Raw genomic sequence first — 113,102 nt, forward strand, 5'->3', positions numbered from 1 at the left:
GATGCAGAGGAGTAACCATCAACCGCGCTCGGCGGGCGCCGAGGACAATTCGAAAGGGCTGCTGCTGCGCCGCTGATTGCGATCTTCTCGAGGCGTGGCGCCAAAGAAGTTGCGGTAAGCGCTGGAGAAATGCGGCCCTGACGAAAAACCGCAGGAAAGGCCGATCTGAATGATCGACTTGCTGGTTTGCATCAGCATTTGCCGGGCCTTGTTCAGACGCAGTTCCAGATAATACTGACTCGGCACACGATTGAGGTACTGCTTGAAAATACGCTCCAACTGCCGGCGAGATACGCACACATGCTGGGCGATTTCATCGGTAGTCAGCGGTTCTTCGATGTTGGCTTCCATCAGCAATACCGCTTGGGTCAGCTTGGGGTGGCTGGAGCCCAGACGATTTTGCAGCGGAATACGCTGACGCTCACCGCCTTCGCGAATTCGCTCCACCACCAGCTCTTCGGACACGGCACCGGCAAGCTCTGCACCGTGGTCACGGGCTAAAACAGCCAGTAGCAGATCCAGCACCGACAACCCACCGCATGCGCTCAAGCGGTCGCGATCCCAGTCAAATAAATGGCTGGTGGCGATCACCTTGGGAAAGCGCTCGGCGAAGTCATCCTGCCAACGCCAATGCACTGCCGCACGATAACCATCGAGCAACCCCAATTGCGCAAGTGGGTAAACCCCGGCAGACAGCCCACCGATCACACACCCGGCACGTACCAATTGCTTGAGTGCGCTGCTAAGCGCCGGAGCGATGGCGATTGGCGGCTCATCCGCCAGCAAAAACAGCTTTTGGTAACCTTCAAGCTTGCCAGCCCAAGGCTCGCCGGGCAGTTGCCAGGCGCCCTCGGCGGGAGCCTCAGCCTGCAAAAACGACAATTCATAAACGACTTCGGGATGCACGCGCTGAGCAACACGCAAGGCTTCCTCAGCCAGCGCCAGAGTCAAGGCTTTGGTGCTGGGCCAAATGAGAAAACCAATTCGATGGGCGGTCATAGCGTGCTATCCGGAACGAAAACAGGATTAAAAACAAAGGCGCCAGGCATGTTTCGCGCGAAACGAAGCATGCCCTATATGAGTGCATAGCGGCAGTCTTAAAATTAACTACTTCAAGCTGCCCGACAGAAACTGCTGCAAACGCTCGCATTGCGGATTAACCAGCACTTCGCGCGGGTTGCCGCTTTCTTCAACGATACCTTTGTGCAGGAACACCAGTTGGTTAGACACTTCACGGGCAAAGCCCATTTCGTGGGTAACCACCACCATGGTGCGCCCCTCCAGCGCCAGATCCTGCATGACCTTCAGTACATCACCTACCAACTCAGGGTCGAGCGCTGATGTCGGCTCGTCAAACAGCATGACTTCAGGCTCCATTGCCAAGGCCCGGGCGATGGCCACACGCTGCTGCTCACCCCCAGACATATGGCCGGGGTAAGCGTCCTTGCGATGAGACACACCGACCTTGTTCAGGTAATGCTCGGCTTTTTCCCGCGCATCGGCTTTAGACATCCCCAACACATGCACGGGCGCTTCCATGATGTTTTCCAGCGCGGTCATGTGCGACCACAGGTTGAAATGCTGGAACACCATCGACAGGCGCGAACGCATGCGTTGCAGTTGCTTGGGATCAGCGGCCTTGAGCCCGCCGTCCTTGTTGGCGACCAGTTTGAGTTCTTCGCCATTGAGCAAGATCTTGCCAGCATGCGGCTGTTCAAGCAGGTTGATGCAGCGCAAAAAGGTACTTTTACCAGAACCGCTGGAACCAATAATGCTGATCACGTCGCCAGCTTTGGCAGCCAGTGAAACGCCTTTGAGCACTTCGTGAGCGCCATAGCGTTTATGCAGGTCTTGGACTTCAAGTTTGTACATGCTGTCGGTTCTCACAAAAACAGTCAGTCGTTGAGCAAGCGCCCGTGACGCAAAGGCTCGCGCCCCGCCACTTTGGCCAGCCAGAAACCGGGTTGGGCATAACGCAGTCGCTCAACGGCGAATAATACGCCGGCCGTACCTGCGCATACCGTACTGACCCGGTCGGATAAGGGATCAATCACTTCAAACACCGGCTCGCCGGCTTCTACCCAGGCGCCCGCCGGACGTAAAAAGCTCACCACACCGGGGTGCGGCGCAAACAGTAATTCAGTGCCCTCAAAGGGCATGCCTTCGCACGGTTCATGCTGCGCGCTCGGCCACTCGCCCGTGATCAGGCCTTGCTCAGCGAGAAACGCCAGAATGCCTTCGGCATACGCTTGTGCTTCCGCACGCCCGGTGTCGGACTGCCCGCCCAGCTCCAGGGTGGTCGCCATACACGCCAAAGGTATCTGTGCATCGCCAAACTGGCGCTGCAATCTGAGCCATGGCAAAGAACACGCCTCATCAAAAGAACTGCCACCCGAATCTTCGGCCAGCAACCCGACACGCATATTTAAATGCCCAGCCAGCGAGCGCCATTTGGGCCAATGCTGGGGCAATGCATACATGTGCAGCGCAGCCTCGGCATCGCAATGCAGGTCCAGCACAATATCGGCATTGCAGGCATGACTCAGCAGCACTCGTTGCATCCCTTGCAATTGAGTGGTGGCCGCCGGCAACCCCGTCAGCACTTCAAGCATCGCCTGACGAATCATACGAATATTGGCATGCGGGTCATCACCCAAGCGCCCTGCCAGCTTCGCGGCCACAGGCTCACTCAGCTCAACGAAGTCGCGGTTGAAGTTCTTGCCGCTGCCGCACTCGAAGCGCCCCTGATGATTCCCTTGCAACAGTTGTCCAAGGCCCAGAGGATTGGCCACTGGCACCAACTCGATCACACCGTTCAGGAAGCCTTGAGCCTCCAGTTCAGTGAGGCGTTTTTTCAGCTCCCAAGCGCAACGCATGCCCGGCAGCTCGTCGGCATGCAAACTGGCCTGAATATAAGCCTTGCGTTCGCCAGCACCGAAACGAAACACCGTGATCTGGCGCTCACTGCCCAAGCTGCTCCACGGCAATACATGATCGATACGTTCCATGGGTCAAGCCTTGCGCGGGGCCATGTAGCCCAGCCAGCGGCGCTCGGCCAGTTTGAACAGGCGCACCAGAATAAAGGTCAGGCACAGGTAGAAAATACCCGCCGTGATGTAGGCCTCAAATGGCAAGTAGTACTGCGCATTGACGGTACGTGCCGCACCCGTGATGTCGATCAGGGTGACGATAGACGCCAGACTGGTGGTTTGCAGCATCATGATCACTTCGTTGCTGTACTGCGGCAGCGCACGGCGCATGGCCGACGGCAGCAAAATACGGCGGTACATTTTGGAACGCGACATGCCCATCGCCTTGGCGGCTTCAATCTCGCCATGCGGCGTGGCCTTAAGGCTGCCGGCAATGATCTCGGCTGTGTAGGCGCTGGTATTGATGGCAAACGCCAGGCACGCGCAAAAGGTCGCACTCGACAGCAAGGGCCACATAAAGCTCTCGCGCACTGCTTCGAACTGAGCCAGGCCGTAATAAACCAAAAACAGCTGCACCAGCATGGGGGTGCCACGTATCACATAGGTGTAAAGCCAAGCCGGAAAATTGACACAAGGCTGTTTGGAGACACGCATCAGCCCCAGCGGAACCGCCACCAATAGACCGAAGAACAGGGAAATCCCCAACAGCTTGAGGGTTTCCAGCAAACCACTCAGATACAGCGGCATGCTGTCCCAAATGACGGTGTAGTCGAAGATCATAGATCAGCCGCCTTTACGCCTACCGAGTAGCGCTTCTCAAGTTGTCGCAACGCCAGCAGCGAAACACTGGTCAACACCAAGTACATCGCGGCGACGGCCAGAAAGAATGTGAACGGCTCACGCGTGGCATCGGCTGCCTGCTTGGCCTTGAACATCATGTCTTGCAGACCCACCACTGAAATCAGCGCTGTGGCCTTGGTCAATACCAGCCAGTTGTTGGTGAAACCCGGGATCGCCAAGCGAATCATCTGCGGGACCAACACCCGGAAAAACACTTGAAAGCTGCTCATGCCGTAAGCCATGCCGGCTTCGGCCTGACCCTTGGGGATGGCCATGAAGGCGCCGCGAAAAGTCTCGGAGAGGTACGCACCAAAAATAAAACCCAGTGTGGCGATACCAGCTGCCAACGGATTGAGATCAATGTAATCGTCGTGGCCCAGCATGGGCGCCACGTTGTTAAGCAAGTTTTGACCACCGTAAAAAATCAACAGGATCAGTACCAGATCGGGAATCCCGCGGATGACCGTTGAATACAGATCACCCAACCAGGCCAGCCAGCGCACCGGAGACAGGCGCAACGAAACACCGATCAGACCTAGAACAATGGCCAGAGCCATGGACGACAAGGCGAGTTGAAGCGTCAGCCAAGCACCATCGAGGATGACAGGCCCGTAGCCTTTCAACATGATTCCGGCCCTCGAAAAATTAGCTCGAAAATTAAGATGAAAAAATGGCGCAAACTTCAGAAATTCTGTTGCTTGCGCCATTTCAGACAAATTGCAGCGATGAATTACTTCGCGTCAGCGCCGTAAATATCGAAGTCGAAATACTTGTCTTGAATTTGCTTGTATTTGCCGTTTGCACGTATGGCAGTGATCGCTTCGTCGATCTTGCCTTTAAGTGCATCGCCTTTACGAACGGCGATACCTACGCCATCGCCGAAGTATTTAACGTCGGTGAACTGTGGGCCCACAAACGCATAGCCTTTGCCTGCGTCGGTTTTCAAGAAACCGTCTTGCAACAACGTGGCGTCGGCCACTGTGCCGTCAAGGCGACCCGCCTGTACGTCCAGGTAAACTTCGTTCTGCGAGCTGTAAGGAACAACCGTGGCGCCTTTAGGAGCCAGAACTTCCTTGGCGAAACGGTCATGGATCGAACCGCGCTGCACGCCGATTTTCTTGCCTTTGAGTTCGTCAAGGCTGTCGCTGACGACCGTGCCTTCTTTCATCACCAGACGCGCTGGGGTCAAGTAGTAACGAGTGGTGAAGTCGACCGATTTCTTGCGGTCTTCGGTGATGGACATCGAAGACAGAATTGCGTCGATCTTGCGCACTTTGAGCGCTGGAATCAGGCCGTCGAACTCTTGCTCAACCCACACACACTTGACTTGCATCTGCTCACACAGAGCGTTGCCGATGTCGTAGTCGAAGCCAACGATGCTGCCATCCGGCGCCTTGGAGGCAAACGGAGGGTACGCTGCTTCGATACCAATTTTCAGTGGTTTTTCATCTGCGAAAGCCTGTAGGGACAGCACGGACAGTGCCAAGGCGCCAAGAAGCACGAGTTTCTTCATCTTAGGACTCCATCGGTAAAGGGCAATAAAGGCAGAGTGAGCGCGAGCCCAATATGCAGAGGTTGAACCGGGAATGCGGCGCCACGTCCTACTGGCGTTCTGCTGAGGTCAGCACAACAACGACGAGCGAGTGAGGGGCATTCTAACGACAGGCTTCAAGCCGTTATTTCTTCAATGCGACAACAAATTACAGATGCACCGAGAAAGGCGACTCTAGCAATTGACAGCTCTTCAAATTCATGCAAGAGCAAAAAACATACAACCTAGGTAAGCTGCAAATAGCGGGCCTATTATTCGCAAAGCCTTCTATTCCGGCAAGTGTAGCGTTTCATCTAATCCCTTATCGCCCCTGAAACCGCTCTAAAACAGGGCTTTTGGTGTCTAAAGGCCACACATTGGGGCAGTCGGTTACACCTTCGGGTAACAGCCCAGGCGCTCAAAACGGTTAAAAACCCCAATAAAAAGCCCCACCAGGCTGCGCCGGGAGGGGCTTGATCAGATTAAAACGCGTTATGCGACCTTCATGCCTTTGTGGGTATCAATCAAGTGCTGCACCACACCCGGATCAGCCAAGGTGGAAATATCACCCAAACCGTCGTACTCACCGGTGGCAATCTTGCGCAGGATTCGGCGCATGATTTTACCCGAGCGGGTTTTTGGCAAGCCCGGCGCCCATTGAATGACATCAGGCGAGGCAATCGGGCCGATTTCCTTGCGCACCCAGTTTTTCAACTCAAGACGCAAGGCTTCGGTGGGCTCTTCGCCGCCGTTAAGGGTGACGTAGACATAGATGCCCTGCCCTTTAATGTCGTGAGGCACACCGACAACCGCGGCCTCGGCAACTTTAGGGTGAGCCACCATAGCGCTTTCGATTTCCGCCGTGCCCATACGGTGGCCGGATACGTTCAGCACGTCATCCACACGACCGGTAATCCAGTAGTAGCCATCTTCGTCACGGCGTGCGCCATCACCGGTGAAATACATGCCGCGGAAAGTCTTGAAGTAGGTGTCGACAAAGCGGTCGTGATCGCCATACAAGGTACGCGCCTGACCCGGCCATGAATCCAGAATGACCAGATTACCCTCAGCTGCGCCTTCAATCAGATTGCCCAGATTATCGACAAGCCCCGGCACTACACCGAAGAAGGGACGTGCCGCTGAACCCGGTTTTAGTGCGTGAGCGCCAGGCAGCGGGCTCATCATGCAAGCGCCCGTTTCGGTCTGCCACCAGGTGTCGACGATCGGGCAGCGCTCTTTACCCACGGTGGTGTAGTACCAGTTCCAGGCCTCAGGGTTGATCGGTTCGCCCACTGAACCCAGCAAGCGCAAGCTGGAACCGTCAGCGTCTTTAACGGCAGCCTGACCTTCGGCCATCATCGCGCGAATGGCCGTTGGAGCGGTATAGAGGATATTGACCTTGTGTTTGTCGACGATTTTCGACACCCGGGTGATGTCCGGATAGTTCGGCACGCCTTCAAACAGCAGCGTGGTGGCACCGTTGGCCAACGGCCCATAAACAATATAGGTGTGACCGGTCACCCAGCCCACGTCAGCCGTGCACCAAAACACCTCGCCCGGACGGTAATCGAAAACCCGCTCGTGGGTCAGCGCCGCATAAAGCAGGTAGCCGCCAGTGGTGTGCTGTACGCCTTTGGGCTTGCCCGTGGAGCCGGACGTATAAAGGATAAACAGGGCTTCTTCAGCGCCCATTTCTTTAGGGGCGCAATGCGTCGAGGCCACGGCCATCAAATCGTGGTACCAGATGTCGCGGTGCTTGTACCAGGCAATGTCACCACCGGTACGTTTGAACACGATGATTTTCTGCACACTGGAGGTATCAGGGTTGGTCAACGCCACATCGACGTTGGCTTTGAGCGCTGTGCGCTTGCCGCCCCGCACACCTTCGTCGGCGGTGATCACCACTTTGGATTTGCAGTCAATGATCCGGCCAGCCAATGCTTCCGGCGAGAAGCCGCCAAAGACTACCGAATGAATGGCACCGATGCGGGTACAGGCCAACATGGCCACCACGGCTTCGGGCACCATCGGCATATAGATCGTCACCACGTCGCCGCGGTGCACATCCTGCCCGCGCAAGGCGTTGGCCAGCTTGCACACTTCTTCGTGCAGTTCACGGTAAGTGACATTGCGCTGCTCGGAAGGGTCGTCGCCCTCCCAGATGATTGCGATTTGATCACCACGTTCGGCGAGGTGGCGATCCAGGCAGTTGTAGGAGACGTTGAGAGTACCGTCCGCAAACCATTTGATATCGACATGATGGTCGTCAAAGGAGGTTTGCTTGACGGTCGTGAACGGCTTGATCCAGTCGAGACGCTTGGCTTGCTCGCGCCAGAACCCGTCGGGGTTAACGACAGATTGCTGATACATCGCCTTGTAAGTCGCCTCGTCGGTCAGCGTATTGGCGGCAACATCCGGGCGTACGGGGTACAGGGAAGCGGCACTCATGTCTCATACCTCAATGTTTGTAGTTGTTGTTTTCCCTTGTTGTAGCCGGGCCTAGGCGCGACTTCCATTCGACGTTGGTAGTAAGAAACAGCTAGAAAACCCATAGCTTTTGTAGCGACGGCTCAAGGACGGGACTTACAGCTGCCTGCCCTTCTGTGCCCGCCCTTAAAAACACACGCGACAAACGGTCGCCTGCCCTGATTGTTGCAAAAACCGTCAACAGTCTTTATCAAAAGACCCTCTATATACCCGTACGGCACAGGCATAAAATTCATTTCGCCAACCAAGGCACTGCGATTAACACAAGTTACTGCCCCCACGAAGGTAAGTTTAGTCGCTCTTCCTAACTTAGTTTTACACGCAGCCTCACAAGGGTTGCGTGACCTTACTCGACCAAAATACAGGTATTGATCAAATGAAAGCGTTGTTAGTTCTGGCCCTCAGCAGTGTGTGCTTTACCGCCATGGCCGATGAAGTTAGCACTCAAGCTTCCAGCCAGCCACCTGCTGTAGAGCATTACTCTTACTCTTCGGAGCTGGACATTGCAAAAGTGATTTCCATGAGTGAAATCCCCAATGTCTGTGAAGTGGTACCGGCGCAAATGGTTTATGAAGACTCCCAAGGCATGAAACACACCCTTGAATACCGCGTAATGGGTAATGGTTGCTCCAACGGCTAACGCCACTCTTACACACCGGTATTAATAGTTTTTATATAACTAACTCGGGCGAACTCTTTATTAAACGCCCCTTCTCAGGACATCGACAAATGGATCGCTCACTGGTATTGGCCATTGGCATATCGGTATTGGCAAGTGTCGCTTTCGCGGCTCAGGGTTACGAGAGTTTACAACGCGTGACAGTTTCACAAGACGGTGCCGAATACTCCCGCACTGCCCATTATGTTGAAGACGGTTACGACAGCACCCGCTCTGCCACGTTTGCAGAGGACGGTTATGACAGCACCCGCTCTGCCAAGTTTGCAGAGGATGGCTACGACAGCACCCGCTCTGCCAAGTTTGCAGAGGATGGTTACGACAGCACCCGCTCTGCCAAGTTTGCAGAGGATGGTTACGACAGCACTCGCTCTGCCAAGTTTGCAGAGGATGGTTATGACCGCACGAACGGTCATCGTTTAAGCTGAGACCGCATCGACTGATCGCCCGGTTCAGGCCGGGCTTAGTCTGTCTTGGTGTAAAACCCGCTCCATCCCTCTCCTGCTTCCTGCCCTCCCCCCTGCGACGCCTTCCCCACGCCCTGAAACTTTGCCGACCAAACCTTGCCAAGCCCCAGCCTTGCCGCAGGCCTGTTTGAAATTAGGGCATTTCGTCGCATCGCCTCTAAAAAAACTGGCTGAAATACCCCGTACAAAAGCCGTATACTGGCGCCTTCCGAAGGGGCAGCAATATCCCTTGAGCGGGCTGTAGGCCACGCGCGTCCGGCCTTGTGGGCCGAGGTGAGATGCAACACACACAGCATCCCCTTAGCGACAGCGGGACAGCCCCCGAATAAATTCATGTTTTTGCGTGCGTACATCGCTACTGCAGCAACATTTCTTAGATCCAAGTGGCCTATGGCCGTGTGACAACCAAACATTCAGTGTTACCACACGGGCGCAGGCCCTCACGCAGGAGACGACACGTCATGCTGAGCTGGGACGAATTCGACAAAGAAGACGGCGAAGTGGCCGTTAAAGGCGCCAACGCTGGCCACGCCACTGAAGCCAACATGGACCGTCTGGACACTGCTGGCGGTGTTGCGGCTCAGGAAGCTCGTGCAGTCACTGCCAACGACTCTGAAGCGATCAAGCGCGCCAAGGCAGCCCTGGACAACCTCGACGTCGCCGAAGGTCTGGCTGAACTCGAAGGCGCCAGCGCCCGTGTAGCTGTTGACGAAAAAATGATGATCAACTGCCGCGCCGACCTTAACCAGTTGGTCCCGTTCAAGTACGACTGGGCCTGGCAGAAGTATCTCGACGGTTGCGCAAACCACTGGATGCCGCAAGAAGTCAACATGACTGCCGATATCGCCCTCTGGAAAAACCCGGAAGGCCTGACGGACGACGAGCGTCGCATCGTCATGCGCAACCTGGGCTTCTTCTCAACAGCCGACTCCCTGGTTGCCAACAACCTGGTACTGGCCGTGTACCGCCTGATTACCAACCCGGAATGCCGCCAGTACATCCTGCGCCAGGCGTTCGAAGAGGCGATTCACACCCACGCTTACCAGTACTGCATCGAATCGCTGGCCATGGATGAAGGCGAGATCTTCAACATGTACCACGAGATTCCATCGGTTGCTAAAAAAGCCACCTGGGGCCTGAAGTACACCCGTTCAATCTCCGATCCAAAATTCGAAACCGGCACCGTCGAAACCGACAAAGAGTTGCTGCGCAACCTGATTGCCTACTACTGCGTGCTGGAAGGCATCTTCTTCTACTGCGGGTTTACCCAGATCCTTTCAATGGGTCGTCGCAACAAGATGACCGGCGTTGCAGAACAGTTCCAGTACATCCTGCGCGACGAATCCATGCACCTGAACTTCGGCATCGACGTGATCAACCAGATCAAAATCGAAAACCCGCACCTGTGGGACGCCGAAATGAAGGAAGAAGCTTCGCAGATGATCCTGCAAGGCACCCAGCTGGAAATCGAATACGCGCGTGACACCATGCCACGCGGTGTATTGGGCATGAACGCTGCGATGATGGAGGACTACCTCAAGTTCATCGCTAACCGCCGCCTGTCGCAAATCGGCCTGAAAGAAGAATATCCAGGTACCACTAACCCATTCCCATGGATGAGCGAAATCATGGACTTGAAGAAAGAGAAAAACTTCTTCGAGACACGGGTTATCGAATACCAGACTGGCGGCGCACTGAGCTGGGATTGATCCCTGACTCACCTGTTCGCCGACGTTAAAAAAGGGTTGCCTACGGGCAGCCCTTTTTTATTGGACGCGTTTTATCGAAAACATGAATCGAAAATTTAGACCCTGACTCCAACGGCACCCCGCTTGAACCGGGGCCACGGGCAATGACTCTCCCTCAGCACTGATCAGAAAAATGAGTTTGATGAGCGCAGAAAACAACTGTATAAAAACACAGTGTATTTTCAAGCATCGACTCAGCCCGGAGAATCCCCATGCCCAACTCAGCCATGCGCAGCACATTCGAGCGCATCATCATCAATCAATTTACTGCTCTGCACTGCGCACAAGCCCGTGAAATGCTCGGTTGGACCCTCGAACAACTGAGTCAGCAATCAAAAGTTTCAGTGGCTGCCATCCAGCGCTTTGAGGCCGGAGAAGCCATACGCGATGTCACGCGCCTGGCTTTGGCATATAGCCTGGAAGCGCAAGGCCTGGTCTTCTTTCCTGGGTTCGCACCTGGCCGTGGCGGTAATATTCGAGGGACGACCCCAGACCCGATTGGCCGCGAAGACTTCGCCCTGATCGAGTAACACCCACTACTAAACAGTGCGCCTACTTGACCGAGGGGCCTGTCCGGGTTTGCGCATCAAACCACCAGGCACGCCCCTTGTGCGGCTGTAGCAAGTTGAAGGCCTCGCCCATCGGTGGCGTTGTAATGAGCACATTACGTTGCTCTGCCAACGCCACAATTCGATCAAATGGCTCATGCCAGGCATGAAAAGCCAAATCAAAGGTGCCGTTGTGAATCGGCAGCAACCAGCGGCCTTTGAGGTCAATGTGGGCCTGCAAACTCTGCTCAGGCTGCATATGTACGTCTGGCCAATCGAGGTTGTAGGCACCCGTTTCGATCAAGGTCAGATCAAAGGGTCCAAAACGCTCGCCAATTTGTTTGAAACCGTCGAAATAACCTGAATCACCACTGAAAAAGATCCGCACATCATTGATGACTATCACCCAAGACACCCACAGGGTCTGGTTATGGTCAAACAGACCTCGCCCCGAAAAGTGTTGGCTCGGCGTCGCGATAAAGCGAATACCGTCTAACTGCGTCTCCTGCCACCAGTTTAATTGCTGAATTTTTTCACTCGCCACCCCCCACTTCTCGAGCAGGTCACCCACCCCCAGCGGCGCCAGAAAATGCCGGGTTTTGCCCGCTAACTGCAAAACTGTTTTTTGATCGAGATGGTCATAATGGTTGTGCGAAAGAATCACGGCATGCAAAGGGGGCAGCTCATCCAGACTAATGGGTGGAGCATGGAATCGCTTGGGCCCCGCCCACTGAAAAGGTGAGGCACGTTCGGCATATACCGGGTCGGTCAGCCAGAACTTGCCATTGAGTTTCAGCAATATTGCTGAATGGCCAAGACGATAAACGCTGTAATCCGCAGCCGCTTCAAGCTCTAGACGGGTTAACGGCCGCACAGGAATGGGCTCGGCTGGCCGGGTATTGGCGGGCTTATGAAATAACAACTTCCAAAAGATAGCCAAGGTCTTGAAAAGACTGGACGCGGGCATGACTCGCTCATTTTGAAAGCGCCCTTGATGCTCCTTTGCAGGCTTAAAGCCATCATTGCCTGACGTGCTAAATGGCATATGGCTACTACCCCTCGACGGAAATAATATAATTGCGCTTGCTTTTAACACCCGGGAGCGTCAATGGTGATTTCACTCCACCGGGCTAGTGCAGTAGTCGTCATAGCCAGGCTTTGAGCCTAAACATATTGCGCAGATAACTATGGATAATCAAAGAGGCAAAGGCTTGTCGTTCGCACGGCGGATCTATACTCCTCGGGCCATTGGCTCAGGGTTTGGCGGACTCGCGTTAATCCCTTTTCTCTACCCGCTCGACATCCCGATATGGACGTGGGCGCTTCTGCTGGTCAATGCTTTTGTATGGCCGCACCTGGCCTATCAATTGTCGACCCGTTCGGCTTATCCCTACAAAGCTGAGCGCCGTAATATTTTGGTCGACTCGCTGGGTGGGGGCTTTTGGGCAGCAAGTATTCAATTTAATCCTCTTCTCACCGTCATCATCATATCGATGATGATGATGCATAACGTCGCCGCAGGAGGCCCGAAGCTACTGCTGCGCGGTGCATTGGCACAAGTCATCGGCGCTCTTGTTTCCTGCCTGCTTTTTGGTGCCTCATTCAACGCCCACACCTCTAACCTTCAAGTCTATGCCTGCCTGCCTGTGCTGATCCTTTATCCCTTTTCAGTCGGCATGGTCAGTTACGGGCTGGCAATCAAACTGGCAGAGCACAAAAGCACCCTCAGAGCCTTGAGCCGTACCGACAGCCTGACAGGCCTGTTGAACCATGGTTCATGGAAAGACTTGTTGCAGCTGAAATTCCAAAAGTGCCAGCAAAACCAATCCTCCGCCACACTTGCACTGATAGATATCGACCATTTCAAACACATCAATGACACGTTTGGGCATCTTGTCGGTGACAGCGTACTGCGCCAGTTGAGCACAGAACTCCAGCAAAACCTGCGCGCTGAAGACCTGGCTGGACGCTACGGCGGGGATGAATTTTGCGTCATTCTGCCCAATCGCTCACTGTCCCAGGCCAAGGAAATAATGGAGCGAGTGAGCCAGGTATTTTGTGACTTCAGGCACGCCGCAGAACCCGAATTGCGAGTGAGTCTGAGCGTTGGCCTGGCGTCCTACCGACTTGAATATGAAGACGCGTCTGCGTGGCTCAATGAAGCAGACAAAGCGTTATACATCGCGAAGAAGACAGGTCGTAACAAGATCTGCACCGGAGCCGCTGACCTGCTTTTTGATTCAGCACCGATAGATCCTTTAAGCACATAAAGCGAGAATCAAAGCGTATGAGCACTTCCAGCGCTGACACAACAGCTACAGCCCAAGCAGGGAAAAAGGTTGATCATTTGCGCTTTCATCGCGCCCACGCGCATCTGGCCCCCACATTTGGCAATGACACCTTTGCATTGAAAGCGGAGGCCTTTGCCCGTTTTTTTGGCACGCCCACCTTCCTCGGGGCGCAAACCCTGATCGTGGTGATCTGGGTATGTTTGAACCTGTTTGGCGTGACGCACTTTGATATCTACCCCTTCATCCTGCTGAACCTGGCCTTCAGCCTGCAATCGGCTTATGCCGCCCCCCTGATACTGCTTGCTCAAACCCGCCAGGCGGCAAGGGACAAAGCGCAGGCGGATGCTGACGCCCAGCACCGCGAAGCACTGGCCGTGGCCAATACAGAGCGACAAGCGGCCGCTGCACAAACCACGGAAAAAATAATTGAATTGCTGGAGCAAAACACTCGATTAACCGAAATGACCAAACAGCTCACCGAGCGGATCGAGAGCCTGACCTCAGAAATGCATCAGCACTTCGTGCGCAAAGCCCCCTGACACGCTAAACCCCACCGGCCGCTCAACTCACACAGCGGCGTACCGCAGTGATTTCAGGCACATCCTGACGCTGCATATACACGCGCAGGGGTTCAGTAATGTTCAGGCGGTCATCGACATGTTGATCCAGTAATAACTGAATCAACTCGCGCTTGAGGGTCATGGTATCTGCTTCGCCGGACTGCCAGACAAACTCGTGGGCGGGCGTAATGCTGTCATCTGCTACGTCCATTCCGAAAGAATCTTCGCTAAAACGAACAATATGCCGCGCTGTCTTACGATTGAAACCAACAAAGCCGTTAAGTAGATCTGCGGCCTGGCAGATTAATTGCGAAGTGATGCGCATGGTAAACCTCAATGACAAGCCCGGAAGGCAATAGGGTCGATGGTTTACACGCAAGACTTGGCTCGCCTCCCTCTGCCGGGGACGCTGAAGGGTTCAAGACTACTGCACAACTTTTCTAATGCCAAGGATCTCGCCAATGCCGGTCACCGTTGCCAAACGCGCCCTGCTGCCCTGCCTGTTACTCGCGGTGGTCGGCGCACACGCCACCACTGAAACCATCACGCCGCCAGCACTGATCGCAAGCAGGCAGGGTATTGCGCACCCTGCCGTTATCGCCCATCGCGGTGCATCGTTCGATGCACCGGAATCAACAGCAGCGGCTTACACACTCGCCCGAGATCTGGGCGCTGACTATCTGGAAATGGACCTGCAACGCACCCAGGACGGTGAGCTTATTGCCCTCCACGACAACAGCCTGTTGCGTACCACTGATGTGGCAAATAAATTTCCGGCACGCAAAAACCAACCCGCCAGTGCATTTACCCTGGCTGAACTTAAAACGCTGGATGCGGGCAGTTGGTTCAACAAGGCCTACCCGGATCGCGCACGCCCCTCTTACGTTGGGCTGCCCATACTGACTCTGGACGAAATAATCGATATCGCTCAAAGCAATCCTGGCCACACGCCCGGTTTGTACATTGAAACCAAAGAGCCGCAGCTGTTCCCGGGGATAGAACACGACCTCAAGCGCAAACTGACACAGCGAGGGTTGTTGCCTCCTCAACCTGATCGCCCCGGACAGGTAATTCTGCAAACGTTCGACAAAAGCAGTCTTCAGTTACTCCAAAAAGAAATGCCTGACACACCCAAAGTGCTGCTTCTTTGGGTGGGCGCCGGCGGGATGACACCTGACAAGAGCGTCAGCTTTGCGGACTCCGGCGAAAAAACCAAAGCAGCGTATTACGCCTCACTGCACCCCAAGGATAAAACCGAGTTCACACAATGGCTTGATTTCGCCAAGGCCAACGGTGCAATCGGCACAGGCCCCTCCGCTGCTCTGACCCACGGAGGCGATCAGAGTTACTCCGACCTGATTCAACCCTGGATGAACACCACTGCCCATGCAAGAGGCTTGCTGGTGCACGCTTACACCCTTGATGAGCCCGTAGATTTCAAAAAGGCGATGACCGCTGGCGTAGATGGCATTTTCACCAACCGCCCCCGCGAATTACTTAACTACTATCAGCGCGTGACCGCGCAGACCGTCAAACAGGTTCTGGAGCAAAACGGCTATTGATCAGGCAGCGAGGCGCCGCCAAACCGTTACGGCGCACCGCCCCAACCTGCACACCTTCTTGAAAATTAAATGCGAAGGCCACAAATTAAGGATGAATTAAGTTGCGAGGGTTAACCTGAACCCACTTAAACAACTTACCCAAGAGGGTCAAACATGAAAGCACTTAACGTACTGTTCGCCGCAATGACATTGACACTGGCTGCCGGCGTTGCTCAAGCCGATGTGCGCCCTGACCATATTCCGGACTTGCTCAAATCGGGCCAAATCAAACCCTTTGAACAACTCAATCAAATTGCTATTCAGCAACACCCCGGCGCAACCATTACCGACACTGAACTGGACAAAAAGCTGGGTAAACTTGTCTATGAAGTTGAACTGCGCGACAGCAAAAATATCGAGTGGGATGTAAAGATCGACGCAGCGACAGGTGAAGTTCTAGAGAACAAACAAGACACTTGAGATCCCTCGATAACCGCCGCCTTGTTCTTGATGAACAAGGCGGCTTTTTGTGGTCTGCGTTCAGCCGATGGGGAATATCTGTATTTAAACCCCATATGAGTAGACACTAGCGGTTCTTTCAAACGTCACTGTCCTTTGCCTCTGACTTCCCATTGCACCTCAACAGAACCTGCGCATGAACACCCGCCTCTGTGCCTACGATCTCCTGACACCCGAGCAACGCGTGCAATTGCATGAGGTCAGGGTTCATGCCGAACAAATTGCATTCTGCGGTACGGTCGAATCCGCGCTGCACGCTCTTCCAAGGCAAGGTCATCCCGCAATTACAGCTTTTGTTTTGCTGGCCGATGATCGGCCCGTCGCCTTTTTGCTGCTCAAGCGTCAACCACTGCTGGCTCATTGGGCTGATGCTGACAGCGCCACGTTGCATGCACTCCAGGTCGACGAACGATTTCAGGGGCGAGGGTTGGGTAAAATCTGCCTGCACGCACTCCCCGAGGCGGTTCGCCAAATCTGGCCCGAGATACGCCAACTGATGCTTTCAGTTAGCCCCTTCAACGCCTGCGCGCTGGCCTTTTACCTGAGCCAGGGCTGGGTTGAGTGCGGCGAAGCGTACCGCGGCGAAAGACGCCTGGTTTTCAGACTGCCCCCCGCACAGGGCGGGCATCAACACGCAAGTTAAAGTGTTCTTGACCCACTGGTTCGCAGGGACTCATTCGCGACTAGACAAAACGCCATCAGTGCCCTTATTGTTTTCCGAGACCACCGCAGTGGTCGCGTCGCTCGGACGGTTCCGGGCGCTTACGTATCAGAGGCACTTATGGCAGACCAAGGTTCGCCGCGACGCTTTGCGCGCATCGATCGACTTCCCCCTTATGTCTTCAATATTACGGCCGAGCTGAAAATGGCCGCACGCCGCCGTGGTGAGGACATTATCGACTTCAGCATGGGCAACCCAGACGGCCCGACACCGCCGCATATTGTCGAAAAACTCTGCACCGTTGCACAACGTGAGGACACTCACGGCTACTCCACTTCACGAGGCATACCGCGCCTGCGTCGAGCAATTTCTCGTTGGTACGCCGACCGGTACAACGTCGACATTGATCCGGAACAGGAAGCCATCGTCACCATTGGCTCCAAGGAAGGTTTGGCGCATTTGATGCTGGCCACTCTGGACCAGGGTGACACCGTTCTGGTGCCAAACCCCAGCTACCCCATTCATATCTACGGTGCCGTGATTGCCGGCGCCCAAGTACGCTCAGTGCCACTGATCCCGGGCGTCGACTTCTTTGCCGAACTGGAAAAAGCCATTCGCGGCTCGATCCCCAAGCCAAAAATGATGATTCTGGGGTTCCCGTCCAACCCGACAGCACAGTGCGTCGAACTGGATTTCTTCGAGCGCGTGGTGGCGCTGGCCAAACAGTACGACGTACTGGTGGTGCACGACCTTGCCTACGCGGACATCGTGTATGACGGCTGGAAAGCCCCTTCGATCATGCAAGTACCGGGCGCCAAAGACATTGCGGTGGAGTTTTTCACACTGTCGAAAAGCTACAACATGGCGGGCTGGCGTATTGGCTTCATGGTAGGTAACGCCGAGCTGGTCAACGCATTGGCACGAATCAAGAGTTACCACGACTACGGCACTTTCACCCCGCTGCAAGTGGCGGCGATTGCGGCACTGGAAGGCGACCAGCAGTGCGTCAAGGATATTGCTGAACAATACCGTCAGCGCCGTAACGTGTTGGTCAAAGGACTGCATGAACTGGGCTGGATGGTCGAGAACCCTAAGGCGTCCATGTATGTATGGGCCAAAATTCCAGAGGCCTATGCACACATGGGGTCACTGGAGTTTGCCAAAAAACTGCTCGCCGAGGCCAAGGTCTGTGTCTCACCCGGCGTAGGATTTGGCGAATATGGTGATGATCACATGCGCTTTGCCCTGATTGAAAACCAGGATCGCATTCGTCAGGCCGTGAGAGGGATTCGCGCCATGTTTCGCGCCGATGGCGTGAGCGCCGGTTAAACAGACTGCAGGAGCGGCTTGCTGGCCAAGCGCGCTCCTGCAGGTCTACGGTCGTTAGACCACCAAAGACAGCAGCAAGATAAAGATCAAACCCACCACCGACAGGATGGTTTCCATCGCTGTCCAGGTTTTGAAGGTTTCAGCCACGGTCATGTTGAAGTACTGCTTGACCAGCCAGAATCCCGCATCGTTGACGTGAGACAAAATCAGCGACCCTGCCCCAGTTGCCAACACCAGCAGCTCGCGGTTCACACCCGGAATCATATCCACCACCGGCAACACGATACCGGCGCCGGTAATGGTCGCGACCGTTGCAGAACCGGTCGCAATCCTGATCACCGCCGCCACCAGCCATGCCAGCAGGATCGGTGAAATTTGCGCGTTTACCGCCATGTGGCCGATCACATCACCCACACCACTGGCCACCAGCATCTGCTTGAAACCGCCGCCCGCACCAATGATCAAAATGATCGCGGCAGTTGGGGCCAAACTGGCGTCAAGCAGCTTGAGAATGCGCTTGGAGTCGATCCCTTGACGCGCACCAAAGGTGTAGAGCGCCAACAGCAACGCCAGCAACAGAGCACTGATCGGGTGACCGATCATGTCCATCCAGACCCGGAAGAAGTTGCCATCCGGCAAAGCAACGTCCGCGAACGTCTTGAGCAACATCAGGAACACCGGCAGCAGCACGGTGATCAAGGTGATGGAAAAGCTCGGCAGAGTGCTGGATTCTGGCTCGCTGGCCAGTTGGTCCATCAGTTCCTGAGACGCATGCCCCGGAATGTATTTGGCGATGAACGTACCGTAGATCGGGCCGGCAATGATCGCCGTTGGCAACGCCACGATCAGACCATAAAGGATGGTTTTGCCAATATCAGCACCGAACACGCCAATGGCCAGCAACGGGCCCGGATGCGGCGGCACCAGGCCATGCACCGCCGACAGGCCGGCGAGCAACGGGATACCAATTTTGATGATCGACACACCGGTACGGCGCGCAACAATAAAGACCAGCGGAATCAGCAGCACAAAGCCAATTTCGAAAAACAACGGTATACCGACCAGGAAGGCGGCAAACATCATCGCCCATTGCACCCTCTCTTTACCGAAGGCGCGGATCAGGGTTCGTGCAATTTGATCAGCACCCCCTGAGTCGGCCATCATTTTGCCCAGCATGGTGCCCAGCGCCAGGATGATACCGACAAAACCCAGTACGCCACCGAAGCCGTCCTGAAACGATTTGATAATCAGGTTGGCCGGCATGCCCGCTGTCAGCCCCAGAAACGCGGAGGCTATGATCAAGGCAATAAACGGGTGCAACTTGAATCGGGTGATCAAAACGATCAGGCCGATGATGGTGACCACTGCATCTAACAGCAGAAAGGTATTGTGAGACATGCCTAGCATGGGGCTTCTCCTGACTTGTTCTTGTTATTTAGGGCGAATGTACAGCCGTAGCTGAGTCGGATAGCGCTATCTATTTGAAACAACATCATGAGGTTGCCGGTACTCTGTGTTTATCCCACCAGACAACGGCGGCGTTCGCCAACTCGTCGATATCCATTTTCGTCGCGTCCAGTGTCAACACCAGAGGCTCGCCAGTAGGCGATTCCAGGGTAGCGAACTGACTGTCGATCAGCGTTGATGGCATGAAGTGCCCAGGGCGATGAGTGACGCGCTCTGCGGCCACCTCTGGGGTCAACTCCAGAAACACGAAACCCAAACCATCGACAGCGCCACGCAGGCGCTCGCGATATTGCAATTTAAGTGCCGAGCAGGTCAGAACCGGGCGCTCACCGCTAGCAACGGCACGACGAAGTTCTTCACACAGGCTGTCAAGCCAGCCGGCGCGATCGTCGTCGGTAAGGGGAATGCCGGCACTCATTTTTTCAATGTTGGCCGTTGGGTGAAATGAATCACCTTCAATCTGGATGGCGCCATTGCGGGTACATAACGCCTCGCTCACGCTGGATTTGCCGCAGCCGGCAACTCCCATGATGACCAGGGCAGTGATTGGTTGACTCATGAAACACCTCAGTCCGTAGACAGCGCTGTCTTTATTCATGCGTTCAATACTTGAAAGCAAAGCACAAAGCACAGGCTACCGACGTCTAATTCTCATTTTTATGGGGAGACGCGGTAACGCTCTCGACATACAAAGCTGGGGTAGAAAGCCTGCACACAATCAGGCAATTGCGGGCACGCGCGGACAGCGCTACCTTAGTGACTTGTTTTTTGTTTGGCAAGCCACCCCGATGACGTCCTCTAAAAACGATAAAAACTCCCGAACCACGGGACGCCCCACTCTCAATGAAGTTGCCAGGCTTGCAGGCGTTAGCCCGATCACGGCATCGCGGGCCCTGCGCGGAATCAGCAGCGTGGCCACTGAACTGGCCGAGAAAGTACGCAAAGCGGCGGGTGAACTCAATTATGTGGTCAATCCCGCAGCCCGAGCGCTCGCTTCGGCGCAAAGTCATTCCGTAGTGGTGCTGGTACCTTCTTTGTCCAACCTGCTGTTTATCGACACCCTCGAAGCCATTCATGACGTATTGCGACCTAAAGGCTTTGAAGTCCTGATCGGTAACTTTCACTACTCGCGCGACGAAGAAGAAAACCTGCTACGCAACTATATGGCCTACCAGCCTCGCGGCTTATTGCTGACCGGCTTCGATCGCTCTGAAAGCTCACGCCGCATGATTGAAAGCAGTAATGTGCCTTGCGTGTACATGATGGAACTGGACGCCGGTGCAGGGCTTAATTGCGTGGGGTTTTCCCAGCTCAAGGCGGGGGAAACTGCGGCACGGCATTTGATTTCACGTGGCCGCCGACGCCTTGCGTACATTGGCGCACAACTTGATCAGCGCACCCTGCTGCGTGGCGAAGGCTACCGTCGTGCGCTACAGGAGGCCGGTTTGTATAACCCTGACCTCGAAATCCTGACTCCACGCCCCTCCTCTGTCGGCTTGGGCGGCGAATTGTTTTTGCATTTGCTGGCCAGCCAGCCGCAGGTCGATGCGATCTTTTTCGGCAATGACGACCTTGCCCAAGGGGCCTTGCTGGAAGCGGCCCGGATCGGCCTTAAAATTCCGGAGCAAATCGCCATTTTAGGCTTCAACGACTTGCCCTCATCGGAATTCATGGTGCCGCGACTCAGCAGCATTCGTACGCCGCGCGAAGTCATAGGTCGCCGGGCAGCGGAGCAGATGCTGATTCTGATGGCCGGCAATAAAGTGCCTGCCCCCGTGCAGGACATGGGCTTTGAGTTGATGGTGCGCGAAAGCAGCTGAGTGCTGCTGGTGAGCCCGGCAACTATTGCAACTGCAAGGTTGAATTGAACTGGCTGATGGCATCGACCACATGCCTGCTGCCTTGCTGGATTTCCAGGATCGCCTCACCCGCCTCGTTCGCCAGTGAAACCCCCAACCCAGTTCGGCTCAAGCTGGACTGCATGCTGGTAACGGCGCTCAGCGACAAATCATGGTTTTTGCGAACCACCTCGACAATCTCCACGGTTGCCGCGCTGGTTCGCGCCGCCAGGCTTCTGACCTCGTCCGCCACTACCGCGAAGCCACGCCCATGTTCACCCGCCCTCGCCGCTTCAATGGCCGCATTGAGCGCCAACAGGTTGGTCTGGTCAGCAATGCCACGAATGGTCTGCACTATTTTGCCGATGATGTCCGATTGCTTGCTGACCGCATCAATGCTTTGCGCGGCCTCATTCAGGTCTTTGGAGATAGCCTCAATCACCTGAACGGTTTGCTGAACCACTTGTGAGCCTTTTTGCGCACAGGCGTCGTTTTGCACCGACGTGCTATGGGCTGATTCTGCCGCTGCTTGCAGATTGGTGACCTGAGCGGTTATGTCGCTGGCAAATTTGACGACTTTATATAAACGGCCCTTGGCATCGAAAATCGGGTTGTAAGATGCTTCCAGAAACACCGTATGGCCGTATTTATCGACACGCTCAAAGCGTCTGGAGTGATATTCCCCACGATTGAGCGAAGCCCAGAACGCCTTGTATTCAGCGGACTCAGCTTCTGCCTGTCGACAGAACATGCTGTGATGGTGACCGACAATTTCAGCCAACGAGTAATGGACGGTGTCGAGAAAGTTTTGATTGGCATGAATGACCCGACCATCGGGTGAGAATTCGATCATAGCCATAGAGCGACTCAGCGCATTCACAATGCTCTGGTTTTCGTGTTCTTTGTTCACCCGCTGAGTGATATCCGAGGCGACCTTGATCACTGAAACGACCTGACCAGTGGCGTCCAGTATCGGCATGTAACTGGCTTCCAACCAGACTTCGCGGCGGGATTTATCGAGACGCAAGTAGGTGCCACTCATGGGCTGTCCGCCCGCCAGATCACGCCAGAAGGCTGCGTATTCGGTGGTTCGTGTGTAGGGTTCTTCACAGAAAATACGGTGATGCTTGCCGCGAATCTCGTCGAGGGCGTAGCCCGTGACCCGGCAAAAGTTCTCGTTGGCAGCCAGAATGGTGCCGTCCGGAGCAAATTCGATAATGGCCATTGAGCGACTGATCGCCAGAACCTTTGCCTGCATTTCTTCCAGCGAACAGCTAAGACGTCTATTTTCGATGAGGTCGGCTTTGCGATGAAAATCAAACATGGCTCAATCCCTAGGGGTGCTGTCTATTGATAATTCACATAATTCAAAACACAACAAACCGCCTGCGCACTCTGCCCTCATAGGCAGAGATCACGCATCTCGGGGATTTAAGCACGCTTGATCCAGCCCCCGCAGACGTTGAGCATAGCCAGACTGAGCAGGGCCGCAAGCAAAATGCCATCAGCCTGTGATGCAGCCCTCAACCCCTGAAAACTCCGTTGGTGACGCTCAACGAATCAAGCTTTCCCTTTGTATATACTGCCCACGCCTTTGAACCATGATTCCGGACTTATGACCGCTATTGCTTACGCCCAACTGGAAGCGCCTTTATGGCCTTTGATGAACAAGTTTTACCGCGCCCATCAATCCTCGATGAAAGCGAGTAAGGACGCGCAACTGTGGGTAGCCCGAGAGCAGGAAGTCGTCGCAGCCTTGTGTTTGCGGTCGGCAGCCAATGGCTACTGGTTGACGGGTTTGTTTGTCGCACCGGATGTGCGAGGACGCGGTATCGCCCGCTCGTTGGTCGATGCAGCAGTGTCATCGACCGAAGGGGCACCGGTATGGTTGTTTTGCGACCCTGAACTGCAAGGCTTCTACGAAGGGATTGGATTCGGTATGGCCGATGACTTGCCGCAGGTGTTGTTCGAGCGCCTGATTCGCTATCAACGCAATAAAGCGATGATAGCGATGGGTATTACTCGTTAGTGCCTGATGCCAACTCCGGGAACAGCACCTCAATAAATCCGAACTTATTGAAGTCCTTGATGCGCGACGGATACAGGCGACCGATCAGATGATCGCATTCATGCTGGACCACCCGTGCATGAAACCCGTCGGCAATGCGTACGATGGGCTCGCCTTTTGGATCGAAGCCCTCGTAACGGATGTGCTGATAACGTTCTACTGTCCCGCGCAGACCCGGCACTGACAAACACCCTTCCCAGTCTTCTTCGACGGCCGGGGTGAGGGGCGTGATCAGGGGATTAAGCAAGATGGTTTGCGGCACAGGCTCAGCATCGGGGTAGCGCTCGCTGTGCTCAAATCCGAATATAACCATTTGCAGATCAACGCCAATTTGCGGCGCGGCCAGGCCGACACCGCCGGCATGCTCCATCGTCTGCAGCATGTCGTCGATCAACTGCCAGAGCTCAGGTGTGTCGAACATTTGCGCAGGCACTGGCCTGGCCACACGCATCAGGCGTTCGTCGCCCATTTTCAAGATTTCACGAATCATAGTCAGGCTTCATCTGAAGTGGAGGGAAGGGAGTGGTCACGGCCCAGTCCTGAGACATGCTGTTTGGGATCAGAATCATCGGACTCATCGAAGGTTTTCTCTCCGGGGTCCTTGCCTTCAGCAGACATGTGTTCGATAACAGCGTTCATCTCAGCCCCTAACAACAGGACCGCAGCAGAGATATAGAAGTACAAAAGCAATACGATGATTGCACCGATACTGCCATACATGGCGTTGTAATCAGCGAAGGTTTTGACATAAAACGCAAAGCCCAGCGAAGCCACAATCCACACCACCACGGCCAGCACAGAACCCGGCGTAATGAAGCGGAATTTCTGTTCGACGTCCGGCATCACGTAGTACATCACCGCGACGGCCACCATCAGCAGCAAAATGATCACCGGCCAACGCAGAATGGTCCACAGCGTGACCACAAACTCCTCCAGCCCCACCTGCCCTGCCAGCCAGCTCATGAATTGAGGCCCGAGCACCATCAGTGCCGCTGCAGCCAACAGCATGCCGGCAATCCCGATGGTGTAAAAAATCGACAGCGGCAGACGCTTCCAGAGGGGGCGCCCTTCGACCACGTCATAAGCTGCATTCATCGCGCTCATCATCAAACGCACGCCTGCAGAAGCGGTCCAGAGCGCAATCACGATACCAATCGAAACCAATCCACCTTTGGATTGCTGCAACTGGTCGATCACTGGATTGACCGACTCCAGGGCTTGGGGGGGTAATACCAGCTCAGACTGCAAGCGCAACCAACTGAAGAAGTCGGGCAAATGCAGAAAACCGATCAGCGCGATCAAAAACAGAATGAAAGGGAACAGCGAAAAAAGCGTCTGATAGGCCAGCGCCGACGCATAGGTCGACATCTCGTCGTCAATAAACTCTTTGACCGTACGGACCAGAACTTTACCCAAAGGCAGGCCTTTCAAGACCGGAAATAACATAGCGTCTCCTTTCGCCGCTGAAATAATTAATGTGTAAGTCAGACAATTATTGAAGGTAAGGGTTTTACCTCAAAAGTAGCTGAATTGGCGACATTGGAAACACTTGTGCAAAAACGGCCATCGCAAGGATGGCCGTTCAGGTGTGCAACAGATGCCCGACGCACCGGCTGCAACGGTATTATCAGGCCTTATCGACGGTTTTCTTGACCGCGTCCTTGGCTTTACCGACCGCTTGCTGGCCTTCACCTTTGAGTTCCTGCGCTTTGCCTTCGGCACGCAGCTTGTCGTTGTCTGTCGCTTTACCGACGGCTTGTTTGACATTGCCTACAGCTTCGTTCGCTTTGCCTTTGATCTTATCGCCAGTGCTGCTCATGGGATTTCTCCTGCTGAAATTTCGGATGTCATTACCTCGACACAAGAGTTGACCCACCGGGTTCGCATAGAGTTTCATTTATTTATGTCGAACATTTCGTCGCTCCACGCAGGTTGGGCTTTATGTTTGCCCGCGTACCCCCGAGAATGCGCGACGTATTCAGGCTACGGCGCTGAAGAACCAAAATTGTAGGAAGGTTATGAAACTCGATAAAAAGCAGGCCATTGCCCGCAGAAATCAGGAACTGGGTGGCGCGGTATTGGGCGTTAACAACTGCCATTTCGCCACGCTCAACACCAACAAAAACATCTGGTGGTTCGATATTCCACTGGCTCGTCTGGCCGTCGGTCAGTACGAATGGGTGCACCTGTTGCTGCATAACCCAAGCACCGACGAGTTGCTTCACTTGAAAGTGACTACCGCATTCTTGCGCGAAAAACGCGAAGGCATGGTGGTACGCGCGACGCACAAACGGACGCCGACCATGAGCCTGGAGTTGAGCGCGGACAAAGACTCCTTCCTGCAGGATGTGCGCCCTACTGGCACCGGCGTGAACTTCGCCCAGTTCTTGCAAAAATAAGATGTGCTCAGGGCCTGCGCGCCCAACGCCTGCTAAACAGCAGTTGCCTATACGAAAAAGCCCCGCATTGCGTCAATGCGGGGCTTTTTCATTTCCAGGCAGCTTACTTTTTCAGGCCCAGCTTTTTCAGTTCTTCGTCACGCAGCTCTCGGCGCAAGATTTTACCGACGTTGGTCGTTGGCAAACTGTCGCGGAATTCGACAATCTTGGGTGACTTGTAGGCGGTCAGGTTGGCGCGCATGTGAACCATGACCTGCTCTTTGGTCAGGGTCATACCGGGTTTGACCACGATAAAGACTTTGATCAGCTCGCCGGTTTTCTCATCCGGAATACCGATGGCCGCGGATTGCAGCACGCCCGACAACGACGCCATGACGTCTTCCAGCTCATTCGGGTAAACATTGAAGCCCGACACCAGAATCATGTCTTTCTTGCGATCAACAATACGCATATAGCCGTCAGGCTGAATGATCGCGATGTCCCCGGACTTCAACCAGCCATCGCTGTCCATGATCTCAGCGGTTGCGTCGGGACGCTCCCAATACCCTTTCATCACTTGCGGGCCCTTGATGCACAGCTCGCCAACTTCACCCAGTGGCAGCTCTTCACCGGCGTCGTTAATCACTTTGCACAACGTCGATGGCATCGGGATGCCGATCGTACCGATCTGGATATTTTGTATAGGGTTGACCGAGACGACCGGGCTGGTTTCGGTCATGCCGTAACCTTCGCAGATCTCGCAACCTGTGACTGTCTTCCAGCGCTCCGCCACAGACAACTGCAAGGCCATCCCGCCCGACAAGGTGACCTTGAGCGACGAGAAGTCCAGCTTGCGGAACGCTTCGCTATTGCACAGCGCCACAAACAACGTATTGAGCCCAACAAACCCGGTGAACTTCCACTTGGACAGTTCTTTAACCATCGCCGGCAAATCACGCGGGTTGCTGATCAAAATGTTGTGGTTGCCCAGCAGCATCATTGCCATGCAATGAAAAGTGAACGCGTAGATGTGATAAAGCGGCAAGGGTGTAATCAGAATTTCGCAACCTTCATTCAGGTTGGACCCCATCAACGCCTTGCACTGCAACATGTTGGCGATCAAGTTGCGATGGGTCAGCATCGCGCCTTTGGCCACACCTGTAGTGCCGCCGGTGTATTGCAGTACGGCAACGTCACTGCTGAGAGGGTTGGCTTCATTGACTTGTTGGCCCTGCCCCTTGCTCAGCACATCATTGAACTTGATGGCATTGGGCAGGTGATACGCCGGGACCATCTTCTTCACGTATTTGATGACGCTGTTGATCAATACGCGCTTGAAGGGCGACAGCATGTCGGCCACTTCCGTGACGATCACATACTTGATCGAGGTTTGCGGCACGACTTTCTCGGCCAGATGCGCCATGTTCGCCAGGCACACCAACGCTTTGGCGCCGGAGTCATTGAATTGGTGTTCCATTTCCCGCGCGGTGTACAGCGGGTTGGTGTTCACCACGATCAAGCCGGCGCGGAGGGCTCCGAACACAGCGACCGGGTATTGCAGCACATTGGGCAACTGCACAGCGATACGGTCGCCGGGTTGCAGGTCGGTGTGCTGTTGCAGGTAGGCAGCAAAGGCGCCGGACTGTTCGTAAAGCTCGCCGTAGGTGAGCGTTTTACCCAGATTGCTGAACGCAGGCTTATCAGCGAAGCGCTGGCAAGATTGGCGCAACACCGATTGAACGTTCGGGTATTGGTCCGGGTCGATTTCGGCAGCAATCCCGGCTGGGTACTTATCCTTCCAAAAGCTTTCAATCATGGAAGCCCACTCCTCAGCGTTGCGAATTCTTCACCGCATTTTTTGCGGTTATTATTTGTTTGATTTTTGTAGTTGAAAACCGTGGCTTTTACTTACCGAGAAGTCACAAAGCGCGCCGAGAGTAGCAGCTTTGCCAGGAGTCGACTAGAGCCAAAAAGGCCCTTCAGCGTCACCAACCTGACTGTAGGACAATCCTAAGTCATCATTAGTGCAACTACTCTATAAATGCTTTCACCTCTCTCCAAGCCGTGTATTTACGCCTTCAGAGTGAAGATTTCCCGCTATTTGAAAGCCAAAAAAAATCGCCCACTTACGTCAAGCAGGCGAGTGATGGCTGAAATCAAAGAGGCATCAGGCGATATCGCGCAGCTCTCGACGCAGGATTTTGCCCACCGGCGTCATGGGCAAGCTGTCGCGCAGCACAATGATTTTCGGGACTTTGTAGCCAGTGAAGTTGTCTTTGCAGTAGGCCTTGAGCTCTTCAACACTGACCCCTCCAGCACGCGCGACAACAAACAACTTCACCGCCTCACCCGTGCGATCATCCGGCACGCCAATGACTGCGCAACTTGCCACCTTGGGATGGGCCATGACGATGTCTTCAATTTCGTTAGGGTAGACATTGAAGCCTGAAACAATGATCAGGTCTTTTTTACGGTCAACAATGCGCACAAAACCATCAGGGTCAATGACTGCGATGTCACCCGTTTTAAACCAGCCCTCACTGTCCAGAACTTCAGCGGTCGCCTCGGGGTTTTGCCAATAACCTTTCATGACTTGCGGGCCTTTGATGCATAGCTCGCCGCGCTCGCCAAGGCCCAGATCAGTGCCAAGGTCGTCGATGACTTTCATAGCCGTGCCCGGCACCGGGGTACCCACCGCCCCGCTTCTGGCCAGAGCCCCGCACGGGTTGCAACTGGCAGCTGGCGAGGTTTCAGTCAAGCCGTAGGCTTCAACGATGCGGCATCCGGTGAGCTGTTCCCAGCGATCTGCTGTCGCCTTGACCAGAGCCGTGCCACCCGAGTTGGTAATTTTGAGCCCGGAGAAATCCAGTGTTTTGAAATCTGGATGATCCATCAGCGCCACAAACAACGTGTTCAGCCCCAGAAACGCGGTAAACCGCCAGTTCTTCAGCTCCTTGATAAACCCTTTGATGTCTCGCGGGTTGGTGATCAATAGGTTGTGGTTGCCCGTGACCATCATGCCCATGCAGTTGGCCGTGAATGCGTAGATATGGTAAAGCGGCAGCGGCGCCACCATGATCTCGCAGCCTTCCTGGAGAATCGGCTGACCCTGCGCGTCATGCTGGGACAGACAGGCCCGTATCTGCTGCATGTTGGCGACCAGGTTGCCATGGGTCAGCATTGCACCTTTGGGTAACCCGGTGGTTCCCCCCGTGTATTGCAATACGGCGGTGTCCTCCAGTGTGACCGGTACGGGACGAAGAGCCTGCCCTCCCCCCTTATGCAAAACGCTTTTGAAGCCAATGGCCTGGGGCAGTTGGTAGGCCGGCACCAGCTTTTTGACCTTATTGACCACAAGGTTTGTAATCCAGCCTTTGGCCGCCGGCATCATGTCGCCCATTTTGGCTTCAATGAGGTAGTCGATCGGGGTACTTTCCAACACGTCCTGAACACGTTTACCGAACATGTTCAAATACACCAACGCACGCACACCGGCACTTTTAAACTGATGCTGCATTTCGCGCGAGGTGTACAGCGGATTGGTGTTGACCACGATCAGACCCGCGCGCAGAGCGCCAAATACTGCAATCGGGTATTGCAATACGTTGGGCATTTGTACGGCGATACGGTCGCCAGGCTTCAGGTCTGTGTGGTTTTGCAGGTAGCCGGCAAAAGCAGCGCTGTGACGCTCCAGCTCGCCGTAGGTAAGTGTCACGCCCAAGTTGCTGAACGCGGGACGATCGGCGAACTTTATACAGGAGCGCTCAAACACATCAACGACCGATGCAAAGTCGGTCATATCAATGTCTTGGGGTACACCGGCAGGACGTTTGTCATTCCAGAAATCAGGTTCCATTATTTTTATCCTCTTACCTGAGCGTGTCTGGCCATATAGCACATGCACTAGAAAGCGAAGCTAATGGACGGTATCAGTAATCCCGGAGCTGGCAAATACAGCGAACTTCGCCATTTACATCTTGAATCGTATTACTGTGCCAGCCACTGCTCAGTGGCTTGAGCGATACACTGCGTTAGACCCGTGCAAAGGAAGCACCATGAACCATAAAAAGTTCTGGCTGGATGCAAGTGACCAAACCACTCTCTTCGTCAATCAGTGGCTGCCAGCGAGCGCGCCCAAAGGCATTGTGCTGCTGGCCCACGGCATGGCTGAGCACAGCGGACGCTATGGCCGACTGGGCAATGCATTGTGCGAGGCCGGGTGGGGTCTATACGCGCATGACCAACGAGGTCATGGCAAAACGGCGGAAAACCACACACAGGGGCATTTCGCAGATGACGAAGGTTGGCTTGCCGTGGTCGGTGATGTGGCGACCCTCCATCAGCACATCGACCAGAACCACCCGGGCATGCCGGTCTTTTTATTGGGCCACAGCATGGGCAGTTACATTGCCCAGGCCTATTTAATGACTCACGGCGCCCGTTTACAGGGTGCCATTCTCAGCGGCTCCAACTTCCAGCCAGTAGCGCTGTACCGCGCCGCCAGCCTGATCGCACGGTTTGAACGCAAGCGACAAGGCCCTAAAGGCCGCAGCGCGCTCATCGAGTGGTTGTCTTTTGGCTCCTTTAATAAAGCCTTCAAACCCAATCGCACCCCTTTTGATTGGCTCAGCCGCGATCCGGACGAGGTCGATGCCTATGCGCGCGACCCGCTTTGCGGGTTTCGGTGCACCAACCAACTGTGGGTAGATCTGCTCAACGGCTTGCAGCAAATCAGTAAAGCGTCCAATCTCAATCGAATCGATTCCGGCTTGCCCTTGCTGTTGATCGGAGGTGTTTGTGACCCGGTCAGTCAAGGCAAGCGTCTTGAAGATCTGGCCAACGCTTTACGCAGTGCGGGCAGCCAACACCTGCAACTCAATCTCTACCCTCAGGCACGGCACGAATTGTTTAATGAAATCAACCGCGATGAAGTCACCGCAGATGTTATTCATTGGCTCGATCAAGCCTTGGGCCACTCACGCACGCCCCCGTGAATAGCCACCTCAGGTTTTAAATTATCAACATTTTGAAATTAAACACTCGTCACAGGACATGCGCTAGATGACTCAGGTTACCAATACACCGTACGAAGCCCTCGAAGTCGGCCAGACTGCCAGCTACAGCAAAACCGTCGAAGAGCGCGATATTCAGCTGTTTGCTGCCATGTCCGGCGATCACAACCCAGTGCACCTGGACCCTGAATTTGCAGCGGCCACCATGTTCAAAGAGCGCATCGCTCATGGCATGTTCAGTGGCGCCCTGATCAGCGCTGCAGTGGCTTGCGAGCTTCCAGGCCCCGGCACGATCTATGTCGGCCAGCAAATGACCTTCCAGAAGCCGGTGAAAATCGGTGACACCTTGACCGTGCGTCTTGAAATTCTGGAGAAGCTGCCGAAATTCCGCGTGCGCATTGCGACCCGAGTCTTCAATCAGCGCGATGAACTCGTGGTGGATGGTGAAGCCGAGATCATCGCCCCTCGCAAACAACAGACGGTGAACTTGCCCGTCTTGCCAGCGATCAGCATTGGCTGATCAGCAGGTACAAAAAACGCCGGCTAGCCGGCGTTTTTTTTTAATTACGTGTGCTTCAAGACTTAGCGCGAGCATCATTGCGATACGCTTTCACCTGATCGTGATTGCGTTGCACACCATGGAGTTGACGCTCTACAAGGTCACGAATACCAACCAAATTGTGTTCGTTTATTTTTTTAATGGCATCGTTATAAGCTTTCAGCGCATGGTCTTCACCGCGCTCGGCTTCATTAAGAATGGCCTCGTCATCTTTACCTGTGAACATCGACTTCACATCGACCCAACGACGGTGCAGATCGGCAGCAACGCTGGTGGATGTTTCAGGCTCGCCGCCCAGTGCCCGTACTTGCGCCTGAAGCTCGGCAGCCGCTTTAGCACAGTCAGCAGAACGCTGAACGAAAAAGTTTTTTAGCAGGGCGTCTTTAACGTCTTCAGCGCAGGATTTAAAGCCTTCCTGACCGTCTTTACTGGTTTCGATCAAATCGTTCAGGATGCTAATGGCTTCTTTATTGAGGTCAGTCATTGTTCAATTCCTTACACAGTTGAGGATCGTGCAATAGAGATTGCATGGGCTGTGCCAAGTTTTATAAAAAATAAAAGCCCTATAAAACAACAAGTTATATTTATACAAAAATCTGTATCCGGTTTATTTGCATGAACTGTCATTTGGCCTTCATGCAGATTGCCTGTATTTTCATCTGAACGTTTCACGTACCCGAAGGCTGCTGAATGAACCCCGAAAAACTCGAGTTACTGGTCACCCGCCAAATGCCCTTCGGTAAATATCAAGGCCGGATCATTGCCGATCTGCCCGGCCAGTACTTGAACTGGTTTGCTCGCGAAGGGTTCCCCCACGGCGAACTGGGCGGCCTGCTCGCCCTGATGCAAGAGATTGACCACAACGGATTGTCGGATCTGCTCGACCCGTTACGCGCCAAACACGGAAAACCCAAACCTCGCCACTGATAGAGCTGCCCCATGCCAAGGATTGAAGAGAACGCCCGCGACGAGAACTTCTGGCACGCCATTGCCGAGCGCTACGATCTGGCCCCAGGCCCGATCAATCTGGAAAACGGCTACTTCGGGCGCATGACCCGTGGGGTGGCTCAGGACTATCAGCGCAATATCGACTTTATTAACCGCAGTAACTCGGTGCATGTCCGTCAGCAGTTCGATAACACCCAGAGCCTTGAGATTCGTAATCAACTGGCCGACCTGCTGAGCGTAGAACACACCAGCATTGCTCTGACCAATTGCGCATCTGACGCACTGCAGTCCTTGATCCGTAACTACAACGTTTTGCAACCGGGCGACCAACTGCTGATCAGTGATCTGGAGTACCACAGCGTTGAATACGCCATGCGCTGGGTCGCACAGCAACGCGGACTCGAAGTCATCGAAATAGTCCATGCGCATCCAGCCACCTATGAAAGCCTGGTGGCCAGCTATCGCGATGCCTTTGAGCGTTACCCCCGCATAAAACTGATGGCCCTGACTCACGTTACCCATCGCACGGGGCTGGTCATGCCCGTTGAGGCGATTGTGCAGTCTGCCAAAGAGCACAGGGTTGAGGTGATTCTCGACGGGGCCCATGCCTTGGGCCAGATCGACTTTGACCTCAAGGCACTGGGTGTCGCGTTTGCGGGTTACAACCTGCACAAATGGATTGGATCGCCGCTGACATTAGGCTTTATGTACATCGACCCCCTGCGCCTTGCTGATATTGATCCGGATATGGGCAGTGAGCGTTACCCCGAGCCCGATGTGCGCACACGTGCGCCGTATGGCACGGGCAATATTCCGGCATGGCTGACCCTGCCCAAGGTGCTGCAAGAACACAAGGATCTGGGCGGCTCGACAGCCAAAGGCGCCCGCCTGAACTATCTGCGTGACCTGTGGGTGAATGAGGCTCGAAAGTTGCCCGGCATAGAGGTGCTGGTGCCGGATGATCCACGTTTGCAATGCGCAATTACGTCGTTGCAGTTCACCGGCCTACAGGATCAACAGCCGATGGCTGATCGCCTGCTCAAGGAGTACAACCTGTTTACCGTGGCCCGAGACGGCTCAGCCTGTGGCAGCTGTATTCGGATCACGGTGGGCTTTGCCACGTCGGTGGATGACATAAACCAGTTGATCAAGGCGCTACGGGAATTGGCGCAAGGGTAAAGCCCCTCACCCTAACCCTCTCCCTTAGGGAGAGGGGACTAGAAGCAAAAGCAGAGCGGCTTTATAAACGGGCAAAAAAAAAGGTGCGCCGACCGAGCGCACCTAAAAACCGTAGAACATACAACACATCAGTTACAAAATTATTGGTCCAGCAACGCCAGTGCCTCAGCCGTGCATTCTTGAATGCGCGCCCAGTCACCGTTTTTGATCCACTCGCTGTCCAGCATCCAGCTGCCACCCACACACATCACGTTTTTCAACGCCATGTAGCTGCGGATATTGGCCGGGCTCACTCCGCCCGTTGGGCAGAATTTAACTTCACCAAACGGCCCGCCCAGCGCCTTGATGGCGGCCACACCGCCACTGACTTCAGCCGGGAACAATTTGAAACGGCGATAACCCAAACCGTAGCCTTCCATAATTCCGGAGGCGTTGCTGATACCTGGCAGCAGCGGAATATCGCTGGCGACACTGGCTTCGAGCAGGTCTCGGGTAATGCCAGGCGTAACGATAAACTGCGAGCCGGCTTCTTCGGCAGCCGCCAGCATGTGGCGATCCAGCACAGTACCCGCCCCGGTCACCAATTCTGGCCGCTGCTCACGCAACACACGAATTGCCTCCAGGCCAAACTGGGAACGCAAGGTGACCTCAAGCGCGGTCAGACCACCGGCCGCCAGCGCATCGGCCAAAGGCAAGATGTCCTGCTTACGGGCGATGGTGATTACCGGAAGTATGCGTGCCTGAGCACACAGTTGGTCGATCAGGGCGACTTTATCCGCCATCGAAACGTTCGCAGTTTTTATTGTCATGGCAGCTGATCCTTGGCTCATGGGCACCAGTAAATCTCTAACGTAGGTTGCAGAAAGGCACGAATTGGCAAGGCTGCTTCATCATTCCCGGCCAGCGCGTCATTAAGAGTGTTCAATTTGGACTGTCCCTGAATCGACAGCACCGTGTACCTGGCACTCGCCAACAGTTTGCGGCTCATGCTCAAACGTTGATGCGGCACAGTCGGTGCCAGCATCGGCCAACAACGACGAGGGCTCTGAACGCTCAGGGCGTCGTTCAGATTCGGGCTTTTTGGGAATAAGGATGCGGTGTGGCCGTCATCACCCATGCCCAAAATCAACACATCAATAGGCGGCAATTCTGCCAAGGCTTGATTCGCCTGATCGGCAGCGTCCTGGAGGGTGTTGGCCGCGTTGTACAGACCCACAAACCGCGCTTTGGCCGCTGGGCCTTGAAGCAAATGTTTTTTAAGCAAGCCGGCGTTACTGTCGCCATGCTCCACCGGCACCCAACGCTCATCCGCCAGACTGACGACGACTTTGGACCAATCAACAGGCTGCTTGATCAGGCTCTGGAAAAACGCTACCGGACTGCGTCCTCCAGACACCACCAATGTCGCCACTCCTTGACGGGCAATGGCCTCATTCAATTGAGCAGCAACCGCTTTTGCCAGTTCTTCCGCCAGTTGGGCCGGTGTTTTGAACGTATGCGCGTGCACACCTTCTGGCAGTTTCAAATCAGATATCGCCATACCAAGACCTCCCGTCACGTGTAATCAGTGCAATGGAGCTCATAGGCCCCCAAGAGCCGGCCGCATAGGGCTTGGGCGCGTCGCCCGACTTCTTCCAGCCAGCAATCAACTGATCGCACCACTTCCATGCCGCTTCAATTTCATCTTTGCGTACAAACAGGTTCTGATTGCCGCGCATCACTTCGAGCAAGAGACGCTCATAGGCGTCCGGAACCCGCTCACTGCGATAGGTGTCGGAAAAATTCAATTGCAGCGGACCACTGCGCAATTGCATGCCTTTATCCAGGCCTTGATCTTTGGTCATCACACGCAGGGAAATGCCTTCGTCCGGCTGCAGACGAATAATCAGTTTGTTACCGATTTGCAGGCGCTGTTCCGGTGCGAAGATGTAGTGCGACGGTTCTTTGAAGTGGATAACAATCTGCGACAGCTTTTGCGGCATACGCTTGCCGGTGCGCAAGTAGAACGGCACACCCGCCCAACGCCAGTTACGAATATCGGCACGCAGGGCAACAAACGTTTCGGTGTCGCTTTGGGTATTGGAATTTTCTTCTTCCAGATAACCCGGCACCGACTGGCCTTCGCTGTAACCGGCAATGTACTGACCGCGCACGACTTGCGTCGTCAGCCCTTCCGGCGTGATTGGCGCCAGTGCCTTGAGTACTTTTACTTTCTCATCACGAATGCTGTCCGCCGACAGGTCCGCGGGCGGATCCATGGCGATCAGACAGAGCAACTGCAACAAGTGGTTTTGAATCATGTCCCGCAGTTGGCCAGCCTTGTCGAAATACCCCCAGCGCCCTTCAATACCGACCTTCTCGGCCACGGTGATTTCAACATGGGAGATGTAGCGTTGGTTCCACTGGGTTTCGAACAAACTGTTGGCAAACCGCAAAGCAATCAGATTTTGAACCGTATCTTTGCCCAGATAATGGTCAATGCGATAAGTACGGTTTTCCGGAAAGTACTGCGCGACAGCGTCGTTGACCTTGCGCGAAGACTCAAGGTCCGAGCCGATAGGCTTCTCCAGTACAACGCGAGTGTTTTCAGCTAGGCCGACCTTTGCCAGGTTTTCGCAAATCGCCCCATACACAGCAGCAGGCGTAGCGAAGTAGGCAATCAGACGTTGAGCCGTGCCGGCCTGTTCAGCCAGCGACACATAGTCATGCGCGTTAAGAAAGTCCACATGCAGGTAGTTCAGACGCGCCAGAAAGCGGGTCAGTACGTCCTCTTCGATCTCCTTGCTGCCTACATACTGACGCAGTTGGCTGTCGATGCGCGCCAAGTGCGTCAACGCGTCCCCGGGCTCACGAGCCAATGCAAGGATTCGCGTGTCGTCATGTAAAAGGCCGGCACGATCCAGCTGATACAAAGCAGGAAACAGCTTGCGCAAGGCCAGATCGCCCAAGGCGCCGAACAAGGCAAAGGTGCACGGTTCAACCGTTATCGAAGGCATGATGTTGGTTCTTTTATCAAGTTAAGCTACAAATACCTTTTTTCAAGGCATCACTCAAGGAAAAATGTAGTAATAAACACAACATTTTCTCAAAATACAGAATCTTACTAGTGGTCATTACACACCATCAGTAGGATAGGCCACCTTACAGGCTCGCTTTAGAGCGGCGCTCTTTGCATCGCTGAACCTAGGATCATAAATGGACCGCGTGCGAAATTTACTCGAACAAATCAAAGGCCGCCTCGAAGAGCTGAATAAAGCTGAGCGTAAAGTGGCTGAAATCATCTTGCAGAACCCACAGCAAGCGACCCGATTCAGCATCGCGGCGCTCGCTCAGGCGGCGTCTGTCAGTGAACCTACCGTTAATCGCTTTTGCCGCTCCTTCGGCGTCAGCGGCTATCCGGAGCTCAAGCTGCAACTGGCACAAAGTCTGGCCAGTGGAGCAGCTTATGTCAGCCGCGCCGTTGAAGCAGACGACGATCCAGAAGCCTATACCCGCAAGATTTTCGGCAGCGCCATTGCGTCCCTCGACAGCGCATGCCAAGCCCTGGACCCGAACCTTATCAGTCGCGCTGTTGATTTGCTGATTCAAGCGCGTCAGATCCACTTTTTTGGTCTGGGCGCCTCGGCTCCGGTGGCGCTGGATGCCCAGCACAAGTTCTTCCGCTTTAACCTCGCCGTCACAGCCCATGCTGACGTGTTGATGCAGCGCATGATTGCCTCCGTGGCGCACACTGGCGAGCTATTCGTGATTATTTCCTACACGGGACGTACGCGGGAACTGGTGGAAGTGGCACGCATTGCACGGGCCAATGGCGCTTCAGTACTGGGCCTGACCGCCGAAAACTCGCCGCTGGCCAAAGCCAGTACCTTGAGCCTGAATATTCCGCTGCCGGAAGACACTGACATTTATATGCCGATGACCTCGCGCATCATCCAGTTGACTGTGCTGGATGTATTGGCGACGGGTATGACACTGCGCCGTGGCGTGGACTTTCAACCCCACCTGCGCAAAATCAAAGAGAGCCTCAATGCCAGCCGGTATCCGGTCGGTGATGAATTCAACTGATAAATGTCAGGCGCTGCACAACCCTGCCCGCGCCTGCAGACTCAAATGCGCTTGCTCACCAGGGGCAAGCGCCTGGCTATGGGTGCCACCACTGGTCGATTCAACACAGACAAAGCCCATGACTTCATTCCAGCTCACGCCCAACAAGGGGCGCTTACCGGGATGCCACACCACAGTATTGGCTGTGTCACCGGTGTCGATGCTCAATGCCCGTTGCCAGGCGTAGTCATTGAGCTGCATTTCACCTTCTTGCTGGAACACGCGCTGGCAACCGCCTTCGACGCGTAACTCACCTTGTTGCTGGCAGACTTGTCGATTCAGCTGATCATAACCATGAGCACCTTCGAGCCCAGACAGCGCTACCTCAGCGACGTCGCCAATACGCCAGTATGCGCGCAACGCCTGACTCACTTGGCAAGGTTCATCGTCCTGATGCTCAGTGCTCAGGCGCAGTTCCATCTCTTCACCCAGACGCGCATGCAAATCAACCTGCCAGTCACACAACTGCAAGCGCCAGTGCAAGGAAACCCCGTCTTCATCTGAACTGCTGCTCAACAGTTTCCAGTCAATCAAACGCGCCCAACCGTGGGATGGCCACGCATTTTCGCTGGGATGGCGGCCATACCAGGGCCAAAAAATGGGAACCCCTCCACGAATTGCCCCCACCTGAGGCCACTTGGCAGCGCACCACAGCCAGGGCTTTTGCCCGGTCGGCTGAAAGTGCAGCAACTGAGCCCCCTGACGACTGAACACCGCCTGGCAATGCGGGTGATCAATGACCAATACGTCGCGCTGCTGAAAGCGCTCCCACTGGAAGATCGGTTGCTCGCGCTTGGATTTATAAAAGCGGTGAAGCGGGTTTTCATGCATGTGCCGCAGTCCTGAAATCGTGCGGGCCTGCCCGCTGAAAGGTGACGTACTGAAACAAAAACGGACAGCCTAGGCTGTCCGTTTCGGGCAATTTCCAAGCGCTTGAAAGTGCGACTTAGAATGCAGCTTGAATCTTCAGGCCGCCAACCAGAGCATTTTCTACTTGAGTCACACCACCTGGGTGCTTGATGTACTGCAAGTTAGGACGCAAGGTCAACCAGTTGGTCACATGGAAACCGTAATTGACTTCAATGTCGTACTCAGTGTGCTGCACTGGCTGATACAACGGGTTGTCGTAGTTGGACACATCGTTGTAAGCATTCAGCAGACGCTCACCTTTGGTCACGTCGTCGTTGACGTGAATACGGGCGACACCGATGCCGATATCATCTTTAGGACGCGAATCGAACGGGCCTTTGTAAACCAGCATCAACGACTGATAGTTGTCGATCATGTTGGTGTCTTTGTCATGGAACGTGGCGTTGGCCGAGAAGTGCAGACCACGAGAAGCATCACCGTTATGAGTGGTGAGCTGCTGCTGCACAACCAACCAGTAACCGTACTTGCTGTCGTGGCTGCGGAAGGCATTGCCGGTAATGACCGCGTCCTGACCGTTTACATCTTTACGGACGTCGTCAGCATCTGCAGTGCTTTTGTAGTAACCCACACGGTATTCACCCGGCAGGCCATTGACCTTGGGCGACCATACCAACTCAACGGGAAGCACAGTACCTTTGGTACCGCTGCCGCTCAGCTTGAAGGCGTTACCGGACTCCAGCTGCGAAGGGTTCATGTTGTACGCACCGATCTGCGCGTAGAACTCTGGCGTGATGTTGTACTTCACGCGAAGAGCCGCAACACTGACGGGCCAGTTGTACCAAACACCGCCGTCATAGTCGCCCACTTGGGAGCCACACAATGAAAGGCTCTGGAAATCACAAGGGAATGAGTTGAAGTCTTCACCTTCACCGAAATAACCGGCTTTAACATCCAGCTTGCCGTCAAAGTACTTTTGTTTGATCCACAATTGGGTCAAACGTACTGTTTGGCCACGACCCCACACTTCTTGAGAAGAACTCAGTGTGCCAACGCGCGGATCGCCAATACGGTCATTGGAAATATTATTGCCTTGACGGGCAGTAATCATTGCCTTGAATTCGGTATCTTTCCAGCCCAGGATCTTTTCAAGATCCATTTTGACGCCAAGGCCATACTGGTCGCTGTATCGTGCCGTGGTGTTCTTGTTGTAGCCGCCCTGAAGGTTGCTACCCATTTCGCCCACGTAATCGAGGGTAAAGTCGTAGCCTTTTTCCAGCAGTTCAGTCCGTGTACCACCCCAGTCACCGAACATCCACTTGGAGTCAGCGCTGAAGGCTTCTTCCGCGGCAAAACTGTTGCTGGCACAAAGCCCTAGCGATGCTACAGCTAAAAGCTGGCACGCCAGTCGAGGGCGAGTGATTCTGTTGTCCATCCCATATTCCTCAAATTTCTTTATTCGACTGTGTACGTGGTATAGCTCAAACAGAGCAGGCAGCAAATTATTTGCCTAAACTCAACACGCCTGAACTACGCCACGCATTCTTGAGGCACACACAAGGCCCTGAGACGTTCACCAGTATTAGCATCAAATAGTAACACTTTACTGGAATCGAACTGTAGAGTTAGATTTTGGCCGGAGTCAGGAGCAGAATCCGGTGTCAAACGACAGCAGACCTTAGTGTTATTGATGTTTACAAAAACCAAAGTATCAGGCCCAGTTGGCTCTACAACTTGCACTTCTGCACGCAGAATGGGCAAATTACTGAGTTCACTTGACGCCAATACTATTTGCTCGGGGCGAATGCCCAAGATCAACTCTCGGTCCTCCAGCCCCGCATCGCTTAAGGCCAACGGCAACTCGCACCGTGACTGTCCGCTTTCCAGTACAGCCAGCAAACAGTCATTGCGGCGCTGCAAGCGCACCGGAATAAAGTTCATCGGCGGTGAACCAATAAAACTGGCGACAAACAGATTGGCCGGATCGTTATAAATCTGCTTCGGCGTACCAAACTGTTGAATGATCCCATCTTTCATAACCGCCACTTTATCGCCCAGTGTCATGGCTTCAATCTGGTCATGGGTGACGTAGACAGTGGTGGTTTTAAGTCGCTGGTGCATCAGCTTCATTTCGGTGCGCATCTCAACCCGCAACTTTGCGTCGAGGTTAGACAGCGGTTCGTCAAACAGGTAAATCTTGGGTCGCCGCGCCAGCGCCCGCCCCATTGCGACGCGCTGCTGTTGGCCGCCCGATAACTGACCGGGCTTGCGCTTGAGCAGGTGTTCGATTTGCAGCAACTTGGCCACACGAGCGACTTCTTCATCGATCGCTGCCTCACTCATTTTTCGAATCTTCAGACCGAATGCGATGTTGTCGCGCACGCTCATGGTCGGGTACAGCGCATAAGACTGAAACACCATGGCGATGTCGCGGTCTTTGGGGCTCATGCCGCTGATGTCGGCTTCATCCACCAGAATCGAGCCGCCGCTAATGCTTTCAAGCCCGGCGATGCAGTTCATCAAGGTTGACTTGCCGCAGCCCGAAGGCCCCACCAGGATCAAAAATTCGCCGTCATCGATTTTCAGTTCAATGTTTTTAAGCGTATCGGGCAAACCCTTGCCATAGCTTTTGTTGACGTTACGTAATTCGAGCGTTGCCATGCCTTACCCCTTGACTGCGCCGGCCGTAAGCCCGCGCACGAAATACTTGCCTGCGACCACATAGACCAGCAGAGTCGGCAGCCCGGCGATCATCGCCGCCGCCATGTCCACGTTGTATTCCTTGGCACCTGTGCTGGTGTTGACCAGATTATTCAGGGCCACGGTGATGGGCTGCGATTCGCCGCTGGAGAACACCACCCCAAACAGGAAGTCATTCCAGATCTGCGTGAATTGCCAGATCAGGCAGACCATGATGATCGGCGTCGACATGGGCAAAATGATCAACCGGAAAATGGTGAAGAAACCTGCACCGTCCATGCGGGCAGCCTTGACCAGAGCATCGGGAATGCTGACGTAGTAGTTACGAAAGAACAGCGTGGTAAACGCCAACCCGTAAACCACGTGGACGAATACCAGCCCCGTCGTGGTGCTGGCCAGCCCCATCTTGCCCAAGGTGAATGACGCCGGCAGCAGCACGGTCTGAAACGGCAGAAAGCAGCCAAACAGCAACAGGCCAAAGAACAACTGCGAACCGCGAAAGCGCCACATCGACAGCACATAGCCATTCAACGCACCGATGGCCGTCGAAATCAGCACCGCCGGGACGGTGATTTTGATGGAGTTCCAGAAGTAGCTGTCTACGGTGGCCCAGGCCTTGACCCAGCCTATGCCGGTGACGACGGTCGGCCAACTGAGCAAGTTACCGGTGCTAATGTCTTCGGGGGTCTTGAAGCTGGTCAACAGCATGACCACCAAAGGCACCAGATACAGCAACACGGCGAGAATAAGCACGGCGTAAATCGCGAGGCGACTCAAGCTCAAGGATGATTTACCCACGAAACTAGTCATGACGCTTGGCCCTTAACTCGGAGTACAGGTAAGGCACAATGATCGCCAGAATCGCACCGAGCATCAAAATGGCGCTGGCCGACCCCACGCCCATCTGGCCACGACTGAAGGTGAAGGAATACATGAACATGGCGGGCAGATCAGATGAGTAGCCCGGACCACCGGCCGTCATCGCTGCCACCAGGTCAAAACTCTTGATCGCGATATGCGCCAGAATCATGACTGCACTGAAGAACACCGGCCGCAGGCTGGGCAACACCACGGTCCAGTAGATTCGCGGCAAGCTCGCGCCATCGATCTGGGCCGCACGAATGATCGATTGATCCACACCGCGCAGGCCGGCCAGGAACATGGCCATGATAAAGCCCGAGGCTTGCCATACGGCAGCGATCACCAGGCAGTACACCACGCGATCAGGGTCAATCAGCCAGTCAAGGCGAAAGCCCTCCCAGCCCCAATCCCGCAGCAGCTTGTCCAGCCCCATGCCCGGGTTGAGCAGCCATTTCCAGGCTGTACCGGTCACGATCATCGAAAGCGCCATGGGATACAGATAGATGGTCCGAATGAACCCTTCGCGGCGAATTCGCTGATCGAGAAATACCGCCAGCGTCACGCCAATCACCAAGGTGATGGCGATAAACATGCCACCGAATACCGCCAGGTTTTTACTGGCCACCCACCAACGGTCGTTGTCGAACAAACGCTGGTATTGAGCCAGACCGACCCACTTGTAGGTCGGCAAAAAAGTCGAGTTAGTGAACGACAGCACAAGCGTCCACAGGATATAGCCATAAAAGCCCACCAGAACGATGAACATGCTGGGCGCCAGTACCAGTTTGGGTAGCCAGCGCTGCAAGGCATCGAGGGGTGAGACTTTGCTGAACACAGCAACAGAACTCATGGGAGAAATCCATGCAGGAAAGAAAACAACAAGGTCTTTGCTGAACTGGGTTTTCAGCGTTGACAGGGAATGACTGACCCGCAATCCAGACAAGCCCTCCAATCTGGAGGACCTGCCGCATTAAGGATTACTTGGCTGACTTGACCGCTGCGCCGAGTTTTTTAGCGGTATCGGCAGGGTCGGCATTCGGATCGTTGATGAAGTTGGTTACGACATCAAAGAACGCACCCTGTACAGCCAGCGTGGTCGCCATGTTGTGCGCCATGCTCGGTTGCAGGCCGCCGGACTTGGCGTCTGCCAGAAAGTCTTTGGCAGCCGTTTGGGCACAGGCGTCAAATCCGTATTTGCCCATGTCGTTCAGCATGTCGTTGCGCACCGGAATTGAACCCTTGTTGATGCTGAAGACCTTCTGGAAATCTTCACCCAAGGCCACCTTGGCGATGTCCTGCTGACCAGCGGCTGTGCCCGCGTCTTTCTGTTTGAACACTGCCAGCGAGTCGATGTTGTAGGTAAAGGCTTTGTCGGTACCCGGGAAGGCAACGCACTGATAGTCCTTGCCTGCGACTTTTTTCGCCGCAGTCCATTCGCTCTTGGCCCAGTCGCCCATGATCTGCATGCCGGCCTTGCCGTTGATGACTTTGGCGGCCTCCAGGTTCCAGTCCTGACCTTTGCCATCCGGGTCCATGTAGGTGGCGACTTTCTTCAGCTCAGTAAGCGCCTTGACCATTTGCGGGCCGGTCAAGGTGTCGTTATCCAGATCGACCAGGGCTTTTTTGTAGCCATCCACACCCATCACCGACAGCACCACCGCTTCGAAAACAGTACTGTCCTGCCAAGGCTGGCCACCATGGGCAAGCGGGATAAAACCCGCAGCCTTGAGCTTGTCGCCCGCCGCGTAGAACTCTTCAAGCGTGGCAGGGGGCTTTTCGATGCCGGCTTTTTTGAATACCTCAGGATTGATCCACAGCCAGTTCACGCGGTGAATATTCACCGGCACTGCCACGTAATCACCTTCGTACTTCACCGTATCCGAGACTTTCTTGTCGAGCAGGCCGTCCCATTTTTCACTCTGGGCGACGTTCTTGAGAACGTCTGTGTCGAGCAGACCGGTGGACGCCCATTCCTGAATATCGGGCCCCTTGATCTGTGCCATGCCAGGCGGATTGCCCGCAACGGCACGGCTTTTCAGTACGGTCATGGCCGTAGCCCCACCGCCACCGGCGACAGCGCCGTCCTTCCAGGTGAAGCCATCTTTTTCAACTTGGGACTTGAGGACATCCACAGCGGCTTTTTCACCACCCGACGTCCACCAGTGCACCACTTCTACGGTGCCTTTGGAGTCGGCGGCATAGACGTTCAAAGGAAAGAGAGAGGCGAGAGAGACGAAAACCGCGAGGCGGCTGAATGAATTCATGAGATGACCTTTCTTGTTGTTATAACTGAGCAAGTCTTTTGCTTGCGCTTGTCATGAGTGTATCCATCGCTAAGGGAACTCACGTAACGAAGAGACGCACAAATGTCACCAACCTGTGACAGTTAAATAGCGTTTGGATTTTTACCAATAAAAACAAGTACTCGGCCCTGCCGACGCACTAAAGATAGCCCTACTTTGAAATAAAGCATTTTCCGCATTGCCTGTAGGACGCATCCCGAAGTCGTTTTCCCACGTTGTACTGGCAAAAAACTTCAGCGAGTCTGCTAGTCATCGACACGACGAAATGAACGGATGCCGACACTTATCAGGAGATGCAGACCATGCAAAAGCGTAATCTGACCCAGCGCAATCACTGCTTTATTTACCCGCTCAAGGATGATGGCGGTCGACCCTACGCCTGGAAAATCGACATTCAGCGCGCAGGCAAACTGCACACGCAAATTTTCAACTTCGCCGACTATATAAACGAATATGCCGCATTAGAGGCCGCAGAAAGTGTACGCAACCTGCTGGTTTTAAAAATGCCGCAGGTGTTCACCTATGAAAACCGTCAACGGGTAATGCCTAACAACACCAGCGGTCATCCAGGCGTGTATCGCGTGCAATCCAACCACGTGGACTACTGGCGAGCTACGACGCGGATTCATGGCTACAACCTGAGCAAGAGCTTTCGTATTGATCGATATGGCAACGAAGGCGCTTTGCAACTGGCCCTGCAAGAGCGCGAGCGGCAATTGACGCTGTGCAGCGAACCTTATGACGTCGCCATGGAAAAACTACAGCAGCATTTCAGCCAGACCAGCCGTTGCGTGCGCGAAAAACGAATCAAAGCTGCGATGGATAAAACTCACACATCAAAAACTGCCACTGAACACACACCAGACCCTAATCTGGAGCCCGTTCTGCCAATCAGTGCCGAGCAGGCACGCGAGTCTATCAATCGGCATTTCGCGGCATGCATAAAGTAACCCGTAGACCACCGGCACTCAGGTTTTGCAAACTGACTTCGCCACCATGACTGTGCGCGATGCTGCGCGCGATACCCAGCCCCAGGCCATAACCCTGCTGGTTTCCCGATAGCCTGAAGTGCGGCTCAAACACTTGCTCAAGTCGCTGTTCAGGAACGCCTGGGCCTTCGTCATCAACGATCAACATAAAAGCGTTGTGGTTGTCTTCAATGCACAAATGGGCGTTTTGCCCATACTTGAGGGCATTATCGATCAAGTTGCCCATACAGCGACGTAAAGCCAACGGTTTACCTGCATAGGGCTTCAACGCTTTGCCGTGCAAGGTCACTCGGCCATTTCCGTGGGGGAGCAAGTAAGGCTCGATCAAACAATCGAGCAACACATTGAGGTCGACGGGTTCAATGTTTTCGTGAATGTCAGTGTCTTTCACGCATTGCAGCGCACCTTTGACCAGCATTTCAAGCTCATCCAGATCGCGACCAAACTTGTGCTGCACCTGCTCGTCCTCAAGCAGCTCCACCCGTAATCGCAAGCGGGTGATGGGTGTACGCAAGTCATGGGAAATGGCGCTGAACAATTGGCTGCGCTCGGTCAAATAACGGCTGATGCGAGCACGCATGGTGTTAAACGCGCGCCCCACTTCAACAACTTCACTGCCGCCGCCTGTTTCGACCGGTTTAAACTCATCCTCACCCAACGACATATCCCGTGCCGCCCGCGCCAGACGCTTAAGCGGACGACTTTGCCAGTGCACCAGCAAACCGATAAACAGCAACAGGAAGATGCTGCTCAGTGCGATAAACCAGACCTGCACCGCCGGCAAACCTTCCTCTTCAAGGCTGGTGTAGGGCTCGGGCAGTAACGAGGCAATGTACAGCCACTCACCCGGCGCCATCTGGATTTGCGTGACCAATACTGGCGGGTTGACCGGCTCCAGAGTCAGGGCAAAGTGCGCCCAGGAGCGCGGCAGCTCTTCAAGCTTGAGACCCGCATTGAAGATGCGTAAATCGGTGGGGCTGACAAATTTCACGGACACGTCCGCATCAGCGCCCAGGGATTGACGCAGCACTTGATCCACTGCCTCCAGTACCGCTTGCTTGCGGGGTGAGGGAGGCAACGTCGGCATCCCTAAAGGCTTGTCATTGAGGCTCACGAAGAAACGTGTGCCGCCCATGCTGCGCATTTGATCCAGTACCAGCGGGCGATAAGCCAAGGGTAATGAGCGCAAGTAGGTCACGGTAGCGGTCATGGAGCGCGCGAGGCTACGGGCACTGGTCACCAGCCCTTCCAGTTGGGTGGTGCGCAACTGTGACAACCAGATAGCACTCGACAAGGTTTGTGCCAACACAATGGCCAGCAACGTCAGCAGCAACATGCGTCCCAACAACGAACGGGGCACACGGACTTTACGAAAGAATTTAAAGCCCATGAACGGCTGCGACCTGCGCCGCTAATTGGTAACCACTGCCACGAACGGTACGTATCAGTCGAGGAGGCTTATCGGTATCGCGCAGGCGTTGGCGCAAGCGACTGACCGCCATGTCGATAATACGATCCAGGGGCATCAGCTCGCGGCCACGGGTAGCGTTGCCGATCGTGTCGCGATCAAGGATCTGTTGCGGGTGATCCAGAAATAGCTTGAGCAGTGCAAAGTCAGCCCCGGACAGGATGACTTCTTCGCCATCGGCATGAAACAGCCGATGGGTCACGGTGTTTAGACGCCACTCGTCAAATGCCAATATTTCGCTTCCCGCCGGGGCCCCAACGCTTGCAAATTGCGCACGGCGCAACAGCGCTTTAATGCGCGCCTGAAGTTCACGGGGGCTGAAAGGTTTACCCAGGTAGTCGTCCGCGCCCAGTTCAAGCCCGATGACCCTGTCGGCCTCGTCAGAACTGGCGGTCAGCATGATGATGGGGGTCTGGGCAAAGCGTGCGTGCTGGCGCACCCAGCGACACAGGCTAAACCCGTCCTCGTCGGGCAACATCACATCAAGGATCAGCAAGTCACAGGGCACATGTTCCAGCGCCTGACGAAAACCCGCGCCATCGCCCACGGTATGCACCACAAAGCCAGCCCGGCTGAGGTATTGATCAAGCAGTTCTCGAATGTCCTGATCGTCATCGACCAGCAAGATGGATTTGCCGTGTGCGCTCATAGCGGTGTTCCTTATTGTTATAGATGGCCCGCAGCCCGCCCCTCGCTCCCCAACTGCCTCCTTGCAGCCTCAACAACATCGAAAATCAGCCTCCTCTGCCTCAGGGAGAGGTGCTTTTCAAGCGAACGCCTGTTGCAACGCCACGCCCGCACCGATCAAACCGGAATACGGCGCCGTAACCAGCCACACCGGAATACCCTTTAGGTAATCGCTCATGCAACCCTTGTCGGCAAAACTGCGGGCAAAGCCACTGGCCAGAAAAATATCAGCAAAGCGTGGAATCACCCCGCCCACGATATACACCCCGCCTCGACCACCTACCGTCAGGACGTTATTACCCGCCACACGCCCCAGCCAGCAACTGAAGTGCTCCAACACTTGCAGCGCTACCGGATCGCCAGCCAGCGCGGCCGCCGTGATGGCCCGGTCGCTGTCCAGCACAGGTGTATGGCCATCTACCGCGCAGATCGCACGGTAGACACGGGGCAAACCGCTGCCGCTCAAGATGGACTCGGCACTGACATGACCCATTTCAGCGTAAATGTGTTGCCACAACTGCACTTCGCGCGGGTTGCTCATAGGGAGGTCGACGTGACCGCCCTCCCCAGGCAACGCCATGAATTCCCCGTTGTCCAAACGCAGCAGCGTGCCCACACCCAGGCCGGTGCCTGGACCGATCACCACTGCCGGTCGCGACGGTTCACCCATGCCGGGACAGACCTGACGTATGTCGTCAGGTTGCAAGCGGGTCATGCCCAACGCCATCGCACTGAAGTCATTGATCAGCAGCAGGTTGTCGACCTGTAATTGCTGGCAAAACGCCGTTCGACTCAACCGCCAATGGTTATTCGTAAAGCGAAACTCATCGCCACTGACTGGCCCGGCGACGGACAAGCACACCGAACCTACCGCCCCCGGCGCTAAATCCAGACCGCTCAGGTAAAGCCTGATGGCGTCCTCGGGGCATGCAAAATCAGCAGTCGCCAGAACCTGAACCGAATGCAACTGGTCGTTTTCCCATAACGCAAAGCGAGCGTTGGTACCGCCTATATCACCGACCAGCGCGAGTTTCATTTCAAGGTTTCCAGAGACGAGGTGAAAGTACTGGCGCCCTGCTCAGCTGAACTGAAGGCCTGGCGCATAAATGCAAACAGCTCGCGCCCCGTGCCGATTGCATTGCTCAGCGTGCCGACTGCCGGAGTACGTGCGGCGAATTCTGCCTCATCCACCAGCAGTTGCAACGTGCCTTTTACGCCATCGACACGGATCATGTCGCCATCACGCACTCTCGCCAGCGCGCCCCCCACAGCCGCTTCGGGACTGACATGGATGGCCGCCGGGATTTTGCCTGACGCACCGGACATACGCCCGTCAGTGATCAGCGCGACTTTAAAGCCGCGGTCCTGCAACACGCCAAGAAATGGCGTCATTTTATGCAGCTCAGGCATGCCATTGGAGCGTGGCCCCTGAAAGCGCATGACCGCCACAAAGTCGTGCTCCAGTTCACCCGCCTTGAACGCATCGGCCAGCTCTTGTTGATCCTGGAACACACGCGCTGGGGCTTCTACGATTTGATGCTCTGGCGCAACGGCCGAGACTTTCATCACACCGCGCCCCAGATTGCCCTCCATCACCCGCAACCCGCCTTCGGACGAGAACGCACGCGCCACTGGGCGCAGAATTGTTTCATCAAGGCTTTCGATCGGCCCGTCGCGCCATACCAGCTCACCATCAACCAGGAACGGCTCGCGGGTGTAACGGCTCAGGCCAAAGCCGGCCACGGTGTTGACGTTCTCGTGCAGCAAACCGGCTTCGAGCAACTCACGAATCAGGAACGCCATGCCGCCTGCGGCCTGAAAGTGGTTGATATCGGCTTTACCGTTTGGATACACATGGGACAGGGTCGGTACGACTTCGGACAAGTCAGCCATGTCTTGCCACGTGAGCTGGATACCCGCCGCCATGGCAATGGCTGGCATATGCAGCGTGTGGTTGGTCGAACCACCCGTCGCGTGCAGCGCCACAATGGAGTTGACCAGCGAGCGCTCGTCCACGATCTCGCCCAACGGCATGAAGTTGCCACTTTGCTTGGTCAGACGGGTGATCTGATGGGCGGCTTCGCGGGTCAGCGCATCGCGCAACGGTGTGTAAGGGTTGACGAAAGAAGCGCCCGGCAAGTGCAGCCCCATGACCTCCATCAGCAACTGATTGGTGTTGGCCGTGCCGTAAAAGGTGCAGGTGCCAGGGCTGTGGTACGACTTCATCTCCGACTCCAGCAGCTCTTCGCGACTGGCTTTGCCTTCAGCGTAGCGCTGCCGAACATCGGCTTTTTCTTTGTTGGAAATACCCGACGGCATAGGCCCGCCCGGCACAAAAATAGTAGGCAGATGGCCGAAGCGCAGCGCCCCAATCATCAAGCCCGGCACGATCTTGTCACAAATACCCAGCATCATTGCGGCATCGAACATGTTGTGCGACAGCGCCACCGCCGTGGACAGTGCAATCACTTCGCGGCTCAGCAGGCTCAGTTCCATCCCCGCTTCGCCTTGAGTCACGCCATCGCACATGGCCGGGGTGCCACCCGCAAACTGACCCACAGAGCCCATTTCGCGTAACGCTTGCTTGATCTGCTCAGGAAAATGTTCGTAGGGCTGATGCGCCGAGAGCATGTCGTTATAGGAAGAAACAATTGCCACGTTGGCGGCGTTCATCAGGCGCAGGTTGTTTTTATCATCCGTACCGCACCCGGCCACCCCGTGAGCGAAGTTGGCACATTGCAGCTTGCCGCGTTGCGGACCGTCGCTGGCAGCGCCGCGAATCAGCGCCAGATACGCCTCTCGGGTTGCTCGGCTGCGGGCAATAAGACGCTCGGTAACTTCAAGAACGCGGGGATGCATGTGTTGAACTCCAGGCTAACGGATGTGGCGACCTGTACGTGTCCTATGCTGACCGAGGGCGTAGATACGCCGATTCAATCATTCGGACCCGTTGATTCAGGTCACTCGTTGTAGATAAAACAAAATATTGCCACTTAAATGGCTTGTTTTCTATTTTTATGAGAATAATCTTGTAATTCCAACAACAAATCGAGGCAGGCGCTTCCCATGACTCTACGAATCGCAATCAATGGTTTTGGCCGTATCGGCCGCAACGTCCTGCGTGCACTGTATACCCAAGGCTACCGCCAAGACTTGCAGATCGTCGCTATTAACGATCTGGGTGACAGCTCGATTAATGCTCATCTTCTTAAGTACGACACCGTTCATGGCACTTTCGATGCGACCGTAGAGCACGATCAGGAGAGCCTGACAGTCAACGGTGACCGTATTGCTGTCAGCGCCATCCGTAACCCGGCTGATCTGCCATGGGCCGATTTGAAGGTTGACGTTGTATTTGAATGCACCGGTTTGTTCACTGAACGTAGCAAGGCCGAGGCGCACATCAGCGCTGGCGCACGCAAAGTGATTATCTCTGCCCCCGGCAAAAATGCCGATGCGACCGTAGTCTATGGGGTTAACCACGACATTCTGCGCCAATCGCATCAAATTATTTCCAACGCCTCCTGCACCACCAACTGCCTGGCACCGGTTGCGCAAATCCTGAATCGCGAATTCGGCATTGCCAATGGCCTGATGACCACCATCCACGCCTACACCAACGACCAGAATCTGACCGACGTGTACCACAGCGATCCCTACCGCGCGCGTTCGGCCACGCACAACATCATCCCGAGTAAAACCGGTGCCGCAGAAGCGGTAGGCCTGGTATTGCCCGAACTGGCAGGCAAGTTGACCGGTATGGCGGTGCGCGTTCCGGTCATTAATGTGTCACTGGTCGACCTGACCATTGAGCTAAAGCGCGAAGCGACCGCAGCCGAAGTCAATGCGGTGTTCAAAGAAGCCAGCCAACATTCAAAAGTATTGGGTTACAACGCATTGCCGCTGGTGTCGAGCGACTTCAACCACAACCCGCTTTCGTCTATTTTTGATGCCAATCACACCAAAGTCAGTGGCAAATTGCTGAAAGTGCTGGCGTGGTATGACAACGAGTGGGGCTTCTCCAACCGCATGCTCGACAACTGCCTGGCGCTGCACAACGCGGAGTAACGCGATGATCGGCATCAGTTTCACGACGGCCTCCCTGGCGGCGCGCAAGCGTATCGCCTTGGTGGCTCATGATAACTGCAAGGGCTTTTTGCTGGACTGGGCCGAGCGCCACAAAACCTCCCTCAGCCAGCACGACCTGTGCGCAACAGGCACAACGGGCTTGTTGTTGAGTCAGCGCCTGGGCTTGCCGATTGAAAGCATGATCAGCGGCCCCTTGGGGGGTGATCAGCAAGTCGGCGCACGTATCGCCGAGCAGCGGGTGGATATGCTGGTGTTCTTCTGGGACCCCTTCGAGCCCCAGCCGCACGACCCGGACATCAAGGCACTGTTGCGGGTGGCCGCCGTGTGGAACATTCCGGTGGCATGCAATGAATGCAGCGCCGATTATTTAATCAGCAGCCCCTTGATGGGGCAGCCGCATGAGCATCGCGTACCCGATTACAACGCGTATTTGAAGGGCCGGGTTTAAAGGTGGTCCGACACTCGGCTGTTTGACAAAAGTGCCTCGCCGTATGGGCGAAACCTTTATTCCAGTTAAAAGCATGAAATGGATATGTACTCGAAGCTTTTAATTGGCCTGCGTACATATCCATTGGGTGTATTAAGACGTTCTACGGGTTACGCCCTTACGGCGTGTCACTTTGCAAAAGCCGAGTGTCGGACCATGACAAAGTAACCAAAACGCTTCCGCCCCCGCGTACGGCCCTCGCTTCGCTCAGGTGTCCCTCGCTCCGGTCCCGCTCCGTGGGCACGCTGCGACGGGCCATCCTTGGCCCGATCGCAGCTCTCCCGGCATCCATGCCGGTCGACCCACTCCACGAAACCTCCACTCGGCCTCCCGAAGGGGCGGCAGATCAAGATCAAAAACCAGATCACAAGCAGATCACAAGCAGATCACAAGCAGATCACAAGCAGATCACAAGCAGATCACAAGCAGATCAAAAACTCGCTGGCGATTCCCTGTCGCTCCTCATCAGTCACTGCACCCTCTGTATTCCCCTCTTTGCAAAACATTACTTGACCAACACCATGGATGATAAGCATTATCATTCGCTCAAAACCGGTCGGGTAGTTCAGTGAGTCAGTCCCACTTCAATCAAGTCTTCCTTACTCAGCGGGAAAGTTTGCTGCGCACGTTACAGCGGATGGTGAACAACCACAGTACCGCCGAGGACTTGTTGCAAGAGACTTACTTGCGCGTCGCCCGCGCCCTCAATGACCGCACCGTTGAGCACCTTGAGCCGTTTGTCTTCCAGACTGCCCGCAACCTGGCGCTCGACCATCTGCGGGCTCGCCGCATTCAATCGCGCACGGTCGTCGAAGATGTGCCAACGGAGATTATTGAAGGGGTCGCTTCCCCCCTAAGCACGCCCGAAGAAGCCCATCAAGCCGCGCAATTACTGGAGCGTTTGAGTGTGAGCCTGAGCCAGTTAACGGCGCGCCAACAACGGATTTTCATCCTTAGCCGCCTGCATGGTTGCAGTTATCAAGAAATCGCCGAAGAACTGAATGTTTCCTTGAGCACCGTTCAAAAAGAACTCAAATTGATCATGGCGATCTGTATCGGGGTAGCCGACAGACTCAATCGGCCTTAATCTGCACAGCCGATTCTTGTAAGAAAGTTCTGAGACTGCCAAGGAACACCCGTGACGGATATACAAAAATCTGCTCAAGACGTGCTGCGCGACAGCGCCATGGATCAGGCTCTGGACTGGCTGATTACCCTTGAGTGCGCGAGCGAAGAGCAAAAAGTCGCTTTTGATGCCTGGCTCAATGCTGATTCGTCACATGCTCAAGCTTTCGCCAAAGCCAGCGCTATCTGGAACGGACAACCTGTTTTGGCGGCCGCTCAAACCCTGCACGCTCGGCCCACGCCAAGCCGGTTACGGCGCATCAGCCGTCACTGGAAACACGTCGCCGCAGCTGCCGTGCTGGTATTGACGGTGGGCACTTACAGCAATGTGCCCATGCGCCTAAAAGCCGATCATTTGACCGTGATCGGTGAGCGTCAGCGCCTGCAACTCGAAGACGGCTCCAAAGTCCTGCTGAACACCAATTCTGCATTTTCCAGCAAAGTCGTTAATGCACAGGCCAGCGCACGGCTGTTGCAGGGCGAGGCTTTTTTTGAAATTCCAGCCAACCTTGAATTTCCCTTGGTACTCGACGCTGGCCCGGTTCGCGTCAGCGTGCGCGATACCGCTTTTGCCGTGCGCTACCTCAACGGTGAAGCGCAAGTACGGGTACAACGCGGTAATGTGGAATTACAGGTCAACAGCGTGGGCACACAAATGCGCCTGTCTGCAGGTAACAGTGTCAGCATTGACCCCAATGGTTTCAGCAAGACCGCGAAGCTCAATCCGCAAACCGACCTGGCCTGGGTTCAGGGCCGTTTGGTATTTGAGAACTGCCCGATGGGTAAAGTGCTTGATGAAGTACGCCGTTATTACCCCGGCTGGATCATCAACAACAACGAAAAGCTCTCACAGGTCGCCGTCACCGGAAATTACCGGCTCGACCAGCCACTGGACATCATTCGTTCCCTGGCCAGCATCACTTCCAGCCGTGTTTCGGAATTTCCGGCACTGGTGATCCTCAATTAAAAATTAAACGATTAACTATTTTTTTACGCGATCGCCGTAGGTCATACGTCTCGTAGTAGTCAATGCAACTGATTCGCATTTTGAGTCAGCTTCGCAACTAATAAGATTCGTTCACCACGGAGCGCTATCAATGCCCACACGTTTCAACAGCCGGTCCAACTCCAACGCCCGCACAGGCGGGTTGCAGCAATACACGCTGTCGTTGTTGACCGTCGCCGTGCTATTAGCCGGCGTACAAGCGGTTCCGGCCATCGCCGCAACCAATACGCCGCCTGCCAGCACCTCCGTGGGCAATTACAAGTTTGCAATTTCTCAACAGCCCCTCGCCTCCGCCCTGAATGACTTTACTGCCGTCACCGGCTGGCAGGTGGGACTACCCGCCGAACTGGCGCAGGAAGTGTCTTCACCGGGTGTACACGGCTCGCTCTCCCCCGAAAAAGCGCTGGACCGTTTGCTCATTGGCACCAACCTGGGTTATCGCAAACTGAGCGCCAACAACATCGTGCTTGAAAAGCGCAGCGGCAACAGCGGCACGCTGGCCCTTCAACAAGTGACCATCAGCGCTACGCGTCAGGAACAGGACGTCAACTCGGTACCCAGCACAGTCACCGTGCATGATCGCCAAGAGCTCGACCGCGATAACGTCAATAACATCAAGGATCTGGTGCGCTATGAGCCGGGTGTGTCAGTAGGCGGTGCCGGTCAGCGCGGCGGTATCAGCAACTACAACATTCGAGGCATCGACGGCGACCGGATTCTGACCCAGATCGATGGCGTCGAAATTCCCAATTCGTTCTTCAATGGCCCCTATGCCAAGACTCAGCGTAACTACGTCGACCCGGAAATCATCAAGCGCGTTGAGATCCTGCGTGGCCCGGCTTCAGCGCTGTATGGCAGTAACGCCATTGGCGGCGCCGTCAGTTATTTCACCCTCGACCCGGATGACATCATCAAGCCAGGCCAGGATGTGGGCGCCCGCCTCAAGGCCGGCTACAGCTCGGCCGATCGCAGCTGGCTGAAATCGGGCACCGTGGCGGGCCGTTCTGGTGAGTTTGACGGTTTGCTGCACCTGAGCCAGCGCGAAGGTCACGAAACCGAATCCTACGGTGATCATGGCGGTACCGGTTTATCCCGCACCGCTGCCAACCCGGAAGACATCAAAACCACGAACGTGCTGGCCAAGGCAGGCTGGAACTACAACGAAGACGACCGTCTGGGGTTTACCTACGAAAAGTACAAGGACCGCGTCTCGGTCAATGAAAAAAGCGCTGTCGGCGGGCCGTTCAACGCAGGCAAACCTCTTGGTATGTACCTTTCGCGCGAGGGTAAAGACACCATTAGCCGCGAGCGCTTCGGGCTGGAAAACAGCATGGTGCTCGACACCGCGGTGGCTGATCACTTCAAGTGGAGCCTGAACTATCAGGTCGCTAAAACCGATCAGGACACGCTGGAGGATTATTTCCCTTACACCCGTCGCGTGATGCGCTCGCGCACTACCACCTACGAAGAAAAAATGTGGGTGCTCGACGCTCAGGCAGATAAGGCTTTCCACCTTGGCGACACCGATCATTTGTTGACCTACGGTGCCACCGTCAAACACCAGAAAGTCACCGGCTCACGCAGCGGCTCGGGCATATGCCTGGCTGTGGGTCGGGGTTGCACGGCGATAGGAGCCCCGAGCCCCAGTGACTATCTGGTCAAGTCCAGCGACTTCCCGGACCCGACCATCAACACCTACAGCCTGTTCGCGCAAGACCAAATCAGCTGGAACAACTGGACCTTCATGCCGAGCTTGCGCTACGACTACACCAAGCTCACTCCGCATATCACTCAGGAGTTCCTCAACACTGTTAACCCCCTCCAGAAAGACCCGGTGAGCGATGCCGACAAAGTCTGGCATCGTCTGTCACCCAAGTTTGGCGTGACGTACGAGTTTAACGACAACTACACCTGGTACGGCCAATACGCCGAAGGCTTCCGCACGCCAACTGCCAAGGCGCTGTATGGCCGCTTTGAAAACCTTGAGGCGGGCTACTCCGTAGAACCGAACCCGAATCTTGAGCCGGAAAAAAGCAAAAGCTACGAAACTGGCCTGCGCGGTAAATTTGAGGCTGGCACCTTCGATCTGGCTATTTTCTACAACAAATACCGCGACTTCATAAACGAAGACGCCATCACCCCCGGTTACAGCGAACTTGCCTTCCAGAGCAACAACATCAAACACGCCACCATCAAGGGGGCTGAAGTCAAAGGCCGCCTGAACCTGGACGCGTTCGGGGCTCCTCAGGGTCTCTACACGCGGGGCTCGGTAGCCTATGCCCACGGCCGCAACAACGACACCGGTCAGCCGATCAACAGCGTCAACCCGCTGACAGCAGTCATGGGCCTGGGTTACGAGCAACAAAACTATGGGGCGCTGGTGAGCTGGACATTGGTGAAGCGCAAAGACCAGGTCGACGACAGCACCTTCTTCTCGCCAGATGGCACCAGCTCCCAATTCAAGTCGCCGGGCTATGGCGTCGTCGACCTGAGCGGTTACTACAAAGTGACCAAGGACGTCACCGTCAACGCGGGCCTGTACAACCTGACCGACAAGAAGTACTGGAACTGGGATGACGTGCGCGGCTATGACAGCGTCGGTGAAGCGGGCGTGCTGAACCCGGCCAACATGGACCGCCTGACGGCTCCAGGCCGTAACTTCTCGGTCAATCTGGTCTGGGACATCTAAGCCAGGGGCCTCATTGCGTAGTCATTAACGCTACGCAGTGAGGATTTTTTACTGTGATGCGTCTTCTTGTTCGTCTAGTTACAAAGCGCATTTCATCCTCAAAGGATATTTTCATGACCACAACAGATTCAGCTCTGCGTCCATCCGAGCGTTCCAAGCGCCTGACCCTCGCTACCCGTGAAACTCACGACACGCTGGGCGAAAAAGTCATGGGGCGCGACCCGTTTGGCAGTCTCGAAAACTACATCCATTTCGCGACTGCGCAGTATCTGTTCCTGACTGAACTGGCGCCACTGCACACAGACCCACGACTGACCCAACACATTCCGAACCTGCCTGAGCGTTGCCGTGCATCGCAGATCAAGGCTGATCTGAATGACCTGGGTGTCGACCTGCCTGCCCCGGTTCAGGGCGCTGTGAAAAACCCGAGCAAAGCGCAAGCGCTGGGCTGGGTATTTGTTTCAGAAGGCTCGAAACTGGGTGCCGGTGTATTGATCAAACAGGCGCGTCTGCTGGGCCTGAGCGAAACCCACGGAGCACGCCACATGGGCGAGCCCGCCGAAGGCCGTGGCCGCAACTGGAAGAGCTTCATCGAAATGCTCGACAGCATCGAACTCACGCCTGAGGAAGATGCCGAGCTGGAGCAAGCAGCCAACGATGCCTTCAGTCGTTTCACCTTCTTGCTGGAACAGACCTACGCGAAACAACCTGAACTGGCTTAAGCTAGCAACCCGGTTAGCCCTCGCTGACCGGGTGTACTTTTTATACGTCCTGAGCTTATGACCTGCCAAACCCGATCCTCGTCGAAAATCGCTCGTATCCTGTTCGGCTTGCTCGCTTATGTAAGTTTGGGCATTGGCCTGATCGCGATCGTGATTCCTGGCCTGCCGACCACCGAATTTATTTTGCTTGCCGCGTGGGCCGCGACCAAAAGCTCCCCGCGTCTGAGCGCATGGCTTGAAAATCACCGTTTGTTCGGCCCGATTCTGAGCAACTGGCGTAATGGCAAAATCATCCAGCGCAAAGCCAAAGTCAGCGCCACCCTCAGCATGCTGGTGTGCGCCGGGGTGATGCTGTACGTGCTTGATCACAACTGGCCGGTATTTCTGGCCATTGCAGGCATGAGTCTGGGTAATCTGTGGATCTGGTCGCGCCCCGAGCGTTTACCCACACTCGCTCCTGTAGCCGCTGCCGAAGGCTGTGATGGGCTGCGCAGCGGACCTCGCGATTCTGCTTGAGCCAAGGCCCGGCGGTTCTTATCGCAGCCTGCGGCAGGGACTACAGGGGGCAGCCCTACAACGTCAACGCGCCGCTGTACAACCCATAAGCCGCCACCAGCGCGGCCACCACCACCCCGGCAAAGATCACTTTTTCCCAATGTTTAAACAGCACCTGGCCTTGTTCATGCTTGGCCTTGGCAAAAAAGACGATCCCCGGCGCGTATAACAACGCGGACAGCAACAGGTATTTGGGCCCCGCTGCATACAACAGCCATACGGCATAAATCAGTGCCACCGCGCCCACCAGAAAATCCTTGATACGGCGACGACTCGCCCGCTCGTAGGTCTCACCGCGCACGCACAGGAGCACTGAATAGGCAGCCGACCACAAATACGGCACCAATATCATTGATGACGCCAGATAGATCAGCGTGGTGTAAGTTCCGGCAGACACCAGTGTAATCAGCAGAAATACCTGAATCATCACGTTAGTCAGCCACAGGGCATTAACCGGCACACGGTTGGCGTTTTCCTTTTTCAGGAACGCCGGCATGGTCTTGTCCTTGGCCGTGGCAAAGAGAATTTCAGCGCACAGCAGCGCCCAGGACAACAACGCCCCCAACAGCGAAATGGCCAACCCGATACTGATCAGGATCGCGCCCCACTCCCCCACCACATGCTTGAGTACTCCGGCCATCGAGGGGTTTTGCAATTTGGCGAGTTCAGGTTGAGTCATGATCCCCAGAGATAGCACGCTGACCATCACCAGCAATGCCAACACCCCAAGAAAACCGATCACCGTCGCCTTGCCCACGTCCGAACGCCTCTCGGCCCGCCCCGAGTAAACGCTGGCCCCCTCTATACCGATAAACACAAACACTGTGACGAGCATCATATTGCGCACTTGATCCATGACGCTGCCGAGCGCCGGGGTCTGTTCGCCCCAAAAATCCATCGTGAAGATATCGGCTTTGAAGGCGACCCCCGCCAGCACGATAAACATCACGATGGGCACCAGCTTGGCAATGGTGGTGAGCTGATTGATAAAGGCGGCCTCCTTAATGCCGCGCATCACCAAAAAATGCACCCCCCACAGCAGTAACGATGCACAGCCGATGGCCAGCGGGGTGTTGCCATGACCAAATGCCGGGATGAAAAACCCCAGGGTGCTGAACAGCAACACGAAGTAACCGACGTTACCCATCCAGGCACTGATCCAGTAACCCCAGGCGGATGAGAACCCCATGTAATCGCCAAACCCGGCCTTGGCGTAAGCGTAAACACCTGAATCCAGTTCCGGCTTGCGATTGGCCAGCGTCTGGAACACAAAGGCCAATGCGAGCATCCCCACCGCTGTAATCGCCCAACCGATCAGTACGGCACCACCAGCAGAGTGCTCGGCGATATTTTGCGGCAAGGAAAAGATACCGCCGCCAATCATTGAGCCGACCACCAATGCAATCAATGCATTGAGCCGAAGCTTCTGGGTCTGCTGATCCATCGACACCTCTGTGTTTAAGTTGATGTTTAATGTTTAGCAGGCTACAGGCGTTCACTGACTAAATATATGCGGGCCTGATCCGTTTAATACGCCGCGTAATAACCCCGATTTTTTAATCGCAACATTATCTATTGAAACCTAAAAAACAATTCATATGTAGGCGGCCTTTTAGATTTTTTCGAAGCAGATGAAACATGAGCAGTGCATTTGCAAATCTGAAAATACTGTCTAGCTTCAATACCCACAACACCGCAGTTAAAAGCGCAACTGTCGCTACGAAAGCCTCTGAATCAGGCTTTCTCTGTGTGGTCGATAATAAACCGCGCTATCGATTGCCCCCTCTTCGCTCGACTGACAATGGAATGTCGTAATGCCCTGACCTAAGTCAACCGGCTTAAAAAACAACGGATTAATCTTTTAGACCTTATCTCTCCTGGATTGGAGTCACTACAAATGTCTGATACTCCTGGAAAACTTCGACTGGGTGCATTGGTTGCTCTGGTAGTCGGCTCAATGATTGGCGGCGGTATCTTTTCGCTGCCGCAAAACATGGCAGCCAGTGCCGATGTCGGCGCCATTCTTATCGGCTGGGCGATCACCGCAGTCGGCATGTTGACGCTGGCTTTTGTGTTCCAGACCCTGGCCAATCGCAAACCCGATCTTGACGGCGGTGTATACGCCTATGCCAAGGCCGGTTTTGGCGATTACATGGGTTTCTCATCTGCTTGGGGTTACTGGATCAGCGCATGGCTGGGTAACGTCGGCTACTTCGTGCTGCTGTTCAGCACCTTGGGCTACTTTTTCCCGATCTTCGGCGAAGGCAACACGCCGGCAGCCATTATCGGCGCGTCAATCCTGCTCTGGGCCGTGCACTTTCTGGTGCTACGCGGTATCAAGGAAGCAGCGTTCATCAACCTGTTGACCACGATTGCCAAAGTCGTGCCGCTGGTGCTGTTCATTCTGATCGCCTTCTTCGCCTTCAAACTGGACATCTTCACCAGCGACATCTGGGGCGTTAAAAACCCTGATCTGGGCAGTGTGATGAATCAGGTCCGCAACATGATGCTGGTAACGGTCTGGGTGTTTATCGGTATCGAAGGGGCGAGCATTTTCTCCTCTCGGGCTGAAAAACGCTCCGATGTGGGTAAAGCCACCGTCATCGGCTTCATCATCGTTCTGCTGTTGCTGGTGCTGGTGAACGTACTGTCCCTAGGCATCATGACTCAGCCTGAACTGGCCAAACTGCAGAACCCTTCGATGGCGGCCGTGCTTGAGCATGTGGTCGGTCACTGGGGCGCAGTGCTGATCAGTGTGGGCTTGATCATCTCGCTGCTGGGTGCGCTGCTGTCGTGGGTGCTGCTGTGCGCCGAAATCATGTTCGCGGCCGCTAAAGACCACACCATGCCGGCGTTCCTGAAGAAAGAAAACGCTAACCACGTGCCGGTCAACGCCCTGTGGCTGACCAACGCCATGGTTCAGCTGTTCCTGATCATCACGCTGTTCTCGGCCAGTACTTATCTGTCGCTTATCTACTTGGCGACTTCGATGATCCTGGTGCCATACCTGTGGTCTGCAGCCTACGGCTTCCTGCTGGCGGTGCGCGCAGAGACCTATGAGAACGCCCTGGCCGAACGCAAAAAAGACCTGATCATCGGCGGTATTGCGTTGATCTATGCCATCTGGCTGATCTATGCCGGTGGCCTGAAATACCTGCTGCTCTCGGCCTTGCTGTACGCACCAGGCGCCATCCTGTTCGCCAAGGCCAAGCGTGAAAGCGGTCAACCCGTTTTCACCAACATCGAAAAAGTTATTTTTGCCGCCGTCGTGATAGGTGCCCTCATAGCGGCCTATGGGCTCTACGACGGCTTCCTGACCCTGTAACACACCTGTTTATGTTCTTTGGAGGATGACTGTAATGACCACCGAAAAAGTGAAGTACGGCGTACATTCCGAAGCCGGCAAGCTGCGCAAAGTAATGGTCTGCTCCCCTGGGCTGGCTCATCAGCGCCTGACGCCCAGCAACTGCGATGAACTGCTGTTTGATGACGTACTGTGGGTCAACCAGGCCAAGCGCGACCACTTCGATTTCGTGACCAAAATGCGTGATCGCGGTATCGACGTGCTTGAAATGCACAACCTGCTGACCGACATCGTTGCCATTCCAGAAGCGCTGGACTGGATTCTTGAGCACAAGGTAACGCCAAACCAAGTGGGTGTGGGCCTGGTCAACGAGGTCAAGTCCTGGCTTAAAAGTCTGGAGCCACGCAAAGCAGCTGAATACCTGATTGGTGGCGTGTCGGCTGATGATCTGCCCGACAGCTTTGGTGGCAAGACCATCCAGATGTTCCGCGACGTACTGGGCCACACCAGCTTTATCCTGCCGCCGCTGCCTAACACCCAGTTCACCCGTGACACCACCTGCTGGATTTATGGCGGCGTGACGTTGAACCCGATGTACTGGCCTGCCCGTCGTCAGGAAACCCTGCTGACCACGGCGATTTACAAGTTCCACCCTGAGTTCACCAACGCCGACTTCCAGATCTGGTACGGCGACCCGACTGTTGACCACGGCAACGCCAGCCTTGAAGGCGGCGACGTGATGCCAATCGGCAAAGGTGTGGTGCTGATCGGTATGGGCGAACGCACCTCGCGTCAGGCCATTGGCCAACTGGCGCAAAACCTGTTCCAAAACAAAGCGGTTGAACGCGTCATCGTCGCGGGCTTGCCAAAATCTCGCGCGGCGATGCACCTGGACACCGTGTTCAGCTTCTGCAACCACGACCTGGTCACCATTTTCCCTGAAGTCGTGAACCAGATCGTTGCGTTCTCCCTGTATCCGGACGAAAGCCGCAACGGCGGTATCGCAGTCGTCCAGGAAGAAGGCAGCTTCGTTGACGTGGTTGCCAAGGCTCTTGGCCTGAAAAAACTTCGCGTGGTCGAAACCGGCGGTAACGCCTTCGCCGCCGAACGTGAACAGTGGGACGACGGCAACAACGTGGTAGCACTGGAACCGGGTGTGGTCATCGGCTACGACCGCAACACCTACACCAACACCCTCTTGCGCAAAGCCGGTGTGGAAGTGATCACCATTAGTGCATCGGAACTGGGACGCGGCCGTGGCGGCGGCCACTGCATGACCTGCCCAATCATTCGCGACCCAATCGACTATTAATTAATTCATTTATTGATTGCTTGCGCCTGCCCTCACAAAGGGCTGGCGCAAGCCGGTTAACTTAAAACCAAGGAGATCACCATGGCGTTTAACATGAAAGGCCGCAGCTTGCTGAGTCTGATGCACCACACTCAACGTGAGCTGCACTTTTTGCTGGACCTGTCCCGCGACCTGAAGCGCGCCAAGTACACCGGCACGGAACAGCCACACCTCAAAGGCAAAAACATTGCCTTGATCTTCGAAAAAACCTCGACGCGTACCCGTTGCGCGTTTGAAGTTGCCGCCCACGATCAGGGCGCACACGTGACCTACATCGACCCGGTTTCTTCGCAAATCGGTCACAAAGAAAGCATGAAAGACACCGCCCGCGTTCTGGGCCGTATGTTTGATGCCATCGAATACCGCGGCTTTGAACAAGCCATCGTCGAAGAACTGGCCAAGTATGCCGGTGTACCGGTGTTCAACGGCCTGACCGCTGAATTCCACCCGACACAAATGATCGCTGACGTGCTGACCATGCGCGAACACAGCGACAAGCCACTGCATGACATCAGCTATGCGTACCTGGGCGATGCCCGAAACAACATGGGTAACTCGTTGCTGCTGATCGGCGCGAAATTGGGCATGGACGTGCGTATTGGCGCACCAAAAAGCCTGTGGCCTGAAGAGTCGTTTGTAAAAGAGTGCCAGGCATTCGCCAAAGAAAGCGGCGCACGCATCACCCTGACAGAAGACCCGAAAGCAGCGGTAAAAGGCGTCGACTTTATCCACACCGACGTGTGGGTATCGATGGGCGAACCGGTTGAAGCCTGGAACGAGCGCATCAAGTTGCTGCTGCCGTACCAAGTCAACTCGAACATCATCAAGGCGGCCGAAAACCCACGGGTTAAATTCATGCACTGCCTGCCTGCGTTCCACAACTGTGAAACCAAGGTCGGCAAAGATGTGGCAGAGCATCACCCGAACCTTAAAGACGGCATTGAAGTGACTGAGGAAGTGTTCGAATCCCCGATCAACATTGCCTTTGAACAAGCTGAAAACCGCATGCACACCATCAAAGCCATTCTGGTGGCAGCACTGGCTGATATCTAAGCCTCAGCGCAGGAGCGGGTCTGCCCGCTCCTGCTGTTCCAATTTGCCTTTCAATAAGGACATTATCTATGCGTATCGTCGTAGCACTGGGCGGTAACGCCCTACTGCGTCGCGGTCAGCCCATGACCGCTGAGAATCAACGCGAAAACATCCGCACCGCCGCCACACAAATCGCCCGCATTGTTCCCGGCAACGAACTGGTGGTGGCTCACGGCAATGGCCCGCAAGTGGGCCTGCTGTCCTTGCAGGCCGCTTCCTACAAAGAAGTCGCGCCGTATCCTCTGGATGTGCTGGGTGCTGAAACCGAAGGCATGATTGGCTACATGATCGAGCAGGAGCTGGGCAATGTATTGCCCAAGGAAGTGCCCTTCGCCACCTTGCTGACCCAGACCGAAGTCGATCCCAAAGACCCGGCCTTCCAAAAACCCACCAAGCCGATTGGTCCGGTGTACAGCGAAGAAGAAGCCAAGCGTCTGGCCGCCGAAAAAGGCTGGACCATTGCCCCGGACGGCGACAAATTCCGCCGTGTGGTGCCAAGCCCGAAACCCAAACATATTTTCGAAATTCGCCCGATCAAATGGCTGCTGGAAAAAGGCACCATCGTGATTTGTGCAGGGGGTGGCGGCATTCCGACCATGTACACCGAGGACGGCAAGCTTCAGGGTATCGAAGCGGTCATCGACAAGGACCTGGCCTCGTCGCTGCTGGCTCAAGAGCTGAAAAGCGACCTGCTGGTAATTGCTACAGACGTCAACGCCGCCTTTATCGACTGGGGCAAACCCACACAAAAAGGCATCTCCCATGCCCACCCGGACGAGCTGGAAAAACTCGGCTTCGCGGCAGGTTCGATGGGGCCTAAAGTAGAAGCTGCCTGCGAATTTGCCCGTAAAACCGGCCATACCGCAGTCATTGGCGCACTGGCGGATATTGAAGCAATCGTTCAAGGTAAAGCAGGCACTCGGGTCAGCACCGAGAAGCCAGGCATCACCTACTTCTGAACCAGAGGGCGGGCCGCAGGGTCTGCCCTTTAACCCCATGCCTCAAGGAGTTCCTCTATGGCCTCGTTCGAACCCGGTCACTTGCACATCCATCGAGAGCCGTTGCAACCTGGCGATTTCGGGTACGACATCAAGATTGATTACAAGGTCGTACAAGACCCCAAGGTTGGTAAAGCCATGCAATTCGATATGCACGGCCAAATCAAAGGCAAAGACTTTAAAGAGTCATTCACCCTGCCCAAGGATCTGGCCTTCAACTTTGCCCATGATGCCTTCCAGATTGCGGTGAAACACGGTATTCCAAAGACTGCAGACATCCGCGCGATGCACGGTTTCTACGACAAAATGTTTGCGGATGTGATGGCCCAGCTTAATCACAAGCCGGGTGATCCCATTGATCTCAGTCATCTCGACTGAACTGTTGGATGCTCGACTGCTCTGGTAGTCGCTGACGAGGAACCAAGGCTGTAATCGGCGGCAACGCCGTCGAACAACCGGATACCCGTGGCATTGCATGTTGCGACCGCTTCGCGCTCGATTGCAGCCTTCGTCAGCGACTACAAGTCGATGCCTGTGCGGGTCAGCAGCACGTAAGTAACCGCCACATTTCACCTATCCCCCCCTCCAAGGCATACTGGCCAACCCTGCTGGCCAAAAGTAATCACCGTTCATGCGCATCCATGTCAGTTTTATCGACCGTGTCGGCATCACCCAGGAAGTCCTGGCCTTGCTCGGCGGCAGAAACCTTAATCTGGATGCCGTGGAAATGGTTCCGCCCAACGTCTACATCGATGCCCCGACCCTGAGTCAGCGGGTCCTCGATGAGTTGCGCGATGCGCTCTTCAACATCAAGGGCGTACAGGCTGTCACGGTGGTCGACATACTTCCGGGGCAACGCCGCCACCTGCAACTCGACGCGCTGCTGGCAGCCATGACCGACCCCGTGTTGGCGCTCGACAGTGACGGCCACGTGCTGCTGGCCAACCCTGCACTCGTGGCTCTTTACGGGCATGAGCCGACCGGTGAAAGTATCGGTGAACTGTTCAGCGACCCCGGCTTGCTTGATGTGTTGCTGAGCAACGGCTTTCGTCTTCCCCTGCGCGAAGTCACGCTCAATGGTCACCCGCTGATGCTCGACGCAACGCCGATCACCGATGCAGGCGCCTTGCTCACGCTGTACCAGCCCAGCCGTATTGGTGAGCGACTGGCGGCCCTGCATCACGATCATGCCGAAGGCTTTGACGCCCTGCTGGGCGACTCACCGGCTATCCGCACCCTCAAGGCCCGCGCTCAACGCGTGGCCGTGCTGGATGCACCGCTATTGATTCAGGGCGAAACCGGCACCGGCAAAGAACTGGTGGCCCGCGCCTGCCATGCCATCAGTGATCGTTTCAATGCACCCTTTCTGGCCTTGAACTGTGCAGCGCTGCCCGAGAACCTCGCCGAAAGCGAACTGTTCGGCTATGCCCCCGGTGCCTTTACCGGCGCCCAACGCGGCGGCAAACCGGGACTGATGGAATTGGCCAACCACGGCACAGTGTTTCTTGATGAAATCGCCGAAATGTCACCGTACTTGCAAGCCAAATTGCTGCGCTTCTTAAACGACGGCAGCTTTCGCCGGGTCGGTGGCGAGCGCGAGGTCAAGGTCAATGTACGCATCCTCAGCGCCACCCACCGCGACCTCGACAAAATGGTCAGCGAGGGCACCTTTCGCGAGGATCTGTTCTACCGGCTGAATGTACTCAACATCGCCGTACCGCCCCTGCGTGAGCGCGGTCAGGACATTCTGCTGCTGGCGCGTACGTTCATGCAGCAGGCCTGCACGCAAATACAGCGTCCGGTGTGCCGCCTTGCGCCAGGCACCTACCCGGCGCTGCTAAGCAACCCCTGGCCCGGCAATGTGCGGCAATTGCAGAATGTCATCTTCCGCGCCGCCGCCATCTGCGAAAGCACGCTGGTCGACATTGGTGACCTGGACATCGCCGGAACCTCCGTTGCACGCCAAAGTGACGGCGAAATTGAAACCCTCGAAGGCGCTGTAGAAGCCTTCGAAAAAGCCTTGCTGACAACACTTTATGTCAGCTACCCCTCGACTCGGCAATTGGCCAGCCGTCTGCAAACATCGCACACCGCCATTGCGCACCGACTGCGCAAGTACGGCATCCCCGGCAAGTCTTGAGGTGCAACTGTATCGTTTTCGTTCCAGTGGAGCGATTTCGATACACTCGGTTACAAGCTCAACAGTGCAAGGCTTTGATCCGCATAGATTTTTTTCCAACCCCGTATCTGTAGCGATTTCGCTACAGCCGACTCACCAGCCACGCCTCTAAAAATTAATTAAGCCATTGATAAATAACGATATTTTCAAACTGGCAACCATCTTGCATTCATCTCCTCAATAAGCTCGACCTGCGCGAGCATTAACTGTGACCACCAGACGTGTCTGGCCCTGAGGAGTTTGCATGAGCGAATTGCGTTTTACTGAAGACCACGAATGGCTGCGCGCCGAAGCTGACGGCAGCATCACCGTAGGCATTACTGCGTTTGCGCAAAACGCTCTGGGCGATGTGGTGTTTGTGCAACTCCCTGAGTTGCAGGTCTACGACAAGGGCGCAGAAGCCGCCACGGTCGAGTCGGTAAAAGCGGCCAGCGGTGTTTACATGCCCCTGGACGGCAAAGTGCTCGAAGTGAACCCGGCACTGGATGACAGCCCTGAACTGGTTAACGAAGACCCGCTGGGTGAAGGCTGGTTCTTCCGTTTCCAGCCCACCGATGCCAGCGCCGTCAGCAAACTGCTGGATCAAGATGCGTATGACCGCCTGATCAAAGCCAACGCCCAAGCCTGAGGAGCCGTCATGACCATCAATCTCAGCACTGCCAACGAATTTATCGCCCGCCACATTGGCCCGCGTCACGCCGATGAGCAGGCGATGCTCGCCACCCTCGGTTTTGACTCTCTGGAAGCGCTCAGCGCCAGCGTCATCCCGGACAGCATCAAGGGCACCAGCGTGCTCGACTTGCCCGCCGGCCAGAGCGAAGCCGATGCCCTGGCCTCGATCAAAGCCATAGCGACGAAAAACCAACTGTGTAAAACCTATATCGGCCAAGGCTATTACAACTGCCACACGCCCTCGCCGATCCTGCGCAACCTGCTGGAAAACCCGGCCTGGTACACCGCCTACACGCCGTATCAACCTGAAATATCCCAAGGCCGCCTCGAAGCCCTGCTCAACTTCCAAACGTTGATCAGCGACCTCAGCGGCTTGCCTATCGCCAATGCCTCGTTGCTTGATGAAGCCACCGCGGCTGCCGAAGCGATGACCTTCTGCAAACGTCTGAGCAAGAACAAAACCAGCCATCAGTTCTTTGCTTCCAGCCATTGCCACCCGCAAACCCTCGACGTACTGCGCACGCGGGCCGAGCCATTGGGCATTGAAGTGGTCGTTGCGGATGAACGTGAACTGGGTGACGTATCGGCCTTCTTCGGCGCGCTGCTGCAATACCCTGCGAGCAACGGCGATGTATTCGATTACCGCGAGTTGGTAGAGCGCTTTCACGCCGCCAATGCACTGGTTGCCGTTGCGGCAGACCTGCTGGCATTGACCCTGTTGACGCCGCCGGGAGAGTTCGGCGCGGACGTGGCCATCGGCAGCGCTCAGCGTTTTGGTGTACCACTGGGCTTTGGTGGCCCGCATGCGGCCTACTTCGCAACCCGCGACGCGTTCAAGCGCGACATGCCGGGACGTCTGGTCGGTGTGTCGGTTGACCGTCATGGCAAGCCGGCGCTGCGTTTGGCGATGCAAACCCGCGAGCAACATATCCGCCGTGAAAAGGCCACGAGTAACATCTGCACCGCACAAGTGCTGCTGGCCAATATCGCCAGCATGTACGCCGTGTATCACGGCCCGGCGGGCCTGACCCAAATCGCTCAGCGCACTCACCAACTGACTGCCATTCTGGCCAAAGGCCTGATCGATTTGGGCCTGAAGGTCGAGACAGCGAACTTCTTCGACACCCTGACGCTCAACACTGGCGCAAATACCGCCGCCCTGCACGCTAAAGCCCTGACACAGAACATCAACCTGCGCGTTATCAGCGATCAGCGTCTGGGCCTGTCACTGGATGAAACCAGCAGCGAATCCGATGTGATTGCCCTGTGGAGCTTGTTCGCCGCCGATGGCCAGGCCCTGCCTGACTTCGACGCACTGGCGGCTAGCGTAGTTGGCACCTTGCCAGCAGCGCTGATGCGTCAGTCACCGATCCTCAGCCACCCGGTATTTAACCGTTATCACTCCGAAACCGAGCTGATGCGCTACCTGCGTCGTTTGGCTGACAAGGATCTGGCACTGGATCGCACAATGATTCCGCTGGGTTCATGCACCATGAAACTCAATGCTGCCAGCGAAATGATCCCGGTGACCTGGGCCGAGTTTGGCAACCTGCACCCATTTGCGCCTGCCGAACAAAGCCTGGGCTACCAACAGCTGACCACTGAACTGGAAGCCATGCTCTGCGCGGCCACTGGGTATGACGCCATTTCACTGCAACCGAACGCCGGTTCTCAGGGCGAATACGCGGGCCTGCTGGCGATTCGAGCCTATCACCAGAGCCGTGGCGATGAGCGCCGCGACATCTGCCTGATTCCGTCTTCGGCCCACGGCACCAATCCCGCCACCGCCAACATGGCCGGCATGCGGGTAGTAGTCACCGCGTGTGACGCACGCGGCAACGTCGACATTGAAGACCTGCGCGCCAAAGCCCTTGAGCATCGTGATCATCTCGCAGCGCTGATGATCACTTACCCGTCCACCCACGGCGTGTTCGAAGAAGGCATCCGCGAAATCTGCGGCATCATTCATGACAACGGCGGTCAGGTGTACATCGACGGCGCCAACATGAACGCCATGGTCGGCTTGTGCGCGCCGGGCAAGTTCGGCGGTGATGTGTCCCACCTCAATCTGCACAAAACCTTCTGCATTCCCCACGGCGGTGGTGGCCCGGGTGTTGGCCCGATTGGCGTCAAATCGCACCTGACTCCCTTCCTGCCGGGGCATGGCACGATGGAACGCAAAGAGGGTGCAGTCTGCGCAGCGCCTTTTGGCAGCGCGAGCATTTTGCCGATCACCTGGATGTACATCCGCATGATGGGCGGCGAAGGCCTCAAGCGTGCATCGCAACTGGCCATCCTCAACGCCAACTACATTGCCCGCCGCCTTGAAGAGCACTACCCGGTGCTGTACTCGGGCAGCAATGGCCTGGTGGCGCACGAATGCATTCTGGACCTGCGCCCGCTCAAGGACAGCAGCGGCATCAGTGTCGACGACGTGGCCAAGCGCCTCATCGACTTTGGCTTCCACGCCCCGACCATGTCGTTCCCGGTGGCCGGTACGCTGATGATTGAGCCAACCGAAAGTGAATCCAAAGAAGAGCTGGATCGCTTCTGCGAAGCGATGATCCGCATCCGCGAAGAGATTCGCGCGGTCGAAAACGGCACGCTGGACAAAGACGACAACCCGCTGAAAAACGCTCCGCACACCGCAGCTGAAATGGTTGGCGAATGGACTCATCCGTACAGCCGCGAGCAGGCTGTGTACCCGGTAGCGTCCTTGATCGAAGGTAAATACTGGCCGCCGGTTGGCCGGGTCGACAACGTCTTCGGCGATCGCAATCTGGTCTGTGCCTGCCCGTCGATCGAAAGCTACCAAGAGGCATAAGTACCCCGTAGCCGCTGTCGCAGACTGCGATAAGGACTGAAGGGCCTTCGCTTGCACGTTTAGAAGCGGGGCCAGCTTCGCAGTCCATCGCAGCCTGCGGCAGCGGCTACACCTTTTCACCTGTCCCTAATAAGAAACCGGAGAACCCTATGTCGTTAAGCGTGTTCGACCTGTTCAAGATTGGCATCGGCCCTTCCAGCTCCCATACCGTCGGCCCCATGCGCGCAGCCGCGCGCTTTGTCGAAGGGTTGCGCCGCGATGAGCTACTGCCAAATACCGCCTGCGTAAAAGTGGAGCTGTATGGCTCACTGGGCGCTACCGGCAAAGGTCATGGCAGCGACAAAGCCATATTGCTGGGCCTGGAGGGCGAACACCCGGACACCGTTAACACTGACACCGTGGCCGAACGTCTGGCCTCGATCCGCAGCAGCGGGCGCTTGAACCTGCTGGGCGAACACCCCATCGATTTCAATGAAAAGTCGCATCTGGCGATGATTCGTAAACCCCTGCCCTATCACCCTAACGGGATGATTTTCCGCGCTCTGGACGCCGCCGGCATTCAAATTCGCAGCCGCGAATATTACTCCATAGGCGGTGGCTTCGTAGTCGATGAAGGCGCGGCGGGCGCTGATCGCATCGTCGAGGACAGCACCGAGCTGAAGTACCCGTTCAAGACCGCTAAAGACCTGCTGCGCCATTGCGTCACCCACGGTCTGTCGATCAGTCAGGTGATGATGGCCAATGAAAGCGCATGGCGCCCGGAGGCCGAAACTCGCAGGGGTCTGCTCAACATTTGGCAAGTCATGCAGGACTGCGTCAGCGCAGGCTGTCGCAACGAAGGCATTTTGCCCGGAGGCTTGAAGGTCAAGCGACGGGCCGCCGCCCTGCACCGTCAATTGTGCAGCAACCCCGAGGCCGCGTTGCGCGATGCGCTTTCGGTGCTCGACTGGGTGAACCTGTATGCACTGGCGGTCAATGAAGAAAACGCCAACGGCGGGCGCGTGGTGACTGCCCCCACTAACGGCGCGGCCGGGATCATTCCCGCTGTGTTGCATTACTACATGCGCTTTATTGGCGGTGCCAATGAAGACGGCGTGGTGCGCTTTATGCTCACGGCCGCTGCCATTGGCATTTTATACAAGGAAAACGCCTCGATCTCAGGGGCCGAAGTTGGCTGCCAAGGCGAGGTTGGGGTGGCTTGCTCGATGGCTGCCGGGGCCTTGTGTGAAGTGCTGGGCGGAAGCGTTCAGCAAGTTGAAAACGCAGCCGAGATCGGCATGGAGCACAACCTTGGCCTGACATGCGACCCGATTGGCGGATTAGTGCAAGTGCCCTGCATTGAGCGTAACGCCATGGGTTCGGTCAAGGCCATCAACGCCGTGCGCATGGCTTTGCGAGGCGACGGTCAGCACTTTGTGTCATTGGACAAAGTGATCCGCACCATGCGCCAGACGGGCGCCGACATGAAAAGCAAATACAAAGAGACCGCTCGCGGCGGTCTGGCTGTCAACATTATTGAGTGCTGATTTTCAAGGAGTCTCGAATGTCCACCGAACAACTGCTTAAAACCCCTCTGCACACACTGCACATTGAGCTCGGCGCCCGCATGGTGCCCTTTGCCGGTTATGACATGCCCGTGCAATACCCACTGGGTGTAATGAAAGAGCATCAACACACCCGTGAGCATGCCGGGCTGTTTGACGTATCGCACATGGGTCAAATTCGCCTGACCGGTGCTAATGCTGCCCAGGCCCTGGAAGCTCTGGTGCCGGTGGACATTATTGACTTGCCAGTGGGCATGCAGCGCTATGCCATGTTTACCAACGAAAAAGGCGGCATTCTGGACGACTTGATGGTTGCCAACCTGGGTGATGATCAACTGTTTCTAGTGGTCAACGCGGCGTGCAAAGAACAGGATCTGGCGCATCTGCGCAAACACTTGAGCGCCCATTGCACGATCGAACCGTTGTTCGAAGAGCGCGCTCTGCTTGCCCTGCAGGGCCCGCAGGCTGTGACTGTGCTGGAACGGCTGGCGCCTGAAGTGGCCCGCATGACCTTTATGCAATTTGCCCCGGTCACGCTGCAAGGTGTGCCGTGTTATGTCAGCCGCTCAGGGTATACCGGCGAAGACGGCTTTGAAATTTCCGTCCCGGCCGAACACGCTGAAGCGCTTGCTCGCCGCCTGCTGGCAGAGCCCGAGGTTCAGGCGATAGGTCTGGGAGCCCGGGATTCGCTGCGCCTGGAGGCCGGGCTGTGCCTGTATGGGCACGATATGAATCAAGAAACCACGCCGATTGAAGCAAGCTTGCTGTGGGCGATTTCAAAGGCGCGCCGTAGCGATGGCACGCGTGCCGGAGGTTTCCCGGGCGCAGAACAGATTTTCGACCAACAGCAAAAGGGCGTGACGCGCAAACGTGTGGGTTTGCTGCCACAAGAACGCACCCCGGTACGTGAAGGTGCAGAGATTGTCGATGCTAACGGTACGTCTATCGGCACGGTCTGTAGCGGCGGCTTTGGCCCTACGCTGGGTGCGCCTTTGGCGATGGGTTATGTGAACACCGCGTTTACCCCATTGGACTCCGAAGTCTGGGCCATCGTGCGGGGTAAACGAGTGCCGATGAAAGTGGCGAAAATGCCGTTTGTGCCGCAGCGCTATTACAGAGGTTAAACGCGGCCTTAACCGTTGCAGGCCCTGCACAAGTGCCTGCAACTGCGATATATCAATATCGGATAACGATAGTAAAAAATTGACTTAAAACATTCATTCAATTGAACACGACTATTAATATGTTCTGTTTATTAAACAGCACTCAACCATAACAAACAGAACTCACTACACTTCGAATAGAGGGTTGTTTTTTTAATTTCATTTTCGTAGAGTTTGCTTACTGTGTTTGCATGGGTCGCTGGAACCGTGACCTGGGCAGTAGCTTCATTGTTTGCTACAACCCGCTCTACGTCTCTTACTTCCTGCAACCCAGCACCGGTCCTCTTCCACGCGAAGAGGCTGCCATCAATTGTTAGTGTCAAGGAATTAAGAAATGTCCCAACGTCAAAGCGGTACCGTCAAGTGGTTCAACGACGAGAAAGGTTTTGGTTTTATCACCCCTGAAAACGGTCCCGATTTGTTTGTGCACTTTCGAGCCATTCAGGGCAATGGTTTCAAAAGCCTGAAAGAAGGTCAGAAAGTTACCTTCATCTCGGTTCAGGGCCAAAAAGGCCTGCAAGCTGACGAAGTGCAAGCCGAAGGTTAATTTTCTGCTGCACAAAAGCCTCTGATACTGATATCAGAGGCTTTTTTATGGGCGCAATTTTGTAAGATTGCTTTTTACCTTACAGAGAGCCTGCCATGTCAAATCCACCGCTTAGCCCCCAAGGCGAGTTTCCTGCCGTCGGTCTGGGGCGTCGCCTGGCAGCCATCTTCTATGACTCTTTGCTGTGTACGGCCTTGCTGATCGTCACCACCTTTATTTATAAGCTGGTCATGATGGGCTTTATCGGCGAAGCCAAAATGCGGGCACTGTCAGAATCCGGTGCCTTGGATGGCGACCCGTTGCTCTCTACGATCTTGTTTTTTGTTCTGTTCGCTTTCTTCGCCAAGTTCTGGACTCACTCAGGGCAAACCCTGGGCATGCAGGTGTGGGGTGTGCGGGTTCAGAATGCCGACGGCACCGCCATTAGCCTGTGGCAAGCTTTGCTGCGGTTTATCGTATCGATTGGCTCATGGCTGTGTTTAGGGCTGGGGTTTTTCTGGTCGCTGTTTGACAGACAAAAGCGCACTTGGCATGACCTGTATTCCAGCACTCAGTTGGTACGCATTCCCAAGCCGAAAAAATAGAGCATACAAAAAAGCCCGCATCTCTCGATACGGGCTTTTATTTGCGCAGCCTAAGGCACCCGCTAAGGGTTACGCATGAGCATCAACTATTCGGCCAGCTTGAAGGTAATAAAGCTGGCACGTCCCTGACGCAGAACCCGCATCGACACCGAACGATTCTTCGGCAATGCCTTGGCAATGTCAGCGAACTCCTTGGCATTGTTGATTGCCTGGTTGTTCAGGTGGGTGATTACATCGCCCGGTTGCAGACCGATCAAGGCCGCTGGACCGTCCTGAACATCCTTGATGATGACGCCGCCCTTGATGTCGTTAGCTTTCTTCTGCTCTTCGCTCAAGTCCGCCACAGACACGCCCAGACGGTTGCTGCTTTGCTCGGCGCCGGTGACAGCGTTCATTTCCTTGCCTTCGTCAGGGATAGCACCCACGGTCAGGTCCAGGGTTTTGCGCTTGCCGTCACGAACAACTTCCAGGCTTGCTTTGCTGCCCGCCTTGAGTGCGCCGACCAGATGCGGCAGGTCAGCAGACATAATGATTGGCTGACCATTCATGCTTAGAATCACGTCACCCACTTGCAGACCACCTTTGGCGGCAGGGCCGTCCTCAAGCACCTGAGCCACCAGCGCACCGGCTGGTTTTTCCAGACCGAACGACTCGGCCAGATCCTTGTTGACCTCTTGAATGACCACGCCCAACCAGCCACGGCTAACCTTGCCACCGGCCTTCAGCTGGTTGGCAACATCCATCGCGACGTCGATAGGAATCGCGAAAGACACCCCCATAAACCCACCGGAACGGGTGTAGATTTGCGAGTTGATGCCGACCACTTCGCCCGCCAGATTGAATAGAGGCCCGCCCGAGTTCCCCGGATTGATTGGCACATCTGTCTGGATAAATGGCACGTAGCTTTCATTCGGCAAGCTGCGATTGATTGCACTGATAATCCCTTGGGTCACCGTGTGGTCAAAACCGAACGGAGATCCGATCGCCACCACCCATTGACCCGCCTTGAGGTCCAGAGACTTGCCCAGTTTCAAGACAGGCAAATTTTTGCCATCGATTTTCAACAAGGCCACATCGGAGCGCGGATCGGTGCCGATAACCTTGGCTTTCATTTCACTGCGATCGGACAGGCGCACGATGATTTCATCGGCATCGGCCACCACATGGTTGTTGGTCAGAATGTAACCATCCGGCGAGATGATAAAACCTGAACCCAACGACTGAGCCTCACGCTGTCGTCCGCCCTGCCCGCCTCGCGGTTGCGGGATGCTGCGCTCAAAGAAATCACGGAGACCTGGTGGCAGACCTTCCAGGTCAGGCATTTGGCCCATGCTGGAAATTCGACGATCCGGCAATTTTTGCGTAGTACTGATGTTCACCACTGCCGGCGAGGCTTGCTCGACCAACTGCGTGAAGTCAGGTAGCTGTGCTTCAGCAAAGGCTGGCACTGCCTGCCCGAGCATCAGTACGGCTGCAAAAATGGGTAAATAAGATTTCAATCGAGGCATCGATATACAGCTCCCGTTATTAGCAGCAAAGTTAAGCGGCAGGCACCAAAAACCAAGGTCAAAGCATAGACCGTTTTTCAGACCCCGAAAAACAAACAAGGCCAAAGCCCTTCAGGACTCTGACCTTCATAATAAGAGAATGGCAAACTGAAATTGTCACCTGCCATGTCTGAACCGCCTAGGGCTTACCCTGAGGCGTGACAACACCTGAGCGCATTGACAACGCGATTCGCTCAGCGGTGCCCATCGGAATTTCACCTACCACAGTCGCCATCATATCGCCGTCCGGGCTGGTCAGGTGACGTGAAACAGCAACAGTGGGACCCAGTTGCAAGCGGCTGTCGGGAACCGCAGCGCCAAGCAACGGCTCAAGAAAGACCGAGAAGCGGGTCAAGCCATCGTCATACAAAAGGTTAGTGACTTCTGACTTAGTCTGGGGATCACGTGTAACAGCACTTGCGACCAGTTCAAAGCCGGGCGGCAGCCAGTCCGAGTGCCAAATCTGGGATGATTTTGGCGCAGACGCTGAGGTGTTTGATGCAACCACTGGAAGGCATCGCGCTGTAGGCTTTAATTGACTCTCGCTGGGCGCAGCAGGATCAAACGTGATGAACTGAAAGCGTTCCAGCAACTGACCTTTGTCATTAAGCAGCAAGGACTTGAGGGTCACACCGGTTTCGCTGTCCAGATAAAGTTCGAACCCATAGCGATGCTGATCGCGCGGGGTCAAGGTAATCACTTCAACCGGCCGACCGGCAACCCGTGAGTCTCCCGTCTTGGCCACTGAATACCAGTTGATCAATTTTTGCGCATCAAACTTGCGCGGCGCGGCAACGCTGACTTTGCCTAGTCCGGAAATCGTCTTGCCACCGACACAATCGGTGCGTCCGTCACTGCGAACTACCTCCTGAGTAGCGCCATCCAATTGCATCAACCGTTCCCGCGTATTGCCATCCAGCACGCTGTGCCAAATGCCATGGGTAGAAAAACTACCATTACGCTCGTAAACGAAAGTGCCTTGATAGCTTTGCAGCTGCTCAGCCTGCCCAAGACGTTTAAGCCAGTCCTGGGCATCATCCGCCTGAGCAGGTACGGCAAACCAGCCGCTGAGCAGAAGAGGTAACAGAGGTAGAACGCGCATCATGTTCCTTAACGGTTATCCAGGCTTGCAGCACGTGCATAAGGCAGAGGACTTTCGGTGTCCTTCATCGCGGCCTGCTGAGCGTGCTGACGCAGATAACCCGGCAGACGCTGATCTTGCCAACCCGGCTGACCTTGCAGCACACCATTGGCCATCGGGCCCGTGCCCTGATCGGCGCTCTCACTGTAGTTGGCCAGTACTGCCGGGCCTTTAACAGTCGGCGTAATCACGCTTTGCGGGCTGCCTTGCTGAGCAAGTTGAGCACCGACGATGTCGTCCTGGTTGTACAGGCGTACACCCGCCAACACGGCCACTGTGACCGAAGCAGCGACGGCCAGACGGCCGATGCTGCGCCACGGACCACGTACAACCTTGGCAGGGGTTTGCTCTTCAGCCAAAGCGGCCGAAACGGCTGATGCGATGTCCAGACGCGGAATTAGCAGGTCCTTGTGCATCACAGCACGGGCCACTTGGTAACGAGACCAGGTATCACGTGTTTGTGTATCGTCAAAGGCATTCAATACCCGACGTAGTTCCAGTTCGTCCGCTTCGTTATCCATCACCGCGGACAGCGATTCCTGCAGGGCTTCACGACTCATTGCGGTTCCTCTCTTGGCTGTCGCCGCTGTCTCAGTTTTCCTGCAACAACGGTTGCAGGGCTTTATCAATGGCTTCCCGAGCGCGGAAAATCCGGGAGCGCACGGTACCCACCGGGCATTGCATGACGCTCGCAATGTCCTCGTAACTCAGACCATCAAACTCACGTAAAGTTAACGCGGTTCTCAAATCTTCTGGCAGTTGCTGAATGGTGCGGTGGACCGTGCCCTCAATCTCGTCACGAAGCAAAGCGCGCTCCGGCGACTCCAGATCCTTGAGACCGTGATCCCCATCATAAAATTCAGCGTCTTCAGAACTCACATCACTATCGGGTGGACGACGACCGCGTGACACCAGGTAGTTTTTCGCCGTGTTGATGGCGATGCGATAGAGCCATGTGTAAAAGGCACTGTCACCGCGAAAATTACCAAGTGCCCGGTAAGCTTTGATGAAAGCTTCCTGGGCGACATCCTGGGCTTCATGGGTGTCGTGCACGAAACGCACGATCAACCCGAGAATTTTGTGTTGATACTTCAACACGAGCAGATCAAAAGCTCGCTTGTCGCCGCGCTGTACGCGTTCGACCAGTTGCTGATCCTCTTCCTGGGTTAGCATGAATACTCCTCATAAGACCGAGAGGAAGATTGCTTTGCTAATTGATCAGGCTTGCAAACATAGACTCGGGCTTTACACAAAAGTTCTCTCCCCCTTGGCAAGTTTCCTGCGCACTCGAATTTGGCACGCACGAAAAACGCAGCTCGGGCCTGCCCGGCTGCGTCGATAATCTTGTCGCCAGCGTGTGCATCCGGGTCAAAACACAAACCTAGCTGCACTGCGGCGCTGTTTTCCTCCATGAAGGACAACCCTCTATGGAACCCTTGGCGATCAGAAAAGTTCAAAAGTCTCGTACGAAACCCCATCATTCGAGACTTGAGGACAAGGTCACCCCTTGATTCACCCTGTGAACCCATGCCGATTATTTGTGCAAATCGACATGCAGGCACTTAAAGTCTGAGGCACACTTGCCCCCCGCTGTACTTTCCAAATGCCACCAAGGCCCGGCTATTGTGCCGATCCCCCCCTCTATATACTAGTGGGCGCTTTTTTTGCGGATGTCAGAAGAATGAGCCAACATTTTCAACATGATGTGCTGGTGATTGGCAGCGGCGCTGCCGGTTTGAGCCTTGCCCTGACATTGCCGGAACACCTGCGCATTGCGGTGCTGAGCAAAGGCGATCTGGCCAATGGCTCGACATTTTGGGCGCAAGGCGGCGTAGCTGCCGTGCTGGACGATACCGACACCGTACAGTCGCATGTCGAAGACACGCTTAACGCCGGAGGCGGACTGTGCCATGAAGATGCGGTTCGCTTCACCGTCGAGCACAGCCGCGAGGCGATTCAGTGGCTGATCGATCAAGGTGTGCCGTTTACCCGTGACGAACCTGCCGACCCCGATCATCCGGGTTTTGAGTTCCATCTCACCCGCGAAGGTGGCCACAGTCATCGGCGAATTATCCACGCCGCCGATGCAACCGGCGCAGCGATTTTCAAAACCCTGCTCGATCAGGCGCGCCTGCGACCCAATATTGAGTTGCTCGAACAGCGCGTGGCCGTTGACCTGATTACCGAACCGCGACTGGGTATTGAAGGTGATCGTTGCCTGGGCGCTTACGTGTTAAACCGCACGAGCGGCGAAGTCGACACCTTTGGTTCACGCTTCACCGTACTGGCAACAGGCGGCGCCGCCAAGGTGTACCTGTACACCAGCAATCCCGATGGGGCCTGCGGTGATGGCATCGCTATGGCATGGCGTTCGGGTTGTCGCGTGGCCAACCTGGAGTTCAATCAGTTCCATCCCACGTGCCTGTACCACCCTCAAGCAAAAAGCTTTTTGATCACTGAAGCCCTGCGTGGCGAAGGTGCTCACCTCAAATTGCCCAACGGCGAGCGTTTTATGCACCGCTTCGATCCGCGAGGGGAATTGGCCCCACGCGATATTGTTGCCCGCGCCATTGACCACGAAATGAAGCGTCTGGGCATTGACTGCGTGTATCTGGATATCAGCCATCAACCCAGCACGTTTATCAAAACCCACTTTCCGACTGTGTATGAGCGCTGTCTGGAATTCTCTATCGATATCACCCAAGAGGCGATTCCGGTGGTGCCTGCGGCGCACTACACCTGTGGCGGTGTGATGGTCGACGGCCATGGCCGCACCGATGTGCCGGGGTTGTATGCCATTGGTGAAACCAGTTTTACCGGCTTGCACGGTGCCAATCGAATGGCCAGCAACTCACTGCTTGAATGCTTCGTTTACGCACGGTCTGCCTCCCAAGACATCCTTTCCCAATTGCAACGCATCACCATCCCGTCAGCGTTGCCAAGCTGGGATGCCAGCCAGGTCACGGACTCGGACGAAGACGTGATCATTGCCCACAACTGGGATGAGTTACGCCGTTTCATGTGGGACTACGTGGGTATCGTGCGAACGAATAAGCGCCTGCAACGTGCGCAGCATCGTGTGCGCCTGTTACTGGACGAGATTGACGAGTTCTACAGCAACTATAAGGTCAGCCGCGACCTGATCGAACTGCGTAACCTGGCACAGGTTGCAGAGTTGATGATCCGCAGCGCAATGGCGAGAAAGGAATCACGGGGCCTTCACTACACCCTCGACTACCCGCACATGCTGCCCGAAGCGCTCGATACTATTCTGGTGCCAACCACCTACGCCGGCTGAATTTGAGTCGTACGCGCAAACGCCGGTGCTGATCCGGCGCCAGCGCGTTGTGGGGAATGCACACGGCCCGAATACGCCGCTCGCCGCTCAATCTGAAGCGCACAATCACCACAAAAGGCAACGCAAGGCTGTCGCGACGCAGCTGCATGGCTTGCCAACCCTTGCCACGACTCCACAATTGCCAACCCTGTGCATCGCGACGCATTGCACTGAACGCCCTCGAGTGGGTCAGCGTGATATGCCTGGGCACAGTCCAGAGCCCATGCAACAGGCACAACACTGCGCCAAGGAGGCGCGCCTAGACGGGAATAGCAAGAAGACCAATTGCGATCAACGCCAGTAACTGGGCTGCAAGATACGCCGCCAGCAACTGCCCGGAGGCCTGCCAGCGGCATTCGAAGTAATTACTTGGGCTGGACACGGTCCAAAATCATGCGAACCATGCGCTGCAACTCTGGGTCCTCGGACTCCGAGCGCTCCATAAACCAGCCGAACATGTCCTGGTCTTCACACTCAAGCAGCTTGCGATAGCATTCGCGGTCAACATCATTAAGGGTGGCATACACTTCCTTGACGAAAGGCACCAGCAGAACGTCAAGTTCAAGCATGCCGCGGCGGCTGTGCCAGTAGAGACGATTGAGTTCAACATCTTCGACCATGGAGCGTTCCTCAACAAATAGAGCGCAAGTATACAGGCCGATCCACTCTAGAACAGTCGGCTTTGGTCGCTGCTCGTTGATCCTTGCGAACTACCCATTTGCAGATCGCCCCTCTATGATGTGCCTCAGACTTTATTACCTGCGATGACCCATGGCCGACTCTGCTTTTTTCTGCACCCTGTCTCACGAAGGCGTTCTCGCTGTTATCGGCACCGACGCCAGCAAGTTCTTGCAGGGCCAATTGACCTGTAACCTCAATTACTTGAGTGAAACCCACTCCAGTCTGGGTGCCCGCTGCACGCAAAAAGGCCGGATGCAGTCCAGCTTTCGCATCGTCCTTGAGCCTGAAGGTTGCTTGCTGGCGATGGCGCGCGAACTGGTTGAACCTCAGTTGGCAGACCTGAAAAAATACGCCGTATTCTCCAAATCAAAACTGACCGACGACAGTGCCCGCTGGGCGCGTTTCGGCCTCTACAAAGGTGACGCGGCGCTTAACAGTCTGGGTATACATTTGCCTGCAGAGACTGACAGTGTGGCCAGGGCAGATGGTCTGATTGCCATTCGCGTATCCCATGAACGGGTTGAATTATGGGCCCCTGCAGAGCAGTCCGAAGACCTTTCGCAGCGTCTCAAAACGCAACTGAGTGAAGCCGATCTCAATCAATGGCTGCTCGGACAAATTCGCGACGGTATTGGTCAGGTCATGGGTGAAACCCGAGAGCTGTTCATTCCACAAATGCTCAACCTTCAAGCAGTGGGCGGGGTCAGCTTCAAAAAAGGCTGTTACACCGGTCAGGAAATAGTCGCGCGCATGCAATATCTGGGCAAGCTCAAGCGCCGCTTGTACCGCCTGTCGCTCGGCGCCACCGAACTGCCACTCCCTGGAACCCCCCTGTTTGCCCCCGGTCACAGCAGTGCCGTAGGCGAAGTGGTCATTGCCGCGTACGCAGAAGAAGGCATCGAGTTGCTCGCCGTCCTGACCGCTGATGCAGTTGAAGCAGGCGAAATTCATGTGGCTGAGGCACAAGGTCCCAAGCTGACGGTGCTTGACTTGCCCTACACACTAGACCGCGATCGCGAGATCCAGCGCTAATTGCCACACATTGAATCGCGGTACGGTAGAGAATAGAAATGAGCATGTTGGCGCACAAAGTCCAAATGGACTTGATTAAGGCCATCGATAAAGATGACCTGGTTTTGCCGACGCTACCGGAAGTGGCGTTAAATATTCGCAAGGCTGCAGAAAATCCTGAAATCAGCGTCAGTCATCTGAGCAAAGTCATCGGTCGTGATACCGCATTGAGTGCGCGGCTGATTAAAGTCGTCAACAGCCCCTTGTTGAGAGCCCTGTATGAGGTGACTGACCTGCACACTGCCATCACCCGCCTGGGCGTCAACTACAGTAGCAATTTGGCCATCGGGCTGGTCATGGAGCAAATCTTCCATGCCCGCTCGGAAGTGGTCGAACGAAAAATGCGGGATGTCTGGCGCAAAAGCCTGGAAGTCGCAGGTATTTGCTACACCCTGTGTCGGCGCTACACCTCGCTCAAACCCGACCAGGCCGCACTCGGTGGGCTGGTTCATCAAATCGGCGTGCTACCGATTCTGACCTATGCCGAAGACCACAACGAATTGCTATCAGACCCGGTTTCACTCAATCACGTCATTGAATGCATCCACCCGCTGATCGGGGACAAATTGCTCGCCGGCTGGGAGTTTCCGGAAATGCTGGTAAAGCTACCCGGCCAATACCTCGACTTCAGTCGAAACTCAGCACACCTTGACTATATCGATCTGGTGCAAATTGCGACGGTCATCTGTTCTCAACATGGCGAGACGGTACTTAGACAAGAACTGAACGCCCTGCCTGCGTTTTTAAAATTGGGAATCGAGGCCGACAGCCCAAAATTGCTGAGCGAATTAAACACCGCACGCGGGATGTTTATTTAAGGCTGGCCGTAGGGTTTACCTTTCTTCATCAGCTTCACCGCCCCGCCCACCGCTCAACGGGGCAAAACTGACACGTACTTTCAACCCGCCTTGTGCGCCGTCATGCAGGGTGATGCGCGCCCGATGCGCGCGACAAATTTCACCCACAATCGCCAACCCCAAGCCCGACCCGGCGACTTGCTGGTTACGTCGATAAAAACGCTCGAACACACGTTCGCGGTCTTCAAAGGGAATCCCTACCCCGTCATCCTCGACCTCCAGCACCGCTTGCGGTGTAACCCGCAAGATCACATTGCCGCCTATGGGCGTATGCGCCATCGCGTTGTCGAGCAAATTATTCAATAACTCACTGAGCAATGTCGGCTCGCCGCGTAACCAGACCGGTTGATCGGCCTCAAGTGCCAACGCAACTCCTCGCGCATGCGCCAAAGGAGCCATAGCCATGCCCAGCTCTCTAGCCAGTTGACTGAGGTCGAGCCTTTGCGCGCCCCCTTCAGCTATCGCTCGCGCACCATTCTCGATTCGAGCCAGTGACAGTAATTGATTGGCCAAGTGGGTCAATCGATCTGTCCCTTGCACAGCCTGTTCAAGCGTACTGCGCCAGGTCGCAGGATCATTGGCGCGCAAACCCAATTCAAGGCGGGCTTTGATGACAGCTAAAGGCGTGCGCAGCTCGTGTGCCGCGTCAGCAATAAATTGCGACTGACGTTCAAACTGCCCACGTAAACGCTCGGTAAAGTGGTTGAGCGCTTGTACCAAAGGCCGCAACTCACGTTGCACCGCCACTCGCGGCAACGGCCTGAGGTCATCCGGCTCACGCTCTTCGACGGCACGCCGCAAGCGTTCCAGCGGTCGTAAGGCAGCGCTGACGGCCAACCATACAACCAGTAGTGCGCCCAGCCCCAGCATGCCCAGACGCAGTAACGTATCAGCCATCAAGCTGCGCGCCATGGACACACGCGCCTCATCGGTTTCGGCCACTCGAATTTCAGCCATGCCGTTCATGTTCGGCTCACTTACCGCTTTGAGCAGACTCACCACGCGCACATTCTGACCTTGATACTGGCCATTATAAAAACTCGCCAAGGCCGGATAGTCATCGGTGCGGGGCGTGCCGGGGGGTGGCGCAGGAAGGTTTTCATAGCCGGAAATAAGGCGCTGATGAATATCATTGACCTGATAGTAGATACGGCCTGCACTGTCGTAGGCAAAGGTGTCGAGGGCTACATAAGGAACATCGGCGCTCAAGCTGCCATCGCGCTGCGAAAGGCCAGCAGCAATAGTGCGAGCAGACGCCAGCAAGGTTCGGTCATACGCGGTATCAGCGGCCTCACGGCCGTTGTAATACGCACTTAAACCACTGGCCAGCATCAACACCACCAGCATTAATGTCAGGTTCCACAGCAAGCGCCAGCGCAAGCTGTCGAGCTTATGCATCGCGACCTTCAAGTAAGTAGCCCAAGCCCCGGAACGTCACAATCGCCACGCAATGACCATCCAGTTTTTTTCGCAGACGGTGTATGTAAATCTCGATGGCGTCGGAACTCGCCTCTTCATCCAGGCCAAAGACCTGCGCGGCTAATTGCTCTTTGCTCATCACTCTGCCGGGCCTTGCGATCAAGGCCTCCAGCACGGCCTGTTCACGCGAGGTGAGATTGAGCATTTCACCCCCCAGGCTAAAACGTCGCGTACCCAGGTCGTAGATCAGCGCACCACACTCCTGTAGGCGCTCGCCACCTAACACACTGCGCCGCAACAAGGCTTTGACTCGTGCTTCCAGCTCGGTCAACTCAAACGGCTTGGCCAAATAATCATCGGCGCCCAGATTCAACCCGTGAACCCGGTCACGTACGTCACTGCGCGCTGTCAGCATTAATACAGGGAGGTTCTTGCCGCGCGCCCGCATACGTGCAAGCACCTCAAAACCGTCCATACGTGGCAGTCCGACATCAAGGATAACCACCGCATATTCTTCACTGCTCAACGCCAGGTCGGCAGCCACCCCATCGTGCAGCACATCCACGGTCAAACCCTGTGTTTTAAGGGCTTGAGCCACACTCTCGGCCAACTGCAACTGGTCTTCGACCAACAGAACACGCATGGGATTTGCCTCATTATTTTTGTGCACGGAGTGTACAGACGCTGAGGCGCTTGTGAAGGGCAAAAAACAGTGCACTACCCTGAAAGGTTAGTGAAAGGTTGGGGGAATAGGATCAAGAAACCAACAGTCACAATTTCACACCCTGTCACTGTTGCGACCAGAAAAACGCCTCGAAGCGTTTTCGACGAATAAGAATAATAACGGAGCACCTCATATGTTAAAGCCCGTATTGCGCGCCCATACCTTTGCCCCTATCGCTCTATCGCTGATATCGCCCTGACCTTGCTCTCTTGAATGAGCGATCCCTGACGCCAGCGTTTTGGCCGACCAGTACCCTCTTTGCCCACCTAAAAATAACAACTCCTGTGGAGACAACATGAATCTTTCACTGCGCTCTGTAGCTCTTGCTGCCAGCTGCATGCTGCTCGCTGGCCAATTAATGGCTGAACCTAAACGCCCGGAATGCATCGCCCCGGCCTCACCAGGCGGTGGTTTTGACTTGACCTGCAAATTGGCGCAAAGCGCCCTGGTCAATGAAAAATTGTTGAGCAAACCGATGCGTGTGACGTACATGCCCGGAGGCGTTGGCGCGGTGGCCTATAACGCCGTCGTTGCGCAACGCCCAGGCGATGCGGGCACGCTCGTGGCGTGGTCCAGCGGTTCTCTGCTGAACCTTGCACAAGGCAAGTTCGGTCGCTTCGATGAAAACGCCGTACGTTGGCTTGCAGCCATCGGCACAAGCTACGGAGCCATCGCAGTTAAAAGCGACTCCCCCTACAAAAACCTCGACGATCTGGTTCAAGCCCTTAAAAAAGACCCGGGCAAAGTAGTGATAGGTTCCGGCGGCACCGTGGGCAGTCAAGACTGGATGCAAACGGCATTGATCGCCAAAGCAGCCGGTATCAACCCTCGCGACTTGCGCTATGTAGCACTTGAAGGTGGCGGCGAAATTGCCACTGCGTTGCTAGGGGGCCACATTCAGGTAGGCAGCACTGACATCTCCGACTCCATGCCCCATATCCAGAGCGGTGACATGCGCATCTTGGCGGTGTTCTCGCAGGACCGTCTGGATGAGCCGGACATGAAAGACATTCCAACAGCCAAAGAACAAGGCTACGACATCGTATGGCCGGTGGTCCGCGGCTTCTATCTCGGCCCAAAAGTCAGCGATGAAGACTACGCGTGGTGGAAAGCCTCTTTCGACACCCTGTTGGCCTCCGAAGACTTCGCCAAACTGCGCGATCAGCGCGAACTGTTTCCCTTTGCCATGACCGGCCCCGAGCTGGATACCTACATAAAGAAACAGGTCGCAGATTACAAAACGCTGGCCAAAGAATTTGGCCTGATTCAGTAACCTTCGCTGATCGCAGGCTGCGCCCTTTTTTCAATGCGGCGCAGCCCTGGAGTGCACCATGCTCTTACAACGCATTTTTGCTGCGGCGCTGCTGCTCGTCTGCGCGGGACTGGCAGCGATGGCATGGCCCTATCAGGCCGCCTTTTCTTACGAACCTGTCGGGCCTCGGGCCTTCCCCTTACTGATGCTTGCCCTGATGGGAGTGGGTTTGATCTACATGATCTTGCGACCATCTCCTGTGGTGCATAGCGAAGAAGACCCAAAACTCGATCGCCAAACCCTGACCAAGATTGCTCTGTGCGTCTTACTGCTGCTGGTGTTTGCCGGCACCTTCGAACCCCTGGGTTTTATCCTCAGCAGCCTATTGATCGGCATCCCGATGGCACGCCTGTATGGCGGCCGCTGGTTATCCAGCATCGTGATAATCAGCTTGGTCAGTATTGGCCTCTATCTGCTGTTTGATAAAGCAATGGAAGTTCACCTGCCGCTGGGTGTGCTCGACATTCTGGAGAACTGATATGGATACGTTCAGCTATTTAGGTCAAGGCTTCGGGGTCGCGCTCAGTCCTTACAACCTGATTACCGCTCTATGCGGCACGTTAATTGGCACCGTTGTCGGCTTACTGCCCGGACTTGGGCCAATCAACGGCGTCGCGCTGTTGATTCCAATCGCATTTGCCCTGGGCTTACCCCCCGAGTCCGCCCTTATTTTGCTGGCTGCCGTGTATCTGGGGTGCGAATACGGCGGGCGTATCAGTTCAATCTTGCTGAACATACCCGGCGAAGCATCGACTGTGATGACCACCCTCGACGGTTATCCGATGGCCCGCAAAGGGTTGGCAGGTGTGGCGCTTTCACTTTCAGCCTGGAGCTCATTCATTGGCGCCTTTATTGCTACCTGCGGCATGGTGCTCTTTGCTCCCCTGCTGGCCAAATGGGCGATAGCCTTCGGCCCGGCAGAATATTTCGTACTCATGGTATTTGCCATTGTGTGCTTAGGCGGCATGGCAGGAGATCGTCCACTCAAAACCTTTATCGCCGCCTTGATCGGCTTGTTCTTGTCGGCAGTGGGAATAGATGCGAACAGCGGCGTCTACCGTTTTACAGGGGACAATATCCATTTAACTGATGGCATCCAGTTTGTCGTGCTGGTACTGGGGTTGTTTTCGATCAGTGAAATTCTGTTGCTGCTGGAAAAAACCCATCGCGGTCAGGAAGCCGTAAAAGCGTCAGGCCGCATGCTGTTCAACTTCAAGGAAGCGTCTTCAGTCTTTGTCGTGAATATCCGTTGCGGTTTGCTCGGGTTCATCATGGGTGTACTGCCGGGCGCAGGAGCAACCCTGGCAAGTGCCGTGGCTTACATGACTGAAAAACGTCTGGCCGGGGCATCAGGCACTTTTGGTCAAGGCGACATGCGCGGCCTGGCCGCCCCCGAAACCGCCATTGGCGCTTCGGCCTGCGGTGCGTTGGTGCCCATGCTGACGCTAGGTGTCCCAGGGTCAGGTACTACGGCGGTGATGATTGGCGCCCTGTCGCTGTACAACATCACTCCCGGCCCGCTGTTATTTCAACAGCAACCCGACATCGTATGGGGCCTGATCGCGTCATTGTTCGTTGCCAATATTATGCTGGTGATCCTCAACATCCCGATGATTCGCATATTCACCCGTATCCTGTCCGTCCCCAATTGGGCGCTGGTTCCGGTGATTGCGATCATCACGGCCATTGGCGTCTATGCCGTACACGCCACCACCTTCGATCTGTTCCTGATGATCGGTATTGGCATCTTTGGATACATCCTGCGCAAACTCGACTTCCCTCTTTCGCCCGTACTGTTGGGCTTTATTCTGGGTGGTTTGATGGAACAGAACCTGCGCCGGGCATTGTCCATATCCAACGGTGCGCTGGAAATCCTGTGGGCCAGCCCTATCACCATGGGCGTCTGGGCGCTGACCATCATCATGCTGTTGATGCCTTTGATCCGTATCTGGCGTAAACGCAGCAAGCAACGTCGTGCGTTGACCCATGCCTGAATACGGGCTCAAGCGCTGGTGGGGGACGCCCCTGACAGGACTGGCGGGCGGCTATCTCGCCAGTCTGATCGGCTGGCCATTGCCCTGGATGGTTGGCTCCTTGCTTGCCATCATCCTCGTACGTTGCCTGACGCCCTGGCAATTGGAGGAGATTCCAGGCGGGCGTAAATGCGGACAATGGATTGTCGGCATTGCTATTGGCCTGCACTTCACTCCGGTGGTCATGGAGCAAGTGCTGGCGCATTTTGGGCTGATCTTTATCGGCGCGCTGCTTACAAGCGCGTCGAGCCTTATAAGTGTGTGGCTGATGCGCCGAAGTGGTGAAGACCGTGCAACTGCATTCTTCTCCAGCATGCCCGGTGGCTCAGGTGAAATGGTCAATCTCGGTGCGCGCAATGGCGCCGTATTAAGCCGTGTCGCCGCAGGGCAGAGCTTGCGAGTGCTGACGGTTGTGCTCTGCATTCCAGCGGCTTTCAAGTACTTGCTCGGTGACGGAGTCCCTGCTCTGCAAAGCGCACCGGTCAATGTCTACTGGCTAGCCCTGTTGTTTCCAGCGGGCGCGCTCATGGCCTGGATATGGCAGCGCTTGCACCAACCCAATCCTTGGTTATTCGGCCCGCTTTTGGTCAGCGCCAGTGTCAGCATTGCGTTGGATTTACATATCGGCCTGCCCGAGGGCAGCAGCCAAATGGCCCAGTGGCTGATAGGCAGTGGACTGGGCTGCCACTTCAACAGGGCTTTTTTCCGTCGGGCACCTTCGTTCATAGGCCGTACTTTATTGGGCACCGCGATGACTATGCTGATAGCGGGTCTGTGCGCAGTCGGTTTAAGCAGCCTGACCCAACTGGATTTGCGCTCCATGACACTCGGCATGATGCCGGGTGGCATTGCTGAAATGAGCCTGACTGCAGAAATGCTGCAACTTTCAGTTCCTTTGGTCACAGCCTTGCAGGTCATGCGCTTGCTCTTCGTGTTGTTTCTGGCAGAGCCCTTATTTAAATACTGGGTGCGAGCCGACTCCCGATAACCCCGCCACTTACCTGTAGGAAAATTCTCAAAATGTGAATGCCGTTCCTACAACCTTGCTTCGTTGTTGACGCGCCATAAGAGCGATTATTTTTAAAGCTCCAGAGCTTTCATGCTCTACACAACGGCTGAAGCAAAGGATACATATGAAATACTTCTCACACCCAAAAGAGTCTGGCAGCACGCCTATAGCCCACTCCTCTCAACCATTAATGCCAAGGCTCACTCAAAAAGAACAAGAAATACTTGGCTGGTGCGCCCTGGGTAAAACCAGTGCTGAAATGGCAATCATATTGAATAGATCTGAAACAACGATCAACTTCCACATTGCCAACTTGCGGGTCAAATTTGGCGTTACGTCACGCCATGCTGCCGTACTAAAGGCCATTAAATACGGCATGCCTCTACTGCCCTGACCGGGACTTGCAAACGTAGCCAACGGACATTGCCATGACCCTACATACAGCTGTCACGCCCTCCTCTCACTACCTCGATGATGATACGTTCTGGCCAGCCATTGATGTGGCAGAGTTACGGCGAGTACTTACATTAAGCTCAACTATTAGTGAGGCGCGGCTTAAAGTAGCAATGATGGGTGCCACTTCAAAAATTCATCGACTGCTGGCCACCTGGCGTTTCAAATTACGCCAACAGGGCTACCGGCATTTAAATGACGTACCTGCACCCACCGTCAATAATTGCTCAATACTCGTCACCCATTATTTCAATGCCATTGAAACAGCCACGGCCAGCGAACTCTACCAGTTGGTAAGAGTGGCAGAGTGCGGACGACCTTGCCCGCCTGACCCGTTTAGAGAAAAAAGCCTTTCAACGGGTGAGGCGCGACATTATGACGATTGAAATAGTCGACCTCACTCATCACTGGTTACTTGATGCAACACTGAGCATTTTCGTCACCATTATCGATAACGAAGTGATATTTGGAGCCTGCCTGGGAGCCTGGGTGGCGGCAGGTACCCGTCGAGGCATGAAGGCTTGGCAGCAACTCGGGTCATTTCTTCTGAGCGCCTGTGTCGGTTATTTATTTACACCTGTTGTGCTGCCACACCTGACGGGTTTTTCGGCAGGTGCTACCGCTTTTTTTTGCGCGTTGGTCGTTATACCCATCAGCATAAAAATAATGAAATGGGTGATCGTAACCGACATATCAGATATCTTGCGTCGCTTCAAGGGCCCCAAATAAGTTACGCGTGACTTATTAAAATCTCTAAGCGCGCAGACAACTCCTCAACGCGATTGGTTAACTCCTGAAGGTGACGCTTATCCTCAACAAGCTTATAAATATTGCGCTGATCCGAAGCCTCTAGAACGCGAAACATCACCAACATCTTTTGTTCATGAGCCGCGAGGGTATGGGTGGCACTGAGAGGGTCAGAATGTAATGACAAGAACATATCGCCTCGTCCGGCCAATAACCAATCAAGAGATACACCACGCTCCCGGGCTAAGTCTATGCATATGGAGTAGGGAATGCTGTCTCGCCCTTTCCAGCTACTAAGTGTCTGGGGGCTTACGCCAAGGGCTTCAGAAAGACCAACATCGGTCTTCACCTGAATTATTTTTTTCAATCTTTCGAGTATTTCAATAGATTTTTTGTTACTCACTTTGAATTATTCCAATTTGACTTTACTGAGTTTTTCGGCAGAATTTACGCTTAATGAATAGTTTTAAGACCGTCGATATGCAACTTGATACGTCAACGATAAAAAAGCCGAAAAGAAAATACAAACCTGGGAAACATCCAATAATCTCAAAATACGCGAAGAATACCCTAAGCCATTACCATTTTCCTTACACGAAAAGTCAAAACGGCGTACTTATCACGTAAAGCGCGTCTAAACCTAATACACCTGAACCGAGGCAGGATCAACGGATTGGTCTTTTTTTGAAATTAATTTGCTTATTTAAATAAGCACTCAACGCTAGTTCAATTGGAGTCAATCATGAGTACCTACAAAATGGTTTGTCCGCACTGCCTAAGCAAAATGCGTATTCGCACGAGCGAGGGTCGGCATATTTTCTTACGCGTGGCCTATTTACAATGCACCACAGAAGCCTGTGGCTGGTCTGTCAGGGCCGAGTTTGAAATGACCCATGAGCTCTCTCCCAGTGGCATGCCAAACCCCAATGTTCATCTTCCCTGCGTTAACAGGGAACTGCGCCAGGCTGCACTGCCCTCCACACAACCTGTCGAAGAAGCCGCAGGGGTGAGGTTATGACATATAGCCATTCAGACATTAATAGATATGAACATATCCAACAATCTGCGCTTGCGTTCTTACAGCGCCACCACGTTCGACACATAGGAAACGACCAGGTACTTTTTTGCAACACGGTTAATTATTTGAGCTCAAGTTATGGAATTAGCCGTTCCGTTGCGCAGAAACTGACCAGCCTTGCCTACAGTGATTTGAAAATCGTCCATGAGCGACAACGCCTGGACTTAAGCGCCAGTAGCGATACGCTTGCAGTTATCACTGATCCTTGCAGCAGTATGACGTGGGCCGTCCCAGTTGCTGTTATTGCAGAAAACCTGATAGACACTCTGGATAATTGTCGACTGCGACTCGTTTAACTTAAATAACGTTCCCACCTCACACCAGGCAGTCTTACCTGGTGTGCAAAAAACCAAGGCCTTTGGCTTACCCTGCACACCACGCATGCCGATGACAACTCACACTTAATCGACGGGTAGTTTCCAGTCGATAGGGGTCAAACCATTCTGCTCAAGAAACTTGTTAGTTCGACTAAAGTGTCCATTCCCTATAAACCCGCGATACGCGGAAAGCGGCGATGGATGCACTGACGTGAGCACCAGATGCTTGGTCGCATCTATCAGTTTCTGTTTGCTTTGTGCATGGGCGCCCCATAGCAAAAAGACCAACTTTTTCTGATGCTCACTTACGACCTTAATAATTTGATCCGTAAAGTGTTCCCAGCCTTTTTTAGCGTGGGAAGCGGCATTGGCGCGCTCTACCGTCATCGTCGTATTGAGCAATAAAACCCCCTGCGTTGCCCAGTGTTGCAAGCAACCATGAGGGGCAATATCGATATTCAGATCACGCTTGAGCTCTTTATAAATATTGACCAACGAAGGCGGTACTGGAACACCCGGTGGAACTGAAAAACACAGCCCGTGCGCCTGGCCTGGACCGTGATAGGGATCCTGCCCAAGAATGACTACTTTGACGTCATCCAGAGGCGTCAAATTAAGCGCATTGAAAATAAGCGGCCCCGGGGGATAAATTTCTTTTCCCGCTGCATGCTCTTGACGCAAAAACTCGCGCAACAAGCCCATATAAGGCTTTTCAAATTCATCACGCAAAGCCTGTTTCCAGACTGGCTCAAGTTTTATACGGTCATCCGACGTCATGGGTACACCCTGAGAATCAATGGAGCGGACACTAAAAAAGCTCAACACGCTTGTCAATTGATCTGTACGGAAATGACTATGAATGAGCACATTAGTCATCGCCCCTGCGTGCCAATGCATTCATGCCGCCGCCTGATCAACCTGCCTGATTTCAAAGATATTGACTCACACGCGGCACACGACGCATACAATAAAACTCACGCCTGCGAACTGACCACCGGACTGACTGCCATGATATCCCCCTCCCTTTGCCCCGTATGCGGGGCGCGAAATGATTGCGCACTGGCAAGTCCCGACCTGGCTGCTCACCCTTGCTGGTGCTTCAACGTCAGCATAAATCCGGAACGCCTGAAAGCGCTGCCAGTCGAGCAGCTAAACGTCACCTGCCTCTGCCCGCGCTGCGCAGATGTACAAAGGCAATTACCGTCTGCGCCCCCTCAAGGCCTCGCGTAAGATACTCGCTTGAATCTCAAATGATTGATCGCTATGCGTGTAGACCGCTTTCTGAGCAACTTGCCCCAATTCAACCGTGCACAAGCTCGGTTGGCACTTGCTGAACAACGTATCAAGGTCGATGGGCGGATCGTTAGCGATCCACACCATGACATCAGACCTTTCTGTTGTATCGAGTACGACGGGCAAATCTTGCAAGCTGGCAAGTCTGCGCGTTACTTCATGCTGCATAAGCCGCCCGGCTGTGTCAGTGCTACTCAAGACCCTGAGCATCCAACCGTTCTTGATTTGCTCAATGAACCTGACAAGCAAGAGCTGCATATCGCTGGCCGCCTGGATTTTAATACCAGTGGATTGATGCTGATTACCAACGACGGACACTGGTCGCGACGCCTGACCCAACCCGACACCAAAATGCCCAAGGTGTACTACGTCGAGACCGAGCAGCCTATAGGTGTCGAATACATTGCAAAGTTCTACGAGGGCGTCTATTTCGCTTTTGAAGATCTAACAACCCTGCCCGCACAGCTCCAATTGCTGACGCCGCACAGTGCTCGTTTGAGCATCGTTGAGGGTCGCTATCATCAGGTCAAACGCATGTTTGGTTTTTTCAATAACAAAGTCGTTCATCTGCACCGTGAAAGCATAGGCCCATTGGTACTGGACAGCCGACTGGCACCTGGGCAATACCGGGCACTCACCGCTGAAGAAATCGCACAGTTTTAAACCCAATGAGGGCTGCTCCAGGAGAGAGCCTCCTGCTCTGTGGTCAATTTGATAAAGTCGATGTTCGAGCCGACGCTCTCGAAATGGCTGTAAATGACTCATTACCAGAATAAAAACTTCTCATATGCTCTGACTTCTGGTACAAAGTCAGCCGCTTCAAGCGGGTATAGTTTAGTGGCAAAACGAAAGCTTCCCAAGCTTTAGTTGAGGGTTCGATTCCCTCTACCCGCTCCACTTCTTTATGGCTTTTACCCCTAAGAAACCTTTAGTGGTGGGCATCTGCAACATTCAACCTCCGGCATCCATTGCCACTCCCGCCTGCTCAACGCCTCAGCTTTTTATCCCTGTACATCGCCGTGTCTGCATGACACAACAGCTGCCGGAATTGCTCTCCATGATCGGGATACACCGCGAACCCAATACTGGGGAATATACTGAGTGTTTGCCCTTCAATCAGTAATGGCTGACTAAGATTTTGGCGTATTTTCTCGGCGACAATCGACGCGTCTTCAGGCTGCCTGAGGCTTTCCAGTATCAAAACAAACTCATCGCCACTCATCCTTGCCACCGTGTCACTTTCACGTACGCTCTGCTTCAAACGCTGGGCAATCTGCTGCAATAACGCATCACCGATAGCATGCCCATAGTTATCATTGACGGCCTTGAAGTGATCCAGATCGATAAAAAGTACCGCCAAGCACGCCTGTTCCCTCTGTGCTCGGGCTAGCGCACTCTTCAGGCGCTCATAAAAAAACTCTCGGTTAGGCAACTGAGTCAATGCATCGTATTGAGCCAAAAACTGCAGCCTGTTAATGAGCTGTTTTCGCTCAATCGCGGCTGCCACCTGGGTCGATACGAACTGCAAAAGCTCTTTATGGGATTCACTGTAGCGTTCATCTCCCAAGGAGCTTTTGACTACCAATGCCCCAATAATGCCACTGGGGGTAACCAGCGGCACACACAACCACGAACTGGAGGCTTCGCCGCAGCGCAACACGGCCTGGCCACTGCGGATGACTTCCTCACTTAACACACGGACTTCAGTGAGTTGCAGGTGCTCATGATCATCAATGTGATAAGGAAAACTTACCGTGCCCTGATCCTGATCACAGAGTGCTACTGAAAAGTTCAAGGCCGGGAGCCACTGCCCGATGAGCATATGGACGCACTTGAACAACTCAAGCAAATCTTCGGCCCCGTGAGCAGCTTCTGAGATCGCAAAAATAGCCTGCTGGCGCAACTCGGCATTCTTTCGCTCTGTTATGTCGCGAGCCACGGCCACACGCAACTGATAGGTCTGCGACCAGCGTGCAGACCACGAAATATGCACCACACGACCATCCTTGCGCACATATCGGTTTTCAAAGTTAAACTTGGGTTCGCCGGCCATGATCTCAGCGGCAGCCTGCAAAGTACGAGCACGATCAGCTGGATGTACAAGCGCCATGACGGGCTGACCAATCAGTTCATCTTGCTCGTAACCGAAAATACGCTCGCAAGCAGCACTGACATATACAAAGCGACCATTACGGTCGACCACGCATATAGCATCGAGTAACAGGTCAATAAAACTGACTTGAGACAGATATCCTTTTAAGTCCATAGCCAACCTGGCGCCTCAAGATTTTACATTGTTAACTTTCAGCCTAAAACGAGCCACAAACGAGTCGCCGTTTCACCGAAGCGCGTACAGCAAGCCGGGCAAAGCATGCATCAACGCACTGATAGCAAAACCGATAAACATAACCCCGCACAACCGGGTAATCAGTACCTCATGGCGCTGATACACCGCACGGACGTGCCCCGCACCTACAACACCGATCAAAATCAGGTAAGCAGCCGCGCCGCCCACAAAACTCAACGCAATGAGCCACGGCAACATATCCCAAGTCAAAAGTTGTGCTCGACTGGAAAGCAGCGCAGTAAACGTAGCCACTGCAACCGGATAGGCTTTAGGGTTGGTCAGGCCAAAGACCACGCCGTGGGCAAAGGGTTGACGAGACGGTCCTTGCTGGCCGCCACTGCTGTGTTGAGCACGCACTGCACGCAGCCCTAACCAAAACAGATAAAGCCCACTGATTAAGCCAAGCACATTGAAAGTGGTACTGCCAAATTCACGCGCGCCCACGATGGCAATCAATGCGGTACTGCACCACAACACATCGCCCAGCAAATGCCCGCATAAAAAACCGGCTCCGGCACGCCGCCCGCGAGCGGCTCCAATACCAAAGACCGCCAACACTCCAGGCCCCGGAGTGATGCCATAAATAAAGCCAGATGCCAGTACAGCGATTAATAGCGATGCAGTCATGCAAAATGCTCCTTGAGATCATCCCTGCCACTCTCCAGCGCTTGCAAGGTGCGCTCGATTTTGCACGTTCTGCCAAACTATGTAACCGCATGTTGAGCAAATGTCTGCGTTGATGCCTAAAAAGAAGCCAGAACACTTAAGGCTTATTGTCGACGACCCAGAATATTCACCACCAGACGATCCACCCACCCCCAAATTCGCTGTTTGACGCGCCCCCACAGCGGCCTTCTTTGCCAGGCTTGCAAACTGATTGGCTGGCTTTGACTAAAATCGTTCACAAAACTGACGACCACGGCCTGCGTCAACACAGGATCGAGTGCTTCAAGATTGGCCTCAAGGTTGAAGCGCAAATTCCAATGGTCAAAATTGCAAGAGCCCAGACTGACCCAGTCGTCGACCAGGACCATCTTCAGATGCAAAAAACACGGCTGATATTCGAATATTTGTACGCCTGACTTAAGTAGCCGAGGGTAATACCGGTGCCCCGCATAACGTACAGACGGATGATCAGTGCGTGGACCGGTCAATAACAGCCGCACATCCACCCCTCGACTGGCTGCACGCCGCAGAGAGCGGCGCACGCCCCATGTAGGCAGAAAATACGGGGTCGCCAACCAGATGCGCTCCTTTGCACCGTTGATCGCTTGTATCAGCGAGTGCAGGATATCGCGGTGTTGATGCGCATCGGCATAGGCCACACGCCCCATGCCCTCGCGCTCCCGAGGTGCGCTCGGCAAACGCGGCAAGCCAAAGTGAGTGGCTGGCCGCCACGCCTTACGACTTATATTGGCGCGCCATTGACGATCGAACAGCATCTGCCAGTCTTGAACCAAGGGGCCCTTAATCGCAACCATTACCTCATGCCACTCGCATCTGTTGTCGTCAGGCTGCCAGAATTCATCCGTAACGCCCGTGCCACCGACCACCGCCAACTTCTGGTCTACCAGCAACAACTTGCGATGATCGCGATAGAGGTTGTTTACCCCTCGGCGCCAGCTCAGGGGATTGTAAAAACGCAGTTCTACGCCTGCATCCGTCAAGCGACGACGCAGCCCCATGGTAAATGCCAGGCAACCATAGCCATCAAACAAGCAGCGCACTTTCACTTCACGCCGGGCGGCCTGCTCCAGCGCCTGAACAATGGCTTCTGCGCAACGACCTGCCTCAACCAGATACAGCTCCAGATCAACATGGGCTTGCGCCTGATCTATAGCAGCCAACATTCGAGGGAAAAATTCAGACCCGTCAATCAGCAAATCAAATTGATTGGCACCACGCCACGGGAACACTGCGCCCGCCATGTCAGCGCGCCGTAAAGATCAGTACCGCACCCACCGGTACCGAAAAACTGATGGCCGACAAACCCGCTATTTTGCGCAACGCCTCAAGCTCTGGTTGCAAACCAAAATCTTCAGCCTGAAGCATCAACGGCTCAAGGGTCACCACTTGAAAGCGGCGCTCATCGAGACGGGTAGCCAGCAATTGGGCTTCATAGGTGTGTTGTTTGCCTCGCAAGCTGACCGTAACAGGAAGATGCAACTCCAGTTGTGCCCCGTTGGCCAAATCATTAATAGGCTGCAAATCAATCTGGGTGGTGACCTGCGCTTCCGGGAAGTGCTTGAAATCAAATAACACGTCGCGCATGCGCTCATCGCGCAAAGGCACTGCGCTATTGACTGAATCCATTTCGATACGCAATTGCGCACGGCCATTGCGCTCTACTTTGCCGTGCAACACCAGAAAACGATGAAGATTGGAGACGTTCGCATTCTGCGTCGTAATGAAAGACAGCCGCGACGACTCTCCGTCAAGGTACCAACTGGCTTGAGCCGACAGGCTCACCCCGAGCGTCAGCAACAAGGCATACATAGAAGATAGGAGCGTTTTAAACATAAAAACTCATCGGCAGTTAAACGTGGGCGAACATTACCCTGAGATCACAGTATGGGCAGAATTTTCTAACACTGCCCTATGACGCTAACGCATACCCACAGTTCAACCTGCACGTGTTTGCGTAACCTCTGTCATACAAGCGTCATCTCAGCGTCATGCTGATGACATTGCGCCTGCCTAGCTTGAAGTTGCACACCTCAGTCGATTGGCAGAAACCCAAAGCGGGCAAAAAGCCTGCACGGAGATTCGCAATGTCTCAGATCGCCCGTATTCGCGCCACGTCCCCAGAACGACGCTTGCAGGCAGAACGCCTGACCACCTGCAACGCTGTGCGTGAAGCTCAAGCCCTGCGCTTTCGTGTATTCAGTGGGGAACTGAAGGCAGCCCTCAAAAGTGCCGTGCCTGGGTTGGACATCGACACTTACGACGCTCATTGCGCCCACATCGGTGTTCGCGACCTCAATAGCGGCCAATTGGTCGCCACCACTCGCTTGCTGGATCATGAAGCAGCACAGAGGGTGGGCAACTTTTACAGTGAGCAAGAGTTCAACCTTAACGGTCTTGCTCACTTAAAAGGACCGGTGCTTGAGATTGGTCGAACCTGTGTCGATCCTGCTTACCGTAATGGTGGCACTATCGCCGTGCTCTGGGGGGAACTGGCTGAAGTCCTCAATCAAGGTGACTATCGCTACCTGATGGGCTGCGCAAGCATCCCGATGCAAGACGGCGGCATGCAGGCCCAGGCCATCATGCAACGACTGCGAGAGCGGTATTTATGCACCGAGCATTTGCACGCACAGCCGAAAAAGCCGTTGCCGCCACTGGATATACCGGCCAACGTGATCACCGAAATGCCGCCCTTACTCAAAGCCTACATGCGTCTGGGCGCAAAGATTTGCGGCGAGCCCTGCTGGGATGAAGACTTTCAGGTCGCCGATGTATTTATTCTGCTCAAACGTGACGAGCTGTGCCCGCGTTACGCGCGTCACTTCAAGGCGGCGATGTAATGAACCGCCTGCGTCAATACACTCGGCTCGCACGGGTTCTGGGCGTTGTAATGTTGGGATTGGGCATGGTTTGCATCTTTGGGCTGCTGGCGCATGTGCGGCCGAGCAAGACGCCGGCGCTGCGGCAACGATGGTCACAGTTCTTTATGGCTCGCCTGAGCAATGCCCTGCCCTTTCGCATCACGGTAGTGGGCGAACTGCCAGCAACCCCCATGCTATGGGTCAGCAACCACGTATCGTGGACCGACATTGCGCTGCTCGGGCAACTGACGCCAGTGTCTTTTCTATCCAAGGCAGAAGTGCGTTCATGGCCTGTAGCAGGCTGGCTGGCAGCCAAGGCCGGGAGCCTTTTTATTCGCAGAGGTGCGGGCGAGAGTCATCACATACGCGATCAGATGAAGCGCCATCTGCAACAACAGCTGCCCCTGCTGATGTTCCCCGAAGGCACCACCACCGACGGGCACTCAGTGCGCACATTTCATGGTCGGTTGTTGTCGGCAGCCACTGAAAGCCAAGTGCACATACAACCCGTCGCCATTCGCTATTTACGCGATGGCGAGAATGACCGGGTTGCCCCCTTTATAGGTGATGACGATTTGCTGTCACACCTGCTGCGCTTGTGTGCTCACCGTCAAGCCAGCGTAGAAATCCATCTGCTTGAACCGATCGACAGCCAACACCAATCCCGAGCTGTGCTCGCCCATAGGGCACAGGAAGCCATAAAACAGGCTTTAACAGGATCGACAACGACCTCTAAAGAGCCTCTGGATGATGGGCTCAGCCTTCAGAACGCCTAAGAAGAAGAGCCTGCATTTCCTGCAGGCTCACCTATGGTGGTCAGCTGAGAGGCGGCAAACGCCTGCAATTGCGGATAAAACGCTCGAAAATCCTCACTGAGGGGTTCATACAGAAGCCGCAAATCCTGCATGGCCCCCGCCAGCTCCTCAGGCTTCGACAGACGCCGCGCAATCCCGTTGAACACTCTCTCCAGAACCGAAAACTGCCGATACGAACCCAGCCAGTCATGCGCAGCCATGTGGGGCGCGATTGCAGCCAAGCGTTTGGGCAATTGCGGTTGTGCCTCCAGCACGCGGTAAAAACCTGAAGTAAAACGCTCTAATGGGACCTCGGCGTAGAACGCCCAGTCCCGCGCCAGGCAATGATCGAAAAAAACATCCAGCACAATGCCCGCATAGCGACGGCGGGTATGGCTAAAGCGAGACAGGGATTGATCGACTAAAGGATGGGCGTCAGTGAATACATCGATGCTGCGGTGCAGCTGTATCGCTGATTCAATGACTGGGCTGTATTCACCTTGCAAGCGGCCTTTGACGAAGTCGCCATAAAGACTACCGAGCAATTCTTCAGGCCGCTGGCCGCCGAGGTGCAGATGTGCGAGATAATTCATGCGCGCAGTTTAGCACTGCCACTCCAATATCGTTATAACCCGATATACCGATTCGAGCTGATCTCAGATCGAATTCATATTTGTATATCGCGATATAACGATTTAAAGTTCGCCTCATCGCGATATAACGCTGCACTTCATTGAGCACTGCCACCATGCCGATCGACCTCGACGAAATAATAAAAGCGCTGGCACACCCAGTACGCCGAGAAATCATCCGTTTACTCAAAGACCCTAAAACCGAATTTCCGGACCAGCTTCACAGCACCGAACACGGTGTCTGCGCCGGGCAGTTCGACCAATGCCTGGGCCTGTCGCAATCCACGGTGTCCGCCCACCTGGCCACCCTCCAGCGCGCTGGCCTGATCAGCAGCCAGAAGGTAGGTCAGTGGCATTTTTTTAAACGTAACGAAGAAACCATTCAAGCGTTTCTCGCCACATTGAGCCAAGAGCTTTAACAAGGATATTCATGCCCCTCTCGCTACTTATTCTGGCGCTCAGCGCTTTTGCCATCGGCACCACGGAATTCGTCATCATGGGTTTGCTGCCCGATGTCGCAGCTGATCTTGGTGTCTCTATTCCCGGAGCGGGCTGGCTGGTAACCGGTTATGCGTTGGGCGTGGCTATCGGTGCTCCCTTCATGGCGCTGGCAACTGCAAAACTGCCGCGCAAGGCCGCCCTTGTTGCATTGATGGTGATTTTCATCATTGGCAACCTGCTCTGCGCACTGGCCAGTGATTACAACGTGCTCATGTTTGCCCGCGTAGTCACTGCTCTGTGTCACGGTGCGTTTTTCGGGATTGGCTCCGTGGTCGCTGCTGGCCTGGTGCCCGCCAACAAACGCGCTTCGGCAGTGGCATTGATGTTTACCGGCCTGACCTTGGCCAACGTACTGGGCGTGCCGCTGGGTACTGCGCTGGGGCAAGCAGCGGGCTGGCGATCGACTTTCTTTGCAGTGACCGTTATTGGTGTTGTAGCGCTAATCGGCCTGATCCGCTTTTTGCCTGCCAAACGCGACGAAGAGAAGCTCGACATGCGTGCTGAATTGGCAGCGCTAAAAGGCGCAGGCATCTGGCTGTCGTTGAGTATGACCGCGTTGTTTTCTGCGTCGATGTTCACCCTGTTCACCTATGTCGCCCCCTTGCTTGGCGATGTGACAGGGGTGTCGCCCAAAGGCGTGACCTGGACGTTGCTGTTGATCGGCCTGGGCCTGACGGTGGGTAACATTATCGGCGGCAAACTGGCAGACAAGCGTTTGGCTGCGACCTTGATCGGCGTATTTATCGCAATGGCAGTCATTTCAACTGCATTGAGCTGGACCGCCGTAGCCGTGATCCCGACTGAGATCACGCTGTTCCTCTGGGCCACTGCAGCGTTTGCTGCCGTGCCTGCCCTGCAAGTGAACGTTGTGACCTTCGGCAAAGCCGCGCCCAACCTGGTATCGACCCTGAACATTGGCGCTTTCAACATTGGCAACGCACTGGGTGCCTGGGTTGGGGGCAGCGTCATTGCCCACGGCTTTGGCCTCACCAGCGTGCCACTCGCAGCGGCTGCCCTGGCGGTGCTCGCGCTGCTGATCACACTGATTACATTTCGCCAGGCCGGCAACCCCGAGCTGGCGACTGCCACACATTGACTCTTGAGAGGGCTGTATAAATGACGACTATTTTCGATCCGATCAAGCTGGGCGACCTTGAACTGCCCAATCGCATCATCATGGCTCCATTAACCCGCTGCCGCGCTGATGAAGGACGCGTCCCGAATGCGCTAATGGCGGAGTATTACGTTCAACGCGCATCTGCCGGGCTGATTCTCAGCGAGGCCACTTCGGTAACGCCAATGGGCGTCGGCTACCCGGATACGCCTGGCATCTGGTCTGACGATCAGGTACGCGGCTGGACCAACATCACCAAGGCCATTCATGCTGCCGGCGGGCGCATTATGTTGCAGCTCTGGCACGTAGGCCGGATCTCACACCCGATGTATCTCAATGGGGAAGCTCCTGTAGCACCGAGCGCCATTGCAGCCAAGGGCCATGTCAGCCTGGTTCGCCCAAAGGCTGATTTCCCGGTACCGCGCGCGCTGGAAACCGCCGAAATAGCCGAGATCGTGGAGGCTTATCGCACAGGTTCCGAAAACGCCAAGGCAGCAGGTTTTGACGGCGTGGAAATTCATGGCGCCAACGGCTACTTGCTTGATCAGTTCCTGCAAAGCAGTACCAACAAGCGTACGGACCAATACGGCGGCAGCCTGGAAAACCGCGCACGTCTGCTGCTGGAAGTCACCGATGCCGCCATTGAAGTCTGGGGCGCAGGCCGGGTTGGCGTGCACCTCTCGCCACGTGCCGACTTGCACGACATGGGCGATGACAATCTGGCTGAAACCTTCAGCTATGTGGCCAGTGAATTGGGCAAGCGCGGTATTGCATTTATTTGCTCGCGTGAAAAAGAAGGCACCGACAGCCTCGGACCACAGCTTAAAGCTGCGTTTGGCGGGCCTTACATCATCAATGAGCAGTTCACCAAAGAAAGCGCAAATGCCTGGATAGCTGCGGGGAAAGCGGACGCTGTGGCGTTCGGTGTACCCTTTATCGCCAACCCAGACTTGCCTGCGCGCCTGAAGGCCGATGCTCCTCTCAACGAGGCGCACCCTGAAACGTTTTATGCCAAAGGCCCAGTCGGCTACATCGACTACCCAACGCTGTAAGGCGCCATCATAAAGGCGAAATCAGACAGCCTTTAAACCCGCGCAACGCAAAACGCCCAAGATATTAGTCTTGGGCGTTTTGCTTTAATTCTGGCAAAAAAAGGGGCGGTTTGACCCGCCCACATTTTTTCCCTAGTCCCTTTTTTCCTTCTCATCATCCTGATGAATCGCGTCCTGCGATGTCCTCTGACGTTCATCCTTGAGCGCCGTATCAATCCGTCGACACAGTTGAGATATTAAAGTTTTAAAAAATTGGCGCAAGCGCATCAGTTACAGGTTCTTATTACCTATTGTCGACTTTGATAAAATAAAAACCGTTTAAAATCAATGAGATAGATTAGTAAATCCAGAGACAACAAGTTTATGACGGTTTTTTAAGCGCTTCACTTACATCAGATGTAAGCAAAGGCTTACAACCAACGACAGCAAAGGCCCGTTTAACCCATAACCCTCCACCGCCTCGCGCGGAACGAATGCCAGCTCCAGCGGCTAAAAGATCACAAAGGAACGCCCTGAACCTGCACACCGGATTGTTACTGTTTCTCCAACATTGCTTTCCAGTCTTTGGGATTTATCCAAAACGCCATGAGCCTAAAATGGGTACAGCTTCCAAACAAAGCCACGAAACGCCAGCCTGTCAGGGTCCAAGCAAACCACCCACCCACGTTTCGTAGTGCCTTCAGCCTATTTACCTGCGACTGAAGACGTCATTCGTTTGCACTGTTGGGACATAGATAATGAAACTGTTTAGAACGTTGGTTGCCGCTTCTTTCGTCGTGCTGGGCAGCCAAATGGCCTTTGCCGATCAACCCGCTGCAGAGCAATACACGTACAGCTCTAATCTGGACATTGCCAAAGTGGTACACATGGATCCCGTTCCTGAAGATGTCTGCGGCGTGGTTTCCCTGCAAATGACTTACCTTGACCACCAGGGCCAAGAGCACACCATGCAATACAGTGCGATGGGTAACGGCTGCTCAAATAGCTAGAGCCGAGTCCCAACAAGGGTTATCGAACATAAAAAAATGCCCTGAGCCATCAGCCCAGGGCATTTAAGTCATATCAAAAACCGGTATTACTGAAACAGCGACTCACTCGAAAGACCATTGCGCTCAAGGATCTCTCGCAGACGCTTAAGCCCCTCGACCTGAATCTGGCGTACACGCTCGCGTGTCAGGCCAATCTCAAGACCAACGTCCTCCAGCGTGCTGCTTTCATGGCCACGTAAACCGAAGCGGCGAATCACCACTTCACGTTGTTTGTCGGTCAGTTCAGATAACCACTGATCAATACTTTGCGACAAGTCAACATCCTGCAGCAGATCACACGGATCTGTAGGACGGTCATCGGTAAGGGTATCAAGCAGCGTTTTATCGGAATCTGGCCCCAGAGACACGTCAACAGACGATACCCGCTCGTTGAGTCCAAGCATGCGCTTGACCTCTGCGACAGGTTTTTCGAGCAGATTGGCGATTTCTTCAGGGGAAGGTTCATGATCGAGTTTTTGTGTCAGTTCGCGAGCGGCTCGCAGGTAGACATTAAGCTCTTTGACGACATGGATGGGCAAACGAATGGTACGGGTCTGGTTCATGATGGCCCGCTCAATTGTTTGACGGATCCACCACGTTGCATACGTCGAAAAACGAAACCCTCGTTCGGGATCAAACTTTTCGACAGCCCGAATCAGCCCCAGATTGCCCTCTTCAATCAGATCGAGCAGCGATAAGCCACGATTGACATAACGCCGGGCAATTTTCACCACCAGTCGCAAGTTACTTTCAATCATGCGCTTACGTCCGGCAGGGTCTCCGCTTTGCGACAAGCGTGCAAAGTGAACTTCTTCTGCAGGAGAGAGCAGCGGCGAAAAGCCAATTTCATTGAGGTACAGCTGGGTTGCATCAAGCGCCCGGGTGTAATCAATGTACTTGTGCTGTTTGGCTGCTACAGTTTTCTTAGACTTGGTGCGGGATGCAGGGGGTGAATCGTCTTCTTCTGACATCAAGTCGTTATCGATGTCGGCGTCCATAAGGAGCACCTCATCGTCGATGTCAAACCCCGGCACTTCTTTGTTGAGAGCCATTGATATAGTCCTTTGGTGAGTTCGACCTCAAGCTCAAGCACCGCCTTAATCCTTGGCAATGCTGGAACCTGCTCCTTAGCTACATCAGGAACAGGCTGGTAACCGATCAACGTCGTGGAAGGAATTGCAGTGGATCTACAGGTTTACCCTGACGGCGAATCTCAAAGTGAAGTTTCACCCGGTCTGTACCAGTTGACCCCATTTCGGCAATTGTCTGTCCGACCTTGACCTGCTGCCCCTCCCGAACCAACAACCTGCGGTTATGACCGTAGGCACTGACGTAGGTGTCACTGTGTTTGATGATGACTAATTCGCCGTAGCCCCTCAATCCACTGCCGGCGTAAACAACTGACCCATCAGACGCAGCCAAAACAGGCTGTCCCAAATCTCCGGCGATATCAATACCTTTATTCAAACTACCGTTTGAAGAAAATTTACCGATCAAAATGCCATCAGAAGGCCATCCCCAGCCTTTGGGAGCAGGGCCTGCGGGTAATGGGGCTGGCGCCACAGTCGCTTTAGACGTGGTGGCCGGACGCTTGATTACGGTGGTTTTAGTACCTGCAGAGGAAGACACCACGGTGGTTGTAGTACCCCCGGAAGGCACGGTTCCGGCACGCCCATCGAAACGTATCGTCTGACCAGGGACAATCGTAAAGGGCGGATCAATCTTGTTCCGGGCGGCCAATGCTTTCCAGTCCCAGCCGTAACGGAAGGCAATCGAAAACAGCGTGTCGCCGCGTCGAACGACGTACTGCCCGGTCGTTACAGCAGGACGCTGAGCAACGCCATTGCGATCAACGACCCGTACGCCATTCTTCGGTGTGCTGGAGCACGCCGCCAACAAAAGCAGAGTCGCACTCAGGAGTAGACCGACCACCAGCCTCTGATAGCTTTTGATATCCATACGCTGCGCAATGACTGTGAGACTCACCCGCCGCTCCCTTTTAGATGGTGGTTAAATATTAGAGTGCCAGTACTGGCTTGGTTCAACCGCAAGTATAACTGGCTGTACAGCTTTGCTAAGAGCAAAGCCGTCCCATAAACAAGCGTTTATACGCACAAACACGCACTCAGCAGGGCCGGCCAATGGCCTTTATGACCTGCGGCCCGCCCTATAATTCACTAGGCTTGAATAAAGGCTAGGCCAACGGCCCATTGAGTAAGGGCACAAATCGGACATTGCCAATAACCCGCCGGGCGAAACCGTGCTCCTCGCGCACGATCAGCATCAACTGCTGAACCTCGCCAGCGCCTACCGGAATGACCAGCCTTCCACCCGGGGCCAACTGATCCAGCAAGGCCTGAGGAACATCGGTCGCCACAGCGGTCACGATAATGCCGTTGTAGGGAGCCAAAGCCGGCCAGCCTTCCCAGCCATCCCCCCAACGGAACACGACATTACGCAGGTTCAGTTCGAGCAGACGCTCTTTGGCACGATCCTGAAGCACCTTGATCCGCTCGACCGAAAAGATCCGCTCCACCAGCTGCGACAAGATTGCTGTTTGATAGCCTGAACCGGTGCCGATCTCCATGACCTTGTCCAGCGGCCCGTCCTCCAGTAGAAGCTCGCTCATGCGCGCCACCATGTAGGGTTGGGAGATGGTCTGGTTATTTCCAATCGGCAGCGCGGTGTCTTCGTAGGCACGATGCGCCAGTGCTTCATCGACAAACAGATGACGCGGTGTACGGCGAATGACCTCTAATACGTTGCGGTTGACAATACCCTCTTCCAGCAAGCGCTGAATCAGACGCTCACGGGTACGTTCCGAGGTCATGCCAATGCCTCTGTGCATCAGCCCATCTTGCTCACGCCCCTTCAACCCAAACCCTCCAACCAGCTGGCAAGGTTTTTGAAACCATCGCCAAACGTACGGTCCAGTTGCAGCGCAGTGATAGAAACATACCCCTGCATTACTGCATGGAAATCCGTGCCTTCACCGCCATCCTCGACATCCCCGGCCGCTGCAATCCAGTAGCCCGCTTTACCGCGAGGATCGACAACCCGTACCGGCGCGGATGCTCGGGCACGGTGGCCCAAGCGGGTGAGCTGGATACCGCGAATTTTCTCAAGGGGCAAATTAGGGATGTTGACGTTGAGAACCGTACGTGGCGGTAAATTCAGCGATGCATGGGCTTCTACCAACTTACGGGCGAAATGAGCCGCCGTTGGCAAGTTGTCGACCTGACGTGAAACCAACGAGAAGGCAAACGAAGGGAGATCGAGAAAACGCCCTTCTAGCGCTGCCGCTACAGTGCCTGAATACAGCACGTCGTCACCCAGATTGGCGCCCAGATTGATGCCCGACACCACCATATCCGGCTGCTGATTCAACAAGCCGTGAATACCCAGATGGACGCAATCGGTGGGGGTCCCGTTAATGCTGACAAAGCCATTACTCAGGGTCTGCGGGTGCAGCGGGCGATCAAGCGTCAATGAGCTGCTCGCACCGCTTTTGTCTTGATCAGGAGCAATTACCACGCACTCGCAATAATCTTCAAGCGCGCCATAAAGCGCAGCCAAGCCCGGAGCGGTGACCCCATCATCGTTAGAAATCAGAATACGCATAAGTTGTCCGTTTGACCCAAAGGCACCAGATCAACAAGTTCGCGCACCAGAACAGTGGCGAAGCATCCGGCCGGCAGAACAAATTCGAGTTGCAGAATGTCAGGCTCCGGATAATGCCACGTCAACCGCCCAATGGGCAGTCGCAAAATACGCCGCTCATGGCTCATGCCGGCACGCACCAGCCAGTCACGCAGGTCGGCTTCACGTGCGGCGACCGACTGCTCCAGCACATGGGTCGCGTGGGTGGTTGCAGACTCACCCTCGCCCCACAGAGGGCCGGTTGGATGAAGATCAAGAATCGCCAGTCGCGGATCGTTGCACTCGGCTTCGCCCGCAGGGAAGAAACTTCGACTGTCGGTAAAAGCCAGCAAGTCACCGACTTGAGCACGCTGCCAGGAGCCATCGGCTACCCGCGCAGCCAGCACCTGATTGAACAGGTAGCTGCGGGCCGTGGACAGCAGACGCGAACGGACATTGCGCTGCTCAGGCAACGCTTTGCGAGCGGCATAATCGCGTGCCTCGCCCACATTTCCGCCCTGCCAGCCAAAACGCTGGCTGCCAAAATAGTTCGGCACGCCTTGCCGGCTAATCAATTCCAGACGCTGCTGCAACGCCTCCTTGTCGGCATCCAGCTGCGTCAGACGCAAGGTAAAACCGTTGGCCGCATGGGCGCCACGCTGTAATTTACGTTTATGCCGGGAGGTTTTGAGTATCTTCAGCGTGTCATTTTCAGCGGCCGACAAGTCAGGATCAGCCTTGCCTGGCAGCTGTACGCTGAACCATTGACGCGTCAGTGCCTGGCGATCCTTGAGACCTGCATAGCTGACTGTGCGCAAGGGAACACCGGCCGCCTTGGCGATACGCCGTGCCGCTTCTTCGGTGTTCAGACCACGCTTTTCAACCCACAGCCACAGGTGCTCGCCGTCTCCGGACAACGGTATGTCCAGCACTTCATCTACCTGAAAATCTTCAGCCGTGGCTTTGAGCACTGCCGAGCCTAAAGGCTCGCCGTAAGCCAGCGGCCCCAGCAGATCAAACTCGTTCATGCGCGAACCAACAAAGCAATGGCGTGCACGGCAATACCTTCTTCACGCCCTACAAAGCCCAGCTTTTCAGTGGTAGTGGCTTTTACGTTTACCTGGTCCAAATCAACCTCTAGATCCGCGGCAATCAACGCACGCATGGTTTCGATATGCGGCGCCATTTTTGGCGCCTGAGCAATGATCGTGTTGTCGACATTGCCGACCTTCCAGCCCTTGGCATGGATAAGACTCACGACATGGCGCAACAGGACGCGACTGTCAGCGCCCTTGAATTGCGGGTCGGTGTCAGGGAAATGCTTGCCGATGTCGCCCAGTGCCGCAGCCCCCAGCAAAGCATCGCTGAGTGCATGCAACAGCACGTCGCCATCGGAGTGGGCCAACAGCCCGAATTTATGGGGGATTCGTACACCGCCCAAGGTTATAAAGTCGCCTTCAGCAAAACAGTGCACATCATAGCCGTGGCCAATACGCATAAAAAAACGCCCCGATTAAGTCAGGGCGTGATTCTACCTACTATTAAGCACTTAGTGCGCTTGCGTGGTGACGCAAGTGGTCGTCAATGAAACTGGCAATGAAAAAATAGCTGTGGTCATAGCCGGGTTGCAGACGCAAGGTCAGCGGATGATTGGCCAACTTTGCCGCTTGTTGAAGCGCTTCTGGCTTGAGTTGCACCGTCAAGAAGTCATCACGATCGCCCTGATCCACCAGCAGCGGCAGCTTTTCCTTGGCCTCGCTTATCAACACACTGGCATCCCACTCACGCCAGCGTGCACGCTCATCACCCAAATAGTGGGAAAAAGCCTTTTGCCCCCAAGGACAATCCATCGGGTTGCTGATCGGCGCAAAAGCCGACACCGATTGATAGCGCCCTGGATTACGCAATGCACACACCAAAGCACCATGCCCACCCATCGAATGGCCGCTGATGCCACGCTTTTGCGAGGCTGGAAAGTGAGCTTCAACCAATGCAGGCAACTCGTGCACCACATAATCGTGCATCTGGTAATGCTGGGCCCACGGCTGCTGTGTCGCGTTCAGGTAAAAACCGGCTCCCAGGCCAAAATCCCACGCGCCCTGGGGGTCATCCGGTACGCCTTCGCCACGAGGACTGGTGTCCGGCGCAACAATAATCAGCCCTAATTCAGCGGCCATTTTCATTGCACCGGCCTTGTGCATGAAGTTCTCGTCGGTGCAGGTCAGACCCGACAACCAATACAGCACAGGTAATGTTGCGCCCTGCTCCGCTTGCGGTGGCAAGTACACGGCAAACACCATGTCGCAACCCAACACCTCAGAGCGGTGCTTGTAACGCTTGTGCCAACCGCCAAAGCTTTTCTGGCAGGAAATATTTGTTAAGGGCATAAGAAGCAGCTCCACGTTTTAAGCTGCAAGCTTCAAGTTAAAAGCAGGCGGGGCTGTATCTCCCACTTGTCGCTTGAGGCTTGCAACTTTCAGCTATGGGTTAGAAGTGGATAACCGTGCGGATGCTTTTGCCTTCGTGCATCAGGTCGAAAGCCTTGTTGATGTCTTCCAGACCCATGGTGTGGGTGATGAACGTATCCAGCGGGATCTCGCCGCTCTGTGCCATGTCCACATAGCTTGGCAACTCGCTGCGACCACGTACGCCGCCAAATGCCGAACCACGCCAGACGCGACCGGTGACCAATTGGAATGGACGGGTCGAAATTTCTTGGCCAGCACCGGCAACGCCGATGATGACGGACTCGCCCCAGCCCTTGTGGCAGCACTCCAGTGCCGCACGCATAAGCTGCACATTGCCGATGCATTCGAAAGAGAAGTCGACGCCACCGTCTGTCATATCCACGATCACTTCCTGAATCGGACGATCAAAGTCTTTTGGATTGACGCAGTCGGTTGCGCCCAGCTGACGGGCAATTTCAAATTTGGCCGGGTTAATATCAATGGCGATGATCCGCGCCGCCTTGGCTTTGACCGCACCAATAACCGCTGACAGGCCAATGCCACCCAGACCGAAAATGGCCACGGTGTCACCCGGCTTGACCTTGGCCGTATTGAGGACTGCACCAATCCCGGTGGTCACGCCACACCCAAGCAGACACACCTTCTCAAGCGGCGCCTCTTTTTGAATCTTGGCCACAGAAATTTCTGGCACCACGGTGTACTCAGAGAATGTCGAGGTACCCATGTAGTGGAAAATAGGCTGACCTTTATAGGAGAAGCGCGTAGTGCCGTCAGGCATCAGGCCTTTGCCTTGAGTCGCACGAATGGCCTGACACAAGTTGGTCTTGCCAGACAGGCAAAATTTGCACTTGCCGCACTCAGGCGTGTAAAGCGGGATTACATGGTCACCGACCGCAACTGAGGTAACGCCCTCGCCAATGGCCTCAACGATAGCACCGCCTTCGTGGCCTAAAATCGAGGGGAAGATGCCTTCCGGGTCAGCGCCCGACAAGGTGTATGCGTCGGTATGACAGACACCGGAGGCAACAACCCGCAGCAGTACTTCACCCGCCTTGGGCATGGCAACATCAACTTCTACGATCTCAAGCGGTTTTTTGGCTTCGAACGCTACAGCAGCACGGGACTTGATCATCAATCGTCTCCAACAAAGTACAAACAAGACGGACAGTGTAGTTGAGCGCTGTTTGATGAATAATCCAGTTAAAAGCAAAACATTATTGCTACACAGGGACAATAAGCGTGAATGAAAACCGCTGGGAAGGTATTGATGAGTTTGTTGCGGTGGCTGAATGCGGCCAATTCACCGCAGCGGCCGAGCGACTTGGCGTTTCTTCATCCCATATCAGCCGCCAGGTGGCGCGCCTCGAAGAGCGTTTACAGACCCGATTGTTTTATCGCAGTACGCGACGGGTCACGCTGACGGAGGCAGGCCAAACTTTTTTGCAGCACTGTCAGCGTTTGCAAGACGGGCGCGAAGAGGCACTACGGGCTGTGGGCGACTTATCCAGCGAACCCAAAGGCATGTTGCGCATGACCTGCGCGGTGGCTTACGGGGAGCGCTTTATTGTGCCGTTGGTCACACGTTTTATGGGCATGTACCCCCAGCTACGGGTGGACATTGAGCTGACCAATCGCACGTTGGATCTGGTACATGAGAGTCTCGATCTCGCCATACGACTGGGTCGCTTGCAGGACTCCAGATTGGTGGCCACCCGCCTTGCGCCGAGACGGATGTACGTATGCGCGGCACCGTCCTATCTGGAGCATTACGGGAGGCCCCATAGCGTGTCGGAATTGAGCCGTCACAACTGCTTGATTGGCAGCTCCGATCAATGGCAATTGCAGCAAGATGGCCGCGAATTCTCACAGCGTGTACAGGGCAATTGGCGGTGTAACAGCGGGCAGGCGGTTCTGGATGCGGCGTTGCTCGGCGTAGGTCTTTGCCAGTTGCCAGACTATTACGTGCTGGAGCATTTAAAGACCGGGGCACTGGTGTCTTTACTGCAGACCCATCAACCGCCTAACACCGCAGTTTGGGCGCTGTATCCGCAACAGCGGCACTTGTCGCCCAAAGTCAGAAAACTGGTGGACTACTTAAAAGAAGGATTGGCCAAACGGGTGGAATACACAGACCTGTAGCAGCTGCCGAAGGCTGCGTCCGGCTGCGAAGCGGCCGTGAACTCAGATTGCGCGGAGTCTCAGGTAGGTTAGATTCTCAGGGTTTACGACTGCTTCGCAGCCGGACGCAGCCTTCGGCAGCTGCTACAAAGCGATCGCGAATTATAGGTCCGATCAGCGATTTACCCAACGCAACCGAAGCCATTCCAGGTCTTCGGGGCGGGTGACTTTGATGTTGTCCGAACGGCCTTCGATCAGGCGCGGGGCCAAACCTGCCCACTCCATTGCCGACGACTCATCCGTAATGTTCGCATCAGCCACCAAACTATCAGCCAAGGCTCGATGCAATGCACCC

At 55.0% G+C, this 113,102-nt stretch carries 114 protein-coding genes, 1 tRNA gene and 2 pseudogenes (2 of these 117 cut by a window edge); 60 read left to right on the plus strand and 57 right to left on the minus strand.

What is annotated here, in order from left to right; genetic code table 11:
• Positions 1–15, plus strand: partial view of a protein phosphatase 1 regulatory subunit 42 gene (locus tag EQV93_RS13085; RefSeq protein ID WP_240891710.1) — the 3' end only. It extends 4,086 nt beyond the left edge of the window; only the last 15 of its 4,101 coding nucleotides appear in the window; its start codon lies off the left edge, out of view; the stop codon is at positions 13–15.
• A gap of 3 nt (positions 16–18) precedes the next feature.
• On the opposite strand, the gene argR is transcribed toward EQV93_RS13085, so the two are convergent.
• The 7 genes from argR to acs form a co-directional block, all read right to left on the minus strand.
• Positions 19–999: a transcriptional regulator ArgR gene (gene argR, locus EQV93_RS13090; protein ID WP_122783404.1), complete on the minus strand. Its 981-nt coding sequence runs from the start codon at positions 997–999 to the stop codon at positions 19–21.
• 108 nt (positions 1,000–1,107) lie between these two features.
• Positions 1,108–1,872, minus strand: coding sequence for an ABC transporter ATP-binding protein (locus EQV93_RS13095; RefSeq protein ID WP_122783405.1), 765 nt, complete (start codon positions 1,870–1,872; stop codon positions 1,108–1,110).
• Between the two features lie 23 nt (positions 1,873–1,895).
• A complete protein-coding gene (locus tag EQV93_RS13100) occupies positions 1,896–3,008 on the minus strand; it encodes a succinylglutamate desuccinylase/aspartoacylase family protein (RefSeq protein ID WP_122783406.1) in 1,113 nt (370 codons plus the stop codon).
• A 3-nt stretch (positions 3,009–3,011) separates the two neighbouring features.
• Positions 3,012–3,710, minus strand: coding sequence for an ABC transporter permease (locus EQV93_RS13105; RefSeq protein ID WP_240891711.1), 699 nt, complete (start codon positions 3,708–3,710; stop codon positions 3,012–3,014).
• Positions 3,707–4,396: an ABC transporter permease gene (locus tag EQV93_RS13110; RefSeq protein WP_122783408.1), complete on the minus strand. Its 690-nt coding sequence runs from the start codon at positions 4,394–4,396 to the stop codon at positions 3,707–3,709. Before EQV93_RS13110 ends, EQV93_RS13105 begins: the two co-directional genes overlap by 4 nt.
• Positions 4,397–4,500: 104 nt before the next feature.
• Complete coding sequence (locus tag EQV93_RS13115) at positions 4,501–5,283, minus strand: ABC transporter substrate-binding protein (RefSeq protein WP_122783409.1); 783 nt, start codon at positions 5,281–5,283, stop codon at positions 4,501–4,503.
• 510 nt (positions 5,284–5,793) lie between these two features.
• The gene (gene acs / locus EQV93_RS13120; protein ID WP_122783410.1) at positions 5,794–7,749 is read right to left on the minus strand and encodes an acetate--CoA ligase; all 1,956 of its coding nucleotides are present in this window, start codon (positions 7,747–7,749) and stop codon (positions 5,794–5,796) included.
• Positions 7,750–8,164: 415 nt separating this feature from the next.
• Here acs and EQV93_RS13125 point away from each other — a divergent pair, with 415 nt between their 5' ends.
• From EQV93_RS13125 to EQV93_RS13140, 4 genes are all read left to right on the plus strand, one after another.
• Positions 8,165–8,428: a DUF2790 domain-containing protein gene (locus tag EQV93_RS13125; protein WP_122783411.1), complete on the plus strand. Its 264-nt coding sequence runs from the start codon at positions 8,165–8,167 to the stop codon at positions 8,426–8,428.
• A gap of 89 nt (positions 8,429–8,517) precedes the next feature.
• On the plus strand, positions 8,518–8,892 hold the full coding sequence (locus EQV93_RS13130) for a heme utilization protein (RefSeq protein ID WP_240891712.1): 375 nt from the start codon (positions 8,518–8,520) through the stop codon (positions 8,890–8,892).
• A gap of 500 nt (positions 8,893–9,392) precedes the next feature.
• The gene (locus tag EQV93_RS13135; RefSeq protein ID WP_146385180.1) at positions 9,393–10,640 is read left to right on the plus strand and encodes a ribonucleotide-diphosphate reductase subunit beta; all 1,248 of its coding nucleotides are present in this window, start codon (positions 9,393–9,395) and stop codon (positions 10,638–10,640) included.
• 251 nt (positions 10,641–10,891) lie between these two features.
• Positions 10,892–11,209, plus strand: coding sequence for a helix-turn-helix domain-containing protein (locus EQV93_RS13140; RefSeq protein ID WP_122783415.1), 318 nt, complete (start codon positions 10,892–10,894; stop codon positions 11,207–11,209).
• Between the two features lie 22 nt (positions 11,210–11,231).
• On the opposite strand, the gene EQV93_RS13145 is transcribed toward EQV93_RS13140, so the two are convergent.
• Positions 11,232–12,194: an MBL fold metallo-hydrolase gene (locus EQV93_RS13145; protein WP_411736509.1), complete on the minus strand. Its 963-nt coding sequence runs from the start codon at positions 12,192–12,194 to the stop codon at positions 11,232–11,234.
• 220 nt (positions 12,195–12,414) lie between these two features.
• Between EQV93_RS13145 and EQV93_RS13150 the strand changes: the two genes are divergently transcribed.
• Positions 12,415–13,497: a diguanylate cyclase gene (locus tag EQV93_RS13150; protein ID WP_146426239.1), complete on the plus strand. Its 1,083-nt coding sequence runs from the start codon at positions 12,415–12,417 to the stop codon at positions 13,495–13,497.
• A 17-nt stretch (positions 13,498–13,514) separates the two neighbouring features.
• Positions 13,515–14,057, plus strand: coding sequence for a DUF1003 domain-containing protein (locus tag EQV93_RS13155; protein ID WP_122783418.1), 543 nt, complete (start codon positions 13,515–13,517; stop codon positions 14,055–14,057).
• 22 nt (positions 14,058–14,079) lie between these two features.
• Here the strand turns inward: EQV93_RS13155 and EQV93_RS13160 are convergent, their stop codons facing one another.
• Positions 14,080–14,403: a DUF2025 family protein gene (locus EQV93_RS13160; protein ID WP_146385186.1), complete on the minus strand. Its 324-nt coding sequence runs from the start codon at positions 14,401–14,403 to the stop codon at positions 14,080–14,082.
• A 136-nt stretch (positions 14,404–14,539) separates the two neighbouring features.
• On the opposite strand from EQV93_RS13160, the gene EQV93_RS13165 reads away from it, so the two are divergent.
• The 4 genes from EQV93_RS13165 to alaC all read left to right on the plus strand — a co-directional run bounded on the left by EQV93_RS13165 (position 14,540) and on the right by alaC (position 18,128).
• Positions 14,540–15,640, plus strand: a complete 1,101-nt coding sequence (locus EQV93_RS13165; RefSeq protein ID WP_240891714.1) for a glycerophosphodiester phosphodiesterase — start codon at positions 14,540–14,542, stop codon at positions 15,638–15,640.
• Between the two features lie 153 nt (positions 15,641–15,793).
• Positions 15,794–16,099 carry a PepSY domain-containing protein gene (locus EQV93_RS13170; RefSeq protein WP_146385189.1) on the plus strand — a complete coding sequence of 102 codons (306 nt, stop codon included), beginning with the start codon at positions 15,794–15,796 and terminating at the stop codon, positions 16,097–16,099.
• A gap of 175 nt (positions 16,100–16,274) precedes the next feature.
• The gene (locus EQV93_RS13175; protein ID WP_122783422.1) at positions 16,275–16,781 is read left to right on the plus strand and encodes a GNAT family N-acetyltransferase; all 507 of its coding nucleotides are present in this window, start codon (positions 16,275–16,277) and stop codon (positions 16,779–16,781) included.
• 138 nt (positions 16,782–16,919) lie between these two features.
• Positions 16,920–18,128: an alanine transaminase gene (gene alaC / locus EQV93_RS13180; protein WP_240891715.1), complete on the plus strand. Its 1,209-nt coding sequence runs from the start codon at positions 16,920–16,922 to the stop codon at positions 18,126–18,128.
• A 54-nt stretch (positions 18,129–18,182) separates the two neighbouring features.
• Here alaC and EQV93_RS13185 read toward each other — a convergent pair whose 3' ends face one another.
• Both EQV93_RS13185 and EQV93_RS13190 read right to left on the minus strand, forming a co-directional pair.
• The gene (locus EQV93_RS13185; RefSeq protein WP_122783424.1) at positions 18,183–19,535 is read right to left on the minus strand and encodes a GntP family permease; all 1,353 of its coding nucleotides are present in this window, start codon (positions 19,533–19,535) and stop codon (positions 18,183–18,185) included.
• Between the two features lie 85 nt (positions 19,536–19,620).
• Positions 19,621–20,154 (minus strand): gluconokinase, encoded by a 534-nt coding sequence (locus EQV93_RS13190; RefSeq protein WP_122783425.1) that lies wholly within the window; start codon positions 20,152–20,154, stop codon positions 19,621–19,623.
• A 229-nt stretch (positions 20,155–20,383) separates the two neighbouring features.
• Between EQV93_RS13190 and EQV93_RS13195 the strand changes: the two genes are divergently transcribed.
• Positions 20,384–21,415 (plus strand): LacI family DNA-binding transcriptional regulator, encoded by a 1,032-nt coding sequence (locus EQV93_RS13195; RefSeq protein ID WP_240891716.1) that lies wholly within the window; start codon positions 20,384–20,386, stop codon positions 21,413–21,415.
• Positions 21,416–21,437: 22 nt separating this feature from the next.
• On the opposite strand, the gene EQV93_RS22520 is transcribed toward EQV93_RS13195, so the two are convergent.
• A complete protein-coding gene (locus tag EQV93_RS22520) occupies positions 21,438–21,932 on the minus strand; it encodes a methyl-accepting chemotaxis protein (RefSeq protein ID WP_267904001.1) in 495 nt (164 codons plus the stop codon).
• Between the two features lie 51 nt (positions 21,933–21,983).
• Positions 21,984–22,757, minus strand: a pseudogene (locus EQV93_RS22525) (PAS domain-containing protein); the annotation flags it as partial.
• Between the two features lie 291 nt (positions 22,758–23,048).
• On the opposite strand from EQV93_RS22525, the gene EQV93_RS13205 reads away from it, so the two are divergent.
• Positions 23,049–23,462 (plus strand): GNAT family N-acetyltransferase, encoded by a 414-nt coding sequence (locus EQV93_RS13205; protein ID WP_240891718.1) that lies wholly within the window; start codon positions 23,049–23,051, stop codon positions 23,460–23,462.
• Here the strand turns inward: EQV93_RS13205 and def are convergent.
• From def to EQV93_RS13220, 3 genes are all read right to left on the minus strand, one after another.
• Complete coding sequence (gene def, locus EQV93_RS13210) at positions 23,452–23,991, minus strand: peptide deformylase (RefSeq protein WP_122783429.1); 540 nt, start codon at positions 23,989–23,991, stop codon at positions 23,452–23,454. The genes EQV93_RS13205 and def overlap by 11 nt on opposite strands.
• A 2-nt stretch (positions 23,992–23,993) precedes the next feature.
• Positions 23,994–24,947 carry a YihY/virulence factor BrkB family protein gene (locus tag EQV93_RS13215; protein ID WP_240891719.1) on the minus strand — a complete coding sequence of 318 codons (954 nt, stop codon included), beginning with the start codon at positions 24,945–24,947 and terminating at the stop codon, positions 23,994–23,996.
• Between the two features lie 181 nt (positions 24,948–25,128).
• Positions 25,129–25,320: a CsbD family protein gene (locus EQV93_RS13220; RefSeq protein ID WP_122783431.1), complete on the minus strand. Its 192-nt coding sequence runs from the start codon at positions 25,318–25,320 to the stop codon at positions 25,129–25,131.
• Between the two features lie 199 nt (positions 25,321–25,519).
• On the opposite strand from EQV93_RS13220, the gene EQV93_RS13225 reads away from it, so the two are divergent.
• Positions 25,520–25,900: a hypothetical protein gene (locus EQV93_RS13225; protein WP_122783432.1), complete on the plus strand. Its 381-nt coding sequence runs from the start codon at positions 25,520–25,522 to the stop codon at positions 25,898–25,900.
• Positions 25,901–26,003: 103 nt separating this feature from the next.
• Here EQV93_RS13225 and fadD1 read toward each other — a convergent pair whose 3' ends face one another.
• Together fadD1 and fadD2 are read right to left on the minus strand one after the other, a co-directional pair.
• The gene (gene fadD1 / locus EQV93_RS13230; protein ID WP_240891720.1) at positions 26,004–27,695 is read right to left on the minus strand and encodes a long-chain-fatty-acid--CoA ligase FadD1; all 1,692 of its coding nucleotides are present in this window, start codon (positions 27,693–27,695) and stop codon (positions 26,004–26,006) included.
• A gap of 351 nt (positions 27,696–28,046) precedes the next feature.
• Positions 28,047–29,735 (minus strand): long-chain-fatty-acid--CoA ligase FadD2, encoded by a 1,689-nt coding sequence (fadD2, locus tag EQV93_RS13235; RefSeq protein ID WP_240891721.1) that lies wholly within the window; start codon positions 29,733–29,735, stop codon positions 28,047–28,049.
• Between the two features lie 199 nt (positions 29,736–29,934).
• Here fadD2 and EQV93_RS13240 point away from each other — a divergent pair, with 199 nt between their 5' ends.
• Both EQV93_RS13240 and EQV93_RS13245 read left to right on the plus strand, forming a co-directional pair.
• On the plus strand, positions 29,935–30,873 hold the full coding sequence (locus EQV93_RS13240) for an alpha/beta hydrolase (protein ID WP_146425251.1): 939 nt from the start codon (positions 29,935–29,937) through the stop codon (positions 30,871–30,873).
• A gap of 67 nt (positions 30,874–30,940) precedes the next feature.
• Positions 30,941–31,411, plus strand: a complete 471-nt coding sequence (locus EQV93_RS13245) for a MaoC family dehydratase (protein ID WP_122783436.1) — start codon at positions 30,941–30,943, stop codon at positions 31,409–31,411.
• Between the two features lie 55 nt (positions 31,412–31,466).
• On the opposite strand, the gene EQV93_RS13250 is transcribed toward EQV93_RS13245, so the two are convergent.
• Positions 31,467–31,934 (minus strand): ferritin-like domain-containing protein, encoded by a 468-nt coding sequence (locus EQV93_RS13250; RefSeq protein ID WP_146385201.1) that lies wholly within the window; start codon positions 31,932–31,934, stop codon positions 31,467–31,469.
• A gap of 206 nt (positions 31,935–32,140) precedes the next feature.
• On the opposite strand from EQV93_RS13250, the gene EQV93_RS13255 reads away from it, so the two are divergent.
• The gene (locus EQV93_RS13255) at positions 32,141–32,377 is read left to right on the plus strand and encodes a DUF3820 family protein (protein ID WP_122783438.1); all 237 of its coding nucleotides are present in this window, start codon (positions 32,141–32,143) and stop codon (positions 32,375–32,377) included.
• Positions 32,378–32,389: 12 nt separating this feature from the next.
• Positions 32,390–33,577: an aminotransferase class V-fold PLP-dependent enzyme gene (locus tag EQV93_RS13260; protein WP_240891722.1), complete on the plus strand. Its 1,188-nt coding sequence runs from the start codon at positions 32,390–32,392 to the stop codon at positions 33,575–33,577.
• Between the two features lie 140 nt (positions 33,578–33,717).
• Here the strand turns inward: EQV93_RS13260 and EQV93_RS13265 are convergent, their stop codons facing one another.
• The 3 genes from EQV93_RS13265 to zwf are packed head-to-tail and all read right to left on the minus strand — an operon-like array spanning position 33,718 to position 36,573.
• Positions 33,718–34,407, minus strand: coding sequence for a bifunctional 4-hydroxy-2-oxoglutarate aldolase/2-dehydro-3-deoxy-phosphogluconate aldolase (locus tag EQV93_RS13265; RefSeq protein ID WP_199750895.1), 690 nt, complete (start codon positions 34,405–34,407; stop codon positions 33,718–33,720).
• Positions 34,404–35,117 carry a 6-phosphogluconolactonase gene (pgl, locus tag EQV93_RS13270; RefSeq protein ID WP_240891723.1) on the minus strand — a complete coding sequence of 238 codons (714 nt, stop codon included), beginning with the start codon at positions 35,115–35,117 and terminating at the stop codon, positions 34,404–34,406. Before pgl ends, EQV93_RS13265 begins: the two co-directional genes overlap by 4 nt.
• The gene (gene zwf / locus EQV93_RS13275; protein ID WP_122783442.1) at positions 35,104–36,573 is read right to left on the minus strand and encodes a glucose-6-phosphate dehydrogenase; all 1,470 of its coding nucleotides are present in this window, start codon (positions 36,571–36,573) and stop codon (positions 35,104–35,106) included. Before zwf ends, pgl begins: the two co-directional genes overlap by 14 nt.
• Positions 36,574–36,781: 208 nt before the next feature.
• On the opposite strand from zwf, the gene EQV93_RS13280 reads away from it, so the two are divergent.
• Complete coding sequence (locus EQV93_RS13280) at positions 36,782–37,642, plus strand: MurR/RpiR family transcriptional regulator (protein WP_199750905.1); 861 nt, start codon at positions 36,782–36,784, stop codon at positions 37,640–37,642.
• A gap of 6 nt (positions 37,643–37,648) precedes the next feature.
• Here EQV93_RS13280 and EQV93_RS13285 read toward each other — a convergent pair whose 3' ends face one another.
• The 6 genes from EQV93_RS13285 to EQV93_RS13310 form a co-directional block, all read right to left on the minus strand.
• Positions 37,649–38,512 (minus strand): D-hexose-6-phosphate mutarotase, encoded by an 864-nt coding sequence (locus EQV93_RS13285; RefSeq protein ID WP_146385207.1) that lies wholly within the window; start codon positions 38,510–38,512, stop codon positions 37,649–37,651.
• Between the two features lie 115 nt (positions 38,513–38,627).
• Positions 38,628–39,983, minus strand: coding sequence for a carbohydrate porin (locus tag EQV93_RS13290; RefSeq protein WP_122783445.1), 1,356 nt, complete (start codon positions 39,981–39,983; stop codon positions 38,628–38,630).
• Between the two features lie 95 nt (positions 39,984–40,078).
• Positions 40,079–41,209 carry an ABC transporter ATP-binding protein gene (locus EQV93_RS13295; protein WP_240891724.1) on the minus strand — a complete coding sequence of 377 codons (1,131 nt, stop codon included), beginning with the start codon at positions 41,207–41,209 and terminating at the stop codon, positions 40,079–40,081.
• Between the two features lie 3 nt (positions 41,210–41,212).
• Positions 41,213–42,058 (minus strand): carbohydrate ABC transporter permease, encoded by an 846-nt coding sequence (locus EQV93_RS13300; RefSeq protein ID WP_146385211.1) that lies wholly within the window; start codon positions 42,056–42,058, stop codon positions 41,213–41,215.
• A complete protein-coding gene (locus EQV93_RS13305; RefSeq protein WP_146385213.1) occupies positions 42,051–42,959 on the minus strand; it encodes a carbohydrate ABC transporter permease in 909 nt (302 codons plus the stop codon). Before EQV93_RS13305 ends, EQV93_RS13300 begins: the two co-directional genes overlap by 8 nt.
• 127 nt (positions 42,960–43,086) lie before the next feature.
• Positions 43,087–44,373, minus strand: a complete 1,287-nt coding sequence (locus EQV93_RS13310) for an ABC transporter substrate-binding protein (protein ID WP_122783449.1) — start codon at positions 44,371–44,373, stop codon at positions 43,087–43,089.
• 341 nt (positions 44,374–44,714) lie between these two features.
• Here EQV93_RS13310 and EQV93_RS13315 point away from each other — a divergent pair, with 341 nt between their 5' ends.
• Complete coding sequence (locus tag EQV93_RS13315; protein WP_122783450.1) at positions 44,715–45,362, plus strand: AP2 domain-containing protein; 648 nt, start codon at positions 44,715–44,717, stop codon at positions 45,360–45,362.
• On the opposite strand, the gene EQV93_RS13320 is transcribed toward EQV93_RS13315, so the two are convergent.
• From EQV93_RS13320 to edd, 4 genes are all read right to left on the minus strand, one after another.
• Positions 45,331–46,791, minus strand: coding sequence for an ATP-binding protein (locus EQV93_RS13320; protein ID WP_146425241.1), 1,461 nt, complete (start codon positions 46,789–46,791; stop codon positions 45,331–45,333). The two genes, EQV93_RS13315 and EQV93_RS13320, sit on opposite strands and share 32 nt — an antisense overlap.
• On the minus strand, positions 46,781–47,518 hold the full coding sequence (locus tag EQV93_RS13325) for a response regulator (protein WP_146385221.1): 738 nt from the start codon (positions 47,516–47,518) through the stop codon (positions 46,781–46,783). Before EQV93_RS13325 ends, EQV93_RS13320 begins: the two co-directional genes overlap by 11 nt.
• A 117-nt stretch (positions 47,519–47,635) precedes the next feature.
• Positions 47,636–48,592, minus strand: a complete 957-nt coding sequence (locus tag EQV93_RS13330) for a glucokinase (RefSeq protein ID WP_146385223.1) — start codon at positions 48,590–48,592, stop codon at positions 47,636–47,638.
• A complete protein-coding gene (edd, locus tag EQV93_RS13335; RefSeq protein ID WP_146385225.1) occupies positions 48,589–50,415 on the minus strand; it encodes a phosphogluconate dehydratase in 1,827 nt (608 codons plus the stop codon). Before edd ends, EQV93_RS13330 begins: the two co-directional genes overlap by 4 nt.
• A 207-nt stretch (positions 50,416–50,622) precedes the next feature.
• Here edd and gap point away from each other — a divergent pair, with 207 nt between their 5' ends.
• From gap to EQV93_RS13370, 7 genes are all read left to right on the plus strand, one after another.
• On the plus strand, positions 50,623–51,624 hold the full coding sequence (gap, locus tag EQV93_RS13340) for a type I glyceraldehyde-3-phosphate dehydrogenase (protein ID WP_122783455.1): 1,002 nt from the start codon (positions 50,623–50,625) through the stop codon (positions 51,622–51,624).
• Positions 51,625–51,628: 4 nt separating this feature from the next.
• Positions 51,629–52,093 carry a methylglyoxal synthase gene (locus EQV93_RS13345; RefSeq protein ID WP_122783456.1) on the plus strand — a complete coding sequence of 155 codons (465 nt, stop codon included), beginning with the start codon at positions 51,629–51,631 and terminating at the stop codon, positions 52,091–52,093.
• A gap of 607 nt (positions 52,094–52,700) precedes the next feature.
• On the plus strand, positions 52,701–53,219 hold the full coding sequence (locus EQV93_RS13350) for an RNA polymerase sigma factor (RefSeq protein ID WP_122781922.1): 519 nt from the start codon (positions 52,701–52,703) through the stop codon (positions 53,217–53,219).
• A gap of 51 nt (positions 53,220–53,270) precedes the next feature.
• Positions 53,271–54,224 (plus strand): FecR family protein, encoded by a 954-nt coding sequence (locus EQV93_RS13355; RefSeq protein WP_442968887.1) that lies wholly within the window; start codon positions 53,271–53,273, stop codon positions 54,222–54,224.
• A 130-nt stretch (positions 54,225–54,354) separates the two neighbouring features.
• The gene (locus tag EQV93_RS13360) at positions 54,355–56,952 is read left to right on the plus strand and encodes a TonB-dependent receptor (protein WP_240891725.1); all 2,598 of its coding nucleotides are present in this window, start codon (positions 54,355–54,357) and stop codon (positions 56,950–56,952) included.
• 113 nt (positions 56,953–57,065) lie between these two features.
• The gene (locus EQV93_RS13365) at positions 57,066–57,674 is read left to right on the plus strand and encodes a biliverdin-producing heme oxygenase (protein ID WP_240891726.1); all 609 of its coding nucleotides are present in this window, start codon (positions 57,066–57,068) and stop codon (positions 57,672–57,674) included.
• A 57-nt stretch (positions 57,675–57,731) separates the two neighbouring features.
• A complete protein-coding gene (locus EQV93_RS13370; RefSeq protein WP_240891727.1) occupies positions 57,732–58,190 on the plus strand; it encodes a YbaN family protein in 459 nt (152 codons plus the stop codon).
• Positions 58,191–58,245: 55 nt separating this feature from the next.
• On the opposite strand, the gene arcD (EQV93_RS13375) is transcribed toward EQV93_RS13370, so the two are convergent.
• Complete coding sequence (gene arcD / locus EQV93_RS13375; RefSeq protein ID WP_122781918.1) at positions 58,246–59,673, minus strand: arginine-ornithine antiporter; 1,428 nt, start codon at positions 59,671–59,673, stop codon at positions 58,246–58,248.
• A 453-nt stretch (positions 59,674–60,126) separates the two neighbouring features.
• Between arcD (EQV93_RS13375) and arcD (EQV93_RS13380) the strand changes: the two genes are divergently transcribed.
• The 12 genes from arcD (EQV93_RS13380) to EQV93_RS13435 all read left to right on the plus strand — a co-directional run bounded on the left by arcD (EQV93_RS13380) (position 60,127) and on the right by EQV93_RS13435 (position 74,487).
• Positions 60,127–61,554, plus strand: a complete 1,428-nt coding sequence (gene arcD / locus EQV93_RS13380; RefSeq protein ID WP_122781917.1) for an arginine-ornithine antiporter — start codon at positions 60,127–60,129, stop codon at positions 61,552–61,554.
• Positions 61,555–61,588: 34 nt separating this feature from the next.
• Positions 61,589–62,845 (plus strand): arginine deiminase, encoded by a 1,257-nt coding sequence (gene arcA, locus EQV93_RS13385; RefSeq protein ID WP_122781916.1) that lies wholly within the window; start codon positions 61,589–61,591, stop codon positions 62,843–62,845.
• 81 nt (positions 62,846–62,926) lie between these two features.
• Positions 62,927–63,937 carry an ornithine carbamoyltransferase gene (locus EQV93_RS13390; protein WP_122781915.1) on the plus strand — a complete coding sequence of 337 codons (1,011 nt, stop codon included), beginning with the start codon at positions 62,927–62,929 and terminating at the stop codon, positions 63,935–63,937.
• A 68-nt stretch (positions 63,938–64,005) separates the two neighbouring features.
• On the plus strand, positions 64,006–64,935 hold the full coding sequence (gene arcC / locus EQV93_RS13395) for a carbamate kinase (protein WP_122781914.1): 930 nt from the start codon (positions 64,006–64,008) through the stop codon (positions 64,933–64,935).
• Between the two features lie 57 nt (positions 64,936–64,992).
• Positions 64,993–65,352, plus strand: a complete 360-nt coding sequence (locus tag EQV93_RS13400) for a DUF5064 family protein (RefSeq protein ID WP_122781913.1) — start codon at positions 64,993–64,995, stop codon at positions 65,350–65,352.
• A gap of 253 nt (positions 65,353–65,605) precedes the next feature.
• Entirely contained in the window at positions 65,606–67,114 is a 1,509-nt protein-coding gene (locus EQV93_RS13405) for a sigma-54-dependent transcriptional regulator (protein ID WP_122781912.1), read from the plus strand.
• 283 nt (positions 67,115–67,397) lie between these two features.
• Entirely contained in the window at positions 67,398–67,781 is a 384-nt protein-coding gene (gene gcvH, locus EQV93_RS13410) for a glycine cleavage system protein GcvH (RefSeq protein WP_122781911.1), read from the plus strand.
• A gap of 9 nt (positions 67,782–67,790) precedes the next feature.
• Complete coding sequence (gene gcvP, locus EQV93_RS13415) at positions 67,791–70,649, plus strand: aminomethyl-transferring glycine dehydrogenase (RefSeq protein ID WP_240891728.1); 2,859 nt, start codon at positions 67,791–67,793, stop codon at positions 70,647–70,649.
• A gap of 149 nt (positions 70,650–70,798) precedes the next feature.
• Complete coding sequence (locus EQV93_RS13420; protein ID WP_240891729.1) at positions 70,799–72,175, plus strand: L-serine ammonia-lyase; 1,377 nt, start codon at positions 70,799–70,801, stop codon at positions 72,173–72,175.
• Positions 72,176–72,192: 17 nt separating this feature from the next.
• On the plus strand, positions 72,193–73,317 hold the full coding sequence (gene gcvT, locus EQV93_RS13425; RefSeq protein ID WP_240891730.1) for a glycine cleavage system aminomethyltransferase GcvT: 1,125 nt from the start codon (positions 72,193–72,195) through the stop codon (positions 73,315–73,317).
• A gap of 373 nt (positions 73,318–73,690) precedes the next feature.
• The gene (locus tag EQV93_RS13430) at positions 73,691–73,903 is read left to right on the plus strand and encodes a cold-shock protein (RefSeq protein ID WP_122781907.1); all 213 of its coding nucleotides are present in this window, start codon (positions 73,691–73,693) and stop codon (positions 73,901–73,903) included.
• 95 nt (positions 73,904–73,998) lie between these two features.
• Complete coding sequence (locus EQV93_RS13435) at positions 73,999–74,487, plus strand: RDD family protein (protein ID WP_122781906.1); 489 nt, start codon at positions 73,999–74,001, stop codon at positions 74,485–74,487.
• Positions 74,488–74,573: 86 nt separating this feature from the next.
• On the opposite strand, the gene EQV93_RS13440 is transcribed toward EQV93_RS13435, so the two are convergent.
• The 4 genes from EQV93_RS13440 to rpoE all read right to left on the minus strand — a co-directional run bounded on the left by EQV93_RS13440 (position 74,574) and on the right by rpoE (position 78,348).
• Positions 74,574–76,001 (minus strand): DegQ family serine endoprotease, encoded by a 1,428-nt coding sequence (locus tag EQV93_RS13440; RefSeq protein ID WP_122781927.1) that lies wholly within the window; start codon positions 75,999–76,001, stop codon positions 74,574–74,576.
• Positions 76,002–76,173: 172 nt separating this feature from the next.
• On the minus strand, positions 76,174–77,136 hold the full coding sequence (locus tag EQV93_RS13445; protein ID WP_240891731.1) for a MucB/RseB C-terminal domain-containing protein: 963 nt from the start codon (positions 77,134–77,136) through the stop codon (positions 76,174–76,176).
• 8 nt (positions 77,137–77,144) lie between these two features.
• Positions 77,145–77,735 carry a sigma-E factor negative regulatory protein gene (locus EQV93_RS13450; RefSeq protein ID WP_122781904.1) on the minus strand — a complete coding sequence of 197 codons (591 nt, stop codon included), beginning with the start codon at positions 77,733–77,735 and terminating at the stop codon, positions 77,145–77,147.
• 31 nt (positions 77,736–77,766) lie between these two features.
• Positions 77,767–78,348: an RNA polymerase sigma factor RpoE gene (rpoE, locus tag EQV93_RS13455; RefSeq protein ID WP_003172477.1), complete on the minus strand. Its 582-nt coding sequence runs from the start codon at positions 78,346–78,348 to the stop codon at positions 77,767–77,769.
• Positions 78,349–78,856: 508 nt separating this feature from the next.
• On the opposite strand from rpoE, the gene nadB reads away from it, so the two are divergent.
• A complete protein-coding gene (gene nadB, locus EQV93_RS13460; RefSeq protein WP_122781903.1) occupies positions 78,857–80,473 on the plus strand; it encodes an L-aspartate oxidase in 1,617 nt (538 codons plus the stop codon).
• Here the strand turns inward: nadB and EQV93_RS13465 are convergent.
• Positions 80,442–80,894: pseudogene (locus EQV93_RS13465) on the minus strand (protein YgfX). The gene nadB and the pseudogene EQV93_RS13465 overlap by 32 nt on opposite strands.
• Positions 80,878–81,132, minus strand: coding sequence for an FAD assembly factor SdhE (locus tag EQV93_RS13470; protein ID WP_048363403.1), 255 nt, complete (start codon positions 81,130–81,132; stop codon positions 80,878–80,880). Before EQV93_RS13470 ends, EQV93_RS13465 begins: the two are co-directional and overlap by 17 nt.
• 151 nt (positions 81,133–81,283) lie before the next feature.
• Between EQV93_RS13470 and ygfZ the strand changes: the two genes are divergently transcribed.
• Positions 81,284–82,225 (plus strand): CAF17-like 4Fe-4S cluster assembly/insertion protein YgfZ, encoded by a 942-nt coding sequence (gene ygfZ, locus EQV93_RS13475; RefSeq protein WP_240891732.1) that lies wholly within the window; start codon positions 81,284–81,286, stop codon positions 82,223–82,225.
• A gap of 38 nt (positions 82,226–82,263) precedes the next feature.
• Positions 82,264–83,082: an HDOD domain-containing protein gene (locus EQV93_RS13480; protein WP_146385241.1), complete on the plus strand. Its 819-nt coding sequence runs from the start codon at positions 82,264–82,266 to the stop codon at positions 83,080–83,082.
• 15 nt (positions 83,083–83,097) lie between these two features.
• Here the strand turns inward: EQV93_RS13480 and EQV93_RS13485 are convergent, their stop codons facing one another.
• The gene (locus EQV93_RS13485) at positions 83,098–84,519 is read right to left on the minus strand and encodes a sensor histidine kinase (RefSeq protein ID WP_122781899.1); all 1,422 of its coding nucleotides are present in this window, start codon (positions 84,517–84,519) and stop codon (positions 83,098–83,100) included.
• On the minus strand, positions 84,512–85,183 hold the full coding sequence (locus EQV93_RS13490) for a response regulator (protein WP_122781898.1): 672 nt from the start codon (positions 85,181–85,183) through the stop codon (positions 84,512–84,514). The genes EQV93_RS13485 and EQV93_RS13490 overlap by 8 nt, the downstream gene beginning before the upstream one ends.
• A gap of 376 nt (positions 85,184–85,559) precedes the next feature.
• On the opposite strand from EQV93_RS13490, the gene EQV93_RS13495 reads away from it, so the two are divergent.
• The 7 genes from EQV93_RS13495 (at position 85,560) to EQV93_RS13525 (ending at position 90,800) form a co-directional block, all read left to right on the plus strand.
• The gene (locus EQV93_RS13495; protein ID WP_122781897.1) at positions 85,560–86,537 is read left to right on the plus strand and encodes a Bug family tripartite tricarboxylate transporter substrate binding protein; all 978 of its coding nucleotides are present in this window, start codon (positions 85,560–85,562) and stop codon (positions 86,535–86,537) included.
• 58 nt (positions 86,538–86,595) lie between these two features.
• Complete coding sequence (locus EQV93_RS13500; RefSeq protein ID WP_122781896.1) at positions 86,596–87,054, plus strand: tripartite tricarboxylate transporter TctB family protein; 459 nt, start codon at positions 86,596–86,598, stop codon at positions 87,052–87,054.
• Position 87,055: 1 nt separating this feature from the next.
• Positions 87,056–88,570, plus strand: a complete 1,515-nt coding sequence (locus EQV93_RS13505; protein WP_122781895.1) for a tripartite tricarboxylate transporter permease — start codon at positions 87,056–87,058, stop codon at positions 88,568–88,570.
• Positions 88,563–89,597, plus strand: a complete 1,035-nt coding sequence (locus EQV93_RS13510; RefSeq protein ID WP_146425218.1) for an AbrB family transcriptional regulator — start codon at positions 88,563–88,565, stop codon at positions 89,595–89,597. The genes EQV93_RS13505 and EQV93_RS13510 overlap by 8 nt, the downstream gene beginning before the upstream one ends.
• A gap of 145 nt (positions 89,598–89,742) precedes the next feature.
• Complete coding sequence (locus EQV93_RS13515) at positions 89,743–90,012, plus strand: response regulator transcription factor (RefSeq protein WP_233609091.1); 270 nt, start codon at positions 89,743–89,745, stop codon at positions 90,010–90,012.
• Between the two features lie 34 nt (positions 90,013–90,046).
• The gene (locus EQV93_RS13520; protein ID WP_146385247.1) at positions 90,047–90,457 is read left to right on the plus strand and encodes a head completion/stabilization protein; all 411 of its coding nucleotides are present in this window, start codon (positions 90,047–90,049) and stop codon (positions 90,455–90,457) included.
• Positions 90,447–90,800: a putative holin gene (locus EQV93_RS13525; RefSeq protein WP_122781892.1), complete on the plus strand. Its 354-nt coding sequence runs from the start codon at positions 90,447–90,449 to the stop codon at positions 90,798–90,800. The genes EQV93_RS13520 and EQV93_RS13525 overlap by 11 nt, the downstream gene beginning before the upstream one ends.
• A 1-nt stretch (position 90,801) precedes the next feature.
• Here EQV93_RS13525 and EQV93_RS13530 read toward each other — a convergent pair whose 3' ends face one another.
• Positions 90,802–91,221 (minus strand): helix-turn-helix domain-containing protein, encoded by a 420-nt coding sequence (locus tag EQV93_RS13530; protein WP_122781891.1) that lies wholly within the window; start codon positions 91,219–91,221, stop codon positions 90,802–90,804.
• A 339-nt stretch (positions 91,222–91,560) separates the two neighbouring features.
• Here EQV93_RS13530 and EQV93_RS13535 point away from each other — a divergent pair, with 339 nt between their 5' ends.
• Entirely contained in the window at positions 91,561–91,836 is a 276-nt protein-coding gene (locus EQV93_RS13535) for an ogr/Delta-like zinc finger family protein (RefSeq protein ID WP_122781890.1), read from the plus strand.
• 461 nt (positions 91,837–92,297) lie between these two features.
• On the opposite strand, the gene ung is transcribed toward EQV93_RS13535, so the two are convergent.
• Positions 92,298–92,990, minus strand: a complete 693-nt coding sequence (gene ung, locus EQV93_RS13540; RefSeq protein ID WP_240891733.1) for a uracil-DNA glycosylase — start codon at positions 92,988–92,990, stop codon at positions 92,298–92,300.
• A 231-nt stretch (positions 92,991–93,221) separates the two neighbouring features.
• On the opposite strand from ung, the gene EQV93_RS13545 reads away from it, so the two are divergent.
• The 3 genes from EQV93_RS13545 to EQV93_RS13555 all read left to right on the plus strand — a co-directional run bounded on the left by EQV93_RS13545 (position 93,222) and on the right by EQV93_RS13555 (position 94,403).
• Complete coding sequence (locus tag EQV93_RS13545) at positions 93,222–93,443, plus strand: cysteine-rich CWC family protein (protein ID WP_146385526.1); 222 nt, start codon at positions 93,222–93,224, stop codon at positions 93,441–93,443.
• Between the two features lie 33 nt (positions 93,444–93,476).
• Positions 93,477–94,169, plus strand: a complete 693-nt coding sequence (locus tag EQV93_RS13550) for a pseudouridine synthase (protein ID WP_240891734.1) — start codon at positions 93,477–93,479, stop codon at positions 94,167–94,169.
• Positions 94,170–94,329: 160 nt separating this feature from the next.
• A tRNA-Gly gene (locus EQV93_RS13555) sits at positions 94,330–94,403 on the plus strand.
• Positions 94,404–94,491: 88 nt separating this feature from the next.
• Here EQV93_RS13555 and EQV93_RS13560 read toward each other — a convergent pair.
• The 4 genes from EQV93_RS13560 to EQV93_RS13575 form a co-directional block, all read right to left on the minus strand.
• Positions 94,492–95,772, minus strand: coding sequence for a diguanylate cyclase domain-containing protein (locus EQV93_RS13560; RefSeq protein WP_240891795.1), 1,281 nt, complete (start codon positions 95,770–95,772; stop codon positions 94,492–94,494).
• 72 nt (positions 95,773–95,844) lie between these two features.
• A complete protein-coding gene (locus EQV93_RS13565) occupies positions 95,845–96,480 on the minus strand; it encodes a LysE family translocator (protein WP_240891735.1) in 636 nt (211 codons plus the stop codon).
• A gap of 143 nt (positions 96,481–96,623) precedes the next feature.
• On the minus strand, positions 96,624–97,781 hold the full coding sequence (locus EQV93_RS13570; RefSeq protein ID WP_240891736.1) for a phospholipase D-like domain-containing protein: 1,158 nt from the start codon (positions 97,779–97,781) through the stop codon (positions 96,624–96,626).
• 1 nt (position 97,782) lies between these two features.
• Positions 97,783–98,373 (minus strand): YceI family protein, encoded by a 591-nt coding sequence (locus EQV93_RS13575; protein WP_240891737.1) that lies wholly within the window; start codon positions 98,371–98,373, stop codon positions 97,783–97,785.
• Between the two features lie 251 nt (positions 98,374–98,624).
• Between EQV93_RS13575 and olsB the strand changes: the two genes are divergently transcribed.
• Both olsB and EQV93_RS13585 read left to right on the plus strand, forming a co-directional pair.
• A complete protein-coding gene (gene olsB, locus EQV93_RS13580) occupies positions 98,625–99,380 on the plus strand; it encodes an L-ornithine N(alpha)-acyltransferase (RefSeq protein WP_146385254.1) in 756 nt (251 codons plus the stop codon).
• Complete coding sequence (locus tag EQV93_RS13585; RefSeq protein ID WP_240891738.1) at positions 99,380–100,177, plus strand: lysophospholipid acyltransferase family protein; 798 nt, start codon at positions 99,380–99,382, stop codon at positions 100,175–100,177. The genes olsB and EQV93_RS13585 overlap by 1 nt, the downstream gene beginning before the upstream one ends.
• Here EQV93_RS13585 and EQV93_RS13590 read toward each other — a convergent pair.
• Entirely contained in the window at positions 100,174–100,788 is a 615-nt protein-coding gene (locus EQV93_RS13590; RefSeq protein ID WP_240891739.1) for an acyl carrier protein phosphodiesterase, read from the minus strand. The genes EQV93_RS13585 and EQV93_RS13590 overlap by 4 nt on opposite strands.
• 155 nt (positions 100,789–100,943) lie before the next feature.
• Here EQV93_RS13590 and EQV93_RS13595 point away from each other — a divergent pair, with 155 nt between their 5' ends.
• The 4 genes from EQV93_RS13595 (at position 100,944) to EQV93_RS13610 (ending at position 104,483) form a co-directional block, all read left to right on the plus strand.
• A complete protein-coding gene (locus tag EQV93_RS13595; RefSeq protein ID WP_122781880.1) occupies positions 100,944–101,246 on the plus strand; it encodes an ArsR/SmtB family transcription factor in 303 nt (100 codons plus the stop codon).
• A gap of 11 nt (positions 101,247–101,257) precedes the next feature.
• Entirely contained in the window at positions 101,258–102,424 is a 1,167-nt protein-coding gene (locus tag EQV93_RS13600) for an MFS transporter (RefSeq protein ID WP_122781879.1), read from the plus strand.
• A 20-nt stretch (positions 102,425–102,444) separates the two neighbouring features.
• A complete protein-coding gene (locus EQV93_RS13605; protein ID WP_240891740.1) occupies positions 102,445–103,494 on the plus strand; it encodes an alkene reductase in 1,050 nt (349 codons plus the stop codon).
• Positions 103,495–104,231: 737 nt separating this feature from the next.
• Complete coding sequence (locus EQV93_RS13610; protein ID WP_336247126.1) at positions 104,232–104,483, plus strand: DUF2790 domain-containing protein; 252 nt, start codon at positions 104,232–104,234, stop codon at positions 104,481–104,483.
• 86 nt (positions 104,484–104,569) lie between these two features.
• Here EQV93_RS13610 and rpoS read toward each other — a convergent pair whose 3' ends face one another.
• The 8 genes from rpoS to EQV93_RS13650 all read right to left on the minus strand — a co-directional run bounded on the left by rpoS (position 104,570) and on the right by EQV93_RS13650 (position 111,761).
• A complete protein-coding gene (gene rpoS, locus EQV93_RS13615; RefSeq protein WP_122781874.1) occupies positions 104,570–105,574 on the minus strand; it encodes an RNA polymerase sigma factor RpoS in 1,005 nt (334 codons plus the stop codon).
• 106 nt (positions 105,575–105,680) lie between these two features.
• On the minus strand, positions 105,681–106,508 hold the full coding sequence (locus tag EQV93_RS13620; RefSeq protein WP_122781872.1) for a peptidoglycan DD-metalloendopeptidase family protein: 828 nt from the start codon (positions 106,506–106,508) through the stop codon (positions 105,681–105,683).
• Between the two features lie 208 nt (positions 106,509–106,716).
• Positions 106,717–107,352 (minus strand): protein-L-isoaspartate(D-aspartate) O-methyltransferase, encoded by a 636-nt coding sequence (locus EQV93_RS13625; RefSeq protein ID WP_167654264.1) that lies wholly within the window; start codon positions 107,350–107,352, stop codon positions 106,717–106,719.
• Positions 107,353–107,393: 41 nt separating this feature from the next.
• Entirely contained in the window at positions 107,394–108,143 is a 750-nt protein-coding gene (gene surE / locus EQV93_RS13630) for a 5'/3'-nucleotidase SurE (RefSeq protein WP_240891741.1), read from the minus strand.
• Positions 108,131–109,189, minus strand: coding sequence for a tRNA pseudouridine(13) synthase TruD (truD, locus tag EQV93_RS13635; protein ID WP_122781869.1), 1,059 nt, complete (start codon positions 109,187–109,189; stop codon positions 108,131–108,133). The genes surE and truD overlap by 13 nt, the downstream gene beginning before the upstream one ends.
• Complete coding sequence (gene ispF, locus EQV93_RS13640) at positions 109,186–109,659, minus strand: 2-C-methyl-D-erythritol 2,4-cyclodiphosphate synthase (protein ID WP_122781867.1); 474 nt, start codon at positions 109,657–109,659, stop codon at positions 109,186–109,188. The genes truD and ispF overlap by 4 nt, the downstream gene beginning before the upstream one ends.
• Positions 109,660–109,702: 43 nt before the next feature.
• Entirely contained in the window at positions 109,703–110,548 is an 846-nt protein-coding gene (gene fghA / locus EQV93_RS13645; protein ID WP_122781865.1) for an S-formylglutathione hydrolase, read from the minus strand.
• 100 nt (positions 110,549–110,648) lie between these two features.
• A complete protein-coding gene (locus tag EQV93_RS13650) occupies positions 110,649–111,761 on the minus strand; it encodes an S-(hydroxymethyl)glutathione dehydrogenase/class III alcohol dehydrogenase (RefSeq protein ID WP_122781864.1) in 1,113 nt (370 codons plus the stop codon).
• Between the two features lie 107 nt (positions 111,762–111,868).
• On the opposite strand from EQV93_RS13650, the gene EQV93_RS13655 reads away from it, so the two are divergent.
• Positions 111,869–112,768, plus strand: coding sequence for a LysR substrate-binding domain-containing protein (locus EQV93_RS13655; RefSeq protein WP_146385266.1), 900 nt, complete (start codon positions 111,869–111,871; stop codon positions 112,766–112,768).
• Positions 112,769–112,921: 153 nt separating this feature from the next.
• Here EQV93_RS13655 and ispD read toward each other — a convergent pair whose 3' ends face one another.
• Positions 112,922–113,102 carry the 3' portion of a 2-C-methyl-D-erythritol 4-phosphate cytidylyltransferase gene (gene ispD, locus EQV93_RS13660; protein WP_122781860.1) on the minus strand. 524 nt of this gene lie beyond the right edge of the window, so the window shows 181 of its 705 coding nt (coding positions 525–705); its start codon lies off the right edge, out of view; its stop codon occupies positions 112,922–112,924.

Source organism: Pseudomonas sp. TMW22091 (assembly GCF_022496705.1).
In the GTDB taxonomy this organism is placed as follows: domain Bacteria; phylum Pseudomonadota; class Gammaproteobacteria; order Pseudomonadales; family Pseudomonadaceae; genus Aquipseudomonas; species Aquipseudomonas saxonica.

Excerpts from the sequence above, each read along its gene's own strand:
- argR (WP_122783404.1), bottom strand. The coding sequence starts at position 999 with ATGACCGCCCATCGAATTGGTTTTCTCATTTGGCCCAGCACCAAAGCC.
- EQV93_RS13095 (WP_122783405.1), bottom strand. The coding sequence starts at position 1,872 with ATGTACAAACTTGAAGTCCAAGACCTGCATAAACGCTATGGCGCTCAC.
- EQV93_RS13100 (WP_122783406.1), bottom strand. The coding sequence starts at position 3,008 with ATGGAACGTATCGATCATGTATTGCCGTGGAGCAGCTTGGGCAGTGAG.
- EQV93_RS13105 (WP_240891711.1), bottom strand. The coding sequence starts at position 3,710 with ATGATCTTCGACTACACCGTCATTTGGGACAGCATGCCGCTGTATCTG.
- EQV93_RS13110 (WP_122783408.1), bottom strand. The coding sequence starts at position 4,396 with ATGTTGAAAGGCTACGGGCCTGTCATCCTCGATGGTGCTTGGCTGACG.
- EQV93_RS13115 (WP_122783409.1), bottom strand. The coding sequence starts at position 5,283 with ATGAAGAAACTCGTGCTTCTTGGCGCCTTGGCACTGTCCGTGCTGTCC.
- acs (WP_122783410.1), bottom strand. The coding sequence starts at position 7,749 with ATGAGTGCCGCTTCCCTGTACCCCGTACGCCCGGATGTTGCCGCCAAT.
- EQV93_RS13125 (WP_122783411.1), top strand. The coding sequence starts at position 8,165 with ATGAAAGCGTTGTTAGTTCTGGCCCTCAGCAGTGTGTGCTTTACCGCC.
- EQV93_RS13130 (WP_240891712.1), top strand. The coding sequence starts at position 8,518 with ATGGATCGCTCACTGGTATTGGCCATTGGCATATCGGTATTGGCAAGT.
- EQV93_RS13135 (WP_146385180.1), top strand. The coding sequence starts at position 9,393 with ATGCTGAGCTGGGACGAATTCGACAAAGAAGACGGCGAAGTGGCCGTT.
- EQV93_RS13140 (WP_122783415.1), top strand. The coding sequence starts at position 10,892 with ATGCCCAACTCAGCCATGCGCAGCACATTCGAGCGCATCATCATCAAT.
- EQV93_RS13145 (WP_411736509.1), bottom strand. The coding sequence starts at position 12,194 with ATGCCCGCGTCCAGTCTTTTCAAGACCTTGGCTATCTTTTGGAAGTTG.
- EQV93_RS13150 (WP_146426239.1), top strand. The coding sequence starts at position 12,415 with ATGGATAATCAAAGAGGCAAAGGCTTGTCGTTCGCACGGCGGATCTAT.
- EQV93_RS13155 (WP_122783418.1), top strand. The coding sequence starts at position 13,515 with ATGAGCACTTCCAGCGCTGACACAACAGCTACAGCCCAAGCAGGGAAA.
- EQV93_RS13160 (WP_146385186.1), bottom strand. The coding sequence starts at position 14,403 with ATGCGCATCACTTCGCAATTAATCTGCCAGGCCGCAGATCTACTTAAC.
- EQV93_RS13165 (WP_240891714.1), top strand. The coding sequence starts at position 14,540 with ATGCCGGTCACCGTTGCCAAACGCGCCCTGCTGCCCTGCCTGTTACTC.
- EQV93_RS13170 (WP_146385189.1), top strand. The coding sequence starts at position 15,794 with ATGAAAGCACTTAACGTACTGTTCGCCGCAATGACATTGACACTGGCT.
- EQV93_RS13175 (WP_122783422.1), top strand. The coding sequence starts at position 16,275 with ATGAACACCCGCCTCTGTGCCTACGATCTCCTGACACCCGAGCAACGC.
- alaC (WP_240891715.1), top strand. The coding sequence starts at position 16,920 with ATGGCAGACCAAGGTTCGCCGCGACGCTTTGCGCGCATCGATCGACTT.
- EQV93_RS13185 (WP_122783424.1), bottom strand. The coding sequence starts at position 19,535 with ATGCTAGGCATGTCTCACAATACCTTTCTGCTGTTAGATGCAGTGGTC.
- EQV93_RS13190 (WP_122783425.1), bottom strand. The coding sequence starts at position 20,154 with ATGAGTCAACCAATCACTGCCCTGGTCATCATGGGAGTTGCCGGCTGC.
- EQV93_RS13195 (WP_240891716.1), top strand. The coding sequence starts at position 20,384 with ATGACGTCCTCTAAAAACGATAAAAACTCCCGAACCACGGGACGCCCC.
- EQV93_RS13205 (WP_240891718.1), top strand. The coding sequence starts at position 23,049 with ATGACCGCTATTGCTTACGCCCAACTGGAAGCGCCTTTATGGCCTTTG.
- def (WP_122783429.1), bottom strand. The coding sequence starts at position 23,991 with ATGATTCGTGAAATCTTGAAAATGGGCGACGAACGCCTGATGCGTGTG.
- EQV93_RS13215 (WP_240891719.1), bottom strand. The coding sequence starts at position 24,947 with ATGTTATTTCCGGTCTTGAAAGGCCTGCCTTTGGGTAAAGTTCTGGTC.
- EQV93_RS13220 (WP_122783431.1), bottom strand. The coding sequence starts at position 25,320 with ATGAGCAGCACTGGCGATAAGATCAAAGGCAAAGCGAACGAAGCTGTA.
- EQV93_RS13225 (WP_122783432.1), top strand. The coding sequence starts at position 25,520 with ATGAAACTCGATAAAAAGCAGGCCATTGCCCGCAGAAATCAGGAACTG.
- fadD1 (WP_240891720.1), bottom strand. The coding sequence starts at position 27,695 with ATGATTGAAAGCTTTTGGAAGGATAAGTACCCAGCCGGGATTGCTGCC.
- fadD2 (WP_240891721.1), bottom strand. The coding sequence starts at position 29,735 with ATGGAACCTGATTTCTGGAATGACAAACGTCCTGCCGGTGTACCCCAA.
- EQV93_RS13240 (WP_146425251.1), top strand. The coding sequence starts at position 29,935 with ATGAACCATAAAAAGTTCTGGCTGGATGCAAGTGACCAAACCACTCTC.
- EQV93_RS13245 (WP_122783436.1), top strand. The coding sequence starts at position 30,941 with ATGACTCAGGTTACCAATACACCGTACGAAGCCCTCGAAGTCGGCCAG.
- EQV93_RS13250 (WP_146385201.1), bottom strand. The coding sequence starts at position 31,934 with ATGACTGACCTCAATAAAGAAGCCATTAGCATCCTGAACGATTTGATC.
- EQV93_RS13255 (WP_122783438.1), top strand. The coding sequence starts at position 32,141 with ATGAACCCCGAAAAACTCGAGTTACTGGTCACCCGCCAAATGCCCTTC.
- EQV93_RS13260 (WP_240891722.1), top strand. The coding sequence starts at position 32,390 with ATGCCAAGGATTGAAGAGAACGCCCGCGACGAGAACTTCTGGCACGCC.
- EQV93_RS13265 (WP_199750895.1), bottom strand. The coding sequence starts at position 34,407 with ATGAGCCAAGGATCAGCTGCCATGACAATAAAAACTGCGAACGTTTCG.
- pgl (WP_240891723.1), bottom strand. The coding sequence starts at position 35,117 with ATGGCGATATCTGATTTGAAACTGCCAGAAGGTGTGCACGCGCATACG.
- zwf (WP_122783442.1), bottom strand. The coding sequence starts at position 36,573 with ATGCCTTCGATAACGGTTGAACCGTGCACCTTTGCCTTGTTCGGCGCC.
- EQV93_RS13285 (WP_146385207.1), bottom strand. The coding sequence starts at position 38,512 with ATGCATGAAAACCCGCTTCACCGCTTTTATAAATCCAAGCGCGAGCAA.
- EQV93_RS13290 (WP_122783445.1), bottom strand. The coding sequence starts at position 39,983 with ATGGACAACAGAATCACTCGCCCTCGACTGGCGTGCCAGCTTTTAGCT.
- EQV93_RS13295 (WP_240891724.1), bottom strand. The coding sequence starts at position 41,209 with ATGGCAACGCTCGAATTACGTAACGTCAACAAAAGCTATGGCAAGGGT.
- EQV93_RS13300 (WP_146385211.1), bottom strand. The coding sequence starts at position 42,058 with ATGACTAGTTTCGTGGGTAAATCATCCTTGAGCTTGAGTCGCCTCGCG.
- EQV93_RS13305 (WP_146385213.1), bottom strand. The coding sequence starts at position 42,959 with ATGAGTTCTGTTGCTGTGTTCAGCAAAGTCTCACCCCTCGATGCCTTG.
- EQV93_RS13310 (WP_122783449.1), bottom strand. The coding sequence starts at position 44,373 with ATGAATTCATTCAGCCGCCTCGCGGTTTTCGTCTCTCTCGCCTCTCTC.
- EQV93_RS13315 (WP_122783450.1), top strand. The coding sequence starts at position 44,715 with ATGCAAAAGCGTAATCTGACCCAGCGCAATCACTGCTTTATTTACCCG.
- EQV93_RS13320 (WP_146425241.1), bottom strand. The coding sequence starts at position 46,791 with ATGGGCTTTAAATTCTTTCGTAAAGTCCGTGTGCCCCGTTCGTTGTTG.
- EQV93_RS13325 (WP_146385221.1), bottom strand. The coding sequence starts at position 47,518 with ATGAGCGCACACGGCAAATCCATCTTGCTGGTCGATGACGATCAGGAC.
- EQV93_RS13330 (WP_146385223.1), bottom strand. The coding sequence starts at position 48,592 with ATGAAACTCGCGCTGGTCGGTGATATAGGCGGTACCAACGCTCGCTTT.
- edd (WP_146385225.1), bottom strand. The coding sequence starts at position 50,415 with ATGCATCCCCGCGTTCTTGAAGTTACCGAGCGTCTTATTGCCCGCAGC.
- gap (WP_122783455.1), top strand. The coding sequence starts at position 50,623 with ATGACTCTACGAATCGCAATCAATGGTTTTGGCCGTATCGGCCGCAAC.
- EQV93_RS13345 (WP_122783456.1), top strand. The coding sequence starts at position 51,629 with ATGATCGGCATCAGTTTCACGACGGCCTCCCTGGCGGCGCGCAAGCGT.
- EQV93_RS13360 (WP_240891725.1), top strand. The coding sequence starts at position 54,355 with ATGCCCACACGTTTCAACAGCCGGTCCAACTCCAACGCCCGCACAGGC.
- EQV93_RS13365 (WP_240891726.1), top strand. The coding sequence starts at position 57,066 with ATGACCACAACAGATTCAGCTCTGCGTCCATCCGAGCGTTCCAAGCGC.
- EQV93_RS13370 (WP_240891727.1), top strand. The coding sequence starts at position 57,732 with ATGACCTGCCAAACCCGATCCTCGTCGAAAATCGCTCGTATCCTGTTC.
- arcD (WP_122781918.1), bottom strand. The coding sequence starts at position 59,673 with ATGGATCAGCAGACCCAGAAGCTTCGGCTCAATGCATTGATTGCATTG.
- arcD (WP_122781917.1), top strand. The coding sequence starts at position 60,127 with ATGTCTGATACTCCTGGAAAACTTCGACTGGGTGCATTGGTTGCTCTG.
- arcA (WP_122781916.1), top strand. The coding sequence starts at position 61,589 with ATGACCACCGAAAAAGTGAAGTACGGCGTACATTCCGAAGCCGGCAAG.
- EQV93_RS13390 (WP_122781915.1), top strand. The coding sequence starts at position 62,927 with ATGGCGTTTAACATGAAAGGCCGCAGCTTGCTGAGTCTGATGCACCAC.
- arcC (WP_122781914.1), top strand. The coding sequence starts at position 64,006 with ATGCGTATCGTCGTAGCACTGGGCGGTAACGCCCTACTGCGTCGCGGT.
- EQV93_RS13400 (WP_122781913.1), top strand. The coding sequence starts at position 64,993 with ATGGCCTCGTTCGAACCCGGTCACTTGCACATCCATCGAGAGCCGTTG.
- EQV93_RS13405 (WP_122781912.1), top strand. The coding sequence starts at position 65,606 with ATGCGCATCCATGTCAGTTTTATCGACCGTGTCGGCATCACCCAGGAA.
- gcvH (WP_122781911.1), top strand. The coding sequence starts at position 67,398 with ATGAGCGAATTGCGTTTTACTGAAGACCACGAATGGCTGCGCGCCGAA.
- gcvP (WP_240891728.1), top strand. The coding sequence starts at position 67,791 with ATGACCATCAATCTCAGCACTGCCAACGAATTTATCGCCCGCCACATT.
- EQV93_RS13420 (WP_240891729.1), top strand. The coding sequence starts at position 70,799 with ATGTCGTTAAGCGTGTTCGACCTGTTCAAGATTGGCATCGGCCCTTCC.
- gcvT (WP_240891730.1), top strand. The coding sequence starts at position 72,193 with ATGTCCACCGAACAACTGCTTAAAACCCCTCTGCACACACTGCACATT.
- EQV93_RS13430 (WP_122781907.1), top strand. The coding sequence starts at position 73,691 with ATGTCCCAACGTCAAAGCGGTACCGTCAAGTGGTTCAACGACGAGAAA.
- EQV93_RS13435 (WP_122781906.1), top strand. The coding sequence starts at position 73,999 with ATGTCAAATCCACCGCTTAGCCCCCAAGGCGAGTTTCCTGCCGTCGGT.
- EQV93_RS13445 (WP_240891731.1), bottom strand. The coding sequence starts at position 77,136 with ATGCGCGTTCTACCTCTGTTACCTCTTCTGCTCAGCGGCTGGTTTGCC.
- EQV93_RS13450 (WP_122781904.1), bottom strand. The coding sequence starts at position 77,735 with ATGAGTCGTGAAGCCCTGCAGGAATCGCTGTCCGCGGTGATGGATAAC.
- rpoE (WP_003172477.1), bottom strand. The coding sequence starts at position 78,348 with ATGCTAACCCAGGAAGAGGATCAGCAACTGGTCGAACGCGTACAGCGC.
- nadB (WP_122781903.1), top strand. The coding sequence starts at position 78,857 with ATGAGCCAACATTTTCAACATGATGTGCTGGTGATTGGCAGCGGCGCT.
- EQV93_RS13470 (WP_048363403.1), bottom strand. The coding sequence starts at position 81,132 with ATGGTCGAAGATGTTGAACTCAATCGTCTCTACTGGCACAGCCGCCGC.
- ygfZ (WP_240891732.1), top strand. The coding sequence starts at position 81,284 with ATGGCCGACTCTGCTTTTTTCTGCACCCTGTCTCACGAAGGCGTTCTC.
- EQV93_RS13480 (WP_146385241.1), top strand. The coding sequence starts at position 82,264 with ATGAGCATGTTGGCGCACAAAGTCCAAATGGACTTGATTAAGGCCATC.
- EQV93_RS13485 (WP_122781899.1), bottom strand. The coding sequence starts at position 84,519 with ATGCATAAGCTCGACAGCTTGCGCTGGCGCTTGCTGTGGAACCTGACA.
- EQV93_RS13490 (WP_122781898.1), bottom strand. The coding sequence starts at position 85,183 with ATGCGTGTTCTGTTGGTCGAAGACCAGTTGCAGTTGGCCGAGAGTGTG.
- EQV93_RS13495 (WP_122781897.1), top strand. The coding sequence starts at position 85,560 with ATGAATCTTTCACTGCGCTCTGTAGCTCTTGCTGCCAGCTGCATGCTG.
- EQV93_RS13500 (WP_122781896.1), top strand. The coding sequence starts at position 86,596 with ATGCTCTTACAACGCATTTTTGCTGCGGCGCTGCTGCTCGTCTGCGCG.
- EQV93_RS13505 (WP_122781895.1), top strand. The coding sequence starts at position 87,056 with ATGGATACGTTCAGCTATTTAGGTCAAGGCTTCGGGGTCGCGCTCAGT.
- EQV93_RS13510 (WP_146425218.1), top strand. The coding sequence starts at position 88,563 with ATGCCTGAATACGGGCTCAAGCGCTGGTGGGGGACGCCCCTGACAGGA.
- EQV93_RS13515 (WP_233609091.1), top strand. The coding sequence starts at position 89,743 with ATGAAATACTTCTCACACCCAAAAGAGTCTGGCAGCACGCCTATAGCC.
- EQV93_RS13520 (WP_146385247.1), top strand. The coding sequence starts at position 90,047 with ATGACCCTACATACAGCTGTCACGCCCTCCTCTCACTACCTCGATGAT.
- EQV93_RS13525 (WP_122781892.1), top strand. The coding sequence starts at position 90,447 with ATGACGATTGAAATAGTCGACCTCACTCATCACTGGTTACTTGATGCA.
- EQV93_RS13535 (WP_122781890.1), top strand. The coding sequence starts at position 91,561 with ATGAGTACCTACAAAATGGTTTGTCCGCACTGCCTAAGCAAAATGCGT.
- ung (WP_240891733.1), bottom strand. The coding sequence starts at position 92,990 with ATGACGTCGGATGACCGTATAAAACTTGAGCCAGTCTGGAAACAGGCT.
- EQV93_RS13545 (WP_146385526.1), top strand. The coding sequence starts at position 93,222 with ATGATATCCCCCTCCCTTTGCCCCGTATGCGGGGCGCGAAATGATTGC.
- EQV93_RS13550 (WP_240891734.1), top strand. The coding sequence starts at position 93,477 with ATGCGTGTAGACCGCTTTCTGAGCAACTTGCCCCAATTCAACCGTGCA.
- EQV93_RS13560 (WP_240891795.1), bottom strand. The coding sequence starts at position 95,772 with ATGGACTTAAAAGGATATCTGTCTCAAGTCAGTTTTATTGACCTGTTA.
- EQV93_RS13565 (WP_240891735.1), bottom strand. The coding sequence starts at position 96,480 with ATGACTGCATCGCTATTAATCGCTGTACTGGCATCTGGCTTTATTTAT.
- EQV93_RS13570 (WP_240891736.1), bottom strand. The coding sequence starts at position 97,781 with ATGGCGGGCGCAGTGTTCCCGTGGCGTGGTGCCAATCAATTTGATTTG.
- EQV93_RS13575 (WP_240891737.1), bottom strand. The coding sequence starts at position 98,373 with ATGTTTAAAACGCTCCTATCTTCTATGTATGCCTTGTTGCTGACGCTC.
- olsB (WP_146385254.1), top strand. The coding sequence starts at position 98,625 with ATGTCTCAGATCGCCCGTATTCGCGCCACGTCCCCAGAACGACGCTTG.
- EQV93_RS13585 (WP_240891738.1), top strand. The coding sequence starts at position 99,380 with ATGAACCGCCTGCGTCAATACACTCGGCTCGCACGGGTTCTGGGCGTT.
- EQV93_RS13590 (WP_240891739.1), bottom strand. The coding sequence starts at position 100,788 with ATGAATTATCTCGCACATCTGCACCTCGGCGGCCAGCGGCCTGAAGAA.
- EQV93_RS13595 (WP_122781880.1), top strand. The coding sequence starts at position 100,944 with ATGCCGATCGACCTCGACGAAATAATAAAAGCGCTGGCACACCCAGTA.
- EQV93_RS13600 (WP_122781879.1), top strand. The coding sequence starts at position 101,258 with ATGCCCCTCTCGCTACTTATTCTGGCGCTCAGCGCTTTTGCCATCGGC.
- EQV93_RS13605 (WP_240891740.1), top strand. The coding sequence starts at position 102,445 with ATGACGACTATTTTCGATCCGATCAAGCTGGGCGACCTTGAACTGCCC.
- EQV93_RS13610 (WP_336247126.1), top strand. The coding sequence starts at position 104,232 with ATGAAACTGTTTAGAACGTTGGTTGCCGCTTCTTTCGTCGTGCTGGGC.
- rpoS (WP_122781874.1), bottom strand. The coding sequence starts at position 105,574 with ATGGCTCTCAACAAAGAAGTGCCGGGGTTTGACATCGACGATGAGGTG.
- EQV93_RS13625 (WP_167654264.1), bottom strand. The coding sequence starts at position 107,352 with ATGACCTCGGAACGTACCCGTGAGCGTCTGATTCAGCGCTTGCTGGAA.
- surE (WP_240891741.1), bottom strand. The coding sequence starts at position 108,143 with ATGCGTATTCTGATTTCTAACGATGATGGGGTCACCGCTCCGGGCTTG.
- truD (WP_122781869.1), bottom strand. The coding sequence starts at position 109,189 with ATGAACGAGTTTGATCTGCTGGGGCCGCTGGCTTACGGCGAGCCTTTA.
- ispF (WP_122781867.1), bottom strand. The coding sequence starts at position 109,659 with ATGCGTATTGGCCACGGCTATGATGTGCACTGTTTTGCTGAAGGCGAC.
- fghA (WP_122781865.1), bottom strand. The coding sequence starts at position 110,548 with ATGCCCTTAACAAATATTTCCTGCCAGAAAAGCTTTGGCGGTTGGCAC.
- EQV93_RS13650 (WP_122781864.1), bottom strand. The coding sequence starts at position 111,761 with ATGATCAAGTCCCGTGCTGCTGTAGCGTTCGAAGCCAAAAAACCGCTT.